We start from the raw sequence: 115343 nt of genomic DNA, 5'->3' as shown, positions 1-115343 counted from the left end.
CGGAGCGCACCGCTTCTCAGGCCGCGAGGCCCAGCGCAGCCATCCGCTTGGTGTGCGCCTCCGTGATCCGCGTGAACATCCGCCCCACCTCGGCCAGATCGAACCCGTCGGCCACCCCGCCCACGAGCATCGTGGACAGCGCGTCCCGGTCCGCGACCACCCGCTGCGACTGCGACAGCGCCTCACCCATCAGCCGCCGCGCCCACAGCGCGAGCCGCCCGCCGACCCGCGGATCGGCGTCGATCGCGGCCCGCACCTTCTCCACCGCGAACTCCGCGTGCCCGGTGTCGTCGAGCACCGCGAGCACCAGTTCCCGGGTGTCGATGTCGAGCCGCGCCGCCACCTCCCGGTAGAAGTCGCTCGCGATCGAGTCGCCGACGTACGCCTTGACCAGGCCCTCCAGCCAGTCCGAGGGCGCCGTCTGCCGGTGGAAGCCGTCCAGCGCGGCGACGAACGGGTCCATCGCCGCCGTCGGCTCCGCACCGATCTCCGTCAGCCGGTCCCGCAGCCGCTCGAAGTGGTGGAACTCGGCCGACGCCATCTTCGCCAGCTCGGACTTGTCCCCGAGGGTCGGCGCCAGCTTCGCGTCCTCCGCGAGCCGCTCGAACGCCGCGAGCTCTCCATAGGCGAGCGCCCCGAGCAGATCCACGACGGCATCGCGGTAGTGCGGCTCGGCGGCGGCCTGCGCCCAGTCCTGCGCGGCGACACCGGTCGGCACGGGGGCGGCGGACGCGTTCTCAGGCTTGTCAGAGCTAGTCATGAGGCGCACAATAGCCCGCTCGGCGCCCCCCTCAAGCCCCCGGTCGATCACTGTGACCACGACTACGTGACCAATTCGGCCATCGCATGTGCGTGGATCCGGGGTATGGTGGTATTGCGCCTGGGAGTGCGTCGACGATGTTCGACGTGTTCCGACAAGGCGCACGCATGAGGATGCCCGGTCGGTGGCCCGATCGGCTCCGACCCGACAGACCTCCGTGGCCGTACGGCTCCATACGTACGACGACCGGAGGGACACCCTCAGCGGTACGAGCGCTAGAGCGTCGGCCGAGGTCCCCTGTCTACGGCTTGCCTTGACAGGTACGCCTGTACGGCAGCCGACGTCCCCGGCAGGTCATTCATGACCCCCGCGCTCGCCTCGCACCGCGCCACACAGAAGAGGCAGCACCCTGACTACGACGTTTCGAGACCTTGGGATTCTCCCCGAGACCGCCGAGGCCCTGGAGGCCGTCGGCATCGTCAATCCCTTCCCCATCCAGGAGATGACGCTTCCCGTCGCCCTTTCCGGCACGGACGTCATCGGCCAGGCCAAGACCGGCACCGGCAAGACGCTCGGCTTCGGCCTCCCCCTCCTGGAGCGCGTGACCGTCCCCGCCGATGTCGAGGCCGGACGCGCCACCCCCGACGCACTCACCGACGCCCCCCAGGCGCTGGTCGTCGTCCCCACCCGCGAACTGTGCACGCAGGTCACCAATGACCTCCAGACGGCCGGCAAGGTCCGTAACGTGCGCGTGCTGGCCATCTACGGCGGCCGGGCCTACGAGCCCCAGGTCGAGGCCCTGAAGAAGGGCGTCGACGTCGTCGTCGGCACCCCGGGCCGACTGCTCGACCTCGCGGGCCAGAAGAAGCTCGACCTGAAGCACATCAAGTCCCTCGTCCTCGACGAGGCCGACGAGATGCTCGACCTGGGCTTCCTGCCCGACGTCGAGAAGATCATCGACATGCTCCCGGCCAAGCGCCAGACCATGCTGTTCTCGGCGACCATGCCGGGCGCGGTCATCGGCCTCGCCCGCCGCTACATGTCCCGGCCCACGCACATCCGCGCCACCGCGCCGGACGACGAGGGCGCGACGGTCGCGAACATCAAGCAGTTCGTCTACCGCGGCCACTCCATGGACAAGCCGGAGATGATCGCGCGCATCCTGCAGGCCGACGGCCGCGGGCTCGCGATGATCTTCTGCCGCACCAAGCGCACGGCCGCCGACATCGCCGAGCAGCTCCAGCGCCGCGGTTTCGCCTCCGGCGCGGTCCACGGCGACCTCGGCCAGGGCGCCCGCGAGCAGGCGCTGCGCGCGTTCCGCAACGGCAAGGTCGACGTCCTGGTCTGCACCGATGTCGCCGCGCGCGGTATCGACGTCGAGGGCGTCACCCACGTCATCAACTACCAGTCCCCCGAGGACGAGAAGACGTACCTGCACCGCGTCGGCCGCACCGGCCGCGCGGGCGCCAAGGGTACGGCGATCACGTTCGTGGACTGGGACGACATCCCGCGCTGGCAGCTGATCAACAAGGCGCTGGAGCTGGACTTCAACGACCCGGTGGAGACGTACTCCACCTCCCCGCACCTGTTCTCCGACCTCGGCATCCCCGCGGGCACCAAGGGCATCCTGCCCCGCTCGGAGCGGACCCGTGCCGGTCTGGACGCGGAGGTGCTGGAGGACCTGGGCGAGACCGGCGGACGCGGCTCCCGTGGCCGCGACCGTGACCGCGACCGCGATCGTGGCCGCGGTGGTCGCCAGGACCGCCAGGAGCGTGCCGAGTCCCCCGCCGCCGAGCGGGAGCGCCCGGCGCGCACCCCGCGCCGTCGCCGTCGCACCCGGGGCGGCGCCCCGATGGACGCGGCCGCGCAGGCACCGGCCACCGAGTCCACGTCCGTGGAGGAGTCGGCGACGCGCACCCCGCGCCGTCGTCGTCGCACCCGGAACGGCGCCCAGGCTCCGGCCGCGGTGACGCCGGCCGTCGAGGTGAGCACCGAGGCGCCGCAGGAGGCGCCCGCGGCCGCCCCGGCCCCCGTCGTGGCGGAGGCCGCGGAGGTCGTCGAGAAGCCGCGTCGACGTCGTACCCGCAAGGCCGCGGAGCCCGTGGCGGCGGAGCCGGTGGAGACCGCCGTCGTGGAAACCGCCATTGTCGAGACCCCGGCGCCGGCCCCGGCCGTCGTCGCGGAGCCCGAGGCGGAGGCCAAGCCGCGCCGCCGCACCCGCAAGGCGGCCGAGCCGGTCGCCGAGGCCGTGGTGGAGACGGTGGAGGAGGCCAAGCCGCGCCGCCGTACCCGCAAGGCCGCCGAGGCCCCCGCGCCCGCTGCCGAGGCCGAGACCGTCGAGGCCGAGCCCAAGGCGCGCCGTACCCGTAAGGCGGCCGTCGCGAAGACGGACGCGGTGGAGACGACGGACGCGGTGGAGGCCGAGGCCAAGCCGCGCCGCACCCGCAAGACCGCCGCCGCCAAGCCGGAGGCCGACGCCCCCGAGGCCGAGGCCAAGCCCCGCCGCACCCGCAAGACCGCGACGACGGCCGAGACCACGACGGACACCGCCGAGGTCACCGAGGCCAAGCCGCGCCGCACCCGGAAGACCGCCGCCGCCGTCGAGGCGACTGAGGACACCGAGGCCGCGCCGCGTCGCCGTACGCGCAAGGCCGCGGAGCCGGTCGCCGAGGCCACGGCGGAGGAGGCCGCTCCGGCGACCAAGCCGCGCCGTACCCGTAAGGCGGCCGTCGCGAAGACGGACGCGGTGGAGACGACGGACGCGGTGGAGGCCGAGGCCAAGCCGCGCCGCACCCGCAAGACCGCCGCCGCCAAGCCGGAGGCCGACGCCCCCGAGGCCGAGGCCAAGCCCCGCCGCACCCGCAAGACCGCGACGACGGCCGAGACCACGACGGACACCGCCGAGGTCACCGAGGCCAAGCCGCGCCGCACCCGGAAGACCGCCGCCGCCGTGGAAACGGCCGACGGGGTCGAGCCGGCCGCTCCGAAGGCGCGGCGGACCCGTAAGGCCGTCGCCGAGACGGCCACCGCGGAGATCCCGGCGCAGGCCACCGGCGAGCCGGAGGCCAAGCCGCGCCGCCGCACCCGCAAGGCGACGGCCGCCGTGGAGGCACCGGAGGCCTGATCCGGCGCCACCGCAGTCCTCGACGGCCCGGTCCACCTCGGTGGACCGGGCCGTCGGCGTTCCCCCGGCACCCTCCGGCTAACCTCTCCCCCATGAGCAGGCCCGATACCTTCGTACCGCCCCCCGGCGCCCGTGCGTACGCGCTGGAGACCGCGCGCGGGAAGTTCGCCGTCGTCGACGCTCCGGTGGCCGAGGGGGTCGAGGCGAAGGGGGTCGTCCTGCTGCTGCCCGGGTTCACCGGCAGCAAGGAGGACTTCAACCCGCTGCATGTGCCGCTGGCCGAGCGCGGGTACCGGACCGTGGCCGTGGACGGGCGCGGGCAGTTCGAGTCGGACGGCCCCGAGGGCGACGAATCGGCTTACGCGCAGGGCGAGTTGGCGGCCGACGTGCTGGCGCAGGCCGCGGCGCTCGGCGGGCCGGTGCATCTGCTCGGCCACTCCTTCGGCGGCCAGGTCGCCCGCGCCGCCGTCCTGCTGGACCACGCGCCCTTCCGGTCACTGACCCTGATGGCATCGGGACCGGCACGGATCTCGGAGTCCCAGCAGGAGCGGGTACGGCTGCTACGAGACGCGCTCGCCGTGCTGACCATGGCGCAAGTGTGGGACGCGATGCGGGAGATGGAGGCGCCCGAGCAGACCGGGACACCGGAGCCGGGCGACGCCTCGGGCGTCCAGGAGGACATGCGGCGCCGCTGGATGGGCACAAAGCCGGCCCAACTCCTCGCCGCCGGGCGCCAGTTGTGCACGGAGCCGGACCGGGTCGCGGAACTGGCCGCCCTGGCACTGCCGTTCCATGTCGTGTCGGGCGCGTACGACGACACCTGGCCGGTGCCCCTGCTGGACGACATGGCGATACGGCTCGGCGCGCGCCGCACGATCGTCGACGGCACCGAGCACTCCCCCAACACCGAGCGCCCGCTGGAGACCGCCCGCGCCCTCGCCGACTTCTGGGACGGCATCACCGGGGGCAACCGCTAGTACTGCGCCTGCAAGTGGTCCCAGAACCCGTCCCTGAGGGCCCGGCGCAGGTCGGCCTGGCCGCGCAGGGAGTACTGGAGCAGGCCCTCGGCCTCGACCAGCAGGTCCTGGTCGACGGAGCCGGGCAGATAGGGGTGGCCCGGCAGCAGCTCGACCAGGGCGTCGCGGCCCCGGGAGGCCAGCCACTTGGCGGCGATCTGGGCGCCGACGAAGCGGACGTCGTCGCGGGTGGGCCGGGCCCCGGCGCCGGCCTCGTAGGCGGCGGCCGTGCGCCGGGAGACGTACGGCTTGAAGAACTCCAGGTCCAGGGTGCGCTGGCTGTCGACCTCCCACAGCAGCGGCTCGGCCTGGTTGCGGCCCTCGGGTGCCTCGATGCCCCACAGATGGACGCGGGCGCCGTAGCCCTGGGCGGCCTCGACCGCGGAGACCAGATCCTCGTCGCCGCCGAGCAGGGCCGCGTCGCTGATGGCGCGGTGCCGGGCCAGTGACTCCAGATCCGTGCGGATGAGTGAGTCGACGCCCTTCTGCTGGTTGTTGGCGTTGAGGTTGCCGAGGCGGACCTTGACATCGGGGAGTTCGGCGATGGACTGCTGCTCGGCGGTGTGGATGCGGCGCCGGGCGCCGTCGTACCAGTAGACGCGCAGCAGCCGGCTGTCCGCGAAGACGGTGCGGGCGCGGTCGATCAGCGCGTCGATCAGGCCTTCGGCGTCGACGTCGAAGGCCCGGCGGTCCTCCGTCCCGGCGACCAGGCGGCCCGCGGCCGCGTACAGATACCCCGCGTCCACGAAGATCGCGTGGGTCGAGGGTGTCTTCGCCACCTCGGCGAGCATGCGTTCGAGCAGCTCATTCGTACGGTCGATGCGGGTGGCGAGATGCGCCAGGTCGTCGTTCATCGCCCCCCATTCTCCTCGCCGTCACACTGTGAACACAACCGATCCCGGTCAGTCCCAGGCGATCTCATACGGTCACCGGCGACTACTTACCGGTCAGTAGTTAGGCGTGCGAAAATTTTCTTTAGCGTAGGGAATGTTTGTAACAAGCGGCGCGTTGACTGAGTACGACGCCGGATACACATCCGGCGCGCCAAGTAGTTCTCCGCAGGAGGATGACCAGACGAAGGGAGAAGCCTGTGCGCTTCGAAATCATGCGACTCGACGAGGTCGACGGCACCACCGTGGACAGCACCGTCGTGGACGCCGCCTCCGTCAACCGGATCGTTCAACAGGCCGCCGCAGTGGGGCAGCGCCTGTGGATCCGCCCGGCCGAGACCCCGGCCTCGTAACGGGGTTCCCGCTCAAGCCTTCCGGGGGAACCGAGCCGCATACGACGGCCCGGTCCCCCCGGATCACCTGAGCGTCAGCTTCCGTGGATCACCTGGGTGATCCCGTTGATGATCTGCTGCACCGCGATCGCGGAGAGCATCATGCCCGCGAGCCGCGTCACCAGGACCACGCCGCCGTCCTTGATGACCCGGATGATCAGCAGCGAGTAGCGCATCACCAGCCACAGCACCACATGGATCGCGAGGATCGCGACCCACACGGATATCTGCGTGCTCACGCTGTCGGCCTTCTGCACGGCCAGGATGACGGACACGATCGCGCCGGGCCCCGCGAGCAGCGGCATGCCGAGCGGCACCAGCGCCACATTGACGTCCTTGGTCGCCTTCGGCTCGTCGTTCTTGCCGGTGAGCAGGTCGAGCGCGATCAGCAGGAGCAGCAGACCGCCCGCGATCATCAGGGCGGGCACGGACACATGCAGATAGTCGAGGATCTGGTGCCCGAGGACGCCGAAGACGGCGATGACCCCGAACGCGACGCAGACGGCCTGGAACGCCATCCGCTTCTGCACCTTCGCCGGGCGGCCCGCGGTCAGGGCGAGGAAGATCGGGGTGATCCCAGGGGGATCCATGATGACAAAAAGGGTCAGGAACAGAGAGCCAAAGACGGCGATGTCGAACATGCGGAAGTACTGGCCTTGCTGAAGAAGAAGAACTGAGGGTGTGAGCGCGCGTCGGCCGCAGAGGCGGCCTCAGGCTCCGCCGGCCCCCGGGACCGGGAACGCGCCGGTCGCCCGGCGGGTGATCTCCCCGTACACCTCGGGGTCGGTGGTGTAGTCGCCGAGCGCGACGGTCTTGCGGCTGCCGTGGTAGTCCGAGGAGCCCGTGACCAGCAGGCCGAGCTCCTTCGCCAGTCCGCGCAGCCGGTCCTTGGCCGCGGCGTCATGGTCCATGTGGTCGACCTCGATGCCGTCCAGGCCGGCCGCGGCCATCTCGGCGATCGCGGACTCGGGGACGGTGCGGCCCCGCTTGGCGGCGGCCGGGTGCGCGAACACACAGACCCCGCCCGCGGCCTTGACCAGCCGGATCGCCGTGAAGGGGTCGGTCTCGTGCTTGGGCGCGTAGGCGCGGCCGCCGTCGGCGAGCCACTCCTTGGTGAACGCGTCGCTCACCGTCTTCACCACGCCCAGCTCCACCAGCGCGGACGCCACATGCGGGCGCCCGACCGAACCACCGGCGGCGATCCGTTCGACCTGCTCCCAGGTGACCGGCACGCCCAGCGCGTTCAGCTTGGCGACCATGCTCTTGGCCCGCGGCACCCGGTCGTCCCGGACCAGCTCGCGCTCGGCGAGCAGGGCGGGCTCCTCGGGGTCGAAGAGGTAGGCCAGCATGTGCATCGAGATGCCGTCGATACGACAGGACAGCTCGGCGCCGGGGACCAGGGTGAGCCCGGCGGGCAGCGCGGCGATGGCCTCGGCGTGGCCGCGGGTGGTGTCGTGGTCGGTCAGCGCGATGACGTCCAGACCGGCCGCAGCGGCATGGCGCACCAGCTCGGCGGGGGTGTCCGTGCCGTCGGATGCCGTGGAGTGACAGTGCAGATCGATGCGCACGGTGACTCCAGACGGGCCCAGGACGGAAGAGGACACCTCAGGATAACCGCCCGGGACACCCGCTTTGTCACGACCGATCCTGGGGTGCGCCCCCTACAGGCCCCAGGGCCCCCAGGGGTGCGCCCGGACAGGCCCTAGGGGCGCAGCAGCCGGGGTGACAGCGCCCCGCAGGGCACCAGGTCCAGTTCGGCGCCCGCGTCGCGCAGATCGGTCAGGACCAGCTCGTCGTACAGCAGCAGGCCCGCCTGCTCGGGCCACAGCACCGCCCACAGCCACATGCCGAGCGCTTCCCCGGCGAAGACGGCGCGGTCGTCCGGGGTGCGGTAGACGTGCCAGAGGGGGGTGGGGCGGCCGGCGGCGAGCACCTTGGCCTGGGGCGGTTTCTCGACGTTCATGTACGGCCCGGGGTCCGGGCCGTCGATGCCCGCGTAGCGCGCGCCGAGGCCGACGCCCATCTCCTCCGCGACCAGGATCAGCTCCCCGGGGCCGCCGAGCGGGCCGGGCCCGGAGCAGGCGACGGCGGTCGCGCGGCCGCCGCTGCGGTCGTCGCCCGCGTAGACCACGCCCGTGAAGAGCCAGCCGACCGGCAGCGGCCATGGCATCCACAGCGGGACATGCGTGCGCTTCGCCACCGCGCCGAGGGCCTCGACGCTGGGCGGGATCACGGGCTGTAGCGGAAACACCGCCCCGTGGGCATCGCACTGCCACGTGTCGGCGAAGAGACCGGGAGCCCTGACCCGGCCACCACAGCGCGGGCAACTGGGTTCGCCCCTCATAGGGCTCCACGGTCCTACCCCGGCCCGTCCACGTCAAGGACGATCACCCGTCCGGGCGCCCTGACCAGGCCAAGTAGATGCATCTTGCATTAATTAGCCGAGCTAACTTAGTATGTGTAAACACCAACTATCTATCCAGTCCTCTACGCGCTATCCAGCAGAACGGGAGAAGCACATGGATCCCCTAGACGCGGGAGCCGGCAGCATCCTGCGACAGCCCAAGGCGGTCTGGGCCACGGCCGGCGCCTCCGTCGTCGCCTTCATGGGCATCGGCCTGGTCGACCCGATCCTGCCGTCGATCGCGCAGGGCCTGCACGCCACACCCAGTCAGGTGTCCCTGCTCTTCACCTCGTACTTCCTGATCACCGCGGTCGCGATGCTGCTGACCGGCTTCGTCTCCAGCCGGATCGGCGGCAAGAAGACGCTGCTGCTCGGCCTCGCCTTCGTGATCGTCTTCGCCGGTCTCGCCGGCACCTCGGACACGGTCGGCCAACTGGTCGGCTTCCGGGCGGGCTGGGGCCTCGGCAACGCGCTGTTCGTCTCCACCGCGCTCGCGGTCATCGTCGGCGCGGCGGCCGGCGGCAGCGCGGCGGCGATCCTGCTCTACGAGTCCGCGCTCGGCCTCGGCATGGCCTGCGGCCCGCTGCTCGGCGCGGTGCTGGGCAACATCAGCTGGCGCTACCCCTTCTTCGGCACCGCCACGCTGATGGCGATCGGCTTCCTGTGCATCACGGTGTTCCTGAAGGAGCAGCCGAAGCCGGCCCGCAAGACCTCGATCCTGGACCCGCTCAAGGCGCTCGGCCACGGCGGTCTGGCCTCGGCCGCGGTCTCGGCGTTCTTCTACAACTACACGTTCTTCACCGTGCTGGCCTTCACGCCGTTCGTGCTGAACATGACCCCGTACCGCTCCGGCGCGGTGTTCTTCGCCTGGGGCGTGCTGCTCGCGGTGTTCTCGGTGGTCGTCGCGCCGCGCATGCAGGAGCGGTTCGGCTCGCTGAAGGTGCTCGGCGGCTCGCTGGTGCTGCTCGCGGCCGACGTCCTGGTGCTCGGCTACGGCGGCCACACCGCCGCGATCGTCTGCACCGTCCTGTCCGGCGCCTTCATCGGCGTGAACAACACCGTCTACACCGAGCTGGCGCTCGGCGTCTCGGACGCCCCGCGCCCGGTGGCGAGCGCGGGCTACAACTTCGTCCGCTGGTTCGCGGCGGCGGCCGCGCCCTACTTCGCGCCGAAGATCGAGGAGTGGACCGACATCCACATCCCGTTCGTGGTGGCGGCGGTCACCGCGCTGCTGGGCGCCGTGGTGGTCGCCGTACGGCGCCGCTCCCTCGTCCACGAGGCCGAGGAGCTGGCACCGCGGCACGCCACCGAGGACGGGGTCACGGTCTTCGCCAACTGACCCATGGCCCCGTGAGCTTGCTCACTCCAGCGGTACGGACCTGCGGACGGGATCCCGCAGGTCCGTGCCGTGCGTCAGCCAGCGTTCCTGGAGGGCCTGGGCGCCCTGCACCCGTTTCCAGGCCGCCTCGTTCGGGGTCATCGGCAGCAGCGGCAGGAACCGTACGGGATCCAGCGGCTCGTCCAGCTCCAGATCCTCGACCAGTCCGCCGCCCTCGCCCACCAGGACCGAGGTGAAGGGGGCGCCGGGCCACAGCGGATCGCCCACGTCCAAGGAGGCGCCCGGCGTCACGATCAGCCCCTCGACCTGCGGGGAGGCGGCGAGCACGGCGAGCGGGCGGAGCACCTTGTCGGTGTCGGCGACGCCCGCGCGCACGGACAGGACCAGTTCGGCACGGGGGCCCTCGACCGGGTCGGCGACCAGCGCGGTGGGGTCGCTCATGGGGTGCGCGGACATGCCGAGGGTCGCGTAGCGGACGACGTCCCCCTCGGTGAAGCGGAGCACCTCGATGCGGTCCGTACCGAGGAAGGTGACGGCGGCGCGCGCGTCCGGGGTGCCCAGGGCGGTGGTCAACCGTGCCTCGACCAGAGCAAGAACATCAACCATGCGGTGAGCATAGAACTCGTCAGCAGCGGGCAAAGCGGCACCTTGACAGCAAGGGCGGCTGGTACTCTGAGCCGGCGGTTCGGGGCGGCGTGCCAAGCACGCTGTCAAGCCCGGAACCCTGGGAACTCCCTTACGAGGGACCGGCCGGAGGAGGTGGGGCTGTCATGGATCGAAGTCGACCTGGTAGTACCACTCGCTCTTCCGCCCGCTGAATGTAGTCACTGGCCCTCGTAGCCACTGACCGGTTTTCGTTCTGGCCGGCTGCCGCCTTCCCGTGCGCGTCACTGTTCGGAAGAGCACTTCGTCTCGCTTTGCCTGATCTGCATCAGTTCTGCATCAGCAGCGAAATCGCCACCGCAACGGTGCGGTGCTCCCCGCTTTGTGGACGAGCCAAACACCTTCCCCCGCCCCCGGCCGGGGAAATTCCTGGAGGACGTCCCCATTCCGGGTAGTTCCACCCGTCTTCGGCGGTCTTTCGTTGCCTGTCGCGAAGGAGCCTGCCCATGTCGATGATCCGCGACCTGCGCGCCGTGGTCCGTCCCTCCCGTGTCTCGCCGCGCAAGGCCACGAGCGCGCCGTCCGCGTCGTACGACACCACGCGCGACCCCGCCACCCCGTCGGCCGTGGTCGACTGCGCCGTCTACCGCGACGGCCGGCGCCTCGTCAGCGCGAAGCCGCTCACCCCACAGGAGGCCATGCGGCAGGTGCGGCGCGACGGCGGCTTCGTCTGGATCGGGCTGCATGAGCCGACGGAGGCCGAATTCGCGGGCATCGCGGGCGAGTTCGGGCTGCACCCGCTGGCCGTCGAGGACGCGGTGCAGGCGCATCAGCGGCCGAAGCTGGAGCGGTACGACGACTCGCTGTTCACCGTCTTCAAGACGATCCACTACATCGAGCACGACCAGCTGACCGCGACCAGCGAGGTCGTGGAGACCGGCGAGGTGATGTGCTTCACCGGCCGGGACTTCTTCATCACCGTGCGGCACGGCGGCCAGGGCTCGCTGCGGGCGCTGCGGCACCGGCTCCAGGACGACCCCGAGCTGCTGGCCAAGGGCCCCTCGGCGGTGCTGCACGCGATCGCCGACCATGTGGTGGACGGGTACATCGCGGTGGCCGACGCGGTGCAGGACGACATCGACGAGGTGGAGACCGAGGTCTTCTCGCCGGGCCGGGGCGGCGTCTCGCGCGGTGTGGACTCCGCGCGGATCTACCAACTCAAGCGCGAGGTCATGGAGTTCAAGCGGGCGGTGGCCCCGCTGCTGCGGCCGATGCAGCTGCTCAGCGAGCGGCCGATGCGGCTGATCGACCCGGACATCCAGAAGTACTTCCGGGATGTCGCCGACCATGTCGCCCGCGTCCACGAGCAGGTCGTCGGCTTCGACGAACTGCTCAACTCCATCCTCCAGGCCAACCTCGCGCAGGCGTCCGTCGCGCAGAACGAGGACATGCGGAAGATCACCGCGTGGGCCGCGATCATCGCCGTGCCCACGATGGTGTGCGGGGTGTACGGCATGAACTTCAAGTACATGCCCGAGCTGCACTGGAAGTACGGCTACCCGGTGATCATGGGCGTCACGGTCATGCTGTGTCTGGGCATCCACCGGACACTGAAGCGCAACGGATGGCTGTGAGCGGCGTGGATAGGGTGGACGCATGACAAGCGAGCTGCTCACGCGGGCTCTCATCGAGGAGGCCGTGAAGAAGTCCGGCCTGCTGTGGGTGCGGGGCGCGGAGGCGTCCGCCGCGCATGCCGTGTGGCATGTGTGGCACGAGGGCGCGGTGTGCCTGGTGGGCGACGGGCCCGGGGAGCAGCCGCTGACGGGGCTGGCCGACGGGGGCACCGCCGAGGTGACCGTGCGCAGCAAGGACAAGGGGGGCCGGCTGGTCTCCTTCACGGCCGCGGTGCGCGAGCCGGCACCCGGTACGCCCCAGTGGGAGGCGGCGGTCGCCGAGCTCAAGGGCAAGCGGCTGAACGCCCCCGACGCCGAGGTGATGACGGACCGCTGGGCGCGTGAGTGCCGGGTGCTGCGCCTGGTGCCGACGGGTGCGGTGGCCGCGCTGCCCGAGGGCGATCTGGCGCGCAGACCGGTGCCGACCCCGGCGACCACGCGCCGGCCGGTGCCGGCGGCCCTGCCGAAGCTGCTCGCCAAGCGCCGTAAGGGGCGGTAAGAGCCGTAAGGGGCGGTCACCCTCGTACCCCTGGCGCGCCTGCCCCGCTACGACGCCGGCAGCTGCTGCCCGTAGTCCACCGTCTCCGAGTCCTTGGGTTCGGTGACGGTGAAGTCCGCGCCCCAGTCGGAGAAGCGGAGCGTGCCCGCGTCGCCCGCGCGGGTGAGGGCGAGGGGGTAGGGGGTGCCCTTGAGGGAGACGTCGAGGGTGCCGCCGGAGCCGTGGTCGCCCGTGATGCGGATCGTCGGGGTACTCGCCAGGGTGTGCCGCCCGTCGGTCGCCAGCGAGCCGTGCAGTGTCAGCAGACCCGAGAGGAGGACGTCCTTGTCCGTGAAGCCGCTGAACTTCTTGTACGCGGGGTCCCCCTGCGGCACCTTCACGTACTTCCCGTCGAGCTTGGCCGCCGCCCCGCTCCCGTCGCCCTTGCCGTCCGGCTGCGCCCAGAAGGCCGCGTCGGCCTTCAGATACAGCTGGGTGCCGACCCGCAGCAGCCTGAACGTGTCGGCGCCGGAGGTCACCGAGCCGGTCCCGCCGTCATCCTTGAGGCGCATGTCGAGCCGGTACGTACGGCCGCTGGTCACCACGGTCCCGGACAGCCGGACCGCCGAGGCACCCTGCGCCGCGGACCGCGTGCGTGCCTGGATCCTGTCGGCGGACAGCTTGCCGACCCCGTTGGTGCCCGCGTCCGGATCGCCGCCGCCGCATCCGGTCAGCACCGCCGCGCCCGTCACGGCCAGCGCGCACAGCGCGGTCACCGGGCGGGTACGGCCGGGGGGAATCGCAGTCACAGGTGAGGTCGCCTTTCCGACGGTTCCTTCAGCGGCGTACCGCAGCGTACCGGTGCCCGGGGCACCCGGCGGAGCCAGTCCGTCCGGACCCCCCACCAGGGCGTATCCGAGCGGTACGGGCTAGCCTGAAGCGCAACCGTGCGGGCAAATCCGAGCAATTCACCGACAAAAGCAATCCCGGTCGCAAACCACTTCGACCACTTCGCGCAGATCTTCGATGTAAACCGCGTACGCACGTTCCCTGACAAGGAAGCAGAACCCATGGCAGCCGGCGCCCCCCGGATCTTCGTCTCGCACCTCGCCGGGGTCCCCGTCTTCGATCCGAACGGCGACCAGGTGGGGCGGGTACGCGATCTCGTCGTGATGCTGCGGGTGGGCAAGCGACCGCCACGCGTGCTCGGCCTCGTCGTCGAACTGTCCACCCGGCGCCGCATCTTCCTGCCCATGACCCGGATCAGCGGCATCGAGTCCGGCCAGGTCATCAGCACCGGTGTGATGAATGTGCGCCGCTTCGAGCAGCGGCCGACCGAGCGGCTGGTCTTCGGCGAGCTGCTGGACCGGCGGGTCACCCTGGTGGAGACCGGCGAGGAGGCCACCGTCCTCGACATGTCCGTGCAGCAGCTGCCCGCGCGCCGGGACTGGGAGATCGACCGGGTCTTCGTCCGCAAGGGCAGGAAGGGCAGCGCGTTCCGCCGGGTCAAGGGCGAGACGATGACCGTGGATTGGGCCGGCGTCTCCGGGTTCTCCCTGGAGGAGCACGGACAGGGCGCCGAGAATCTGCTCGCCACCTTCGAGCAGCTGCGCCCCGCCGACCTCGCCAATGTGCTGCACCACCTCTCCCCCAAGCGGCGCGCCGAGGTCGCCGCCGCCTTGGACGACGACCGGCTCGCCGACGTCCTGGAGGAGCTGCCGGAGGACGACCAGATCGAGATCCTCGGCAAGCTCCAGGAGGAGCGCGCGGCCGACGTCCTGGAGGCCATGGACCCGGACGACGCGGCCGACCTGCTCTCCGAACTGCCGGAGGAGGACAAGGAGCGGCTGCTGAGCCTGATGCAGCCCGGCGACGCGGCCGACATGCGGCGCCTGATGTCGTACGAGGAGCACACGGCCGGCGGTCTGATGACCACCGAGCCGATCGTGCTGCGCCCGGACGCCACCGTCGCCGACGCGCTCGCCTGCGTCCGCAACCCCGATCTCTCCCCCGCGCTCGCCGCCCAGGTCTACGTCTGCCGTCCGCCGGACGAGACGCCGACCGGCAAGTACCTGGGCACGGCCCACTTCCAGCGGCTGCTGCGCGACCCCCCGTACACCCTGGTCAGCTCGCTCCTGGACGACGACCTCCAGCCACTGTCCCCGGACGCCTCGCTGCCGGTGATCGCCGGGTTCTTCGCCACCTACGACATGGTGGCCGCGCCCGTGGTGGACGAGGCCGGGTCGCTGCTGGGCGCGGTGACCGTCGACGACGTACTGGACCACATGCTGCCCGACGACTGGCGTGAGACCGAGTTCCATCTGGAGGAGAGCCCCGAGGGCGACAAGGGGGCCGGCCATGCCTCCTGAGCGCGAACGGGACCGCACGCCCGCCGGAGCCACGGCCGCCGGCCGCCCGCGCACACCCCGGCTCGACCAGCCGCGCCCGCCCCGGCGCCGGTTCCTGCCCGAGTGGGACCCGGAGGCCTTCGGGCGGCTGTCGGAGCGGATCGCCCGGTTCCTCGGCACGGGACGCTTCATCGTCTGGATGACGATCGTCATCATCCTCTGGGTGCTGTGGAACGTGAGCGTGCCCCGGCATCTGCGGTTCGACGAGTACCCGTTCATCTTCCTGACGCTGGCCCTGTCGCTCCAGGCGTCCTACGCCGCCCCGCTGATCCTGCTCGCGCAGAACCGGCAGGACGACCGGGACCGGGTCAACCTGGAGCAGGACCGCAAGCAGAACGAGCGGTCGATCGCCGACACCGAGTACCTGACCCGGGAGATCGCCGCGCTGCGCATGGGTCTGGGCGAGGTCGCCACCCGTGACTGGATCCGGGCCGAGCTCCAGGACATGCTCAAGGAGATGGAGGAGCGGCGCGGTCACGGCGGCCCGGTCGTATTCCCGGCGGAACGGACGGAACGCCCGCCGGGACGTGACGCAGAAGACCGCTGAGGGGCTACCCGGAGGGCCCTCGGCGCGCCGTACCATCGTCCTTATGGCTACGGAAGACGCGGTGCGCGAGGCACTGGCGACGGTGAACGACCCCGAGATCAACCGCCCCATCACCGAACTGGGGATGGTCAAATCGGTGGAGATCGGGGAGGACGGCACGGTCGCGGTCACCGTGTACCTGACGGTCTCCGGCTGCCCGATGCGCGACACCATCACCCAGCGGGTCACCGAGGCGGTCTCCCGCGTCGAGGGCGTCACCGGTGTGGACGTCACGCTCGATGTGATGAGCGACGAGCAGCGCAAGGAGCTGGCGGCGGCCCTGCGCGGCGGCCAGGCCGAGCGCGAGGTCCCGTTCGCCAAGCCGGGCAACCTCACCCGGGTCTACGCGGTCGCCTCCGGCAAGGGCGGCGTCGGCAAGTCCTCGGTCACGGTGAACCTCGCGGCGGCGATGGCGGCCGACGGCCTCAAGGTGGGCGTCGTGGACGCCGACATCTACGGCCACTCGGTGCCGCGCATGCTGGGCGCGGAGGGGCGGCCCACCCAGGTCGAGAACATGATCATGCCGCCGTCGGCGAACGGCGTGAAGGTCATCTCGATCGGCATGTTCACGCCGGGCAACGCGCCGGTCGTCTGGCGCGGCCCGATGCTGCACCGCGCCCTTCAGCAGTTCCTGGCCGATGTGTACTGGGGCGACCTGGACGTCCTGCTCCTGGACCTGCCGCCGGGCACCGGCGACATCGCGATCTCCGTGGCCCAGCTGGTCCCGAACGCCGAGATCCTGGTCGTCACCACCCCGCAGCAGGCGGCCGCCGAGGTGGCCGAGCGCGCGGGCTCCATCGCGGTGCAGACCCACCAGAAGATCGTCGGCGTGGTCGAGAACATGTCCGGCCTGCCCTGCCCGCACTGCGGCGAGATGGTCGACGTCTTCGGCACCGGCGGCGGCCAGCTGGTCGCCGACGGCCTCACCCGTACGACGGGTACGAGCGTCCCGGTCCTCGGCTCCATCCCCATCGACGTCCGGCTGCGCGAGGGCGGCGACGAGGGCAGGCCGGTCGTCCTGACCGACCCCGACTCCCCGGCCGGCAACGCCCTGCGCTCCATCGCGGGCAAGCTGGGCGGCCGCCAGCGCGGACTGTCGGGCATGTCGCTGGGGCTGACCCCGAGGAACAAGTTCTGAGCCGTGCGGCACGGCAAGGGGGCGCCGACAGCACCCGGCGCCCCTGGGGTCACACGTACGCGGAGATGTCCTTCACCGCGGCGAACCCGAGTCCGTACGCGCTCATCCCCCGCCCGTAGGCGCCGAGATGCACCCCCGCCTCCGTGGACCCGGCCAGCACCCAGCCGAACTCCGACTCCCGGTAGCGGAAGGACGAGGCCACCCCGTCCACCGGGAGCGAGAGCCTGGACCACTCCGGCCCGTCGAGGTCGTCGGCCAGTTCCCAGGCCGCCTCGGTCTGCTGCTCCAGCCAGTCGTCGCGCAGCGCGTGATCCATCTGCCCGGGCCAGGTGAAGGACAGCAGCCCCACGCCCGCGAGCCACGCCGCCGACGACACGGACGTCGCCTCCAGCAGCCCGGAACCGTCGGCCACCCGCCGGGACGGATGCGCCGCGACGGTCACCACGGCCGCGAACTTCTCCCGGGGCTCCGCGGAGACACCCTCGTGCAGCACGGAGGGCGTGTCACCGTGCCCGATCGACCCGTGCTCCACGGCGCCGTCGGACGCCATGCCGACCTGCATCAGCCAACGCGGCCCCGTGAACGCCTCGTCGAGCCCGTACCAGGGGAAGGGCGCCCGCAGGTAACCGTCGACCGTGCCGCGGTCGGCGGCGAGACCCTGTCCGCCCTCCGTGGCCGGCGCCGTCGCGCCCACCCGACTCGTCGTCTCCATCTGCCCGGACGCCTCCTCGCGCTCGTCGGACCGAAGCGACGGCCCGCCCCCCTTCGGGCGTACTCGTCCGGTCCGCACAACAACTCGGCAGCATATCCACACCGCTGAGAGCCGCCGGGCAGGCACCTGTCACCAAGGTCCCCCGAACGATCTGTTCAGGCCGTTCGGGACGGGCGCGCGCCAGGACGCGCGTCATGTGCGCGTGTCGGTGCGTCAGACGGGGCGGATGCGGCTCAGGTGGCGTCGAAGTCGAACGGCGGCCGGTCGTCCTTCTCGGACTCCTCGGGCTTCTTCGTCATGTCGATCTTCCCGCCGGTGGACGGCGTGGCCGCGGCGGAGCCGGAGGAGGACGAGGAGGCCGAGGACGAGGACCCGGTGTCACGGCCGTTCACCGCGTCGGTGAGTTCGGCCATCTCCTTCTTCAGGTCGAAGCCGTTGCGGATCTCCTGGAGCCCCAGCTCGTCATTGCCGAGCTGCTTGCGCAGGAGCGTCTTGGGGTTGAGGTCCTCGAAGTCGAAGTCCTTGAACTCGGGCCCCAGCTCGCTGCGGATGTCCTGCTTCGCGCTCTCCGAGAACTCGCGGATCTTCCGGATCGTCCGGGTGACGTCCTGGATGACCTTGGGGAGCTTGTCCGGACCGAACACGAGCACCGCGATGACGATGATCGTCAGTAGCTCCATTGGCCCTATGTCATTGAACACCTGACGCTCCTTGCGATGTCCTCGGTCGCTCCACGGTACCCGGCGTTCTGGTCCGACCGGTACCGTCCCGAGGTGAGACTTGTGTCAGTTCTGCTCCGCGGTGCCCAGGACGAGTGAGACCTCCCGCTCGGTCCCGCCGCGTTCGACCGTCAGCCGCAGCCGGTCGCCGGGCCGGTGGGCGCGGATCCTGACGATCAGCTCGGCCCCGGTGTGCACCGGCTCGCCGTCCACCTCGGTGATCAGGTCGCCCGCTCTGAGCCCGGCCCGCTCGGCCGGTCCGCCCTTGACGACGGCGGGGCCGCCGTCCGGGGCCCGGCTGTCGACGCGGGCGCCGTCGCCGGAGTAGCCCAGGTCGAGATCGACGCCGATGACCGGGTGGGTGGCCCGGCCGTCGTCGATCAGTTCCTCGGCGACGCGCTTGGCCTGGTTGACCGGTATGGCGAAGCCGAGGCCGATGGATCCCGCCTGGCCGCTCTCGGTCTCCGAGCCGCTGTCGGCGGAGCGGATGGCGGAGTTGATGCCGATGACATGGGCCCGGGAGTCCAGCAGCGGTCCGCCGGAGTTGCCCGGGTTGATCGGTGCGTCGGTCTGGAGGGCGTCCACGTACGACACATCGCTGCCGTCGCTCTTCTCGCCGCCCGCGGTGATGGGCCGCTCCTTGGCGCTGATGATGCCGGCGGTGACGGTGTTGGCCAGGTCGAAGGGGGCGCCGATGGCGACGACGGGATCACCGACCCGGACGCCGTCGGAGTCGCCGAGGGTCAGCGGGGTGAGCCCGTGAACGCCGCTGACCTGGACCACGGCGAGGTCGTAGCCGCTGTCCCGGCCGACGACGGTGGCCTTGACGGAGGTCCCGTCGCTGAACGTCGCGGATATCTTGCCGCCGGACGCGGCGGGCGCGACGACATGGTTGTTGGTGAGGATGTGGCCGCGGTCGTCCAGTACGAAGCCGGTGCCGGTGCCCTCCTCGTCGGTGCCGGAGACATGCAGGGTGACGACGCTGGGCAGGGCGCGGGCGGCGATCCCGGCCACGCTGTCCGGCGCGCGCCCGGCGGGCACGCCCTTGGCCTGTGGCAGGGTCACCTCGCTGCCGATCCCCTCGCGCTCGACATAGCCGCCGACGAGCCCGCCGATCCCGGCCGCGACCAGGACGAGGGCGAGGGTCCAGCCGAGCGCTGCGCGCCGCCGCCGGGGCCGTCCCCCGTGCACCGCCACGGCCCCGGGCTGCTGGAGCGGCCCCGCGGCCCAGGGGTCGTAGCGCCCCCAGGGATCGGCCGGGGACTGCCGGGCGGGCAGGGGCGCGGTCGCGGGCGCCGGGGGTACGGCGGGCGCGGTGGGCGGTGCGGATGCGGTGGGGGCGGTGGGCGGTGCGGGTGCGGTGGGTGCCGGTGCGGGCTCCTGCGGTACGGCGCCCGTCGCCCCCGGCGGTGCCATGGCCGGGCCCTGCGCCGGTGTGGCCATCGGGTGCTGGACCGGTGGGGCGGGGGCCCAGGGGCCCGGCTCGCCGTAGGGCGGGGTGCTGTAGGGATCCGGTTCGTGCAGCGGGCTGGGGCGCTCCGGCCTGGCCAGCTCGAAGTCGCCGTCCGGCAGCGGTACGGCCCCCGCCGCTCCCTCCGGCTCCGCCCGCGGCGGAACGCCGTTCCCCTCGTCCATGCTCTCCCCAAGCTGACCCGGGGCCCCGCGCTTGTGCGGCGGCCCCGGAACATCGACTACCTGCCCGGATTCAACCAGGTCGCGGGCCCCGGCGCTGGGCCCGGCACGGCACCGGGGTCAGGGCGTCCGAGAGGGCGTCGCCGGAGCCGCCAGGGGCGACGCCAGCGGGGTCACGGACGCCAGGGGGCGCATGGGGTTGTGGGGGGCCGGAGCGGGGCCGGTGTCGGTGCCGGTGTCGGCGTCGGACAGCACGCCCGGGACCATGGGCGCCGTGGACCACTTGCCCAGTTGCAGGTCCAGGGCCTTGTCCAGCGGGCGTATCAGCGGGGTCACGGCGTTCACCCCCGCCATCAGCGGTCCGGTGGCCCGGCCGCCGGTGTCCTGGGGCTGCCCGGCCGCGATGTCCGACGCGCCCGGCACCAGGGGCGCGGTCACGGCGGCCGTCGGCGGTGCCGTACGCCCCAGCGGTGCCCCGCCGCCCAGGGCCGTGAGCGGGCCCTGCCGACGGCGCTGGGCGTCGGCGGAGGTGGTGGCGCCGGTGCCGCCGCCGGTGCCCGTGGTGCGGGCCGGGATCACATTGCTGCCGGAACCCCGGGCGTCCGCGGCCGGGTAGCCGGGGATGGCGGTGGTCACGCCGCCGAGGGCGACCGCGGCCAGCGACACCGCGCCGGCGGCGGCGAAGGCGAAGCGCAGCCCGCGGGAGGCGGCGCGGCCGTCCTCCGGGCGGCCGACGGGATGGACGCGGAAGCCGCCCTCGCCGAACGGGCCGCCCGGTCCGCCGAAGCCGGTCTCCTCGTGGAAACCGGTCCGCTCGGGGCCGGAACCCCCCGGGCGGGCCGGGACGTAGCCAAAGGAGAAGCCCCGGCGCAGACCGAAGGTGCCCGGGTCGCCGGGGGCCCGGGTCTCGGGGTCATGGCCGAACAGTCCGCCGGGCGGGGTGTCGGCGTCGCCGTCACCGCCCCCGGGAAGGCCCTGGAGGCGGGCCAGCAGGCTCGCGGAGGGCGGGGGCGGGGCCGAGGTCGCGAACACGCTCTTCAGCGCGCGCTGGGCGTCCGCCTCCGCCTTGCAGCGGGCGCAGGTCGCCAGGTGGGCGAGAACGCGTTCACGTGTGTCATGACCGAGCTCTCCGTCCACCAGGGCGGAGAGCCGGTCTCCCAGATGCTGCTCGGCGAGGTGCGCCTCGACCGGTTTCTGTCGTGATCCGCTCACGCCGTCGCGCCCCCTCCCCCCAGTGCGGGGACCCGGGTCATGAAGGAGCGCCGCTCGGCCGCGCGGGCCTCCGGGGAGCGGTGCGCGAGCGCCTTGCGGAGCTGGGAGCGGCCGCGGTGGATACGGGAGCGGACGGTGCCGAGCTTCACGCCGAGGGTCGCGGCGATCTCCTCGTACGACAGCCCCTCGATGTCGCACAGGACGACGGCGGCGCGGAACTCGGGCGCCAGGGTGTCCAGGGCCTGCTGGACGTCGGCGTCGAAGTGCGCGTCGTTGAAGAGCTGCTGCGGGGTGGGTTCGCGGCTGGCCAGGCGCTCGGCCGCGTCCTCGCCGAGGGCGTCGAAGCGGATGCGCTGCTTGCGCCGGACCATGTCCAGGAACAGGTTCGTGGTGATGCGGTGCAGCCAGCCCTCGAAGGTGCCAGGCGAGTACGTCGACAGGGAGCGGAAGACGCGGACGAAGACTTCCTGGGTGAGATCCTCGGCGTCGTGCTGATTGCCGGTGAGGCGGTAGGCCAGGCGGTAGACGCGGGCGCTGTGGGTGCTGACGATCTCGTCCCAGGAGGGCGGGGTCCACGCCTGCCCGTCCGCGTCACTGGAGAAGGTCGCGGTCTGGGTCTCGCGCCCGGCGGTTCCGGGTGCGCGGCTGTCAGCAGCGGTGTCGGTCACGGATTTCGGCCTGCCCGCCGATCCGAGGAAGCGCCGTAGCACTCCACCCCGGTCCTCGGGCGCGGCCGCACCTCCCCTGTCGGCTCTGGTGGTGTCCAGTGGAGCCCCTACCATAGCCACCTCGCCCGTTAGCTCCGGATAAGCGTTTTTACGAGAATTTGATACTTGCTGATGCGGCTCGTGCCGCTGCGTCAGCAGTTGTGCGGTGCCCTGCTCCACCTCTCGCCCCCCGAAGCGTCCCCCACCACTGTCTCTTCCCTATAAACGCCCGGTCCCATCTGCGGGTTCCCGACGCCAACGGATACAGTCACGCCGAGGCATCCATGGGGACGACAGGAGAGGGTCATTACCGGCAACAGGCAGACCAGCTCGGCTTTCGCCGACGCCTTTGCCGCCGAGGACGAAGCACTGCTGTGGGCCCGCGATCGCGCCCTCGACGCAGGACTGCGCTCGGTGTCGCCCGGCACGGGTTCCGCGCTGCGCCTGCTCGCCGCCTCCGTGGACGCGAAGGCGGTCGCGGAGATCGGCACGGGCTGCGGGGTGTCCGGAATCCATCTGCTGCACGGCATGCGCCCGGACGGCGTGCTGACCACGGTCGATCCGGAGCCGGAGCACCAGCAGTTCGCCCGGCAGGCGTTCCGTGCCTGCGGCTTCGCCAGCAACCGGGCCCGCTTCATCCCCGGCCGCGCCCTGGAGGTGCTGCCCCGGCTCGCGGACGCGGGCTACGACCTGGTGTTCTGCGACGGGGACCGGCAGGAGTACCCGGACTATCTCGCCGAGTCGCTGCGGCTGCTGCGGACCGGCGGCCTGGTGGTCTTCGAGGGCGTCTTCGCGAGCGGCCGCACCGTCGACTCGGGGCCCCAGCCCTCGGAGGTGCTGCGGCTGCGGGAGCTGCTGCGGACGGTGCGCGAGAGCCAGGAACTGGTCACCTCGCTGCTGCCGGTCGGCGACGGGCTGCTGTGCGCCGTCAGGCGGTGACGGCGGTGCGGGGTCCCGCCCCGGCGGGCCCCGGCGGGCGCGCGCTGCCCGGGAACGCGGCTGCCCCGGCACCGCGTACGATGCCGGGGCAGCCGCAAGGACCGACTCGTGCGCGCGTCAGACGACGACCTTCTTGAGCGCGTCGCCGAGCGCCTCGGCCTCGTCAGGGGTCAGCTCGACGACGAGTCGACCGCCGCCTTCGAGCGGAACGCGCATGACGATGCCCCGCCCCTCCTTGGTCACCTCGAGCGGACCATCGCCCGTCCGCGGCTTCATGGCCGCCATGCTCGTTCCCCTTCCTGAAACCAGCTCATCGTCTGCCGTTGGCACCCGGCGGGCACCCGCGGGACCGAACCGGACACGCGACACCGGCATCGAACACATTGCTTCTAAGCCATTATCCCGCATCTCAGGACCCGATGACCAACATCGGTCCGCATCGCTTGGGCAACGCGCGCGAGCAAAACCACTCAATTCGGGGATGTGGCTGCGATACTGCGCCACCGCACAGATGCCCTCCGGCCACCCGGGGCCCGGTTTTCTTTGACGCAGCTCACACCCGCCGGTGGGCCCTTGGCCGGTGATCTCCGCCATGCTGTGATCGGACAGGGGCGTACCGAGCGGTACGTCACCACCGCGAACCGGAGGGGATGCGCCATGGCCGACACCGTGCTCTACGAGGTGAGCGACGGGCTCGCGACGATCACGCTGAACCGCCCCGAGGCGATGAACGCGCTGGACGTGGCGACCAAGGTCGCGCTGCGCGAGGCGGCCGAGGAGGCGGCCCGGGACACCGCCGTACGGGCGATCCTGCTGACCGCCGCCGGGGAGCGGGCGTTCTGTGTGGGCCAGGACCTCAAGGAGCACATCGGGCTGCTGGCGCAGGACCGGGAGACCGGGTCCGGGCAGACGATGAGCACGGTCGGCGAGCACTACAACCCGATCGTGCGGGCGCTGGCGGGGGCGGCCAAGCCGGTGGTCGCGGCGGTGAACGGCGTCGCGGCCGGGGCGGGCTTCGGGTTCGCGCTCGCGGCGGACTACCGGATCGTCGCCGACACCGCGTCCTTCAACAGCTCGTTCGTGGGTGTCGCCCTGACCGGGGACTCCGGGATCTCCTGGACCCTGCCGCGGGTGGTCGGGCCGAGCCGCGCGCAGGACCTGCTGCTGTTCCCGCGCAGCATCGGCGCGCAGGACGCGCTGGAGCTGGGGATCGCCAACCGGGTGGTGCCCGCGGCCGAGCTGCGGGCCGAGGCCGAGAAGGTGGCGCGCAAGCTGGCCTCGGGGCCGACGGTCGCCTACGCGGCGATCAAGGAGGCGGTGGCCTTCGGGCTGACGCACTCCCTGGAGGAGACGCTCCGGAAGGAGGACGAGCTCCAGACGCGGGCCGGGCAGTCCGAGGACCACCTGATCGCGGTGCAGGCGTTCGTGAACAAGGAGAAGCCCAAGTACCTGGGGCGGTGAGGCGCCCCTGGCCGCTGTTCCTGAGCCGCACGCCGTTCCTCAGCCGCTGTTCCTCGCCACGCACATCTCCAGGTGGTCGTTCACCAGGCCGCACGCCTGCATCAGCGCGTACGCCGTCGTCGGGCCGACGAATTTCAGGCCCCGCTTCTTCAACTCCTTGGACAGGGCGGTGGATTGCGGGGTCACCGCCGGTACGTCCGCCAGGGTCCTGGGGACCGGGCGGCCGGCCGGGTCGGGGGCGTGGGACCAGATCAGCTCGTCCAGGTCGCCGTCCGCCCAGTCGGCGAGGACACGGGCGTTGGCGAGGGTGGCGTCGATCTTGGCGCGGTTGCGGATGATGCCCGGGTCGGCCAGCAGGCGCTCGCGGTCCTCGTCGGTGAAGGCGGCGACCTTCTCGATCCGGAAGCCCGCGAAGGCGGTGCGGAAGCCCGGCCGGCGGCGCAGGATGGTGATCCAGGACAGGCCCGACTGGAACGCCTCCAGGCTGAGCCGCTCGAAGAGGGCGTCGTCGCCGTGGACCGGGCGGCCCCACTCCTCGTCGTGGTACGACACGTAGTCGTCGGTGGACAGGGCCCAGGGGCAGCGCGGCGCGCCGTCCGGGCCCACGATGGCGGCGGTCACTGCTGGTCCTCCGGGTGCCGGGACTTGTCCAGGGTGGGGCGGGTGGCGGCGGCGCGGGCGCCGGCCAGCGCGGACTCCAGGCCCGCGATCCGGGCGTCGCGCTCGGCGAGTTCGGCACCGAGGCGGCCGAGGGCGTCGTCGACGTCGGACATGCGGTAGCCGCGCACGGCGAGCGGGAAGCGCAGGCTCTCCACGTCCTCGCGGCCCACCGGCCGGTCGGCGGGCAGCGGGTCCTGGAGCCGCTCGGGCGCGGCGTCCGGCAGCGGGCCGCCGCTCTCCTCGCCGCCGCCCACCACGGCGAGGGTCACCGCGGCGACCACGACGGCCAGTGCGATGACCAGGAAAAGGAACATCACCATCGTCTGGAGGCCCCCAGCTCGGGTGCCGGCACGGTGCCGGACGCGGAATCTGTCAGCTCCGATCGTGCCATGCGCGTCCGACAGTTAGGGTCACTGGCGGTCGCAGTGCCGGACGGACGAGGAAGAGGTCACAGCGGATGCTCAGGCTGGGCAGGCGGGAATTCGGACCGCACGAACGAGTGATCATGGCGATCGTGAACCGGACCCCCGACTCTTTCTACGACCGCGGGGCGACATTCCGCGACGAGCCGGCCCTGGCGCGCGTCGAGCAGGCGGTGGCCGAGGGCGCCGCGATCATCGACATCGGCGGGGTGAAGGCGGGCCCCGGCGAGGAGGTCTCCGCCGAGGAGGAGGCGCGGCGCACGGTCGGCTTCGTGGCCGAGGTGCGGCGCCGGTTCCCGGACGTGGTGATCAGCGTGGACACCTGGCGGGCCGAGGTCGGCGAGGCGGTGTGCGCGGCGGGCGCCGATCTGCTGAACGACGCGTGGGGCGGCGCGGACCCGGGCCTCGCGGAGGTCGCGGCGCGCCACCGGGTGGGCCTGGTGTGCACGCACGCGGGCGGCGCCGAGCCGCGCACCCGCCCGCACCGGGTGACGTACGACGACGTCATGGCGGACGTCCTGGACGTGACCGTGGGCCTCGCGGAGCGCGCGGTGGCGCTCGGGGTGCCCCGGGAGTCGGTGCTGATCGATCCCGGGCACGACTTCGGCAAGAACACCCGGCACAGCCTGGAGGCGACGCGGCGGCTGGACGAGATGGTCGCGGCGGGCTGGCCGGTGCTGGTGTCGCTGTCCAACAAGGACTTCGTCGGGGAGACGCTGGACCGGCCGGTCAAGGAGCGGCTGATCGGCACGCTGGCGACGACGGCGGTGTCCTCCTGGCTCGGGGCGATGGTCTACCGGGTCCACGAGGTCGCCGAGACCCGCCAGGTCCTCGACATGGTCTCCGCCATCGCGGGCCACCGCCCCCCTGCGGTGGCCCGGCGCGGTCTGGCCTGATCCGACGGGAGGCCCTAGCGGGCGGCCTCCTTGGAGACCAGGGCCACCGCCTCGTCCACCTCGTCCGTGACGTGGAAGAGCAGGAGGTCCTTCTCCATGGCCTTGCCGGTGGCCACCAGGGTGTTCTTGAGCCAGTCGACCAGGCCGCCCCAGTACGCGCTGCCGAAGAGGACGATCGGGAAGCGGGTGACCTTCTGGGTCTGCACCAGGGTGAGCGCCTCGAAGAGCTCGTCCAGGGTGCCGAGGCCGCCGGGCAGCACCACGAACCCCTGGGCATACTTCACGAACATCATTTTCCGGACGAAGAAGTACCGGAAGTTCAGCCCGATGTCGACGTAGGGGTTCAGCCCCTGCTCGAAGGGCAGCTCGATGCCGAGCCCGACCGAGACGCCGCCCGCCTCGCACGCGCCCTTGTTGGCGGCCTCCATCGCGCCGGGGCCGCCGCCGGTGATCACGGCCCAGCCGGCCCCCGCGAGACTGCGTCCGAGCCGCACCCCCGCGTCGTACTCCGGCGAGTCCACCGGGGTGCGGGCCGAGCCGAACACGCTGATCGCGGGCGGGAGTTCGGCCAGTGTGCCGAAGCCCTCGATGAACTCCGACTGGATGCGCAGCACCCGCCAGGGATCGGTGTGCACCCAGTCTGAGGGGCCGCCCGCGTCCAGCAGCCGCTGGTCGGTGGTGCTCGGCGTCACCTGGCCCCGCCGCCGCAGGACCGGACCGAGCCGCTGCTCGTCCGGCGGCTGCTTCTTACCCTCGGGGTTCCCGGTAGGCATATGCGCTCCCTCCGCTTGCCGGTGGTTCGCCATCAGCCTAGATCTACGCGGGTTACGCAGGGGGGACATATTCATGTCCGCCCGGCGTGCGCCGCCCGCGACCGGGTCAGGCGGTGAGCCAGTTCACCAGCCGCTCCTCGGCCTTGAGGATCTTGGCGGTCTCGACCCGCTCGTCCCGCTTGTGCGCCAGATGCGGATTGCCGGGGCCGTAATTGACCGCGGGGATGCCGAGCGCGGCGAAGCGGGAGACGTCCGTCCAGCCGTACTTGGGGCGCGGGATGCCGCCGACCGCCTCGATGAAGGCCGCCGCGGCCGGGTGGGAGAGGCCGGGCAGCGCGCCGCCGCTGTGGTCGTCGACCACGAACTCGGCCACCCCGCAGTCCGCGAACACCTCGCGGACGTGCGCGATCGCCTCCTCCTCGGTGCGGTCGGGGGCGTAGCGGAAGTTGACGGTGACCACGCACTCGTCGGGGATGACATTGCCCGCGACCCCGCCGCCGATGCGCACGGCGTTCAGGCCCTCGCGGTACTCCAGGCCGTCGATCACCGGGTAGCGGGGCTCGTAGGCCGCCAGGCGGGCCAGGATCGGCGCGGCCGCGTGGATGGCGTTGGCGCCCATCCAGGAGCGCGCGGAGTGCGCCCGCTCGCCCTCCGTGCGCAGCAGCATCCGCAGGGTGCCCTGGCAGCCGCCCTCGACCTCGCCGTCGGAGGGCTCCAGGAGCACCGCGAAGTCGCCCGCCAGCCACTCCGGACGGGCCTCGGCGACATGGCGCAGACCGTTGAGGTGGGCCGCGACCTCCTCGTTGTCGTAGAACACGAAGGTCAGGTCGCGGTTGGGGGCCGGGACGGTGGCCGCGAGGCGCAGCTGGACCGCCACGCCCGACTTCATGTCACAGGTGCCGCAGCCCCACAGCACGCCGTCCTCGTCCAGACGCGAGGGCACGTTGTCCGCGATCGGCACGGTGTCGATGTGCCCGGCCAGGACGACCCGCTCGGCGCGGCCCAGGTCCGTACGGGCGATCACGTTGTTGCCGTAGCGGTCCACCGTCAGGTGCGGCAGGGCGCGCAGCGCGGTCTCGATGGCGTCCGCGAGCGGCTTCTCGGTGCCGCTCTCGGAGGCGAAGTCCACGAGCCGCGCGGTCAGCGTGGCGGCGTCCAGCGTGAGGTCAAGCGAGGTGTCGGCCATGGCCCGACCCTAGCGCGCCACCCCGGGACACCCCGTTCGCGCGCGCGGCGACGGACCGCTGCCGAGCGGGGGCGACAGCTCCGCTACCTTGTACGCGTGTCACAGCCGTCCCCCACCCGTCCCGAGCGCCGCGGCCGTCTTCTCCGGTTCTCCGCGGCCCTGTTGGTCCTGTGCGGTGTCGCCGCCTACCTCGTGGTGCAGTACGTCACCGGAGGCGGTGGTTCACACGGCTGCAAGGTGGTCTCGGCCACCGATGCCGGTACGTCGTACGAGTTCACGCCCGAACAGGCGGCGAACGCGGCGACGATCGCCGCGGTCGGCACCGGCCGGAACATGCCCGAGCGGGCCGTGACGATCGCGCTCGCGACCGCGCTCCAGGAGTCGGGGCTGCGCAACATCGAGCACGGCGACCGGGATTCGCTCGGCCTGTTCCAGCAGCGGCCCTCGCAGGGCTGGGGCAGCGAGCAGCAGATCATGGACCCCACGTACGCGGCCGGGATCTTCTACGCCCATCTCGCGAAGGTGCCCGACTACTCCGATCTGCCGCTCACCGTGGCCGCGCAGAAGGTGCAGCGCAGCGGCTACCCGGAGGCGTACGCCAAGCACGAGCCGGACGCCGAGCTGCTGTCGGCCGCGCTGACCGGGCAGGCGGCGGCCACGCTGACCTGTGACGGGCGCTTCGACCCGGCGGCCGAGGCGGTCGGCCCGGACGCGGTACGGGCCGCGCTGGTACGGGACTTCGGGCGGGACGCGCTCCAGGAGACCGGTGCGGAGGTGGGCGGGACGCCGGTGCCCTCGCCGTCCCCCTCGCCGAGCGTGACGGCGACGGCGAGCGGGCGGACGGTGACCGTGCCGGTGCCGCTCGGGACGCGGACGGACGCGAGCGGGCGCGACGAGCGGGAGCGCGGGTGGCAGCTCGCGCACTGGGCGGTCGCCAACTCCTCGGCGCTGCACATCCAGCGGGTGACGTACGCGGGGCGGGTGTGGACCGCCGGGAGCGACGGCGGGGCGTGGCAGCAGGTGCGCTCGCAGGGCGCCGCGGGGGCGGAGAAGTCCGCGGGCGTTGTCCGGATCGTGACCGGACAGTAGTACGGGTCATCGCGCCGACGGGTGGCGTCGGCGTTTCACACGCGGCCGAACGGGCGAGTCGCGGAACTCGGCCGGGAGCCCTTGCGGCTCAAGGGGCGGAAGGATTCTGCTGGGCATTCTCACGAACGCCCTTTGCCCGTTTTTATCCACACCTGATAATGCGATGCGTTATCGGTTCTTTACCTGGGGCGTCCGCAACCTTCGGGGGCTTCGAGCGGTAGTCATGGCGTCCGAGCCCGGTGCCGGGTCCGGACGACAGAGATCGTTCTTCTCCCGTCGAATGGAGCATCATGTCCCTCCCCCTGACCCGCCGGATCGCCCGTGCCGCGCTGCTCGTCGCAGCGGGAGCGGCCGCCGGGGTCGGTGCGGCCGGCTCCGCCGGTGCGGCCACGAACCTGCCGGCCACCGCGAACCTGGGCGGCCTGACCGCGCTGGACGCGGCGCACGTCGGCGACACCGTCGACGGTGCCGCGGAGCACGTCACCTCGCTGGCGGGCGACGCGGGCGGCAACACCGTGAAGACGGCCGTGCCGGCCGCGGGCAAGACGGCCGGCGGTGCCGTGAAGAAGACCGCCCCGGCGGCCCAGCAGGCCGCGGGCGGCGTCGCCGGCGCCGCGGGCAACGCCCTGGGCGACGCGGCCGCCGGTGCCACGAAGGGCGGCCTGCCGACCGCCAACCTGCCGATGCAGGGCCTGCCCCTCACCTGAGCCACGGCTGACCGGTGAACGGGGTCCAGGGGAATGCCCCCCTGGACCCCGTTCGGCGTTCTGCGTCGGCCGGGGCCAGGGTCTCGGATCGGCGCCCGGTGCTGTCGGCCGTGCCCACCCGTTCCGCCCTGCGGAACGGGTGGGCACGGCAATGGCGTACGGCGGTAGCGGTCCCTATCGCAGTCGCGCGACCGCCGCCGCGATCCGCTCGTCCGTCGCCGTCAGGGCCACGCGGACGAAGGTGTCGCCCGCCGGGCCGTAGAAGTCGCCGGGGGCGACCAGGACGCCCAGCTCGGCCAGGTGCGCGACGGTGGTCCAGCAGGGCTCGTCGCGGGTGGCCCACAGGTAGAGGCTGGCCTCGCTGTGCTCGATGCGGAAGCCGTGGGACAGCAGGGCCGAGCGCAGCGCCTCGCGGCGGGCGGCGTAGCGGGCCCGCTGCTCGTGGACATGGGCGTCGTCGCCCAGCGCGGCCACGACGGCGGCCTGGGTCGGCGCGGAGGTCATCATGCCGCCGTGCTTGCGGATCTCCAGGAGCGGGCCCAGGACGGCCGGGTCGCCCGCGACGAAGGCGGCGCGGTAGCCGGCCAGGTTGGAGCGCTTGGAGAGCGAGTGGACGGCCACGATGCCGTCGTAGGAGCCGCCGTTGACGTCCGGGTGCAGCACCGAGACCGGGTCGGCCTCCCAGCCCAGCTCCAGGTAGCACTCGTCGGAGACGATCAGGACGCCGTGGGCGCGGGCCCAGGCGACGATCTCCGTCAGCTCCTCCTTGCCCAGCACCCGGCCCGTCGGGTTGGACGGGGAGTTCAGCCAGAGCAGCTTCAGACCGGCCGGGTCGAGGTCGCGCGGGTCGTCGTACGTCTCGTACTGGGCGCGGGCGAGCCGCGCGCCGACCTCGTACGTCGGGTACGCGAGGCGCGGGTAGGCCACCCGGTCGCCGGGGCCGAGGCCCAGCTGGGTCGGCAGCCAGGCCACCAGTTCCTTGGAGCCGACGACCGGCAGCACATGCCGGTGGGTGACCTCGCGGGCGCCCAGCCGGCGCTCCAGCCAGCCGCAGATCGCGTCCCGCAGCGCGGGCGTGCCCCAGACGGTCGGATAGCCCGGTGAGTCGGCCGCGTCGATCAGGGCCTTCTGGACCAGCTCGGGGACCGGGTCGACCGGGGTGCCGACGGAGAGGTCGACGATGCCGTCCGGATGGGCCGCGGCCGTCTTCTTGTACGGCTCCAGCTTGTCCCAGGGAAAAGTGGGAAGCCGGTCGGAGACTGCGGACACGATCAGTGGCTCACTTTCGTCTGGTGCGGCAAACGCCTCGGTCCCGTGCGGCGGTGATCAGGGCGATCGGGCCGTACGGGACCGAGGCGGCGCGTTTGCGGGCCGCTTGGGCGCTAAACGGTCACTCGCCCTGCGGCGGCAGCGCGGCGACGAAGGGGTGGTCGCGCTCGATCAGCCCCAGCTTGCTGGCGCCGCCGGGCGAGCCCAGCTCGTCGAAGAACTCGACGTTCGCCTTGTAGTAGTCCTTCCACTCCTCGGGAGTGTCGTCCTCGTAGAAGATCGCCTCGACCGGGCAGACCGGCTCACAGGCACCACAGTCGACGCATTCGTCCGGGTGGATGTACAAGGACCGCTGGCCCTCGTAGATGCAGTCGACCGGGCACTCCTCGATGCACGCCTTGTCCTTGACGTCGACACAAGGCTGCGCGATGACGTAGGTCACGCTGTCGTTCCTCCTCGATAGGGCGCTGGCGGGCCTCCTCAGGCTCCGCCGCCTGGCGCGCGGGAGCGCGGCGTCGTCGATGCCCGCCCCTAGTATCTCCGTTCCGGAGCATGATCCGAACAGGAGGGGTGAACTGACCGGTGGAAATCTCGGCACAAGGGCGTCTGGAAGTCCGAATCACCCCCGCCGACGTGGGAAAACGCGTCTCCGTACGGCGGTTGAGCGAACCCGGTACGGCGCGGGAGAAGTTCACCGACACGGTGGGCGTTCTCACATCTTGGGATCATGGCGTGCTCATGATCACACAGCGGGGCGGTACGAGTGTCCGGTTTCCGGAAAGCTCGCTCGTGGCGGGAAAGATCGTACCGGCCGCCCCGGCGCGCCGCAGGGGTCCGGCGGCGGGCTACGAGGAGCTGGCGCGGGTCACCTCGCGCGGCTGGCGCCCGGTGGAGAGCGAGCGGCTCGGCGAGTGGGAGCTGAGGGCCGCCGGAGGGTATACACGGCGCGCCAACAGCGTGCTGCCGCTGGGTGATCCCGGGCGTCCGCTCGACGCGGCCCTGGCGGCCGTACGACGCTGGTACGGCGAGCGCGGGCTGCCCGCCTACGTGCAGACCGCGACGGGCGCCGAGGGCACGCAGGAGCTGCTCTGCGCGGAGCTGGAGCGGCGCGGCTGGGTGCGGGAGGTGAGCGCCGAGGTGTGGATCGGCGCGCTGGCCCCGCTCGGTGACCGGCCCGAGGGCGCGGACGTGGTCCTCGCCCGGGAGGCGGACGAGGCGTGGCTCGCGCGGTATCAGCGCAAGGGGGTGAGCGAGGTGGCCCTGCGGGTGCTCTCGGGCGGCCCCTCGGTGTGGTTCGCCACCGTGCCGGGCGAGCCGGGCGGGGCCCCGGCGGCGATCGGCCGGTGTGTCGTGGACGGGCGCTGGGCCGGTTTCGCCGCCGTCGAGGTGGACCCCGGAAGGCGGCGGCAGGGCCTGGCCACCGAGGTGATGGCCGCGCTCGCCCGCCGGGCGCTGGCCGAGGGCGCCTCGGCCGGCTGGCTCCAGGTGGAGACCGAAAACGAGCCCGCACGGGCCCTGTACGCGGGCCTGGGCTTCTCCCGGCACCACGCCTACCACCACTTCCGGGAGCCGCAGGAACAGCCCGCACACGGCCCGTCGTAGACATTCCCCCCGCTCCCGGAAGGGCGAGAATCCGCCATGTCCCACCCGTATCTGCCGCCCCCGTACCCGCCCCCGCCCGAGCGGTCCGCCGAGGTGCGGGCGCGGTTCGCCGAGGAGGCCAGGTCCGAGCGGCCGGACCTGGCGGCGCTGTGCCTGCTGATCGGCGCGGAGGCGGACGGCTCGCTGGACGAGGCCGGGATCGACACCGCGCAGGCGGAACTGGACCGGCTCGCGGGCGAGCTGCCGTACCGGCCCGGCGGTCCGCGCGCCTGGGCCGAGGCGGGGCGCCAGCTGCTCGGCGGGCGCTACGAGTTCCACGGCACGCCCGGCGACTACCAGCGTCTGGAGTCCTCGCTGCTGCACGAGGTGCTGCGGCGCCGCCGCGGGCTGCCGATCCTGCTGTCGGTGGTGTGGCTGGAGGTGGCCCGGCGGGCCGGGGCCCCGGTGTACGGGGTCGCGCTGCCGGGGCACTTCGTGGTCGGGTTCGGGGCGCCCGGGGAGCAGGTGCTGGCCGACCCGTTCGAGGGCGGGCGGGTGCTCACCGGGCCGGACGCCGAGCTGCTCGTGGTGGGCGCGACCGGGGCCCCGCTGGACCCCGGGATGCTGGAACCGGCGCCCCCGCTGGAGGTCGTCCAGCGCATCCTGAACAACATCCGCGCGTGGGCCGCGGCCCGCCCCGAGCGCTCGGACGTGGCGCTGCGCGCGGTGGAGCTGTCGCTGCTGATCCCGGCCCACCCGGCGCGGCTGCGCTACGAGCGCGGGCAACTACTGGTGCAGCGCGGTCAGTTCACGGCGGGTGCGGACGAACTGGAGGCGTACGCCGAGCTGATCGAGGTCGTCGACGAACCGGCCGCCGAGCGGGTGAGGCACCAGGCCCGCACCGCCCGGTCCAAGCTCAACTGAACCGCCGTACCGGCGGCTTCTCACCTCTCGGACCGGCTGCTTCTACAGCCAGCCCTTCTCCCGCGCGGTGCGCACCGCCTCCGCCCGGTTGCGGACGGCGAGCTTCTGGATGGCGGTGGAGAGGTAGTTGCGGACCGTGCCCTGGGACAGGTGCAGGGCTTTGGCCAGTTCGGCGTTGGTGGAGCCGTCGGCCGCGGCGCGCAGCACCTCCCGCTCGCGTTCGGTGAGCGGGTTCGCGCCCTCGGCGAGCGCGGCGGCGGCCAGCGTGGGGTCGATGACCCGCTCCCCGGCGAGCACCTTGCGTACGGCGGCGGCGAGTTGGGCGGCGGGCGCGTCCTTGACCAGGAAGGCGTCGGCGCCCGCCTCCATGGCGCTGCGCAGATAGCCGGGCCGCCCGAAGGTGGTCAGCACGACCAACTTGACCCGGGGGAAGTCCCGGTGGACCCGGGCCGCGGCCTCGATGCCGGTGCAGCCCGGCATCTCGATGTCCAGCAGCGCCACGTCCACGTCGTGCGCCGCGACCGCGCCGAGCACCTCGTCCCCGCGCGCGACCTGCGCGACGACCTCGATGTCGTCCTCCAGGCCGAGCAGCGCGGCCAGCGCCTCGCGGACCATGGACTGGTCCTCGGCCAGCAGGACCCTGATGGTGCTCGTCATGCCCCGGATCCTACGTCCCCGGTGTGCGCCACGGGCACGCGGGCGACCAGCCGGAACCCGTGCTTGACCCGGCCCGCCTCCAGCGTTCCGCCGGCCTTCTCCAGGCGTTCGGTCAGACCGGTCAGACCGTTGCCGAAGCCGCCGTTGCCGGTGCCCGATCCGTCGTCCTCGACGGCGAGTTCGAGCATCGGGCCGTCCAGCGTCTGGCGGTGCGTGAGCCGTACGGCGCACCGGTCGGCGCCGCTGTGCCGCACCACGTTGGTGACCGCCTCGCGCAGCGCCCAGGCGAGCGCCGACTCGGCCTCCTCGGGCACCCCGGCGAGGTCGGGCTCGGGCGGCAGGTCGGCGGTGACGCCCGCGGCCGTGAGGGCCACCTGGGTGCCGGCCAGCTCGACGGCGAGCCGGGGGCGCCGGTAGCCGGTGACGGCCTCCCGGACGTCCACCAGGGCCTGGCGGCTGACCTGTTCGATGTCGTTGACCTGCTGGGCCGCCTTGTCGGGGTGCTCGGGCAGCATCCGCCCGGCCAGCTCGCTCTTGAGCGTGATCAGGGAGAGCGAGTGGCCCAGCAGATCGTGCAGGTCGCGGGCGAGGCGCAGCCGCTCCTCGTTGGCGGCGAGCTGGGCGACGGTGGCCCGCGCCTTGCGCAACTCGATCGTGGTGCGCACCAGTTGGCCCACGCCGACCATCGCGAACCCGATGAGCACGACCATCAGCATGTTGTCGTCGACCGAGTAGGCGCCCCAGCGCAGTCCGACCAGGTACATCACGACGGCGGAGCCCGGGATCGCCCAGTACGCCAGGCGCAGCGGCAGGGTCGCCCCGCAGGCGACCGACAGGTAGACGAACAGCCCGCTCCACTGGGTGCCGAGGCCGTAGGTCAGGGCGGGCGCGAGCACCAGGAGGGTGCCGAGCAGCAGGGCCACCGTCCGGGGCGCGAAGGGCGCGCCCATCTGCCGGAAGACCAGGGTGAGATAGGCGCACACGAAGACGGTGAGGCCGATCGTGCCCGCCACGGTGCCGGCCGTGGTGTGCCGGCCGCCGGTCAGGTCCTGGATCGGGGAGCTGAGGAAGACCAGCCAGACGGCGATCCACAGCGCCTTCACCAGCAGCTCGCGCCGCCCCTGTACGCCCTGTCCGATCCGGACCTGTGTCTCCGATCGGCCCCCGGCCGCCTTCGGGTCTTCCGTCATGGTGCTCACGCCTTCAGCGTGTCCTTCCGGTACAGCCAGGCCGCGCCGCCCGCGAAGAGGACGAAGTACACGGCGAGGACGGCGATGTCCGTGGTGTGCGGGGCCTGGCTCTGCTCGATGGCGCGGCCCAGCGCGGCGTACGCGTGGGTGGGCAGCCACTTGGCGATGTCCTGGAGGAACTGCGGGAACGTGGTCGTGGGCATCCACAGGCCGCCGAGGATCGACAGACCGAAGTACACGATCATGGTGATGGGGCGGACCGCGTCACCGGAGGCGAGGTAGCCGATGGCCACGCCGAGCGCGGCGAAGACCAGGCTGCCGGCCCAGATGATCCCGGTGAGCGCGAGCCACTGCCAGGCGTCCAGCCGTACGTCCTTGACCGCCGCGGCGACCAGGAAGACCACCACGATGGACGGCAGGCTCACCACGGCGGCGCTGGCGGTCTTGGCGAGGACGTAGCCGCGCCCGGGCAGCGGGGTCAGCCGCAGCTGCCGTACCCAGCCGCTCTCGCGCTCCTTGGCGATGCGCTCGCTGTTGCCCATCAGCACGGCGGTCAGGGCACCGAAGGAGGCCATGGACACCATCATGTACGTCGCCAGGGTCAGCCCGGTGCCGTCGATCTTGGCGTCGTCGGCGTTGCCCGCGATGATCAGGAAGAGGACCGCCGGGTAGAGCACCGAGAAGAACAGGAACTTCTTGTTGCGCAGGGCGCGGGTCAGTTCGAGCTTGATCAGGCTGTTCATGACTGCTTGGCCTCCTCGGCCTCCGTGATGGCGACGAACGCCTGCTCCAGGCCGAGGCCGGCGACTTCCAGGTTGCGGGGGTAGAGGCCGAGGCCGTACAGGGCGTGCACGGTGGCGTCGGCGTCGGAGGACTGGATGCGCACGGTCTGCCCGGACACGTCGATGCCGGTCAGGAAGGGCAGGGCGCGCAGGGCGGCCGCGTCGACGGTGCCCTCCAGGTCGAAGGCGATCCGGCGGGCGCCCGCGCGGGCCTTGATCTCGGCGGCGGTGCCGTCGGCGAGGAGGCGGCCGCGGTGCAGCACCAGGACCCGGTCGGCGATGGCGTCGGCCTCTTCGAGGTAGTGCGTGGCGAACAGGACCGCCCGGCCCTGGTCGGCCTGCTCGCGCATGGTGGCCCAGAAGGCCTGGCGGGCGGAGACGTCCATGCCGGTGGTCGGCTCGTCCAGGATGATCAGATCGCTGTCGCCCGCGGTGGCGAGCGCGAAGCGGACGCGCTGGGCCTGGCCGCCGGAGAGCTTGTTGACCTTGCGGTCGGCGATCTGCGCGATACCGGCGCGGGCCATCACATCGGCGGCCTTGTACGGCCGCGGGTGCAGGGAGCAGGACAGCTTGACCAGCTCGGCCACCGTGACCTCGTCCATCAGGCCGCCGCTCTGCAGCATGGCCCCGACCCGCCCGGCCACGATCGCCTCGCGCGGGCTGGTGCCGAACACGGACACCGTGCCGGCGTCGGGCTGCTTGAGGCCGAGGAGCAGATCGAGGGTGGTGGACTTGCCCGCGCCGTTCGGGCCGAGCAGGGCCACGGTCTCCCCCGGGTGCAGCCGCAGCGAGAGCCCGTCGACGGCCCGTACCGTCCCGTACGTCTTGGTCACCTGGTCGAACCCGACCACCTCGGTGGTGGAGGTGGCCGGTACCGCTGTCGTTGTCATGTCGTCCATGGTGCGGGTACGGGGCGGGTGCCCGGCAGTGTCAGGGGTCCTGGGTGGCGGATGACAGATGTCATGGGGAGAGGGGTGACCGATCCCCTGGGGGTCGCCGTTCAGCGGGGCCGTGCCCGTACGGGTCGTACCCCGAAGACCCTCAAGGGGCGCCCGGCGATGTCTGCCGGGCGCCCCTCAAGAGCCGTGTCGGCGCCCCTCAGTTGGGGTGCGTGCTGATCACCGCGACCCGGTTGGTCGTGCTGGTCAGCGCCTGGCGCATGGCCAGGTAGACGTCCTGGGGGGTGACCGGCGTCTTCTTGCCGTTGCCCCGGGTGATCAGGACGCCGTCGAAGGTCTGTCCGTACAGCTCCTTCAGGGCCGGGTAGTTCGGCTTGTCGGTCAGCTTGCCGTTGACCGCGGCCACGCCGAGGAACTTCCACAGCGACTTCTGCGGGCTGAACATGACCGTCTGCCCCGTGTCGGCGCGCACGGTCACCGGCGCCGACATGGCCGGCTGCGCGAACTCCTTCATCTCGCGGCTGACCTCGGCGTCGGAGACCGCGGGCTGCCGGTTGGCGGTGGGCACGGTGATCACCGCGGAGTCACCGGTCTCCACCTCGGCGCGGTACGCCTGCTCGATCGCCTGGGTCGAGCGGGCCGCGTCGATGGCCGTACCCGCCTTGCCGTGCACGGCCACGGCCTTGCCGGCCTGGAAGGTGATGCCGCCGTCGACCACCGCGCCGGAGCCGGAGCCGCCGCCCGCCTGCTGGAGCGCGGCCTGCAGCTTCTCCTCGTCCACCGGCATGACCGGGTCGACCACGCGGTGCTGCCCGAAGAGCGTGCCGACCACGGAGACCGGGTTGTAGTCGCTCTTGGCGGCCGCGCTCGCGGTGGCCTGGAAGTCGAACTGGAGACCGGCGTTGGCGGGGGTGAGCATGACCGTACGGCCGCCCACGGAGAGCTTCAGCGGCTTGGCGACCCGGGTGCCGAACACGTCGTCCAGCTTCTTGACGGCGTCGTCGCGGGTGCCGCCGCCGATGTCGACGCCGAGCACGGTGGTGCCCTTGGGCACATCGGTGTGGTTCATCAGCAGCCCGGCGCCGTAGACACCGCCCGCGATCACGACCAGGCCGACGCAGAGCAGGACCAGCTTGCTGCGGCCCTTCTTCTTCGGCTTGGCCGCCGCCTTGGGCGCGGCCGCGGCCGGCTCGGGCTTGGGCGCCACCGGAGCGGCCGGTCCACCGGGACCGCCGGGGCCACCAGGGCCACCGGCCGGAGCCCCGAGGCCGCCGGGACCACCGGCGCCGAACGGGCCGCCGTTGCCGCCCGGGACCACCGGGATACCGCTGGTGACGGTGTGTCCGGAGACGTTGTCCGGGGCCCGGTAGCCGGGCGTGCCCGGTTCGGGGGCCGGCTTCTGCGGGGTGAGGATCGCGGTGTCGTCGCTGAGCCCGCCCCCGGGGCCGAGCCCGGCGCCCGGCACCCCGGCCGGGCCTTCGAGGTCGGCGATGTCCGTGAGGGCGCTGCGCCCGGCGCCCTGATGCCCGTAGGGGCCCTCGGCGCCCGGCCGCAGCGGGCTGTCGCCGGTGACCGGACCGCCGGTCGGCCCGGCGGGCCCCTGCGGGCCGCCTCGGCCGCCCTGGCCGCCGGGGCCGTTCGCGCCGCCCGCGCCCGCGGTGCCGAAGGGGTCCTGGCCGCCCGTGGTGCCGTTCTCCGAGAAGTACGGCAGCTCGTCGCGGCGCGGCTCGCCGCCGCCCGCCTCGGAGGACCGGGAGCCGCCCAGCGGGCCCGCGGCCAGCGCCTCGGTGACGTCGAAGGAGCCGGTGCCGCCGCCGTGCCCGGGGGCCACGGGGCCGCCGGTGGCGCCGGGCAGGCCCGCGCCGTTCGTCTTGCCCGAGGTGCGGCCCGGCACGCTCATGGAGCCGACCACGCCACCGGGGCGGGCCCCGCTGCCACCGGCCGCGCTCCCGGTGCCCTGGGCACCCGGGCGGGCGCCCGGCGCGCCCGCGGGGGCACCGGAACCGCCGGAGTTCTTGGCCCCGTTGGCACCCGCGCCGCCCTTGGCGGGCGCGCCCGCCTTGCGGGGCGCGAACCAGTCGCTGGTCTTCTCCTCGGCCGGGGCCGCGGGCTCCGCGGGGGCCTCGGGGGCGGGCGCGGCCGCGGCCGGGGTGCGCACCTCGGCGGCGGGCCTGTCGTCCCGGGCGGCCTCGGCGGGCTCGCCGTCGCCCACGGGCTTGCGCACGACGACCGGCGGGATGGGCCGGGACCCGGGGATGTTGATCCGGATCCGGGTCGTCAGCGTGGTCTCGGTCTTGCGTTCCTCGGACTGCGCGCCCGAACGGCCCGCGTCCGCACCGTCGTCGGAAGCCATGGGGGTCCCGTACGGCGGGGTGCCGGACGGGTATGCGGCTCCGCCGCGCCCGTTGGGCCCGGAGGACGGAGTGTCAGTTTCACGACTCAAGGCAGGTTCTCCCAGTTGGCTCCGCCGCCCGACACTGACCTCACTGCTTCGGCGGTCCCCCCAACTCGAACGAGGTCGAGAGCGCGGGGGAGGCTCGGCGGCGCGCACCACCATACTGGCCGCCCCTGGCGTACATCCCCTGACCGCTGAGGAAACCCACACCCAACTCGCACGTGGGCCGCACCGGAAAGCGGTACGTCACTTCCCAAGTCGGGCGGAGCCGAGGCGCGGTTGCCTCCCGGCGCCGAGGGTGGCGCAGATCACAGCGAGGGCCATGCCGCCGAACAGGAAGAGATAGGAGCCGCCGCCCGCGCCGAAGAGGAAGTCGCCCTCGGGACGGGAGGTGGTGAGCAGGATGACGGTGACGATCCAGCCCGCCGCGGGCGCCATCGCGCCGCCCCGGGACCGGGTGGCGTACGCGCCGCCGAGGAACACCCCGACGGCGCCCGCGAGGGCGAGCAGCAGCCCGCCGGGGAACCAGGCGGCCTGCACCAGGGTCCCGGCGACCGCGACGAGGGCGCCGAGCAGGAACAGGCCGATGTGGGCCAGGGCCCGCCCGGGCGTCGGCGGGCGCAGCGGCTGGGCGAGCATCGGGCCCGGATTGCCGGTGCCGCTCACGACGCCTCCTCGACGGCGATCCCGGCGAACAGGTCGGTCTCCCCGGGGACGGCGGTGCCGCGCACCAACTCGTAGTATTCGGTGGTGAACAGCGGCTGGGCCAGCTCGTTCGAGAGCGCGAACCAGGGCTCGGCGACCTCGACCTGGGTGGCGTGGGCGCGCATCGCGGCGGCCTTCGCGGCGGCGTGGGCGTTGCCGTCGACGGCGGTGGTGACCCGGGCGTCGTCCACCACGCCCGGCACGTCGTCCAGGGCCGCGCTCTTCTCGAAGGGCAGGGCCGGCAGCTCGTCCTGGAGCCGGGCGAAGGCGTCCTCGGCGACGGAGCGCGGGGTGCGGATCCAGTAGACCTTGTCGATGGTGTGCCCGCGTCCGGCCGCGAGGTCGGCGGCGCGCATGGCGACGCGATGGGCCTGGATGTGGTCCGGGTGCCCGTAGCCGCCGTTGTCGTCGTAGGTCACGAGGACCTGGGGGCGGGTCTCCAGGATCACCTCGACAAGGTGTTCCGCGGCCTCGTCCACATCGGCCTGCCAGAAGCAGCCCGGGTCCTCGTTGTCGGCGATGCCCATCATCCCGGAGTCGCCGTAGCGGCCGGCGCCACCGAGCAGCCGGGCGTCGGTGACGCCCAGCTCGCGAAGGGCGGCGGCCAGCTCACCGCGCCGGTACGCGCCGAGCGCGGCGCCGGTCAGATGCCGCAGCCCGGGCGGGATGGACTCGCCCCGCTCCCCCAGGGTGCAGGTGACCAGGGTCACCTGGGCACCCTCGGCCACGTACTTGGCCATGGTGGCGCCGTTGTTGATCGACTCGTCGTCCGGGTGCGCGTGCACCAGCAACAGCCGCCGGGCGGCGCGCGGGCCGGAGGAGGGCAGTTCCGTCATGCCACCACCCTACGCAGGCCCGGGGCGGGACGCCCGGCCGTCAGAACTTGATGCTGCCGATCATGCTCGCCACGTTCGTGGTGAGCTGGCTGATCGTGGGCGCGATGGTGGAGGAGGCGAGGTAGAAGCCGAGCAGCATGCAGACGACCGCGTGGCCGCCCTTCAGTCCCGACTTCTTCATCAGCAGGAAGACGATGATCGCCAGCAGCACCACCGCCGAAATCGAGAGTGCCACGGCGGCTCACCTCCAAAGATCCCAGGGACACGGCTGTTCGGAAAGATCGGTAGAGCAAGTCCATGCGGACACCGGCAGGTTCATACCCACACAGCGGTAGTGATCATAACTATCCGTGCTCGCGCATCGCTCGGCGCACGGCCGCACAAGGGGGCGCATGGCCAATATGGTCGGGGTATGACGACCGAGTCCGACTCCTTCCCCCGCAGACATGCCAGGACCCAGCGATTCACCCTCGGCGCGCCGCGCGGGTTCACCGTGTCGCCCGACGGCGCACGGGTCGCGTTCCTGCGTTCGAGCTCCGGTTCCGACCGGGCCAACTCCCTCTGGGTGCTGGACCTTCCGGACGGCACCGAGCGCCTCGCCGCAGACCCGGGCGCCCTTCTGGGCGGCGCCTCCGAACAGCTCTCGGCCGAGGAACGGGCCCGCCGGGAGCGCAGCAGGGAGGGCGGGGCCGGCATCGTCGGCTACGCCACCGACGCCGCCGTGGAAACGGCGTCTTTCGCCTTGTCAGGGCGGCTTTTCACGGCGAGCCTGACGACCGGCGAGACCCGTGAACTCCCCGCGCCCGGACCGGTGATCGACCCGCGCCCGGCGCCCGACGGCCGGCACATCGCCTACGTCTCCCAGGGCGCCCTGCGCGTGGTGGGCGCCGGCGGCGAGGGCGACCGCGCGCTCGCCGAGCCGGAGTCCGAGCAGGTCACCTACGGGCTCGCGGAGTTCATCGCGGCCGAGGAGATGAGCCGTACCCGCGGCTTCTGGTGGGCGCCGGGCGCCGACCGGCTGCTGGTGGCCCGCGCGGACGACACGCCGGTGACCAGGTGGTGGATCTCCGACCCGGCCCATCCCGACCGTGAGCCAAATAACGTCGCGTACCCCGCGGCGGGCACCCCTAACGCGGACGTACGGCTGTTCGTGCTGGGCCTCGACGGGGAGCGCACGGAGGTGCTCTGGGACCGCGACCGCTACCCCTACCTCGCCCGAGTGCACTGGTCAGAGGCGGGTGCGCCGCTGGTCCTCGTGCAGTCCCGGGACCAGCGCGGCCTGCTGTACCTGGCGGTGGACCCGGACACCGGGACGACCCGGATGGTGCACGCCGACGAGGACCCGATTTGGCTGGAACTGTTCGCCGGGGCGCCGTGCTGGAACCCCTCCGGACAGCTGGTCCGGATCGCGGACGAGGGCGGCGCCCGCGTCCTCGCCGTGGGCGAACGTCCGCTGACCAGCGGCCAGTTGCACATCCGTGCGGTTCTGGACGTGGGTGCGGACGACACCCTCGTCTCCGCCTCCGCCGGAGCCGACGCGGAGGAACCCGAGATCGGCGAGATCCATGTGTACCGGGTGAACGAGCTGGGCGTGGAGCGCGTGTCCCGGGAGCCCGGTGTGCACTCGGCGGTGCGCGCCGGGGGCGTGACGGTGCTGGTGTCCGCGACGCCGGACCGGCCGGGCACGCGGGTCCAGGTGCTGACTGACGGGAAACCGACGGCCACTGTCCGGTCGTACGCCGAAGACCCCGGTTTGTCCCCCAGGGTGACGCTCACCGAGGGGGGCGCACGCCGAATTCCGTGCGCCGTGCTTATGCCACGGGACTACCACGGTGACACTCCCCTGCCGGTTTTGCTGGACCCCTACGGTGGTCCGCACGGTCAGCGGGTGGTCGCCGCGCACAACGCCCATCTCACCTCCCAGTGGTTCGCCGACCAGGGATTCGCCGTGGTGGTCGCGGACGGCCGGGGCACCCCGGGCCGCTCGCCCGCCTGGGAGAAGGAGATCAAGGACGACCTCGCCGAGATCGTCCTCCAGGACCAGGTGGACGCGCTCCGGTCGCTCGCCGAGCGGTTCCCGCTGGACCTCGCCCGGGTGGCGATCCGGGGCTGGTCCTTCGGCGGCTATCTGTCCGCCCTCGCGGTGCTGCGCCGCCCGGACGTCTTCCACGCGGCGGTGGTCGGCGCCCCGGTCACCGATCTGCGCCTCTACGACACCCACTACCAGGAGCGCTACCTGGGCGACCCGAACGAACAGCCGGACGTCTACCGCCGCAACTCGCTGATCGACGACGCCGGTCTGGTCGACGCGGCCGAGCCGCACCGCCCGATGATGGTCATCCACGGCCTGGCGGACGACAACGTGGTGGTCGCGCACTCGCTGCGGCTGTCCTCCGCGCTGCTGGCCGCGGGCCGCCCGCACGAGGTGCTGCCGCTGTCCGGGGTGACCCATATGACCCCGCAGGAGACGGTCGCCGAGAACCTGCTCAACCTCCAGCTGGACTTCCTGCGGCGGGCCCTCGGCTGAGCCGGACGGCGGCCGTCAACCGCGTTAACACGCGGGCAACTTGACGGAAGCGGTTCCGATATACGGACGCGCCAGGCTGAAGAACGTACGGCCGTGCGGGTGCCGTGAACGGGCCGGGGTGCACGACGTCACCCCGGCCCGTTGCCGTTCGCCTGCGTGGACTTCGGCGGCACCACCCGCTTCTCCTCCGCGAAGTGGCACGCCGAGTCATGGGCGGCCGGACCTTTTTCGAAGGAGGCCGGCACCGCGAGCCGCGGCACCTCCACCGCGCACCGCTCCCGCGCCTTCCAGCACCGGGTGCGAAAGCGGCACCCGGAGGGGATGTCCGTAGGGGAGGGCACGTCCCCGCTGAGGATGATCCGCTCGCGGTCCTCCCGCGCCCCGGGGTCCGGTACGGGTACCGCGGACAGCAGCGCCTGGGTGTAGGGGTGCGTCGGATGCTCGTAGATCTCCGCGTCCCGCCCGATCTCCACGATCCGGCCGAGGTACATGACCCCGACCCGGTCCGAGATGTGCCGCACGATCGACAGGTCGTGCGCGATGAACACGTAGGACAGCTCGAACTCCGTCTGGAGCCGGTCCAGCAGGTTGATCACCTGTGCCTGCACCGACACATCGAGCGCGGACACCGGCTCGTCGGCGACGATGACCTCCGGGCGCAGCGCGAGCCCCCGCGCGATGCCGATGCGCTGGCGCTGGCCGCCGGAGAACTGGTGCGGATAGCGGTTGACGAAGTCCGGGTCGAGCCCCACCACGTCCAGCAGTTCCCGCACCAGGCGGCGCCGGTCGCCCTTGGGGGCCGCCTCGGGGTGGATCTCGTACGGCTCCCCCACGATGTCCCCCACGGTCATCCGGGGGTTGAGGGAGGTGTAGGGGTCCTGGAAGACCATCTGGATGTTGCGGCGCACCGCCTTCAGGGCCCGCCCGGACAGCCGGGTGATGTCCTCGCCCTTGAACCGGATGGACCCGGCGGTCGGCCGCTCCAGATTGCACAGCAGCTTGGCGACCGTCGACTTGCCGCAGCCCGACTCGCCGACGATGCCCAGGGTCTCGCCCCGGCCGAGGGTGAAGTCGACGCCGTCGACCGCCCGGACCGCGCCGATCTGCTTCTTGAACAGGATGCCCCGGGTCAGCGGGTAGTGCTTGACGAGCCCGCTGACCTCCAGGACGGGTTCACCGCTCGTCGCCATCCAGGCACTCCCTCCAGAAGTGGCAGGCGCTGCCGCGGTCTTTGGACACCTCGTACAGCGGGGGCACCTCGGCGCGGCAGACGTCCCGGGCCATCGGGCAGCGCGGATGGAAGGAGCAGCCCGGGGGCACCCGCGTCAGGTTCGGCGGCAGGCCCTTGATGGCGTACAGCTCCCGTCCCTTGAGGTCCAGGCGCGGGATGGAGTCGAGCAGGCCCCGGGTGTAGGGGTGGGCGGGTGCCTTGTAGATGTCGTGCACCGGCGCCGACTCCACGATCCGCCCGGCGTACATCACGGCGATCCGGTCGGCCACGTCCGCCACCACCCCGAGGTCGTGGGTGATGAGGACGAGCCCCATGCGGTACTCGCGCTGCAACTCGGCGAGCAGATCCATCACTTGCGCCTGCACGGTGACGTCCAGGGCGGTGGTGGGCTCGTCGGCGATGACCAGGGCCGGTTCCAGGGCCAGCGCCATGGCGATCATGATCCGCTGGCGCATCCCGCCGGAGAACTGGTGGGGGTAGTCGCGCACCCGCTGGGCGGCGCCCGGGATGCGCACCCGGTCCATCAGCTCGACGGCCTCGGCCCGCGCGGCCTTGCGCGACATCCCCCGGTGCACCGTGAACAGCTCGCCGAGCTGCTCGCCCACGGAGAGCACCGGGTTGAGGGCCGACAGCGCGTCCTGGAAGATCATCGCCATCCGGGCGCCGCGCAGCTCCCGCCGTTCCTCCTCCTTCATCCGCAGCAGATCGCGGCCCTGGAAGAGGATCTCGCCGCCGGTGATCCGCCCCGGCGGCATGTCGAGGATGCCCATCACGGCCTGCGCGGTGACCGACTTGCCCGACCCGGACTCGCCGAGCACGGCCAGCGTCTCCCCCTCGTCGACGGCGTACGACACCCCGTTCACGGCTCGGGCGATCCCGTCCCGGGTCCTGAACTCGATGTGCAGATCGCGGACTTCGAGCAGCATGGCGCCGTCACCTCAGCTTGGGGTCGAGGGCGTCGCGCACCGCGTCGCCGAGCATGATGAAGGCCAGGACGGTGACGGCGAGGGCGCCGGAGGGCCACAGCAGGGCGTGCGGGGCGTTGCGGATGTAGGGGGAGGCGGCGGAGATGTCGATGCCCCAGGAGACGCTGGGCGGCTTGAGGCCCACACCCAGATAGGACAGGGTCGCCTCCAGGGAGATGTAGGTGCCGAGCGCGATGGTCGCCACCACGATCACCGGGGCGACGGCGTTCGGCGCGATGTGCCGCAGCAGGATGCGGGAGTCGGAGGCGCCCAGCGCGCGGGCCGCCTGGACGTAGTCGTGCTGGCGGGCGGTGATGACCGAGCCGCGCGCGATGCGGGAGATCTGCGGCCAGCCGAGCAGCACCATGAAGCCGATCACCGGCCAGACCGTGTTGCTGGTGACCACGGAGAGCAGCACGAGGCCGCCGAGGACGACGGGGATGGCGAAGAAGATGTCGGTGATGCGGGACAGCAGCGCGTCCCACCATCCGCCGAAATAGCCCGCCAGACCGCCCAGGACGGACCCGAGGACCGCGACCCCCAGGGTGGCCAGGACGCCGACCGTGACGGACGTACGGGCCCCGTAGACGGTGCGTGTGTAGACGTTGCAGCCCTGCCCGTCGTACCCGAAGGGCGCGCCGGGCCCCGGGCCGTCCTGGGACTTGGCCAGGTCGCAGCTGAGCGGGCTGCCGGAGGCGATCGCCGAGGGCCACAGGGAGATGAACACCAGGAAGAGGATGACCAGGGCGGACAGCAGGAAGACGGGATTGCGGCACAGGTCCCGCCAGGCGTCCGACCACAGCGAGCGCGGCCGGCCCGCGGGTCCGCCGCCCGGCGGCGCGCCGGGCCCCTTCTCCAGGGTGGTGGCCTCGCTCGCGCCGAGGTCCATGGCGCCGCCCATGCCGGTCCCGGCGATGACCCCCTCGGGCTCGTAGGGCTGTTCAGGCATAGCGGATCCTCGGGTCGAGTACGGCGTACAGGAGGTCGACGAGGAGGTTGGCGAACAGGAAGACCAGCACCAGTACGGTCACGAAGCCGACGACCGTCTGGGTGTTCTGGCGCAGAATGCCCTGGTAGAGCTGGTAGCCGACGCCGTGGATGTTGAAGATCCGCTCGGTGACGATCGCACCGCCCATCAGCGCCCCGATGTCGGTGCCGATGAAGGTGACCACCGGGATCAGCGAGTTGCGCAGCAGATGCCGGGTGACGACGCGGTGCCAGGGCAGGCCCTTGGCGGTCGCGGTGCGCACATAATCGGCGCGCTTGTTCTCCGCGATGGTGGTGCGGGTCAGCCGGGTGACGTAGGCGAGGGAGACGGAGGCGAGGACGAGTCCGGGCACGATCAGCTCGCCGAAGGAGGCGGCAGGCGACACGGACGGCTTGATCCAGCCCCAGGCGACACCGAGCAGCAGTTGCAGCAGCAGGCCGGTGACGAAGGTGGGCACGGAGATGACGACCAGGGTGGCCAGCAGCACACCGGTGTCGACGGGGTGGCCGCGCCGCAGGCCGGTGACGACGCCGAGCGCGATGCCGATGACGATCTCGAAGGCGATGGCCACGATCGTGAGCCGGATGGTGACCGGGAACGCCGCCGCCATCAGCTCGGTGACGGGCTGCCCGTTGAAGGCCGTACCGAAGTTGCCGGTGAAAACGTTCCCCATATAGGTGACGTACTGGCGCCACAGCGGCTGGTCGAGGCCGAACTCGCGTTTCAGCTGGGCGGCGGTCGCCGGGTCGCAGGCGCGCTCGCCGCACAGCCCGGCGATCGGATCGCCCATCACGTTCACCATGAGGAAGATCAGCAGGGTGGCCCCGATGAAGACGGGGATCATCTGGAGCAGTCGCCTCGCGACATAGCGGCCCATGCGGCTCAGCCGACCTTGATCTCGTTGTAGACCGGGACGCTGAACGGATTGAGCGTCACATGGGAGAGCCGGGCGGTGTAACCGGCGCTGCCGTTCTGGTACCAGAGCGGGATGGCCGCCATGTTGTCGCGGACGACTTTCTCGGCCTCCTGGAACAGCCGTACGGAGGCCGCCCGGTCGGTCTCGGCGTTGGCCCGGTCCACGAGCCGGTCGAACTGCGGGTTGGACCACTTTCCGTCGTTGGAGGAGGCGTCCGTGTAGTACAGCGGCTGGAGGAAGTTCTGGATCAGCGGGTAGTCCATCTGCCAGCCGGCCCGGAAGGGTCCGCTCATCCGGTGCTGCCCGATCTGGTTGCGGAAGTCGGCGAAGGTGCCGACCGGGTTGCCGACGCACGCCTTGTCGTTGCCGAGGGCGTTGTTGATGGAGTTGCACACGGCGTCCACCCACTGCTTGTGCGAGCCGGTGTCCGCGTTGTACGTGATCTTCAGCTGCCCGCCGGGGATGCCGCCGCCCTCCTGTACGAGCTTGCGGGCGCCCGCCGGGTCGTAGTCACAGGCGTGTCCGCACAGCCCGTCCTGGAAGCCGCCGGCCGTGCCGAGCACCGGGGAGGTCCAGTCGGTGGCTGGGGTGCGGGTGCGGCGGAAGATGGTCTCGGTGATCTGCGCCCGGTTGATCGCCATGGACAGCCCGGTGCGGACCTTGCGCGCCCCCGCGGTGTTCCACTTCGGGTCGTAGTAGGGGAAGGCCAGGGTCTGCAGGATGCCGGCCGGGGTGTTGATGTACCGGCCGTCCAGATCGGTGCGGACGTTCTTGAGCTGGGTGGCGGGCACGTCGTCGACGAGGTCCAGGTTGCCGGCCAGCACATCGGTGTACGCGGTGTTGCTGTCGGTGTAGACGAGCAGGGTCACGCCCTCGTTGCGTGCCGGGTCGGGGCCCGGGTACCCGTTCCACTTCTTCAGGGTCATCGCGGAGCCCTTGGTGTACGAGGCGATCCGGTACGGCCCGTTCCCGATCGGCTTGCGCAGCCAGCCTGCGTGGTCGGTGAAGAAGGCGCGCGGCAGGGGCGCGTAGGCGGCGTACCCGAGGGTGTCGGGGAAGCCGGCGAACTTCTGGTTCAGACGGACGGTGAAGGTCCGCGGCCCGGTCACCCGGAGCCCGGACAGGATGTCGGCGCTCTGCCGCCCGCTGTCGGGGTGGACCTTGTCGTAGCCGTCGATGTAGCCGAAGAAGTACGCGTTCTTCTGGTTGTTCCGCAGGCTCGCGCCGTAGTTCCAGGCGTCCACGAAGGACCGGGCGGTGACCGGCTCCCCGTTGCTGAACCGCCAGCCGTCCTTGACGGTGACGGTGAAGGTGCGCGAGTCGGGGGTGCTGATGCGCTCGGCGAGCATGTTCACGGCCCGGCCGGTGCGGGGGTCGTACTTCTTCAGGCCCCGGAAGACCATGTCCAGCACCTTGCCGCCCTGGACCTCGTTGGTGTTGGCCGGCTCCAGCGGGTTCTGCGGATCGCCCCAGGACGAGGTGAGCACTCCGGCCCCGCCGAAGCCTCCGCCACCACTGCATCCAGCCATCATCAGCGCGGCTGCGCTAGCACAGACGGCCCGCCGGACGCGCGTGGGTCCCCGCATGGGCGCCTCCTCATGGTGATCACCGGATTTATTACCCGGTCCATATCGGCTCATACGACACATACCGCATGCGCATTACCGGATTGAGGGATCTTTAGAGGGACACGTCGGCCGAATGCAGGCACCCCGCCCCGGACGCCCGTTGATCTTGTGCGGCGCACGCAACGGATCTCCGCGTAACGTTGCCGAAACGTTGGATTCGGATCAGCCGATGTACGTATTTCGACACTCGACCGTCCGCATATCGAACTTCTTGCCCGATTGGTCCAATTGGTCCGATGTGAAGCACGGATTGATTACAGCGCGCTACCCGCGTAGCTACAGTTTCCCCAAGTAGAGGCAAAGAAGGTAAAGACAAGCCCAAGTCGGCCGAGAATTTATTGACCTTGAATGAATTGCGTTGAAAAAGTCCGGCGTAGCCCGTAGGGGAGTGCCCTGCGGAGTCATCAGACCCTCCCTTGGGCCAGGAGCACCATGACCTCCCCAACTCCATCCGCGGCCACCCCGCTTGAGGTGACCGACGAGACCGTCGCGAAGTCGACCACTTCGACCGGTCCGAAGGGCAGTGAGAGCCGTTCCCCGGGCCGGCTCGCCTGGAAGCGCTTCAAGCGCGACAAGACGGGCGTCATATCCGCCTATGTCGTGATCTTCTTCTTCGTGATCGGGATCGCGGCACCCTTGATCGCGAAGCTGTACGGGAAGAACCCGTACACCACGTACACCACCCAGCATCCCGAGCTGCTCAACGCGTTCTCGTACCCTGCCGGGCCGAACGGCGGCATGAGCTCGGACTTCTGGTTCGGCATCGAGCCCCAGCTCGGCCGGGACGTCTTCACGTTCCTGCTGTACGCCATCCGCAACTCACTGGGGATCGCCACCGCCGCCACCCTGCTCACGACGCTCCTGGGCGTCGTCATCGGCGTCACGGCGGGCTATCTGGGCGGCAAGACGGACTACCTCGTCGGCCGGATCATCGACATCCTGCTGTCCTTCCCGTCCACCCTCTTCTTCATCGCCTTCATGCCTGTCGTCTTCGGCTTCTTCGTGGCCCCCGACGACAACATCCCGACCTCGCTGCGCGCCACCGCGCTGATCCTGGTCCTGTCCGCCTTCGGCTGGGCGTCCATCGCCCGACTGCTGCGCGGCCAGGTACTCGGACTTCGCGAGCGTGAGTTCGTCGAGGCCGCGAAGGTCACGGGCGCGTCTCCGATGCGCATCGTCTTCAAGGAGCTGCTGCCCAACCTCTGGACGCCGATCATCATCCAGTCCACTCTGCTCCTCCCGGCGTACGTAACCGCCGAGGCAGGTCTCGCCTTCCTTGGTGTCGGCATGATCGACCCGACCCCCGACTGGGGCGTCATGATCGGCCGTGGCGCGCAGTTCTACACCGAAGACCTCACCTTCATGCTCTTCCCCGGCATCTCCATGGTGATCTTCGTTCTCGCGTTCAACCTGCTGGGCGACTCCGTACGTGACGCACTGGACCCCAAGTCCAAGCGGTAGAAAGCAAGCTCCATCCGGCCCGGTTCGATGACGTCCGGCTGGTTCCGACCGTCCGAATTGACCTTCAATAGGCAGGCTCAGCATGTCTTTTTCTCGTAGAAACTTCCTGATCGCCACCGGTGTGGCCGCGGCCTCCACGACGGTGCTGAGCGCGTGCAGCAGCGGCGACAAGGGCTCGAACGACAACAGCGTCCCGTCGGTGAGCAAGGCCAAGACCATGAACATCCCGGTCGGCACCAAGGCCGACTCGACGGGTCCGGCTCCCGAGGTCCCGGGTGCGGTCAAGGGCGGGACGATCTACTCGCTCGACCAGTTCGACATGGACCACATGGACCCGGCCCAGATCTACGTCTCGACCGAGCAGGCCATCACCCGCCCGATCCTGCGTGGTCTGACCGGCTACAAGGTGGACGACAAGGGCGGCGCCACGCTCGTCGGTGACGTCGCCACGGACGCCGGCACCATGAAGAACGGCGGCAAGACCTGGACGTTCACCATCAAGGACGGCATCAAGTGGGAGGACGGCTCCGACCTCTCCATGGACGACGTCCGCCACACGGTGGAGCGCCTCTTCGCGTCCTTCGTGACCGAAGGCCCGCGCTACGTCCAGCAGTGGATGGTCGGCGGCGACAAGTACAAGGGCCCCTACGACGGCAAGCACCTCGACTCGCTCGAGATCTCCGGCAACACGGTCACCTTCAACCTGACCGAGCCGCGCACCGACTTCAACTACACGCTCGCCATGGCGGGCTACAGCATGGTCAACAAGAAGAAGGACACCAAGGAGAAGTACGACAAGCGGCCCTTCGCCCTTGGCCCGTACAAGATCAGTGACCGCCAGATCGGCAAGTCCCTCACCTACGTGCGCAACGACCACTGGGACCCGAAGACGGACTCGATCCGCAACGCCTACCCGGACAAGTTCATCTTCCAGTTCGGCTTCCAGCCGGTCGCGTCCACCGACCGCTACATCGCGGACCGCGGCAACGACCAGTACGCGATGTCGATCTTCAACGAGGTCGCCGCCGAGCGCGTCGCGCAGGTTCTCACCAACGCCAAGCTGAAGCAGCGCGTCCTCACCCAGGTCGACACGGTCACCTACTACTGGCCGATCAACACGACCCGGATCAAGGACGTCAAGGTCCGCCAGGCCATCAACTACGCCTGGCCGCTGCAGCAGCTGCAGACCATCCGCGGTGGCGCGGCCTCCAGCGAGATGGCGACCACCATCCTCAGCCCGGTCACGCCCGGCTACGAGAAGTTCGACCTGTACGGCAAGATCCAGAAGCCGGGCGGCGACCCCGACAAGGCCAAGGCCCTGCTGAAGGAAGCCGGCAAGGTCGGTCAGAAGCTGGTCATCGCCTACCAGCAGTCGGACAACGCGGTGAAGCAGGCCGTGGCGATCAAGCGCGCTCTGGAGGCCGCCGGCTTCCAGGTCGTCAACCAGCAGGTCGACAAGACGACCTTCTACACGCAGATCGGCAAGATCGACAACAGCTACGACCTGTTCGCGGCCGGCTGGAGCCCGGACTGGCCGAACGGCTACTCCGTGTTCTTCCCCTGCTGGGACGGCAAGAACATCGGTGACGGCCGCAGCAACTACGCGCAGCTGAACGACCCGGGCGTCAACAAGGCGATCGACGCCGCTGCGAAGATCGCGGACGTCGCGCAGGCCAACAAGGCCTGGGGCGAGGTCGACCGCCAGATCATGGAGCTCGCGCCGGTCGTCCCGGACTACCACTCCATCCGCAACTGGATGCACGGCTCCAAGGTCGGCAACGTCGTCTACGACGCCGGTAACACCTGCGTCGCGCTCTGCAAGCTGTACGCCAAGAAGTAGACGCGCTCAACCCCACGGGGGCGGCCATGACCTGGCCGCCCCTCCGGCCACCCCCTCACCCCCGGCGACGGCGCCCCGTCCGGAAAGTCACGCCCCATGCTCCGCTTCCTTGTTCGCCGAACCTTCGGCGCGCTGGTCATCCTGCTGATTATCAGCGCCGTCACCTTCTGGCTCTTCTACGCCATCCCGCGTGACCCCGCCATGATGTCGTGCGGCAAGAACTGCACGCCCGACATGCTCAAGCAGGTCCGGCACAACCTGGGCATCGACCATCCGATCCCGGTCCAGTACTGGTACTGGCTGAAGGGCATCTTCGTCGGCCGCAGCTACGGCGACTTCGGTGACTGCTCCGCCCCGTGCCTCGGCTACTCGTTCGCCAACCGCGAGCCGGTCCTCGGCACGATCATGGACCGTCTGCCGACGACCCTCTCTCTGGCCTTCGGCTCCGCCGTGGTCTTCCTCATCTTCGGTGTCGGCGCGGGCATGATCGCCGCTGTCAAGCAGGGCAAGTGGCAGGACAAGGTGGCCAGCTCGGCCTCCCTGGTCGCCTCTTCGATGCAGATCTACTTCGTGGGCTACATCGCGATGTACTTCCTCGTCGCGAAGCTCGGCGTCCTCGACAACCCGTCGTACACGCCGCTCACCGACAACCCGGCCGAGTGGGCCTCCGGCCTGCTGCTGCCGTGGCTGGTACTGGCGCTGATCTGGACCGCCAACTACACGCGTATGACCCGCTCCCAGATGGTCGAGACGCTGACCGAGGACTACGTGCGCACGGCCCGCGCCAAGGGCCTGTCCCGCCGCACGGTCTTCTTCCGGTTCGCCTGGCGCGGCGCGATGGGTCCGATCGTCACCATCTTCGGCATCGACCTCGCCACCCTCATCGGCGGCGCGATCATCACCGAGACGGTCTTCAGCCTCCAGGGCGTGGGCCAGCTCGCGCTGAAGTCCGTGGAGCAGAGCGACCTGCCCATGGTGCTCGGTGTCACCCTGCTGTCCGCCGGCGCGATCGTGGTCTTCAACATCATCGTGGACGCCGTCTACGCCTCCATCGACCCGCGGATCCGGCTCGCCTGACCTCCGCCCCATTCCCGACCCCTCGCATCACCCCCCAGGAGCGTCCCCGTGACGAGCACCGATCAGCAGCCGTTCCTCTCGATCAAGGACCTAAAGGTCCACTTCTCGACCGAGGACGGCGTCGTCAAGGCCGTCGACGGTCTCAGCTTCGACCTGGCCAAGGGTCAGACGCTCGGCATCGTGGGCGAGTCGGGCTCCGGCAAGTCGGTCACCAACCTGACCATCCTCGGCCTGCACGACCCGGCCCGTACGTCGATCGAGGGCGAGATCCTCCTCGACGGCCAGGAGCTGCTCACCGCCTCCGAGCGTGAGATGGAGCGGCTGCGCGGCAACAAGATGTCCATGATCTTCCAGGACGCGCTGGCCTCGCTGTCGCCGTACCACACGGTCGGCATCCAGATCGCCGAGACCTACCGCAAGCACACGGGCTGCAGCAAGTCCGAGGCCCGCAAGCGCGCCATCGAGATGCTGCGCCGGGTCGGAATCCCGCAGCCGGACATGCGGGTGGACGACTACCCGCACCAGTTCTCCGGCGGTATGCGCCAGCGCGCGATGATCGCCATGGCGCTTGTCTGCGACCCCGAGCTGCTGATCGCCGACGAGCCGACCACGGCCCTCGACGTGACCGTGCAGGCGCAGATCATGGACCTGCTCAAGGACCTCCAGCAGGAGTTCGGCACCGCGATCATCTTCATCACCCACGACCTGGGTGTGATCGCCGACATCGCCGACGACGTGCTGGTGATGTACGGCGGCCGGTGCGTGGAGCGCGGCACCAAGAAGGAGGTCCTGCGGGACCCGCAGCACCCCTACACGCTGGGCCTGCTGAACTCGATGCCGAGCCTGAACGGCCCGGTCGACGTGCCGCTGACGCCGATCCCGGGTGCGCCGCCGTCGCTGCTCAACCCGCCGTCCGGCTGCCGCTTCCACCCGCGCTGCGCCTTCACCGAGAAGGTCTCGGGCGGCAAGTGCTCAAGCGAGCGCCCTCTGCTGGAGATCGTGGAGGGCCGGGGTTCGGCCTGCCACCTCACCGCCGAGCAGAAGCAGGAACTCTTCGCCGACTTCGCCGCGACCCGGCAACACTGACGGACGCAGACGGGACTTCACGATCATGAGCAACACGAACCCCCTCCTGGACGTCTCCGGGCTGACGAAGCACTTCCCCATCAAGGGCGGCTTCCCGATCCGGCGGACCGTCGGCGCGGTGCAGGCCGTGGACGGGCTGGACTTCCAGGTCTCCGCGGGCGAGAGCCTGGGCCTCGTCGGCGAGTCGGGCTGCGGCAAGTCGACCACGGGCCGGCTGATCACCCGGCTCATGGAGCCGACCGCGGGCACGATCAAGTACCAGGGCCAGGACATCACGCACGCGGGCCGCAAGCGGCTGGCGCCGATCCGGTCCGAGATCCAGATGATCTTCCAGGACCCGTACGCCTCGCTGAACCCGCGGCAGACGGTCGGCAAGATCATCGCGGGTCCGATGGAGATCAACGGCATCAACCCGCCGGGCGGGCGCGAGAACCGCGTGCGCGAGCTGCTGGAGATCGTCGGTCTGAACCCCGAGCACTTCAACCGCTTCCCGCACGAGTTCTCCGGCGGTCAGCGCCAGCGCATCGGTGTCGCCCGCGCGCTGGCCCTGGAGCCGAAGCTGATCGTGGCGGACGAGCCGGTCTCCGCGCTGGACGTCTCGATCCAGGCGCAGGTCGTCAACCTGCTGCAGAAGGTGCAGCAGGAGCTGGGCATCGCGTTCGTCTTCATCGCCCACGACCTCGCGATCGTGCGGCACTTCTCGCAGCGCGTCGCGGTGATGTACCTCGGCAAGATCATGGAGATCGCCGACCGCGAGGACCTGTACGACAACCCGCGTCACCCCTACACCCGGGCGCTGCTGTCCGCGGTGCCGGAGGCGACGGTGGACGAGGAGCCGCGCGAGCGCATCCGCCTGGTCGGCGACGTGCCCTCGCCGATCAACCCGCCGTCCGGCTGCCGCTTCCGCACCCGCTGCTGGAAGGCGACGGAGAAGTGCGCGACGGAGGCTCCGCCGCTGGTCCAGGTCGAGGGCAACAAGCCCGGCCACCTCACGGCGTGCCACTACCCCGAGACGCAGGAGACCGTCCCGGCTCCGCGCCTCTCCAAGGACCCCGGGGCGGCGGTCTGACACACCCCTTTTCCGTCGGCCGCCCCCTCGCCGGAACGGACTTCACCGGCCCATTGACCCGAGCCACCTGAACGTCCGCTCCACGGGAAATGAAGGCCCGCGTCTCCCCAGACGCGGGCCTTCGCCGTACCCGGGACACCGGGCCTCAGCCGGCGACGACCTCCGCCTCGAACCCGTCCGCGTCCTCCAGATAGACGGCGTAGTGCCCGGGGCCACCGGCGTAGGGATACCGCTCGGGGAACAGCGGCCGCCAGCCGTGCGCGGCCGCCTCCTCGGCGAGGGCGTCGACGGCTTCCCTCCCCCGGGCCCGGAACGCCAGATGATTGAGCCCCGGCCGCATCCGGTCATGCCCGGCACCGGTCCGCAGCGCGGGCGACCGCTCGACCACGACATAGGTCTCCCCCAGCCGCCAGCTCCGCCCCGCGGGCCATTCCTGGTACGGCTCCCACCCGAGGGAGCCAAGCAGCCACCCCCAGGAGGCGACCGCCCGGTCCAGGTCCGGCACCCACAGCTCGATGTGATGCAGCACGCCCCAACTCCCCTTCCCCGCACGCCACATCGGCACCGGTCGCCGACGTGTGCTGTTCAGGAACGTATGGCACACTGCCGCGGTGGTGGATCATTCGTTCGCTGATCTCTCGCTCGCCGCGTTGTACGACAGCCTCAACCCCTGGGGCCCGGGCGACGATTTCTATCTGGGGCTGGTGCGGCGGGCGGGTGCTGTGCTCGATGTCGGGTGCGGGACCGGGCAGTTGCTGCGCAGGGCCCGGGCCGAGGGGCATCGGGGGCAGCTGATGGGACTGGATCCGGCCGCCGCCATGCTCGTACAGGCCCGCGCGGCCCGGCCGGACGTCGAATGGGTGCTCGGGGACACCCGGGTGCGCCGCTGGGAGGCGGAGTTCGACCTCGTCGTGATGACCGGGCACGCCTTCCAGGCGCTGGTCGGGGACGAGGAGATCCGGGGCTGTCTGCGGGCCGTGCGCGCGGCCCTGCGCCCCGGTGGGCGGTTCGTGTTCGAGACCCGCAATCCCGCCGCCCGCCCATGGGAACGGTGGACCCCCGACCGGGTGCGCGAGGTGACCACCGCCGACGGGACCGCGGTACGGATACGGCACGAGGTCCGCGACGGCGGCCCCCGTCAGGGCCGGGTGCGCTTCACGGAGACCTACGACAGCGACCGCTGGCCCGCCCCCCGCGTCAGCCACACGGTCCTGCGTTTCCTGGACACCGAGGGGCTCGACCGCTGTCTCACGACGGCGGGCCTGACGATTCTGGAACGATACGGCGACTGGAACCGCGACCCGCTGACCCCCACCACCCCCGAAATCATCACCGTCGCGGCACCCGCCTGACCTCTAGGCGAGGCGAACGGGCCCAGGGCCGGCGGCCTGCTCCGCCGAATGCCGACGCCGAGTGCGAGCCAAAAATCGTTTGCCCGCCCCCTCGGCCCGATCTAGCATCCGATCTTGCTCTGGTACGCCCAAGTAGCTTGTGACGAAAGGACGTTCACCGAATGCAGTCCCTGATCACCCCGCGCCACCGCGCTGTTCGCCTGGCGGCGACCGGCGCCGCCCTCATGACCGTGCTCGCCGGCGTCTCGGTCGCCACCGCGACCACTGCCGGCGCTGCGTCGTGCAGTGACTGGAGCCCGTCGGCCAACGGCGAGGGCGAGGGCATTCTGACCAAGTCGGTCAACAACAAGAAGGGCCCCGGCGAGGACTGCACCAGCTCCGGCTCGCTCTCCACGGGAACCATAGTCTGGCTGCGCTGCTACGCGGTCAACCAGTACGGCAACACATGGTGGTACTTCCGCACCGACGCCACGAGCACGTACGGCTGGACCTCCGAGAACAACATGAAGGTCTACATGTACGACGACAACGGCGACGGCACGTGGGAGCCGACCAGGTGTTGATTCCGCCCGGCCTCGGGTGAGTTCACGGCGGTGAGCGTCCGCACACGGGCGCCCACCGCCGTTCGCGTGTCAGCCCTCCGGCTGTCCCTCCGTCGTATCCGTCCCCCCGTCGGTCGCCGCCTCCTCCAGCGCCGCCAGCGCCGGGTCCAGCACGATGTCCTCCCCCCGTCCCTCGGTCGTCGGCTCCTCCGGGAAGTGGCACGCCGTCAGATGCCCCTCGTGGTTGCCGGAGATCCGCACCAGCGGCGGTACCTCCGTCGCGCACTTGTCCTGCGCCTTCCAGCAGCGGGTGCGGAAGCGGCAGCCGGACGGCGGGGAGATGGGCGAGGGCACGTCACCGGCGAGACGGATGCGCTCGCGCCCGCCGGTGTCCTCGTCCGTGAGGTTGACCTCCGGGACCGCGGACAGCAGGGCGTGGGTGTAGGGGTGGCGGGGCCGGGTGTAGATGGAGTCGCGGTCGCCCACCTCGATGATCTTGCCGAGGTACATCACCGCGACCCGCTGCGAGAAGTGCCGTACCACCGCGAGGTCATGGGCGATGAAGAGGAACGCGATGCCCAGGTCGTTCTGCACCTGCTGGAGCAGATTGACGACCTGCGCCTGGATGGAGACGTCCAGCGCGGAGACCGGTTCGTCGGCCACGATCAGCTTCGGCTCCAGGGCCAGCGCCCGTGCCACGCCGATGCGTTGACGCTGGCCGCCGGAGAACTCGTGCGGGAAGCGGTTGTAGTGCTCGGGGTTGAGCCCGACGATCTCCAGGAGTTCGCGCACCCGCTTCTCGCGGCCGCCCGGCGGGTTGACGCCGTTGATCTCCATCGGCCCGGAGATGATGGTGCCGACCGTCTGCCGCGGATTCAGCGACGAGTACGGGTCCTGGAAGATCATCTGGATCTCGGAGCGGATCGGCGCCAGCTGCCCCCGCGAGGCGTGGCTGATGTCCCGGCCGCGATAGGTGATGGTGCCGGCGGTCGGCTCCATGAGCCGGGTGATCAGCCGGCCCGTGGTGGACTTGCCGCAGCCCGACTCGCCGACGAGCCCGAAGCTCTCGCCGGTGTGCACGGTCAGGTCGATGCCGTCCACCGCCTGCACCTGCCCGATGGTGCGGCGGATCGGGAAGCCGCCCTTGACCGGGAAGTGCTTGGTCAGTCCCGTGACCTCCAGCAGCCGCTCCCCGTCCGTACCGGGGCCCTGCGCGCGCTGGGCCGGGAGGACCAGGTCCTCTTTCATGACAGTGTCCTCCTAGCCCAGGCGGGGCTTGATCTCCTCGATGAAGATGGTGCGCTTCTGGTCCGCGGTCAGATGGCAGGCGGACGCCCGGTCGGTGGCGAGCGGTGGGCGTTCGTCCGTGCAGCGGCCCGCTCCCGCCACCCGGTCCTGGAAGGTGCAGCGTGGATGGAAACGGCAGCCGGACGGTGGGTCGAGCAGGGAGGGCGGAGTGCCCGGGATCGGGGAAAGCCGCGCGCCGGTGTCGGAGTCCAGGCGCGGCATGGAGTTCAGCAGGCCCCAGGTGTACGGGTGTTGGGGCGAGCGCAGCACCTGTTCGGTGGTGCCCCGCTCGACCGCGCTGCCCGCGTACATCACCATGATGTCGTCGGCCATGTCGGCGATCACCCCCAAGTCGTGGGTGATGAAGATGATGCCCGATCCGAACTCCTGTTGCAGGTCCTTCAACAGGTCGAGAATCTGCGCCTGTACGGTCACATCGAGCGCGGTGGTCGGTTCGTCCGCGATGAGCAGGTCGGGATCGCAGATCAGGGCCATGGCGATCATGGCGCGCTGGCGCATGCCGCCGGAGAACTGGTGCGGATAGTCCTTGGCCCGCTGGCGGGGGTTGGGGATGCCGACCTTGCCGAGCATCTCGACGGTGCGTTCCCAGGCGTCCTTCTTGGAGGCGCCGTTGTGCTTCATGTACGGCTCGGCGATCTGCCGGCCGACGGTGTAGTAGGGGGAGAGCGCGGTGAGCGGGTCCTGGAAGATCATGGCGACCTTGTTGCCGCGCAGCTTCTCCAGTTCCGGCTCGCGGGCGGTGGTGAGTTCCTGCCCGTCCAGCAGGATCTCGCCCTCGACGGTGGTGAACATCGGGTTGTGCAGGCCGAGGACGGTCAGGTTCGTCACCGACTTGCCCGATCCTGACTCGCCGACGATGCCGAGCGTCCTGCCCCGCTCCACGTCGAAGGAGAGCCGGTCCACGGCCCGTACGACGCCGTCCTCGGTCTTGAAGCTGACGTGCAGGTCCCGCACGGACAGGAGAGGGGTGCTCATGGGTGTCTCTCCTTAGGACAGCCGCACGCGCGGGTCGATGAAGGCGTACGTGGCGTCGACGACGATGTTGAAGACCAGGATCATGGTGGCGGCGAACAGCATCACCCCGAGCAGCAGCGGCAGGTCGCTGAAGAACACGGACTGGACGGCGAGTTGGCCGAGTCCCGGCAGTCCGAAGGTGTACTCGGTGATGATGGCGCCGCCGAGCAGCGAGCCGAGGTCGATGCCGAAGATGGTGACGATCGGGATCAGCGAGCCGCGCCAGGCGTAGCGGAAGAAGACATAGCGCCGGGACATGCCCTTGGCGCGGGCGGTGCGGACGTGTTCCTCCTGGAGCTGTTCGATCATCGCGGAGCGCGCCATACGGGTGTACTGCGCGGCGAAGATCGTGGACAGCACCACCCAGGGGATGATCAGCCCGGTGAACCAGCTCAGCGGGTCGCCGGTGAAGTCGTTGTAGGCGGGTTTGTCGAACCAGTGGGTCTGGTAGACGAGGATCGCGAGGGCGAGCGGGCCGAGGAAGTAGATCTGGAGCGCGCTGATCACCATGGCACCGCCGGTGGCCGTCTTGTCGATCAGCGTGCCGCGCCGCCAGGCCGCGAGCAGTCCGGTGCCGAGGCCGACGACCAGGAAGCAGACGGCCGCGCCCAGGGTGAGCGAGACGGTGGTGGGCAGCCGGTCCATCAGGGTCGACCAGACCGGGTCGTTGGTGTGGTACGAGTATCCGAAACAGGGTGCGGGGCACGGCCCTTGGGCGAACTGGTTGCTGCCCATGACGAGGTTGTGCAGGAAGATCCAGTACTGCTCGGTGAGGGGCTTGTCCAGGCCGAGCACATGGTGGATGTTCGCGATGCTGTCCGGGTTGCAGGTCTTGCCGCACATCAGCAGCGCCGGGTCCCGGGGCACCCCGAAGAACAGCACGAACGTGACGATGCTCAGCAGAAACAGAATGACGACGGCACCGATGATCCGGCGGACGAGGAAGCGCAGCATGAGGGGGCAGCTCTCAGACGTCGGCGGTCCGGGCGGTACCGGCGCGCCCTTGGCCGGGGCGCGCCGGGTACCGGCGGATGACGGTTACTTGATGTAGAGGCGACGCGGGTCGACGCCGCCGATCACGTCGTCGTAGACGAGGCCGCCGACCTTGGAGCCGGCGATCTGGGTCTGCTTGTAGTAGGCGGTCGGGACCTCGTTGACCACCTTGGTCAGGAGGTACTTGTCGAGCTTCTCCCACTCGGCCGCGGACTTGACCGGGTCGGTGATGGTGTTGATGCGGTCGATCTCGCTGTTCACGTGCGGGTCGTTGATCTGCGAGTAGTTCGCCGCGCCGTCGGCGATCTGCCGGCCGTCGTACAGCGGGGGCAGGACCGTGGAGGCGGACGGCCAGTCGGCGCCCCAGGCGGTGTGGAAGATGTCGTAGGTGTTGTTCAGCTTGGAGACCTGGTCGTAGAAGGTCTCGGAGGGGATCTCCTGGCGCTGGACGTCGAACCCGGCCTTCTTCAGACCGGCCGCCATGGCGGTGGAGTACTGCTGGCCCTCGGGGGTGTTGATGTAGCCGAAGGTCAGCTTCATGTTGAGCTTGCCGGCCGCCTTGAGCAGGGCGTGCGCCTTGGCGGGGTCGCCCGCGGGCTTCTTCTTCTTGCCGTAGGGGTCGAAGGAGGGGTCGTAGCCGCTGACGGTCGGGCTGATCAGGCCGCCGGCGACCTCCATGGCGTCGGTGCCGCCGTAGGCGCGGACGAAGGGGGTGACCGGCAGGGCGTAGGCGATGGCCTGGCGGACCCGGATGTCCTTCATCTCGGGCTTGCTCATGTTGATGTTCATCTGGCCCACGTACGGCTGGTAGCCGGAGACCACCCGGGACTTGAGCTTGGGGTCCCGCAGCACCTCGGACAGGTTGCCCGCGTCGACCTGGTTGTTCCAGCTGATGCCGGTCCGGTCGGGGCCGCTGTCGGCGAGCAGCGCCTTGGTGGACGCCTCGTACTGCTGGTTGAAGGTGATGTTGAACCGGTCCACGTACTGGTGTCGGATCGGGTCCGTCTTCGGGTCCCAGTTCGGGTTCTTGACCAGCACCATCGACTTGCCGGACTTGAACGACTCGATCTTGTACGGGCCGCTGGTGACCGGGTTCTTGTCGTACTTCTCCTTGGTGTCGCCCTTGGCGGAGACGATGGAGTATCCGGCCATGGCCAGCGCGTACGGCAGGTCCGGGTGCGCCTTTTGGAAGTGGAAGACGATGGTCTTGTCGTCGGGCGTGGACAGGACGCTGTCGGGCAGGTGCTTGCCCTTGTAGGGGCCGTCGGGCAGCAGCTTGCGGTAGCTGGTGCCGCTGGTGTTCGCGAGCCACTGCTGGATGTAGCTCGGGCCCTGGTTGATGAACGGCGCGAAGAGCCGCTCGAAGGTCTGGCGGACGTCCTTGGCCGTGATCGGGGTGCCGTCGGCGAACTTGATGCCGTCCTTGAGCGTGTACTTCCAGGTCTTGCCGCCGTCGGTGGTGGTGCCGGAGTCGGTGGCGAGGTCGCCGACCACCTCGTGCTGCTTGCCGTCGTTGCTGGTCGCCTTGTAGCCGGTGAGGCCGCGGTGGATCAGCTGGGCGACCGTCATCTCGTCGTTGACGTAGATCTGCCCGGGGTCCAGGTGCGCGTAGCTGTCGCGCTGGAGGACCTCCATGCTGCCGCCGTTCTTGGCGCCGGGCACGGCGGCGGCGGGCCCGGTGGAGTCGGCCGCGTCGCCGAACTTGATGGAGGCCTGCTGGCGTTGCGCGTTCTGCTCGTCCTGCTTCTTGTTGTCGCCCGCGTCGCTGCCGCCCTTGCTGCAACCGGTGAGCACAAGAGCTCCGGCCGCGAGCACGGAGAGTGCGCCGTATGCGTGGCGTCCGCCCCTACTCATCACGAGGATTCCCACCCATCTGTGTGTCACCAGTGCGTTCTGTGCCCCACCGGTACGAAAAGGACTCTGGCGTGGTACGAGGTGTGCTGAAGTGCCGTGCGGTGCGAAGGAGTTGCCGACCGGGCCCGTCTCCCGTCGGCGGCTTCGGCGGTGGGGTCAGCGCGCGGTCTTGGGGTCGAACGCGTCGCGGACCGAGTCGCCGAGCAGATTGAAGGCGACGACGAAGATGATCATCGAGATGCCCGGGAAGAACATGTAGGTGATGTCGTTCTGCATCACCAGCTCGGTGGACGCCTTGGAGAACATCTGCCCCCAGTCCGGCGTCGGTTCGACGATGCCCACGCCCAGGTACGACAGACCCGCCTCGGCGGTCACGAAGTTGGGCAGCAGATACGTCGACTGCACCAGCAGCGGGGTGACGATGTTCGGCAGGATCTCCTTGCGGATGATCCGCCAGGGCGAGGCCCCGCTGACCTTGGCCGCCTCGATGAACTCCCGCTCGCGCAGGGCGAGTGCGGTGCCGCGCAGGATGCGGCCGAGGCCCATCCAGCCGAGGAACCACTGGACGAGGATGAGCGCGAGCACCCGGACATAGGTCGGTGTCTCGTCGCGCGGGCTGACGAACAGGGAGACCACGACCGGCATGCTCGCGATGAAGAACAGCTGCGCGGGGAAGGCGAGCAGGAAGTCGATGACCCGGCCGATGAAGTAGTCGGTCCTGCCGCCGAGATAGCCGGCCGCGACCCCGAGCAGGATGCCGGTGACGACGACCGCGACGGTGACGGCGACCGAGATCATCAGCGAGGTGCGGATGCCGTAGATGAGCTTGGTGAAGACGTCGTAGCCGTTGCCGGGTTCGAGCCCGAACCAGAACTGACCGCTGATGCCGCCGTTGGGCTGCACCGGCACACCGGCGCTGTCGAAGAGGTCCGGGCGTTCGTCCGCGTAGACCGTGTACGGGTTCTTGCCGTACACCTTCGAGATCAGCGGCGCGAGCAGGCCGATCAGGAAGAAGAAGCCCACCACGTAGGCCGATATCACTCCGGTGCGGTCACGCTTGAAGCGCGTCCACATCAGCCGGCCGGGGGACCGGCCCGTCAGCGCGGTCCCGCCCGTCGCCTTCGGCCCTGGTTCGCCGGAGACGACCGCGGTTCCGCCGCCCCCCATATCGATAGGACTTGTCACGGTTCGTCCGTTTCACAGGTATGAGTGTGAATGGTGTCCGGGTACTCCGAGGACGCGCGAACCCACAGGCGGACGCGCGTAGTTCAAAGACCTGGTCACACGACGGGAAGCGAAGAACCGATCCGCCTGCTGCTTACGACACCGCGCATGGGTGTTCCTCCTCACGACTGCACGCGTTCACCTACGGGAGGGGTTTTTGGCCTAGCCTCCGACACCCCTGACGGAGGCTCAGGCACCCCTTGGTGCTCGTGAGTCGACGCAACTGTCCCCACAGCGCGTGACCCATTGACCCGAGCGCTACGCGGCTAACTATCTGCCATGGGCGGAACGGCCGACCACTGCCCGTAGATCTCGATTCAGTCACAGCTGCCGCCCAGATCTTTCAAAATCTGGACAAAGCGTCTGCCCGAAGAAGGCGCGAAACGGACTTGTTACATGGGTATCGGGCAACGATCTCCGCATGTCGGACATGCACCACTGAAAAACGGGTTGCAAAAAACCCGGGTCCCCCCACCATGGGGGAACCCGGGTTCAAGTGGCCCTGGATCAGCCGTGCTTGGCGCGGCTCGCGGCGCGGGCGCGCTCACGCTGGTCGAGGTTCACCTTGCGGATGCGAACGGCCTCCGGGGTCACCTCGACGCACTCGTCGTCGCGGCAGAACTCCAGCGACTGCTCCAGCGACAGCTTGCGCGGCGGAACGATCGCCTCGAACGAGTCGGCCGACGAGGACCGCATGTTCGTGAGCTTCTTCTCCTTGGTGATGTTCACGTCCATGTCGTCGGCGCGCGAGTTCTCACCGACGATCATGCCCTCGTACACCTCGGTGCCCGGGTCCACGAAGAGCACGCCGCGCTCCTGGAGGTTCGTCATCGCGAACGCGGTGACGGAACCGGAGCGGTCGGCCACCAGCGAACCGTTGTTACGGGTCGTGAGGGTGCCGAACCAGGGCTCGTGGCCCTCGTGGATGGAGTGGCCGATGCCGGTACCGCGGGTCTGGGTCAGGAACTCGGTACGGAAACCGATCAGACCGCGCGAGGGGACCACGAACTCCATGCGCACCCAGCCGGAGCCGTGGTTCGACATGTTGTCCATGCGGCCCTTGCGGACGCCCATGAGCTGGGTGACGGCACCCATGTGCTCCTCGGGCACGTCGATCGTCATGCGCTCGACCGGCTCGTGGACCTTGCCGTCGATCTCCCGGGTGACGACCTGGGGCTTGCCGACGGTCAGCTCGTAGCCCTCGCGGCGCATCTGCTCGACCAGGATGGCCAGCGCCAGCTCACCGCGGCCCTGCACCTCCCAGGCGTCGGGGCGCTCGGTGTCCAGGACGCGCAGCGAGACGTTACCGATCAGCTCGCGGTCGAGGCGGTCCTTGACCTGGCGGGCGGTGACCTTGCGGTCCTTGACGGCCGCCTTCGCGTCGGCGCCCTTGCCGGTGCCGCCGCGGCCGACCAGCGGTGAGGTGTTGGTGCCGATGACCATGGAGATCGCCGGCTCGTCCACCGTGATCAGCGGCAGCGCGATCGGGTTCTCCGGGTCGGCCAGGGTCTCGCCGATCATGATCTCCGGGATACCGGCGACGGCGCAGATGTCACCGGGGCCGGCCACCTCGGCGGGCTTGCGGGTGAGGGCCTCGGTCATCATCAGCTCGGTGATGCGCACGTTGCTGATGGAGCCGTCGCGCTTGATCCAGGCCACGGTCTGGCCCTTGCGCAGCTCGCCCTGCTCGACGCGGAGCAGCGCGATACGGCCGAGGAAGTTGTCGGCGTCGAGGTTGGTGACATGGGCCTGGAGCGGCGCGTCGTCCTCGTACGTCGGGGCCGGGATGTGCTGCAGGATCGTGGAGAAGAACGGCTCCAGGCTGTCGCTGTCGGCCGGGACGGTGCCGTCCTCGGGCTTGGTCAGCGAGGCGACGCCGTCACGGCCGCAGGCGTAGACGATCGGGAACTCGATCTGCTCCTCGTCCGCGTCCAGGTCGAGGAAGAGGTCGTACGTCTCGTTGACGACCTCGTCGATGCGGGCGTCCGGGCGGTCCGTCTTGTTGATGCACAGGATGACGGGCAGCCGCTGCTGGAGCGCCTTGCGCAGCACGAACCGGGTCTGCGGCAGGGGGCCCTCGGAGGCGTCCACCAGCAGCACCACGCCGTCGACCATCGACAGACCGCGCTCGACCTCACCACCGAAGTCGGCGTGGCCGGGGGTGTCGATGATGTTGATGGTGATGACCTCCCCGCCGTCCTTGGGGTGGTACTTCACCGCCGTGTTCTTGGCGAGGATCGTGATGCCCTTCTCACGCTCCAGGTCGTTCGAGTCCATGACTCGGTCGTCGACCTGGTCGAGCTGGTGAGCGGCGAACGCGCCGGCCTGCTTCAGCATGCCGTCGACGATGGTGGTCTTGCCATGGTCGACGTGAGCGACGATGGCAACGTTGCGGATGTCGTGGCGCGTGGCCATAGTGCGGCGTACTCCCGAAGTGGTGAGAAGGCCCTGCTGCGTACGTCCGTGTGACGCGGGCCTGCCGGGCTTGACACGCCACGGCCTCACCCCATGGTACGTGGCCCTGGGCGGGTCGGCCTCCGCAGGGCCTCTCGGCCCCCTCAGCCCTGGGACGGACTCGCCGAAACCCTGGCCCCCTTCTTCAGGAATCCCATGTCCTCGTACACCGGTGTCTGGAAGCCGAACGCCCCCGCGTTGACCAGGTCCTTCCGCGCCCCCACCAGCTGCGGGCGCTGGTAGAGCGGGATCGATCCGGCGGCGGCCCAGATGCGGCTGTCGGCCTGCCGGATCAGGGACTTCGCCTCGTCCTCGTCCAGCGTCGTCGCCGCCTGTTCGAAGAGCTGGTCGACCTGGTCGGTGCCGATCCGGGTGTAGTTCTGCTCGACGTTCACCGAGCCGTCCGCGCCGGGCAGCGGCTTGGCGTAGATCGGCCGGGCGTCGGTCGCGGGGAAGGCGGAGGACGGCCAGGAGTACAGCGCGAGATCGAAGTCACCCGCGGCGATGTGGTCCTTGAAGTAGCTCTCGTCGGACACCTTGGTGATCGTCGTGACGATCCCGAGCCGGTCCAGCATCGCGGAGATCCGGGTGGCGACGGTGTTCAGCGTGTCCGAGCCCGGCCCGGACGGCAGCACGAAACGCAGGGTGAGCGCCTTGCCGTCCTTGGCGAGCGGACCGGTCCTGGCCCCGGCCGGCGCCGCCGTGCCCTTGGGCGCGTAGGCGCCCGCCGCTCCCCCGTGCCGGCCCTCCTCCGCGAGGTGCTTGCCACCGGCGTCGCCCTTGTTGTCCTCGCCGACGACGTACTCGCCGTCGTGGCCGCCGTCCGACTTCTCCTCCTGCTTGTCCTGGCCGCTCTCGGGCCCGGCCGCCTTCTGCCCCTTCTTCTCCTCCTTGACCGGTCCGCCGGCCACCCACCCGGCGTCCGCGAGCAGCGCCTGCGCCGCCTTGGTGTCCTGCGCGCCGAGCGCCCCGCTGTCGTCGGCGTACGCGGGCTGCCCGGACAGCGCGAGATGGCTGCCCACCGGTACGGCGGGCAGGCCCAGCGGGGTGAGCACCAGGCGGGCGATCTCCTTGCGGTCCAGGGCGCGCGCGACGGCCCGGCGGACCCGCTCGTCGGTGAGCGGTCCGGAGGCGCCGTTGAGGGCGAGCTGGGTGTAGGCGGGCTCCAGGGACTTGCGGACGCCGTAGGCCTTCAGGGCCGTCTGCTGGTCGAGGTACTCGCTGATCGCCTTGGCCAGCTCGGTGCGGCCCGCCTTGACGTCGGCGGAGTCGAGCCCGTGGGCGCGCGCCCAGGAGCGCAGCGTCGAAAGGGACGTCCGGCCACCGCCCTGGAGCGGGGAGGAGCCGCCCTTGCCGGTAGCGGCGAGCCCGATCCGCTCGGCGTCGGCCGGGTCGAGGTCGGCGAGGTCCGCGGTGCCGTCGGCGAGCGCGCCGACCCGCTTGTCGTGGGGCACGGTGTGCAGCACGATCTGGTTCAGCTTGGCCGGCCTGCCCCACCAGCGGGGGTTGCGGGTGAGGACGATGTCCTGGGCGATGGTGTCGACCTTGTCCACCTTGAAGGGGCCCGCGCTGATGGCCAGCTTGCGGCGGGCGCCGTCGTTGAAGGCGTCCGGGGTGCCCATGACGTCCTTCGGGTACAGCGGCGAGAACAGCGACTTCCAGTCGGCGTAGGGGCGGGAGAAGGTGACCCGGACCTGGAGGTCGTTGGCGCCGCGCTCGATCTTCTCGATGCGGTCGTACCCGGCGTTGCGCGCGGTCCAGTAGGCGCTGTCCTTGCCGGACAGGGCCCGCCACTGGGCGACGAAGTCGGCGGCGCCGATCTCCCGGCCGTCGCTCCACACCGCCTGCTGGTTCAGCTTGTACAGCACCACCTGGCGCGGCTCGGTCTCGATGACCTTGGCGGACTCCAGGTAGGCGGGGTTGACGACCGGGCGGCCGGTGGCGTCCATCCGGAACATGGCGGGCAGCGTGGCCTGGGCGACGCGGGTGGTCCCGGTGTCGGCGTCCGCCTGGTAGGTGTTCAGCGTCTCCGGGAGGTCGTCCACGGCCCATTTCAGGGTGCCGCCGTCGGCCACCTGACTGCGGGCGACCAGATCGATGTCCTGCGCGGCGAGGGGCTTGGCCACGTCGTCGTCCGAGCCGCAACCCGTGAGCAGCGCTGCCGCGAGAGCGCCCGTGGTGAGGAAGGCGGCCGAGCGCAGGACCGCGCGCAGGCCGACGCCGTGCTGGGACATCTCTGCTACCTCCGGGAAGCCGCGAGCGATATGATCACGTTTGGCGGTATTTGGAGCTGATCAGATCTATGCGGCTACTGAAGAGGAAAGGATCCGCCGACCACGAGCGACACGGCGGCGACGGCCGGCAAGCCCACCCGTGCGGCGCAAACACACCGGGACGAGCGCCCGTACGCCTGTCCAATCGATGCAGATGCCTTCACAGCACCAGGTGTGACGCGCGACACTCTCAGGCGCATGAGCAAAGCCGCCCAAGGCCCGCAGCATCCGCGGAAGTGAGGGCACATCATGTCCGTGCACGACGACCTGACCATGGTCCAGCGCAGCCTCGACGAGCTGCGGCGGTCGCTGGGCCGGCTGGAACGGCAGCTCGGCGGCGGCCTGGAGATGCGCCGGGCCCGGCTGGACGCCGACCATCTGCGCGAGAGCGTGGCGCTGCTGCGCGAGGCGGCCGCCACCAAGGGCTCGGCCACCCGGCCCGACCTCGTCACCATCTCCGACACGCCGTACGACATCAGCCTGTGGACGGACTCGGACGACGAGGGCCTGGGCGCCCGTGACCGGCACGCCCCCTGATACGCCCCTGTTCCCCGAGCCGAGCGGAGTGCTGTCTTGGCCACTGGTACGGAACATCGACCCGACGGCGGCGGCGTGCGTGCCCCCGGGCGCGCCGCGATCGCCGCCGCACACTTACGGACCGACCGCTGGTGGCTGGCGCCCGCCGGCACGGCGGCCGGTCTGCTGGCCTTCGTCGTCTACTCGACCTGGCGGGCCTTCGCGAACGCCGACTACTACGCGTCGCCGTACGTCTCGCCGTTCTACTCACCCTGCCTGGCGCACAACTGCCAGTCCATGCGCGGCGGTCCCAACGCGGACCTCTTCGGGAGCTGGTGGGGCATCTCCCCCGCCGTCATCATCCTGGTCTTCCCGCTGGGCTTCCGGCTGACCTGCTACTACTACCGCAAGGCGTACTACCGCGGCTTCTGGGCCTCCCCGCCCGCCTGCGCGGTCGCCGAACCGCACCGGACGTACTCGGGCGAGACCCGCTTCCCGCTGATCCTCCAGAACCTCCACCGCTACTTCTTCTACGCCGCCCTGCTCGTCGCGGGCGTGCTGACCTACGACACCGCCCTGACCTTCCGCGACGAGCACCACCGGTGGGGCCACATGGGCCTGGGCACCCTGGTCTTCCTGGCCAACATCGCGCTGATCTGGGCGTACACCCTCTCCTGCCACTCCTGCCGGCACATCGTCGGCGGCCAGCTCAAGCACTTCTCCCGGCACCCGGTGCGCTACCGGGCCTGGCGCTTCGTGGGGCGGCTCAACGCCCGGCACATGCAGCTGGCGTGGGCGTCGCTGCTCGGCGTGGCGGTCGCCGACCTCTACGTCTATCTGCTCGCGTCCGGTGTCTTCGACGATCCGAGGTTCTTCTGATGCCCGTGGTGGACCGCCAGGAGTGGGACGTCGTCGTGGTCGGGGCCGGGGGCGCCGGGCTGCGGGCCGCGATCGAGGCGCGTGAGCGGGGCGCCCGTACGGCGGTGATCTGCAAGTCCCTGTTCGGCAAGGCGCACACGGTGATGGCCGAGGGCGGCATCGCGGCGGCGATGGCCAACGCCAACGAGCACGACACCTGGCAGACGCACTTCCGCGACACCCTGCGCGGCGGCAAGTTCCTCAACCAGTGGCGGATGGCCGAGCTGCACGCCCAGGAGGCGCCGCGGCGGGTGTGGGAACTGGAGACCTGGGGCGCGCTGTTCGACCGCACGAAGGACGGCCGGATCTCCCAGCGCAACTTCGGCGGCCATGAGTACCCGCGCCTCGCCCATGTCGGCGACCGCACCGGCCTCGAACTGATCCGCACCCTCCAGCAGCGGATCGTCGCCCTGCAGCAGGAGGACCACGCCAGGACCGGGGACCACGAGTCCGACCTGAAGATCTTCCAGGAGTGCACCGTCACCCGGGTGCTGAAGGACGGCTCACGCGTCTCGGGAGTCTTCGCGTACGACCGCGAGACCGGCCGCTTCTTCGTCCTGCGGGCCCCCGCCGTGGTCCTCGCGACCGGCGGCATCGGCAAGTCCTTCAAGGTGACGTCCAACTCCTGGGAGTACACCGGCGACGGCCACGCGCTGGCCCTGCTCGCCGGGGCGCCGCTGCTGAACATGGAGTTCGTGCAGTTCCACCCGACGGGCATGGTCTGGCCGCCGTCGGTCAAGGGCATCCTCGTCACCGAGTCGGTGCGCGGCGACGGCGGGGTGCTGCGCAACTCCGAGGGCAGGCGGTTCATGTTCGACTACGTGCCGGACGTGTTCAAGGAGAAGTACGCCGAGTCGGAGCAGGAGGCCGACGGCTGGTACGACGATCCCGAGCACCACCGCCGCCCGCCCGAACTGCTCCCCCGCGACGAGGTCGCCCGCGCCATCAACGCCGAGGTGAAGGCGGGCCGCGGCTCCCCGCACGGCGGCGTCTTCCTGGACGTCTCCACCCGGATGCCGGCGGAGGTGATCCGGCGCCGGCTGCCTTCCATGTACCACCAGTTCAAGGAGCTGGCGGACGTCGACATCACGGCCGAGCCGATGGAGGTCGGGCCGACCTGCCACTACGTGATGGGCGGTGTCGCCGTCGACTCCGACACGGCGGCGGCCCGCGGGGTGCCGGGGCTGTACGCGGCCGGCGAGGTGGCGGGCGGCATGCACGGCTCCAACCGGCTCGGCGGCAACTCCCTCTCCGATCTGCTGGTGTTCGGGCGGCGCGCGGGATGGCACGCGGCCGAGTACGCGCGCTCCCTCGCACGGGAGCGGCCACCCGTGGACGACGACCAGATCGACGCGGCCTCGGCGGAGGCGCTGCGTCCGTTCGCCCTCGGGGCGGAACGCGGGGCGACCGGGGCTGCGGAGGCGGCCGGGGTGGTCGAGGCGGGCGGGGCTGTCGAGGCGGGCGGGCCTGTCGAGGCGGGTGGTGGCGGCCCGGAGAACCCGTACACCCTGCACCAGGAACTCCAGCAGACCATGAACGACCTGGTCGGCATCATCCGCCGCGCGGGCGAGATGGAGCAGGCCCTGACCAGGCTCGCGGAGCTGCGCGAGCGCGCGGGCCGGGCGGGCGTCGAGGGGCACCGGCAGTTCAATCCCGGCTGGCATCTCGCCCTGGACCTGCGGAACATGCTGCTGGTCAGCGAGTGCGTGGCACGGGCGGCGCGGGAGCGCACGGAGTCACGCGGCGGCCATACGCGGGAGGACTGCCCGGCGATGGAACGGGCGTGGCGCAACGTCAACCTGCTCTGCACACTGACCGATTCGGCCACCGGCCGGATCCGCCTGACCCGCGAGACCACGCCTCCCATCCGCCCCGATCTGCTCGACCTGTTCGACAAGGAGGAGTTGGCCAAGTACCTCACCGACGAGGAGCTGGAAGGGGGGCTGTCCGCATGAGCGGCTACGAGGCCCGCTTCAGGGTGTGGCGGGGCGACGAACAGGACGGCGAGCTGCGGGACTTCACGGTCGAGGTCAACGAGGGCGAGGTGGTTCTCGACATCGTCCACCGGCTCCAGGCGACCCAGGCCCCGGATCTCGCGGTGCGCTGGAACTGCAAGGCGGGCAAGTGCGGTTCGTGCTCGGCGGAGATCAACGGCCGCCCCCGGCTGATGTGCATGACCCGGATGTCGGTCTTCGACCGCGCGGAGACCGTCACGATCACCCCGCTGCGCGCCTTCCCGGTGATCCGCGACCTGGTGACGGACGTGAGCTTCAACTACGAGAAGGCGCGCGGGATCCCGGCGTTCGTACCGCCGCCGGAACTGGCGCCCGGCGAGTACCGGATGTTCCAGGAGGACGTGGACCGCTCGCAGGAGTTCCGCAAGTGCATCGAGTGCTTCCTGTGCCAGGACACCTGCCATGCGGTGCGCGACCACGAGGAGAACAAACGGGCGTTCGCGGGCCCGCGCTTTCTGATGCGGGTCGCGGAACTGGACATGCATCCGCTGGACGCGGCCGAGCGGTCCGGCCTCGACCGCAAGCGCACCGCGCAGGAGGAACACGGCCTCGGCTACTGCAACATCACCAAGTGCTGCACCGAGGTCTGCCCGGAGGGCATCCGGATCACGGACAACGCCCTGATCCCGCTGAAGGAACGGGCCGTCGACCGCAAGTACGACCCACTGGTGTGGCTGGGCGCGAAGATCGCGCGACGGCGTTCCCCCTGACCGTCGCCCCTCACTCCACCCACCCCTCGCGGTAGGCCCGCCAGTCCGCGTCCGTCGCGGCGAAGTCCACGTACAGGGCGACGCCGAAGCGGGCGCGGCGGGCGTCGGTACGGGACAGTCCGAGGCGTACGCCCCGTACCGCGGCCGGGACGATCTCCCCGCGGGCCCAGTGCCCGAACCGGTTCTCGTGGTAGAAGGGCAGGCCCATCAGGAGCTGGGTGGACCCGGGGGTCACCTCCAGGGCGAGGCTGGTCTGCTGGGCCACGTAACCGCCGTACAGGCTCGGCAGCGGCTGCATGGTGTCGTACGACATCACGGCGATCTGGTCCACCCGGCGGGCCACCTGCCCGAAGTACGCCTGCGACCACCACTTGGGGTGTCCGGTGGTCGCGCCCCAGAAAGAGTGGAAGCCCGGCAGGGGGTCGATCTGGTGGGCGGCGACGGAGAGCAGCGCGTGATGGGCGCGGGTGAGGGTGTGCAGGTCGTCGAGGAGGGTCAGGTAGTCGCGGTCGCCGGAGTGCAGGGGCTCCAGGTCGAAGTGGGCGCCCTGGAAGCCGGCGGCGAGGATCCGCCGGGTGGAGGCGAGGATCGCGGAGCGGGTCGCCGGGCGCTCCAGGTGCAGCCCCTTGGGCCCCTCGCTCGCGACCACGTCTCCCAGCCAGGCCTGCACCCGGACATCGGGCAGTTCCCGGTGCAGGGCGCCGATCAGCCAGCGCGCCTTGGGGTAGTCCGCGTCGGGCAACGTCCCGTCGTCCTCCAGCGGCCCGGAGTGCACGTACAGATCCCTGACCCCGGTCCCCCGCAACCGGCCCGCCAGTTCCCGCACATCCGCCTCGCTCTTCCGCCCGTCCACCCAGGCGTGCCCGAGCCAGAGCGCGTCCTGGTCACGGGTGCGGGTGCCGGGGGCGGGCTCACCGGAATAGTTGACGCGGAGGGCGCCTTCGGCGGTGAGGAGCGCGAGAACGAGGAGGAGAAGGACCAGGGAGAGGGCGGCGAGGGCGCGGCGTAGGGGACGACGGGGGTGGTGGGAGGGGGCGCCGGGGCGGGGGGTGGGGATGGGGGTCGGGCCGGAGGTGGAGGCCGGGCCGGAGGAAGGGGCCGGGCCGGAAGTGGAGGCCGGGCCGGAAGTGGAGGCCGGGCCGGAAGTGGAGGCCGGGCCGGTTTCAGGCGCGGGATCGCTTCCGGGCGCCGGATCGCTTACGGACGTCGGATCGCTTACGGACGTCGGGTCGGTTTCCGGCTCGGGGGCTGTGCCCTTTTCGGGGGTGGTCGCCGCTGTCGGGGTCGGTTCGGTGCCCGCGGGCTCCGGCCCCGGATCCGTCCCCGGCCCCTTCCCCGGCCCGGTTTCCGCGTCCATTCCGTCCCCCTGTCCGCCTGGTCCCCCACCCGTATCCGCCCCGCTCGCGGTGCGGCCTACTCCCCCATACGCTCCGAAATGTGACGTCCTCCCTGTTCCGGGGCCGCCCCCGGCGTGCCAAGGCGCACATACGGGTGCGGGTGACGCATGCCGTGCTGGGTGCCCTGGTGGGGGCCGGGTGGCTGATGTTGCCGTTGATGACGGTGGCCACGCGTCGTACGGTTCCCGCCGCCTCCCCCGGAACGCTGGCCGACGCGGCGGCGCCGGGGCAGGGCGGCACCACCTCCGCGGCGGACTACGTGCTCCCGCTCATCGCCGTGGCCGCGGCGGCGGTACTGGCGGCCTACGGCTACCTGCGCCGCGTCCGCCGCACCCGGACTCGTACGACACCGGGGACGACCCTGCCGGGACGTCCGGCACCCCCCACGGTCGCCGACGCCGAACGCCAGGCCCGGATCGCGCTGGTGCTGGCCGACGACTGCGTACGGACGAGCCGCGAGGAACTGGGCTTCGTACGGGAGAGATTCGGGGTGGGGAAGGGCGGGGTGGGTTCGAGGGGTGAGGCCGGGGGGTGGGCCCGGGAGGAGTGGGAGGCGAAGGCCGAGGCAGGGCCGCAAACGGAGGACGGGACGCGGACCGGAGCGATACCGGCGACGGGGACGGCGGCGGCCGACACGGGTGCCGTGTCCGGAGCGGAGGCGGCACACGGGGGGTTCGAGGGCGAGGCAGCCGCAGAGGCAAAGGCGGGGACGCCCGAGGCACGATCCGAGGCGGGGACCGACGCCGACCGGCGGACTCGGCGGGAATCCGAGACGGAGGCGGACGCGCGGGCGGCGGCCGGAGCGGGGGCGGGTGCCGGAGCGGGAGCGGCGGCGGCACCCCGGGCAGAGCCGACCGGGGGCGCCCACGGGCACCCCCCGCAGGAGACCGGGGCCCAGCTTCGGGCCACCGCCGAGATCGAGGCGGAATCGGCGACCGCGGCCTTCGTCCATGCCCTGCGCGGCGCCGAAGCCGAGTTGGTGGCGGCGTTCGCGATATGGCGGAGGTACGAACAGGGGTTGCCCGGAGAAGCGGCGGCGCGGCGGCAGGCGCTGGTCGGGGTGGTCGGGCGGTGCGCGGAGGCGGGGCGGCGGCTGGACGCGGAGGCCGCGGCACTGGACCAGATACGCGGACTGGAGGGACCGGGCGCCGGCGCGGCACTGGACGTGGCGGAGGGCAGGTTCCGGGTGCTGGCGGCACGGACGGTGGCCGCCCACGCGACCCTGGCGGCGTCCCGGGAGCGGTACGCGCCCTCGGCCACCGACCCCGTCACCGGCTCGGTCGAACAGGCCAAGGACCGGCTGCTGTTCGCCACCGCCCACCTCAACGCGGCCCGCAGGTCGATCGACGCCGCCGACGGCGACGGCACGGCCCGGAACCTGCGCGCCGCCGAGGGCGCCGTGGCCCAGGCCGAGATCCTGGTGACCGGCGTCGAACGGCTCGCCGCCCGGCTGCGGGAGGCCGCCGCGCTGGTACCGGCCGCCCTGACCGGCGCGGAGGCCGAGCTGGCGGCGGCCCGGCACGGACGTTCCCGCACCTCCCTGGCCACCGGCGAGCTGAACGCCCGGCTGGCCCACGCGGACGGCGTACTGGCCGCCGTACGGGAGGAGTTGACCGGCGCCCTCCCGTACGACCCGCTGGACGCCCTGCGCCGGATCACCCGTGCCGTGGACCGCCTGGACGTGGGCCGCTCGGGCGTCCTGGACACGGCGGCGCTCCTCGTCGCCCGCACCTCGCTGGACTCGGCCGACGACTTCGTCACGGTGCACCGCGGCGCCGTCGGCCCGGAGGCCCGCGCCCTGCTGTCGGAGGCGGCACGGGCGCTGACCACCGGCGCCACCGGCACCCGTACCGCCTTCGAGGCCGACACCGCCGCCCGCGAGGCCCGCGGCCTCGCCGAACGCGATGTCCGCGCCCACGGCACCCCCTACCCCGACACCACCACGACCGGCCTCCCCGGCGCGGTCCTCGGCGGCATCCTCCTCGCCGAAGACCCCGACGGCGGACCCCCGGCCGCGTTCGGGGGGCCGGGGACACGGGGGCGAAGACATATGCGCACGCCTGGGTGACGCCAGGTGGCGGAGTGCCGGGAGACGGTCGGAGACGGTCCGCCCGGCCGACCGAGGCGGGTGGGTGGGTGGCAGGTGGTTGGGTGGAGGAGCCGTCAGAACAGGCTGAGCAGGGCCTCCGCCGGGTCGGTGAGGACCGCCTCCGCACCCGGCAGCGGCAGTTCGAACCACACCGTCTTCCCCCGGGGCGTCCGCCGCGACCCCCACGCCGCGCTGAGCAACTGCACCAGCTGCAGCCCCCGCCCGCCCTCGTCCGTGTCCCGGGCCCGCCGACGCCGGGGCTGCACGAGCCCGCCGTCCCACACCTCGCACACCAGGGTCCGGTCCAGCAGCAGCCGTAGCCTGATCTCCCCCTCGCCGTACCGCAGCGCGTTCGTCACCAGCTCACTGACCAGCAACTCCGTCGTGTCGACCAGCGCCTCAAGGCCCCAGTCCAGCAACTGCGTACGGGCATGCTCCCGCGCCCGCCCCACGCTCCGCGGCTCCCGCGGCAGCGTCCAGTCGCCGACGGAGTCCGCCGGCAGCCCCTGCACCCGGGCCATCAGCAGCGCGATGTCGTCCTCGCCATGATGCGTGTCGAGGGTGTTGAGGACGTGGTCGCAGACATCCTCCAGCGGCCGCGCCGGATCGGTGAGCGCGCCGACGAGCGCGTGCAGCCCCTCGTCCAGCGGATGGTCCCGGGACTCCACCAGGCCGTCCGTGTACAGCGCGAGCAACGCGCCCTCGGGCAGCTCGACCTCCACCTCCTCGAAGGGCTCGCCCCCCACCCCGAGCGGCATCCCGGGCGGCACGTCCAGCATCAGCGCGGGCTCACCCGGTTCGACCAGCACCGGCGGCAGATGGCCCGCGTTGGCGAACGTACATCGCCGGGTCACCGAGTCGTACACGGCGTACACACACGTCGCGAGGTACACCTCCGACAGATCCGCGTCCCTGGGCTGGCGCGCCGTACGCGTCGCCTGCTGCACACCCCCCGGCGTGCCGAGCCCCCGCGCGATCTCGTCCAACGCGGAGAGCACCTCGGCGGGTTCGAGATCGAGCAGCGCCAACGTCCGTACAGCCGTCCGCAGTTCGCCCATCGCGACGGCCGCCCGCAGCCCGCGCCCCATCACATCGCCCACCACCAACGCCGTACGGTGGCCGGGCAGTTCGATGACGTCGAACCAGTCGCCGCCGACCTCGGTCGCCGCGTTGCCGGGCAGATAGCGGCAGGCGATGTCCAGGCCGGACGCCTCCGGGTCGCCCGGCGGCAGCAGCGAGCGCTGGAGGATCAACGCCCGCTCGTGCTCCCGGCGGTACAGCCGCGCGTTGTCCATGCAGACCGCGGCGCGCGCGGCCAGTTCCACCGCGAGGTCCCGGTCCCGCTCCCCGAACGGCTCGCTGCCCTTGGTCCGCGCGAACCGTACGAGCCCCACCACCGTGTCGTGCGCGACCATCGGCACCGCGAGCGTGGACTGCACCAGGCTCCCCTCCTCGGCCGGCACCGCCCGCGGCCGCGCGGTGCGCAGGGCGTCCGCACAGGGGGAGTTGAAGGGGAAGTGGTGTACGGCGCCGACCTTGACGGTCTCGGTGACCCGGCCCACGGGGGCGTCCGCGACCGCGCTGGCGATGGCGACCCGGCGCAACTCCGCACTGCCGTCGGCCATCCCGGGCGGAGTCTCGTCGCCGGTCAGCAGCCCCTGGTAGAGGTCGACGGTCGCGAGGTCGCAGAAGCCGGGGACGACGACGTCGAGGAGTTCACGCGCCGTGGTCTCCAGATCGAGCGAGTTGCCGATGCGCGCCCCGGCCTCGTTGAGCAGCGCCAGATTGCGCCGGGCCGCGGCGGCCTCGCGGGCGGCGGCGCGGCGGGAGGTGACATCGGTGGCGAGCCAGGCCACGCCGATCGGCCGGCCGCTGCCGCTGTGCACGCGGTAGAGGTTGACCGACCAGTGCCGGCGCTCCTCGGACCCCGGGACATGACCGGTGACATGCATGTCGGTGATGGGGTCGCCGCTCTCCAGCACCCGCCGCAGCGTCGCCGAGACCCGCTCGGCCTCGCCGCGCGGCAGATAGTCGAACACGCCCTTGCCCCGGTGGTCGTCCGGGCTGCCGCCGAAGACATTGGCGAACCGCTGGTTGACGCGCCGTACCCGCAGGTCGAAGTCGAGCAGCAGGAAACCGAAGGGGGATTGTCCGAATATCGCCTGGGACGCGGCGAGATCGGTCTCGATCCTGCGCAGGGTGCGGACGTCCACGACGATGCAGACGGCGGCCTTCTCGCCCTCCGCGGTCCGGGTCGGCATCACATAGACCTCGGCCAGACCGTCCGCGCCGCGCCCGCCCTCCGGCGGATCCGGCAGCCGGAAGGGCACGACCCCGGTCCACTCACGCCCGTCGAGTATCTCCGCCATCTTGCGCTGGCCCTGTTCCCGCAGGTCGGGGTCGATGAACGCCTCGATGGGATCCATCCCGACGGCGCGCGCGGCCGGAATGCCGAACAGCTGCTCGGCGCGCAGGCTCCACTGGTCCACCAGGCCGCCGGGGCCGATGGAGAAAGAGGCCACCTTTATGTAGTCGTACATGGAGCCGGGCGGACTGCTCTGCCACAGGGCGCCACCGGTCGCCGCCGCACCCGCGGCGGTCTGGTCCCTCGCGCCGTCCGACGGGTCCTCGGACTCCGTGGCCTTCGCTGGTATCTCGCTCACGCGAACCGTCCCCTCCAGCTCACCGCGCCCGGCACCGGTCACCGGGGGCGGCTGCCCGCAGTATCCAGTACTACGGCGCCGCGCGACACGGTGTTCACGATCACAGCTCGGTCCAGACGTTTTTCGGACCGCTCCGCGACAACACTTCCACTCTTCTAACCAGGGAACACGGCCTCGAACCACACACTCCGCACCCGTCCGCGAGCCGGGGTCACACGGTGGACCGTACGGCGGTCGATGTACACCCTCTCCGCCCCCTCGGGCGCCCCTGCCTCACCCCGGGCACCCCCGCGCCACCCCGATGCGCCCCCGGCACCGTCATCCCGGTACGGCCAGCTCGAACCAGACGGTCTTTCCGCTCGCGCCGGGCCGGGTGCCCCAGCGGCGTGAGGACCCCGCGAGCAGCTGGAGTCCGCGCCCGCTCTCGTCCTCGGGCCGGGCGACCCGCTCCCGCGGCGGATCGGGGAGCGGGTCGGACACCTCCACCAACAGGGAGTCGTCGGCGCCGACCGGCCGTACGAGCCGTACGCCGATGGGGCCGGTGGCGTAGCGCAGCGAGTTGGTGACCAGTTCGCTCACCAGCAGCGCGGCGAGGTCGGCGACGCAGTCGAGGTCCCAGCCGTGCAACTGGCCGCGGACCGCGGTCCGGGCGCTGCGCACGGCGCCCGGTTCCGCGGGAAAGGTCCACTCGGCGCAGTCGCCATCGGTGTCGATCACGCCGATCACTTCCCAGGCCGCGAGCCGTCCGGTTTCGTGGGGTTAATGGGCCCATACCCGATAAGTGATGGCCAATACCGCCCGGACCGTCGGGGTGTGGGTCGAACGGCCTACCCGGGCCGTGACGGCGGGGCCGGACAGCAGCATCGGACAGCGGCATCGGGCGGCGACATCGGCGACGGCACCGGGCGGGCCGCGTACGGAGGACAGGCGCCGTACGACTTCCGACCGCGCGACCTGCCCACCGCGCGATTGCCGACCGTACGGCTGCGACAGGGAACCGCCGGACAGCCGACCGCCAGACATCCGGCCGTAACGCAGCCGGTCGTAAGTCACCCGCGTCAGCCGACCGGCACGCGGCCTTCAGGGAACGCGGATCGCAGTGCCCGCCTCAGCGCGCGCCCGTCCCCATCCGCTCCCCGACCTCCCGTACCGCCGGCACATCCTGCTCCAGCCATGGCACGTCCCACAGTTGCGCCGGGGTCAGCCAGCGCAGCTCGTCGTGGTCCTGGAGGGCGCGGGGCGCGGGTGAGCCGGGGCGCAGCCGGACGGTCCACACCCACAGGACGTACGGATCCCGCAGGGGCCACTGGCCGGGTACGCGCTCCACCGTCTCGGCGTCGACGCCGAGTTCCTCGCGCAGTTCGCGCACCAGGGCGTCCTCGGGCCGCTCCCCGCGCTCGACCTTGCCACCGGGCAGCTCCCAGCGTCCGGCCAGGTCGGCGGGCGCGCTACGGCGTGCGGCGAGCAGGCGGCCGCCGTCGAGCAGGGCGGCGCCGACCACCACGGTCCGTCCCGTCATGGGTGTCATGGGCGTCGTGGGCGTCATGGAGCGGAGCCTACGGGAGGCTCCGAACGGGGCCGGTCAGCCGCGGCCGCCGTCTCCGTTCTGCCCGAGACGCTCGACCACGTAGAGCCGCTTGTTCCCCGGATCCTCGAAGCTGTCGGCGATCTTCTGCGCCTCGGCCTGGGTCGCGTACCGGCCGACACGGTACTGATTGCCGTTGTCGTCCTGCCGTATGACGATCCAGGGCAGGGAAGCCGTGCCCTCACTCATGGTCCGCTCCGCCCCCATCGCGCCCTTCACCCTTTCCGGCATCACGGGACCCCCATCCCGTCCCGGGCCCTTGCCGGGCCCCGCCCAAGGAAACCGCAATACGCATATGCCCGAGCGTACGCCCAACCTTCACTCAGCGAATACGCCTTTTCACAAAGAGGTACGCAACCCGGCAGACCGGCGGGGGCGCACAAGAACGAATGCGCCCTGGGCGAGACAACCGGAAGCATTCCACCGGAACCGACGCCCACCTGCGAAAACACCCGGATCACGGCATCGGTTAAGCAACCCTGGGACCCCCACCCCCGGCGCATCCGCCTCCCGCGCGAGCCCGCGATGTGCGCTAGGTCACTCCGCGACCGACGGGTGATGTACGACCCTCACCGCACCGGCAGGTGATACGCCACCCGGTACCGGTCCGCCGGAATGACCACGTCCGCGGTCTCCACGGGGCGCCCGGAGGCGTAGTACGTGCGCTGGACGACCAGGACGACATGGCCGGGGACGCCCCCGAGCAGATGCAGTTCCTCGGCGAGGCCGGGGCGCGCGCCGACCTCCTCGGTGACGTTGTCCACGATCACGTCGATGGCCCGCATGCGCTCGACCACGCCCATCCCGCCCAGCGGCCCCTCCTCGGGCAGCATCACCGGGGTGCGGCCGGTGACGGCGAGGGGCTCCCAGGAGGTGGAGAGCATCATCGGCTCACCGGCCTCACGGAACAGGTACTTGGTGCGCATGACCCGCTCGCCGATCTCGATCCCGAGCCGCTCGGCGATCGCGGCACCGGCCTCGGCCTGCCGGCTGCTGGACTCCCAGGTGCCGCGCACCGCGGCGTCGGCCTGCTCCTGCCGGAAGGGGGTGGCGCCGCCGCTGGGGCGGTAGCCGGAGCGGGACACCCGGCGCGGCACGGGCCGTTCGCGCACATACGTGCCCGAGCCGGAGCGGCCCTCGACCAGACCCTCGGCCATCAGGACCTTGCGGGCCTCCAGGGCGACGGTGTCCGAGACGCCGTACTCCTCGCGGATGCGGGCCTGCGAGGGGAGCCGGGTGTGGGGCGGCAGTGAACCGTCGACGATCTTCTTGCGGAGATCACCCGCGACGCGCAGGTACGCCGGCTGCTCACCGAAAGTCACTGGCCGCTCCCATCAGGTTGTACAGACAGCAACAGCGTGGCAACCGTGGGTTGAGCCGTGCAAGCAAAGGCCAGAGAATCACTCGAAGTGATGACATCTGGCCGGGCAAGCCCCCACCCAGCACTTTCTCCCCCGCTCGCGCCCCCCTTCACACCTGCCGAGCGCCCCGGACAACTCCGGCCGCCCGAACGGCAGTCCAGGAACACCGGTACCGTGCCTCTTACGACTTGTCGCAGGTAAGCGGGACACAGGGGGCGGAATTGAAGGTGGAGAACCGGGTCGACGGCACCGTCGTACGCACGGTGAACGGACTCACCGCGCGGTGGGGCGCCACCGCGCGGGGCGGCACGGCGTTCTCCGCCGCCGGGGTCTGGCCGTTGCTGGCCCTCCTCGCGGACGGCGCGGCGGGCCCCGCCCGGCAGGAACTGGCCGACGCGCTGGGCGTGCCCGCGGATCAAGCGGCCGCCACCGCACGGGAGTTGCTCGCGACCCTGGACTCGGTGCCGGGCCTGGACGCGGCCCTCGGCCTGTGGACTCAAGAGGAACTGCTGCTGCGCGAGGAGTGGTTGGCCAAGCTGCCGACGGCCTCGCACGGCTCGTTCGGGGACGATCTCGTCACCGCGCAGGAGCGGCTCGACCGTTGGGCCGCCGAGCGCACCGGCGGGCTGGTGGAGCGGATGCCGGTGACGCTGAACCGGCAGACGCGGATGGTGCTGGCGGGCGCGCTCGCCCTGCACACCACCTGGCGCCAGCCCTTCACCGAGCAGCCGCTCACCCCGGCGGCGGGCCCCTGGCAGGGCCGCACCCTGCGCGGCCTGCACCGGCGGAGCGTGCGCCCGGACCGGGTCGGTGTGGCCGGCACCCCGGACGGCTTCGTCACCGCGCTGACGGTCCCCGGGGACAACGGCATCGACGTCCATCTCGTCCTCGGCGAGGAGCGCATGACGCCGGGCCAGGTCATCGCCGCGGGCGTGGCCGTGGTGGAACGCGCGCTCCCTCTCACGCCGGGCGGCGCCCTGCCGTACGGCGAGGTCGGCCCCGGACTGCGGGTGACACGGGAACAGTCCGTCACCCCGGAGCCGACGTCCCTGGACGTGCGGACGGTGGCGTACGAGGTCCGCGCGGACCACGATCTGCTCGCCCACCCCGACCTCTTCGGCCTGCGCTCCGCGACCGACCCCCGCTTCGGCCACTTCCCCAGCGTCAGCGCCCACCCCCTGGCCGTCTCGGAGGCCCGCCAGTCGTCCGTGACCCGCTTCGGCGCCCTCGGCTTCCGCGCGGCCACGGTGACGGCGATGGCCGCGGCACCCGGCGGTGCCCCGCCCCAGCCCCGCTACGAGACCACCGTCATCCACACCACCTTCGACCGCCCCTTCGCCTTCCTCGCCGCCGACCGCGACTCCCGCCTGACCCTGATGTCCGGCTGGATCACCGACCCCGCCCCCTACCCGGCCCCGGGGTACGCGGGCAGCGCGGGCCGCCCGGGGGCGTGACACCCATAGGGGCCGGACTCCCGTGAAGCCCGGCCCTTTCCGTTCCTCATTGGCGTGCGTCGGCCCCCGACCGCTGTTCACAGGTGCCCTGCGGACTGGTCGGGCACCTCAGGGCAGAGAAATCCATGGCACACCAGCGGAACCTGCAACGAGACTGCACGGGTGAGCAACGCCTACTCCCACCCCTACCCCTGCCCGTGCTGCGGGCACCGCGTGCTGGGCGCGACGCCCGGCTCGTACGAGATCTGCCCCATATGTTTCTGGGAGGACGACGGAATCCAATTCCGCTGGGCGGCCATGGCAGGCGGGGCGAACAAGGTCTCCCTGATCGAGGCCCAGCGCAACTACCAGGACTTCGGCGCCTGCGACGAGCACGGTCGGCGGTTCGTCCGCCCACCGACCGAGGACGAACCGCTCGACCCCGCCTGGCGTCCCATCGATCTGGCGCGGGACTCCTTCGAAGACTGGGCGGCCGACGACTGTGCCCCGTGGCCCGACGACCGTTCGGTGCTCTGCTGGTGGCTCCCCACTTTCTGGCGCCGGGACCACTCCGCGTCATGACCTCCCACATCGAGATACTCGTCCAGCAACTCGCCGGCGACAACATCTTCGTCGCCCCCACCTGGATCGACCGTACCGACCTGTACCCGAAGCGGTAGTCGACGCCGCGCCTCGACATCTGCGGGACCCTGACTCGTGCTGTCAGCGAGCATGTGGGAGTACGCAAGCCGGCACGCGACAACGTGCTCACCCTCATACCCCTCCCCTGGAAGGCACGGGATGGTCTCGTGCCTTCTGGTGCCGTTGGGAGCCTACGGTCACATACAGCAAATCATCAGATATGGCGAGTATTTGACGGCTCGCGACACAGGACTGTCAGTGGCGCCCTCCATGCTGGAGGGCGAGCCGAGGCCAGGAAGGGAGACACCACGTGGGTGGAACTGACACGGCACGGGGCATGGGGTTCCAGACGGCATGCGCCATCCTGCAGCTGATCCGTACCCCGGACCAGTATCCGGAGGCGGAGACCTTCCGGGTGGAGGGCGCTGACGAGGCCATCGACTTCGAGGTGAGGGACGCGCGGGGACGACCACTGCTGCTCGCCCAGGCGAAGACCCGGGTGGAACCGCGCGCCTGGTCGGGGCCGGAGCTGCTGCGGCTCGCCCGCCGCTGGGCCGAGGCCGACCCCGACGGCACGGCAGTGCTGCGGTTCCTCTCCGACGGACCTGTACAGGCATCGGGGCAGGCCGTGCGGGACGCGGCGGAACGCGCCCGCACCCTCCCCGATCCCGAGCAATGGCTGGCTGCGTGCGAAGGCCTGGGCACCTCGATCGCACTCACCGCCGAGGACCACGCGCTGATGCACAGGCTGGAGATCAACACCCGTATCGGTCCGTGGAAACAGATCCTCGATGAAGCCAGAGTCGAACTGCTGCGGCTCGCCCCCACCGCCGTGGCGTCGGCCGAGATCGACGCCACCATCGACGCGTTGTTCGTGAAGATGTTCCAGTGGTCGGGGGAGCGGCGGATCGACCGGCGTACGATCCGGCTGGACGAGCTTCCGGGACTCCTGCGCGGGCGCCACACCACCTCCGGGAACGGGGCAAACGTTCCCCCGGGGCCCCGCCGCACCCTGTTCCGGGGTGTCCCCTCAGCCACCGGTCTGCGCGGGCGGACCGAAGAACTGGACGCATTGGGGAGGCTGTTCGACCGGGAGCCCGGCATCGAGACGACACGGGTCGTGGTGTCCGGGCTGGGCGGCATCGGCAAGTCGAGCGTCGCCCGCCTGTACGCCCACCGGAACCGGGAGGCGTACGACTTCGCCTGGTGGATCCCGTCCGACAGCAGGGAGGAAGTGATATCCGCGTACCGGCAGTTGGTGGCCGAGGAACAGCAGGAGGTCGAGCCCGCCACCGAGGCGGAGATCGTCGAGCGTGTCGGCCGTCGCCTCGGGCACCTGGGCGCCAGGCTCCTGCTGGTCTACGACAATGTCGCGAACCCCGAACAGCTCCAGGGGCTGCTGCCCGCCGAAGGTGCCCATGTGCTGGTCACCACCCGTGACTCGGCCTGGGCCGCGGCGGAAGGCGGGCTGATCGTGGGACGGATGGCCACGGAGGAGGCCACCCGTTGGGCAGCGGACCGGCTGCCGCGGCTGTCCGAGCCCGAAGTGTCCGCACTGGTCGACGCGGTCGAACGTATCCCGCTCGGGATCGCCCAGGCCACCGGCTATATCGCCGCGACCGAATGCCCGGTGGAGGTCTACCTGGCGGAGCTCTCGGAGTGCCGGGCCCGCCTGCTCGACAACCCCGGTTTCGTCCCCTTCGACTACCTCGCGGGAGTAACGCTGACGGCGGCGGTGACCCTCAGCGTGGGACGGGTGCTGTCGCATGCTCTGCGCTCGCCCGAAGGGTCCGAACCACAGCTCGCCGCCGAAATGCTCGGCCGCTGCGCCCTGCTCGCCCCGGACTTCATCCCGCTGCACCTCGCGGCACTCGACATGCCGACCGGTTCTGCCGTGTACGGCGCTGTGGCGGAGCTGCGCAGATTCTCCCTGGTCGCTCCCCAGGACGGCATGCTGGCGATCCACCGGATCGTCCAGGCGGTCGTCCGGGCCCTGATGGACGGCGAGGCCGTCGAGTCGATGTACGGACGTTTCCAGTACGAGCTGGTGACACGACTGGTCGCCTGTCAGAAGCAGAACCAGTGGGCCGAGGCCGCGACGCTGGTCGAACACGCGGTGCATGTGGCGCACCATGTGCGCGAGGGCGGCCACGTGGACGGCAGTACCGTCGCGTTGCTGGCCAACACCGCGGGAGCGGTCGCCAATGTGCACAGTGACCTGGCACGCAGTGAGGGTCTGTTGCGCGAGGCGTTGGCCGTCGTGGACGAATTCGAGGGCGCAGGGATGGACGACGCCGTGTACCGGAGAGCGGCGACGACCACCACGCTGGCCCAATGCCTGCAGAACCAGCAGAGGTTCGACGAGGCGGCAGAGGCGGCACAGACCGCCTGGGCCCTACTGGAGGGCCTGGAGACGCTCGATCCCGAGCAGATGGAGCACCTCCTTCTGGCCCACGTCACCGACATGCGCGCGGCCGTGGCGACGGACCGCTTCGCCGACGTGGCCCGCGCCGCCCTGAGGCTGGAGGCGGTACTGGGGCGCGAGGACGTGGCCACACCGGTCGAGTTGAAGGTCCGGCTGGAGCAGGCGCAGATGCTCGTATGGACCAAGAACTGGGACACCGCGGCGATGGTGATCGACGTGGCCAGGGGGCTCATCGGCCCCGCCGACGAGCCGAACGCGGAGCTGCTGTTCCTGGACGCCATGGTGAAGGCGTCCACCGGACGCCTGGAGGAGGCTCTGGCCATCACCGCGGTCATCCCGGAGCCCGAGGAACGCGCGGCTGTGACGATCACGCGTCATCACGCGGACCAGATGGTGGACGCGGCCCACGCCGTGATGGCTGGCAGCCTCCGGCGGCACACGGAGGGGACGCCCACCGACGTGTGGATTCTGAACGCCGCCGAATCCCTGCTCGAACGTGCCGAGGCCCTGCTCGAAGCGCACACCGAAGCAGGACCGGATGTGCTGGCCCACGTTCGGCAACGGTTCGCGGTACTGGCCTGGACCCGGCACACGCTCGGGCACCCCGGCGGTGACCTGGAGCAATCACGCATACTCATGCGCGAGAGCCTGGAATTGTTCGAAGCGATCGGGCAGGACCAGGTGCCGCTCGCGGTCACCGCACGCGAGTTCCTGAAGAGAGGCGGGCTGGAGGAGGACGACGGCCCCGTGGAAGGGGCGGCCGTGGAGGGGCCTCTTCGCTCCGTCCCCGGCCCGTCCGGGGGCACGGGGACGCACCTGATCTCCGCGTTCCCCTGGCGGAACGTCCTGGTCTGGGTCCGGGCGGCACCGCCGGACGCGCGATCGCTGTACGCCCTGCTCGGAGCCACCTCCTACCACCTCGGTGAACGGACGGCCCCCTCACCCGTCTTCGTCGCCCTGGCATGCACCGCCGCGGCGCGCACCCTGGGCCTGACGCTCCGCATGATCCCCACCACGCTCAAGGTGGCCTTCGACGGCGTTCCGCTCGATCTCCCGGATCAGGCGGCCGAACCGACGCTCACGCCCACCGGCGAGATCCGCGGACACATCACCCTCTGGTGCGAGGAGGCCGGACGCCTGGTGGACCCGGCTCTGATGATTGCCCAGGGCCGGTTCCCCGCGGGCGCAGAGGAGCGGGAGGCCTTCCTCGCACCCGCGGTCTTCCCCGCACCCGATGTGGACTCCCTGTTCGCCTTCCGTCCGACCACTGCCCGCGGGCGACACCTGCTCGTGTACGACTTCCGCCCGGACTGGGGGGAGGACCTCGCCAAGGTCCTCCCCCACCTGGACAGGACGACGGTGGCGACCTTCGCCCAACAGATCGCCTCAACGGCGGCCCTCGCCACGACCACCGCCTGAGCAACTGGCGGTCCAGGCCGTTCCCGCAGGACACCGGTCCGCCGCTCACGACACCCGATCGTCCAGCACACTGACGCCGAAGGGGCCGGACTCGACAGAGCCCGGCCCCTTCTGACGTACACGCTGCACTCACTGCCCAGCGCGAAGCACGCACGTGACCTGACGTTGAAGCGGAATGTCTGCTACAGAGCTCCCACCTGCGAAAACGCCGTTTCTCGGTGCCCATCCCAGCACCATCCCGGCACGGCAGCTCGTCACCCCCCGTCTACACAGCGGGCTCGAACGCTGTCTGCATGACAGCACGGCACCGGTCCCACGCCTCCGGCACCAGGTGTAATGGTGACGTCGGGTATTGGAATCGTCCGAATGCCTGGGGTCCGGAGCCGTGGTGCATCTCCGGACCGGCATCAGCCGCCGCGTGTGGGCTTCGATCAGACTTGTTCGAAGTGGAACGCCTTGATGAAGCAGTCACGGGGCTGGGCGACTGCGAAGAGGATGCATTCCACGAGCGAGTGCGAGGTGAGGGCGTCCTTGGACCCGCGTGGGGTGGTTTCCCACTCCTCTGATAGCGGGTCGGCGTTGTCGAAGTCGGGTGGGTAGAGCGATATCACCCGAACCCCTTGGGGTCGCAGACGCTTGGAGAGGATCTCGGTGAACCCTGCCTGAGCGCTCTTGGCTGTGTAGAAGGCGTCGTGGGCGTCCGAGCGGTGATGGCCCGTTGTTCCACAGGTGGAGACCATCGTCACGACATCCGCCTTGTCGGAGTTGAGCAGGAGAGGGAGGAAGTTCTTCACGGTCAGGACGGTGCCAGTGGCACCGGAGGTGATGGTGTCGATGACATCGGTGTCCGTTGCGGAGAGTAGGTCCGGCCCTTCGAGCCAGCGGGTTCCGTTGTTGATGAGCAGGTCGACACGGTCTGTGAGCCGCGCGATGGCGGAGGCGAAGTCGCGGATTGAGGTGGCGTCTGTCAGGTCACAGGCGAAGGCGTGCACGCGGTGATGGCCGCAGCCGCGAATTTCGTCGCGGACACGTTCGGCGGCATCGAGACTGCGAGCGGAGAGGAAGACCTCGGCTCCGAGGTCCGCGAACCGGATCGCCAGGGTCCGCCCGAAGTCGCGGCCGGCGGCTGTGATGACGACGCGGTGGTTGTCGAATCTCATGGTGTCGCTCCGGGTTTGTGGATCGGCTGTTGCAGAGGTGCGTCGGCCGACTTCGGCGGCATAGTTGGCCCAATCGCCGGCGGAGAGCCGTTGCCAGGCGACAGCGACATCGGTGTGGATGCCCAGGGTGCGGGCGAGGATCGCGGCGGGGGATCTCGGTGGCGAACTGGAAGAGTGCGGTGCTGCGGGCCTGGTGGCGAGCGGAATGGACGGTCAGCGCCTTCGGCAGCTTCAGCGCGTCGCGGTAGGCGACGAACCGGGCGTTGATCTCCGCCGGCTTGACTCGGCCGGTCCACCTGGTCACCCCCGCCACGGTCTTGCCCTACAGGGTCTCGCCGGGGATCGACAGGTACGCCTCCTGGAGTTGCCTCAATACGGGGTGGTCCACGGGGAACTCGGTGTCGTCGATCGCGGCCAGGGCGCGAACACCGATCGAGGTGTTCGTGGCGAAGGCCGCGGCCATGCTCTTCGCCTGGTCCAGGGTGACGGTGGCAGTGCGATGTTCGGCTTGCTGCCGAAGCAGGGCCATGGTCACACCGGGCAGTACAGGTGCGTCAGGCCACACGACGGTGCCCTCTCGGTCGACGAAGGCCACGTTCCAAGTACCGCCTTCGGAGACGAATCCGTCGCGGCCGACGAACAGGGCATCGTCGAAGTCCGCTCGCTGGGCAGCGCCCCGGGTGCGCAGGGCACCGAAGAGGCCGATGTGCTTCACCTGGGGCAGGTCACGCTCGTACACCAGGCTCTGGGCGCGCAACGGGGCCGGAGGCAGGGCGCCGGCGCCGCGCACGGACACGAGAACGTGCGGCTCGTTGGCCTCGGCCGGGTGGCCCATCTCGATCTTCGGGTCGTAGACCGTGACGCGCACAACACACGGCAGGGTCTGTCCTTTCAGGGCCTGGCGGACGAACTCGCGCACTCGGTCGGTGTTCAGGGCCGCGCGCCACACGATCTTGCAGTCCCGCGCGAGGCGTTCCAGATGCAGTGTCAGGCCGCGAATGCTGCCGTCGGAGTCGACGCGCATGGACGTGAAGTGCCCGACGTTCGTGAGCGCCAGGGGGAGCAGGTCGTCCACGGAGACAGGTTTCCCATCGAGAGTCACCATGGCGCTCAGCATGTCAGGACCATCTGCTCCGGCGGCACCCCAATCCATGTTACTGACGGGTCAACGTCATCTGAACGTCATTCCCAAGCCCTTGCAGCCGGGTGTTCGCTGGTTGCCACGCAAACACGTCGAGTGATCGACGCCGCGCGAAGCACGGGTGCCGCGTGCCGCTCTCCCGTGCATCCCGCACCTGGGAGGACCTCAACGAGCCCCGCCCCAGGCGTCACCCCAGCAGCTGGCGAACTCAAGTGACCTGCTGAGAAGAGGATTTGTGTCATGCGTCTGCCGCGGACTTCCCGTCGGGATGCATGCCCGCGCGTTGCCCCGAGCGGACGGGGCGGTACCGGTGCGCCGCCGAACCGGCAGCGCGATCGGGCGCTGGCCGCGGCCGAGACGGTGGCGCTCGTGCTGGACACGGACTCACCGCTGCCGGAGAACGCCGGCGACGTGGAGGAACTCGCTCGGCGCCTTCGTGATCACATCAGTCAACTCGGGCTGTCGTTCTCCCGGGAGCATCCACTCTGCGCGGCGCGCAGCAGCTCGCTTCGGCAGCGGTCCCCGATGGATACCTGCCTGGCCGAGTGCATCTGGTCAAGCCGGCCGAGGCCACTCAGGCGCTCGTGGCGACCGTACAAGCTCACGGCGTGGTCCCCGCGAAGCCGATGCGGAGACGGCGTTGGTGGAGACCGCAGCTCAACGTGATGCGCGGCTCGGTCTTCGCTATCGCCTTCGCTCTCTTGGTTCTGGCCGTGTCGGTACCCCGGGCATGACCGCCACCGGGGCAGTTCTGATCGCGGTGCTTCTCGACCCGATGGCGTGGCTGATTATCCGCGGTGGCCGAGCATCCGGCCGCGACGCTTCCCGGGACGAGGACTCCGCACCGGGACAGAACGGCCCTTCCTCGCGCAGGTGACCAACGAGTCCTTACTCATCTACCGTTCCCAGCCGCTGCGGCGGCCCCGGTGCCATCCCCGGATTCGCGGGGTCTACGGAGATCCACACGATGACTCGCCTTCCGCTTGTCGAGCAGTACGGCCTGATCGGCGACATGCAGACCAGCGCCCACGTATGCGACGACGGCTCGATCGACTGGCTGTGCCTGCCCCGATTCGACTCGTCGGCCCTGCTCGGCACCCAGAAACACGGATCCTGGCAGATCGCCCCCGCCCCGCCCGCCCGCCGGCCGATCCGACGCCGGAGCGGTCTCTGAGCGCCGGTACCGCGGTGACTCGCTCGTCCTCGAATCGCTGTGGCGTACGCCGACCGGGTCGGTGCGGGTGCTCGACTTCATGCCGCCGCGCGAGGGGGCACCGCAGGTGATCCAGACCGTCGAGGGCGTGGCCGGCGAGGTGGCGATGGTCTCGGCTCTGTGTCCGCGGCTCGGCTACGGCAGCGTCAGCCCGTGGATCCACGAGGTCGGGGGCCGCATGGTCGCGGAGGTCGGCGCGGACGCGCTGAGGCGCGACATCTGTGTCCAGCAAGTGGAGAAGGACGGTGTCATCGTCAGTGCCTTCACCCTCGCCGCCGGGCAGAGTGTGGCGTTCATGCTCAGTCGGTGCCCCTCCCACACAGTCACCCTCGGACGTTCCCGACCCCGAGGCCGCGCTCAGCGAGACGCTCGCCTTCTGGCAGGACTGGACGCAGGAAGGGACCTACGACGGGCCCTACCTCGAACCCGTGGTCCGTTTCTCGATCACGCTGAAAGCCATGACCTACGGGCCGAGCGGCGGGATCGTCGCGGCGCCGACCACGTCGCTGCCCGAGGAGATCGGCGGTGGGCGGAACTGGGACTACCGCTTCACCTGGCTGCGCGACGCCTCCACTACCCTGGCCGCGCTGCTGGGGACCGGCTACCGGCAAGGGACTCAGGCATGACGTATTGGTAACGCGGGCTATCGGAATCTGCGGAATGGCGACGAGCAATGGGCCGCGATGGCCACGGGACCATGGTTACTGTAGTTACGCTACGTCGACTCGACTTACCCAGGGTGTTGCTGAAATTCCGTGACACTGAGCGTGAGTTTGTCCGAATCCGGGCAGTTGGCTTGAACGTGTTGATTGCTTCTGTGGCCCTTGTGGCCTGCGAAAGGGGCGCTAAGAGCCCGTAACGCGATCTTGTTAATGTGGGCTGGTTGGACATTACCGGTGTGACGATTCGGCTGTTCGTGATGGTGTGTACTCGACCGTGGGTCGTGGACGATGAGTTGTGTGCGTTGAACGAGCCGTTGTTGCCGCCGTGGCCGGAGCGGTCTCCGGGGCCTCGGCCGGTATCGGACCGGCTCTGCCTGCAGGGCATCCTGTTCGTCCTCTATAACGACATGGCGTGGCAACTCCTGCCGCTGGAGCTGGGCTTCGGCTCGGGTCAGACATGCCGGCGCCGACTGGACCGGTGGCAGAAGGCAGGAGCTTTCGACCGGCTGCACCGGTCCTGCTCGCCGAGCTGAACACGGCCGACGAGCTCGACTGGTCGCGGGCCTGCGTGAATGTCACTGTCCGAAATCCAGCACGGGGGCTGTCATCCCATCCCAGCACCATCCCAGCACGGGAAAAACAAAGGGCCCGACCCCAAAGAGCCGGACCCCCCTCTGATCTGCATGTTTGCCAGATCAGCGACGTGATGCGTCACCCGCTACACGTTGAACCTGAACTCCACCACATCCCCGTCCTGCATCACATAGTCCTTCCCCTCCATGCGCGCCTTGCCCTTGGCGCGGGCCTCCGCCACGGAACCCGTGGCGAGGAGGTCGGTGAAGGAGATGACCTCGGCCTTGATGAAGCCCTTCTGGAAGTCGGTGTGGATGACACCGGCGGCCTCGGGGGCGGTCGCGCCCTTCTTGATGGTCCAGGCGCGGGATTCCTTGGGGCCGGCCGTGAGGTAGGTCTGCAGGCCGAGGGTGTTGAAGCCGACGCGGGCCAGGGTGGCGAGGCCGGGCTCCTCCTGGCCGACGGACTGGAGGAGTTCGAGGGCCTCGTCCTCGTCCAGCTCGGCGAGGTCGGCCTCCAGCTTGGCGTTCAGGAAGATCGCCTCGGCGGGGGCGACCAGCGCGCGCTGCTCGTTCTTGAAGTCCTCGTCCGTCAGCTCGTCCTCGTCCACGTTGAAGACGTAGAGGAACGGCTTGGCGGTCAGCAGGTGCAGGTCGTGCAGCAGCTCGGCCCGCTCGGTGCCCTGGAGGATGCCGTGCGCGAAGAGCGTGTCGCCCTTCTCCAGGATCTCCTTGGCCTCCTCGACCGCCTTCACCTTCGGCGCGACGTCCTTCTTGATCCGGGACTCCTTCTGGAGCCGCGGCAGGACCTTCTCGATGGTCTGGAGGTCGGCGAGGATCAGCTCGGTGTTGATGGTCTCGATGTCGTCCTTGGGCGAGACCTTGCCGTCGACATGGACGACGTTCTCGTCCTTGAAGGCGCGGATGACCTGGCAGATCGCGTCCGACTCGCGAATGTTCGCGAGGAACTTGTTGCCCAGGCCCTCGCCCTCGGACGCGCCGCGCACGATGCCGGCGATGTCCACGAAGTCGACCGTGGCCGGAAGGATGCGCTCCGAGCCGAAGATCGAGGCCAGCTGGGCCAGCCGGCCGTCGGGGACCCCGACCACGCCGACGTTGGGCTCGATCGTGGCGAACGGGTAGTTGGCCGCCAGCACGTCGTTCTTGGTCAGGGCGTTGAACAGGGTCGACTTGCCGACGTTGGGCAGGCCGACGATTCCGATCGTGAGCGACACGTTGCGACTTCCCGTGGATGAGAGGGCCAGGAGCTGGGGCTGCCAGGCCCTCGGAGGACACTGGCCGATCCACCAGTCTACGGCGTTCCGCGCGCCCTCCTCCCGGGAGCGCCACCCACCCGGCCAAGGTCCGCCCATCGGCGTGTCTGGGAGCCGATCGGGCACATAAGCAGACCTAAGTTGGTCCAATGGAGCAGCACAGAACGCGACCCCCGAACGACGGACGGCGACGCGGCCACCCGCCCGACGCCCATCTGCCGCCGCAGGCCCGGCGCCGCCCGCCCGGCCCGGAGGCGGGGCGCGGCGCGGGGCAGTCACGGCCGGCCCGGACGGTACCGGGTCCGAGACTGCCCGGCCCCCGGCTCACCGGGCTCGGCGGCGGGCTGTTCTGCATCGCCGCGATGTTCTTCCTGGGCTGCCTCGACCAGCTGCTCTTCGACGGCTCGCTGCCGGTGTACGGCGTGCTGTTCCTGCCCGTGTGCGTGCTGACCGCCCTGTGGGTGCGTCCCGGGGACGTGCTGACCGCGCCGGTCGCCGTGCCCATCGCCTTCGCGACCGGGCTGTTCGTGGTCGCCGACGGGCGTGAGGGGGTGCTCAGCCGCCTGATGGGCCTGGTGACCGGTCTGGCCACCCAGGCCGGCTGGCTGTACGGGGGGACGCTGGCCGCCGGGGTGATCGTGCTCGTACGGCGGGTGCGGTGGGTACGGTCGCGGCGGCGCCCGCACTGAGCGTTCGAAGGAGAGGGAGAGGGAGAGGGGAAGAGGGAGGGAAGGGGGAGGGGGCTGTTCCTCGCTCGCCGTCGGCCATAACCATCAGCGGCCCCCTATCGGCCCGTGCCTCCCCCGGCTCCCGCCCCGCCCCTATGACCGCTGTCTACGACCGCTGCGCCGCCCGCATCGCCGCCCCCACGATCCCCGCGTTGTTCTGGAGCTGCGCCGGGACGATGTCGGCCTTGATGCCCTTGATGTGGTGCAGGAACTTGTCGGCCTTGCGGCTGACTCCGCCGCCGATGATGAACAGCTCGGGTGAGAAGAGCATCTCCACGTGAGCCAGGTACTTCTGGACGCGGCGCGCCCACTGCTCCCAGCTCAGGTCGTGGTCCTCCTTGGCCTTGCTGGACGCCTTGCGCTCGGCGTCATGGCCGCCGAGCTCCAGGTGGCCCAGTTCGGTGTTGGGGACCAGGACGCCGTCCGCGAAGAGGGCGCTGCCGATGCCGGTGCCGAAGGTGAGCAGGATGACGGTGCCCCCGCGGCCGCGGCCCGCGCCGAACTGCATCTCGGCGACGCCCGCCGCGTCCGCGTCGTTGACCACCGTCACCGGCAGGCCGCCCAGTCTGCCGCCGAACAGGGCACGCGCGTCGGTGTCGATCCAGCTCTTGTCGACATTGGCCGCCGTACGGACCGTCGCGCCGCCGGTGACCACTCCGGGGAAGGTCAGGCCCACCGGGCCGGTCCAGCCGAAGTGGTCGATCACCTGCTTCACCCCGTCGGCCACGCCGTCGGGCGTCGCCGGGTGGGGGGTGAGCACCTTGCAGCGCTCCTGGGCGAGGTCGCCCCTGTCGAGGTCCACAGGGGCGCCCTTGATCCCGGATCCGCCGATGTCCACGCCGAAGATCTGCATGGCTCCACGTTACGACGGGCCACTGACAGTCACGCCCGGGAGGTCTCGGTCACTCCTCGGAAGCGCCCGATCCGCCGCGCTCGGCCACCATGTTCGCCGCCTCCTCGCGCAGATCGCGGCGGAGCTCCTTGGGCAGCGAGAAGGTGATGGACTCCTCGGCGGTCTTGACGATCTCCACGTCTGCGTAGCCGCGCTCGGCGAGCCACTCCAGGACCTGCTCGACCAGGACGTCCGGGACGGAGGCGCCGGAGGTGACGCCGACGGTGCTCACGCCCTCCAGCCAGGCCTCGTCGATCTCGTCGGCGAAGTCCACCAGGTACGCCTCGCGGGCACCGGCGAGCTTGGCGACCTCGACCAGGCGCTTGGAGTTGGAGGAGTTGCGCGAGCCGACGACGATCACCAGGTCGGAGTCGGCGCCCATCTGCTTCACGGCGACCTGGCGGTTCTGCGTGGCGTAGCAGATGTCGTCGCTGGGCGGGGAGATCAGGCCGGGGAACTTGGTCTTCAGGGCGTCGACGGTCTCCATGGTCTCGTCCACGGAGAGGGTGGTCTGCGAGAGCCAGACGACCTTCGACGGGTCGCGGACCTCGACGTCGGCGACGTCCTCGGGGCCGTCGACCAGCTGGATGTGGTCGGGGGCCTCGCCGGAGGTGCCGATGACCTCCTCGTGGCCCTCGTGGCCGATCAGCAGGATGTCGTAGTCCTCGTTCGCGTACCGGACGGCTTCCTTGTGGACCTTGGTGACCAGGGGGCAGGTCGCGTCGATGGTGGCGAGGCGGCCCCGCTCGGCCTCCTCGTGGACGACGGGGGCCACACCGTGGGCGGAGAACATGACGATGTTGCCCTCGGGCACCTCCTCCGTGCGCTCGACGAAGATGGCGCCCTTCTTCTCCAGGGTCTGCACGACGTACTTGTTGTGGACGATCTCGTGCCGGACGTAGATCGGGGCGCCGTACTGTTCCAAGGCCTTCTCGACGGCGATCACGGCGCGGTCCACACCGGCGCAGTAGCCTCGGGGGGCGGCGAGCAGGACACGGCGGCGAGGCGAAGCGGTCATGGGTCCATCGTAGGGGGCGTACGGGCGCGCCGGGATCAGCCGTCCGCGCCCGGCCGGACCTCCTTGTCGGTGGCGGCCATTACGCTCGGCGCATGGCTTTGAAGACGACCCCCGAGGCACCCCTGCCGGTCGGTGAGGTCTCCCGGCTGATCGGGGGCTGGATCGACCGGCTGGGCGCGGTGTGGGTCGAGGGACAGATCACCCAGCTGTCGCGGCGGCCGGGCGCCGGCGTCGTGTTCCTGACGCTGCGCGACCCGTCGTACGACATCTCGGTCAGCGTGACCTGCTTCCGGCAGGTGTTCGACGAGGTGGCGGACGTCGTCGGCGAGGGCGCCCGCGTCCTGGTGCTGGCCAAGCCGGAGTGGTACGCGCCCAGGGGGCAACTCTCCCTGCGCGCGGCCGAGATAAGGCCGGTCGGGGTCGGTGAGCTGCTGGCCCGGCTCGAACAGCTGAAGAAGTCGCTCGCGGCGGAGGGGCTGTTCGCGGCGGCGCGCAAGAAGCCGCTGCCGTTCCTGCCGCAGTTGATCGGCCTGGTCTGCGGCCGTGCCTCCGCGGCCGAGCGTGATGTGCTGGAGAACGCCCGGCATCGCTGGCCCGCGGTCCGCTTCGAGGTGCGCAACGTGCCCGTGCAGGGGGTGCACGCCGTCCCGCAGGTCGTGCGGGCGGTCGAGGAGCTGGACGCGATCGAGGGCGTGGACGTCATCATCGTCGCCCGCGGCGGCGGCAGCGTGGAGGATCTGCTGCCGTTCTCCGACGAGCAGCTGGTGCGGACGGTGGCGGGCTGCCGTACCCCGGTGGTGTCCGCGATCGGGCACGAACCGGACAGCCCGCTGCTCGACCTGGTCGCCGATCTGCGCGCCTCCACCCCGACCGACGCGGCCAAGAAGGTCGTACCGGACGTGGGCGAGGAGCTGGAGCGGGTGCGGATGCTCCAGGGGCGTGCCCGGCGCTGTGCGCACGCGCTGATCGAGCGCGAGGAGCGGGGGCTGGCGCACGCGCTGGCCCGGCCCGCGATGGAGGATCCGCACCGGATGCTCGACGAGCGCGCGGACCATGTGGCCTCCCTGGTCGGGCGGAGCCGGCGCACCGTCGGCCATCTGCTGGACCGCGCGGACTCGGAGCTGGCGCACACCCGCGCGCGCGTGGTGGCCCTCTCCCCCGCGGCCACGCTGAAACGCGGCTATGCGGTGCTGCAGCGTTCCGACGGGCACGTGGTGCGCGATCCGGGCGAGGTGAGTGAGGGCGAGGCGCTGCGAGCGCGCGTCGCCGACGGCGAATTCACGGTGAAGGTGGGCGAATGACCGGCAAGACGGAGACCGGCGGGGCGGAAGCGACGCTCTCGTACGAGCAGGCGCGGGACGAGCTGATCGAGGTCGTACGGCGGCTGGAGGCGGGCGGCACCTCGCTGGAGGACTCCCTGGCGCTGTGGGAGCGCGGGGAGGAGCTGGCCAAGGTGTGCCGGCGCTGGCTGGAGGGGGCGCGCGCCCGCCTGGACGCGGCACTCGCGGAGGAAGAAGAGGGCGAGGGCGAGGAGGGCGCCGGGTAGGGGTTCGCCCGGGGCTGTGGGGTGGGTCACCCCGGAGCGGGTTTTGTTGAAAGTTAAAGCTCAGTGGGCGTAGGGTCGTACGGTCAGCCGCGGTCCGGAGCGGACCGTACGCATCACCGAGGAAGTCACGATGTCTCTCGTTCTTGACCCCGCCGCCCAGGACCTGCTGTTCCGCGAGGCCCGCACCGCGAACACCTTCACCGACGAGCCGGTGACCGAGGAGCAGGTCCGGGCGATCTACGACCTGGTCAAGTACGGCCCCACCGCCTTCAACCAGACCCCGCTGCGCGTCACCCTGGTCCGCTCCCCCGAGGCCCGTGAGCGCCTGGTGCAGCACATGGCCGAGGGCAACCGGCCCAAGACCGCCACCGCCCCGCTGGTCGCGATCCTCTCCGCGGACAACGAGTTCCACGAGGAGCTGCCGGCCCTGTTCCCGGCCTTCCCGGCCGCCAAGGACGCCTTCTTCGCCGAGCGCCCGGTCCGCGAGCGCTCCGCCGCGCTGAACTCCGCCCTCCAGGCCGCCTACTTCATCGTCGGCGTGCGCGCCGCCGGCCTCGCCGCGGGCCCGATGACCGGGTTCGACTTCGAGGGCGTGCGCAAGGAGTTCCTGGACGACGACCACACCCCGCTGATGGTCGTCAACATCGGCCGTCCGGGCCCGGACGCGTCGTACCCGCGCTCCCCGCGGCTCGCGTACGAGGACGTCATCACGACCGTCTGAGCCCCACCCCGAGCATTGGAAAGGGCCCCCGGCGCCGCCGGGGGCCCTTTCCAATGCTCGACGGGTCACGACTGCTCGACGGGTCACGACCACGACTGCCCGACGGGGTACGACTGCCCGACGGGCTACGGCGCGGAGGTCTTCTCCATCCGGAGCGCCGACGCCATCTTCGTCAGGTCGCTGAAGGAGGCCGTGCCGGCGACCACGGTGGTCGAGCCGGGCGTGCCCTCCAGGACGAGGGCGTCGTAGCGGCCACCGGTGTAGTGGGTCCAGGTGCGGCCGTCGATCCGCTCGGTGGTCTTGGTGGCCGTCGCGCCCTGGGTCGCCTGGTCGATGAAGTCGGCCCGCTTCTGCGCCGACTGCTCGATCTGGACATACTGGGCATCAGGGGTCTGGAAGCCCAGGTGCCAGTAGTCGCCGTTGGCGCCGTCGTAGCTCACGGAGGTGGCCTTCCAGGTGTCGGACAGGCCCTCGGGCCCCGCCACCGGGTAGCTCGCCGCCCTGCGGGCCGTGATCAGCTCGACCCGGTAGTCGACCCGCTTGAGGTCGGGAGCGTGATTGTCGTGCGGGATGGCGAAGAGGTAGACGACCGCCGCCGCGATGCCGATCAGGGCCAGGGAGAGAATCATGTCCCGGGCCGTCTTCTGCTTGCCTTTCGAACCTGCCACGTCCCTATCGTCGCAGGTGCCTCAGGCGCTCAAACGTGGGGTCCCCTGCTCATTTTGTCTGCCTAACGATAGAGTCATGGCCAAGACCCTCATCCGGCCGTCGCCGTATCAGAAAGGTGCGCCCCGATGACCGAAAATCATCACCTGCCCTCCGAACTCGATGTTCCCGCCGAGGCTCCCGACCGCAACCTCGCCCTGGAACTCGTCCGGGTGACCGAAGCCGCGGCGATGGCCGCCGGCCGCTGGGTCGGGCGCGGTGACAAGAACGGCGCCGACGGCGCCGCGGTGCGCGCCATGCGGTCCCTCGTCTCCACCGTCTCGATGAACGGCGTCGTCGTCATCGGCGAGGGCGAGAAGGACGAAGCCCCGATGCTCTTCAACGGGGAGCACGTCGGGGACGGCACCGGCCCCGAGGTGGACATCGCCGTCGACCCGATCGACGGCACCACGCTCACCGCCAAGGGCATGCCGAACGCGATCGCGGTGCTGGCCGCCGCCGAGCGCGGCGCCATGTTCGACCCGTCCGCCGTGTTCTACATGGACAAGCTGGTCACCGGTCCCGAGGCCGCGGACTTCGTGGACATCGACGCGCCCGTCGCCGTGAACATCCGGCGGATCGCCAAGGCGAAGAAGGCGACCCCGGAGGACGTCACCGTCGTCATCCTGGACCGGCCCCGGCACGAGGGCCTGATCAAGGAGGTCCGGGACGCCGGCGCGCGCATCAAGCTGATCTCCGACGGCGATGTCGCCGGATCCGTCTACGCGCTGCGCGAGGGCACCGGCGTCGACCTGCTGCTCGGCATCGGCGGTACGCCGGAGGGCATCATCTCGGCCTGCGCCGTGAAGTGCCTGGGCGGCACGATCCAGGGCAAGCTGTGGCCCAAGGACGACGAGGAGCGGCAGCGCGCGATCGACGCCGGGCACGATCTCGACCGGGTGCTCACGACCGACGACCTGGTGTCCGGGGAGAACGTGTTCTTCGTGGCCACCGGCATCACCGACGGTGAGCTGCTGCGCGGTGTGCGGTACCGGTCGGAGACCGCGCTCACCGAGTCGATCGTGATGCGCTCGAAGTCGGGCACGGTGCGCCGGATCGACTCCGAGCACCGCCTCAGCAAGCTGCGGGCCTACAGCGCGATCGATTTCGAGCGGGCCAAGTAAGCCACTTCGCAAGCCGTTCGGCGCCCTCTGTGCGGAGAGGGCGCCGTTCGCTTTTCCGGGCGGGGCCGAGCCGCTTTCCGGGCGGGGCCGAGCCTCCCTAGCCGGCTATGCGGTCCGTCGTCGCGCGGGCCGTCTTCTTCAGGTCCAGTTCGCGGCGGCGGCGCCGCGCCAGGACCACACGGCGCTCGGCCGCCGTCAGGCCGCCCCAGACGCCGTAGGGCTCGGGCTGGAGGAGGGCGTGTTCGCGGCACTCGACCATGACCGGGCAGCGGGCGCAGACGCGCTTGGCCGCCTCCTCGCGGGACAGCCGGGCGGCGGTCGGCTCCTTGGACGGGGCGAAGAACAGCCCCGCCTCGTCGCGCCGGCACACGGCCTCGGTGTGCCAGGGCGCCTCCTGGTCCCGCTCCCGCGCTGGCACCCGCTGGGCCGGTACGGCAGCTACCTGCAGGGATGAATGCGGCGGTTGCAGCACGGGTCTACTCCTGACGACGGCTTCGCGAGCGAGCGACGATGCAGCAAGGCCTACCCGCTGTACGCGCGCCTATGCACTGCGTTCCCGACGACGGGTGATTGCCGGGGAGTTCGCGACCGTCAACGGTCCAGGTGTTTGCGCAGCTTCCGCTCGACCTTGTCCTGGACCCGCTCCAGGATGTCCGAGACGAGCTTGCCGCGCTTCGGCCGGGCCTCCACATTGCCGAGGACGGCCCAGCCGTCGATGTAGACGACCGGTGCGTCCGTCTCGGTCGAGTCCAGCGTGGCCACGTCGAAGTTGCCGAGGACGCCGCCGCCGGTGCCGCGCAGCGACACGTTCTCCGGGACGCGGATCTGGATGTCGCCGAAGACCGAGACGGCCTTGATCACGACCTGCTGGTACTCGAAGATCGCCTCGCTGAGGTCGATCTCGACGCTGCCGAAGATCGAGTACGCGTGCATCCGACGCCCGGCGCGCCAGCGGCCGCGGCGGACCGCGCTGCTGAAGACGGCCACCACGTTCGCGTCGGACTCGCTGGGTATGTCGTCCGTGGGGCGCGGCGGGGCGGGGGTGTAGGCGGCGCGGGACGCGTGCTGGTGGGCGGCGGGCAGGTCCTGGATGAAGACCTCCAGCTCGCCGACCGTCTTCGCGTTGAGCACGCCGTCCACGCGCTCGGCGTGTTCGTCGGCGGTGAGCCGGCCCTCGGCGAGGGCCTCGCGGAGGAGGTCGGCGACCCGGTCGCGGTCGGCGTCCGAGGCGCGCAGGGCGGAGACGCTCGGGGTGGCGTCCTGGGTACGGGCGGGCTTCTGAAGGTCCACGGCAGCAGCGTACCGAAACGCGATAGATCGCGACTAGGGGTGTGGACAACCCCGGTGTGTCGGGCCTCCGGCCCGGCCGAAACGCGGGCTCACGGCCACTGAGCCTTACCTCACAAGTTCGCTGTCGGCGGCAGGTTCTACGCTGGACGGGCCCGCCAGCGTCGGCGGGCGCCGTCCGTCAGAGTGAGGAATGGGCTGAGATGCCTGAGTTCGCGTACACCGATCTGCTCCCCCAGGGAGAGGACACCACCCCTTACCGGCTGGTCACGTCCGAGGGCGTGTCCACCGTCGAGGGCCCGGACGGACGGACGTTCCTCAAGGTGGAGCCCGAGGCACTGCGGGCGCTGGCCGCGGAGGCCATCCATGACATCCAGCACTACCTGCGCCCGGCCCACCTCGCCCAGCTGCGCCGCATCATCGACGACCCCGAGGCGTCCGCGAACGACAAGTTCGTCGCCCTGGACCTGCTGAAGAACGCGAACATCGCGGCGGCGGGCGTGCTGCCGATGTGCCAGGACACCGGCACGGCGATCGTCATGGGCAAGCGCGGCCAGAACGTGCTCACCGAGGGCACGGACGAGAAGCACCTCTCGCACGGCATCTACGACGCCTACACCAAGCTGAACCTGCGCTACTCGCAGATGGCTCCGCTCACCATGTGGGAGGAGAAGAACACCGGCTCCAACCTGCCCGCGCAGATCGAGCTGTACGCGACGGACGGCGGCGCCTACAAGTTCCTGTTCATGGCGAAGGGCGGCGGCTCGGCCAACAAGTCCTTCCTGTACCAGGAGACCAAGGCCGTCCTGAACGAGGCCTCCATGATGAAGTTCCTGGAGGAGAAGATCCGTTCGCTCGGTACGGCCGCGTGCCCGCCGTACCACCTGGCGATCGTCGTCGGCGGCACCAGCGCCGAGTACGCGCTCAAGACCGCGAAGTACGCCTCCGCGCACTACCTGGACAACGCGCCCACCGAGGGCTCGCCGCTCGGCCACGGCTTCCGGGACGAGGAGCTGGAGGAGAAGGTCTTCGAGCTGACCCAGAAGATCGGCATCGGCGCGCAGTTCGGCGGCAAGTACTTCTGCCACGACGTGCGCGTGGTCCGGCTGCCCCGGCACGGCGCGTCCTGCCCGGTCGCCATCGCCGTGTCCTGCTCGGCCGACCGCCAGGCCGTCGCGAAGATCACCGCCGAGGGCGTCTTCCTGGAGCAGCTGGAGCGGGACCCGGCCCGGTTCCTGCCGGAGACGACGGACGAGCACCTGGAGTCCGAGGGCGACGTCGTCGAGATCGACCTCAACCAGCCGATGGACACGATCCTCGCCGAGCTGACCAAGTACCCGGTCAAGACCCGGCTGTCGCTGACCGGTCCGCTGGTCGTGGCCCGTGACATCGCGCACGCCAAGATCAAGGAGCGTCTGGACGCCGGTGAGGAGATGCCGCAGTACCTGAAGGACCACCCGGTGTACTACGCCGGTCCCGCCAAGACGCCCGAGGGCTACGCGTCCGGCTCCTTCGGTCCGACCACGGCCGGCCGGATGGACTCCTACGTGGCGCAGTTCCAGGCGGCCGGCGGCTCCAAGGTGATGCTCGCCAAGGGCAACCGCAGCAAGCAGGTCACCGACGCGTGCGACGCCCACGGCGGCTTCTACCTGGGCTCCATCGGCGGCCCCGCGGCCCGTCTCGCCCAGGACTGCATCAAGAAGGTCGAGGTCCTGGAGTACGAGGAGCTCGGCATGGAGGCCGTCTGGAAGATCGAGGTCGAGGACTTCCCGGCGTTCATCGTCGTGGACGACAAGGGCAACGATTTCTTCCAGGACCCGGCCCCCGCCCCCACCTTCACCTCGATCCCGGTGCGCGGCCCCGGCCTGGCGTAGCACCCTCGGCAGACGGCGGGGACGCGCACCTCGGCACAGCGCGCGTCCCCGGCCCGGCATGCCACCTCCGGGCACGCGGCGGGGCCGGCTCCCGCCCCCGCCCGAACGACTCGGTCCGCAAACACCGGACGGGCCCAGGAGCACCGTCGCACGAACAAGGCGGACGCCCCCGGAACCCGGAACCGCGGCCGACGTTCGCCGCCCTCCCGGTGCCCGGTCGGATCCGGGGTGACCCGTACGGGGGTCGGGGCGCGGCCGATGGACCAATCCGCGGAACAACAGCGGGGCCCCGCCCGCTGTACCGGGTATGAGCGAATACCGCATCGAGCACGACTCCATGGGCGAGGTCCGGGTACCGGCGGGTGCCAAGTGGCGGGCGCAGACGCAGCGGGCCGTGGAGAACTTCCCCGTGTCCGGGCAGCGGATCGAGCGGGCGCACATCGAGGCGCTCGCGCGGATCAAGGCGGCCGCGGCGAAGGTGAACGCGGAACTCGGGGTGCTGGACAAGGACGTCGCGGGGGCGATCCAGGAGGCGGCCGAGGAGGTCGCGCGGGGCGACTGGGACGAGCACTTCCCCGTCGACGTCTTCCAGACCGGTTCCGGCACCTCGTCCAACATGAACACCAACGAGGTCCTCGCGACCCTGGCGAGCGAGCGGCTCGGGCGCCCGGTGCATCCGAACGACCACGTCAACGCCTCGCAGTCGTCCAACGACGTCTTCCCCTCCTCGATCCACATCGCCGCCACCGCCGCCGTCACCCATGACCTGATCCCGGCCCTCGACCACCTCGCCGCCGCGCTCACGCGCAAGAGCGCCGAGTTCGCCGACGTGGTCAAGTCGGGCCGCACGCATCTGATGGACGCCACCCCCGTGACGCTGGGCCAGGAGTTCGGCGGCTACGCGGCGCAGGTCCACTACGGCGTCGAGCGGCTGCGCGCCTCGCTGCCCCGGCTGGCCGAGCTGCCGCTGGGCGGCACCGCGGTGGGCACCGGCATCAACACCCCGCCCGGGTTCTCCGCCGCCGTCATCGAGGAGGTGGCCCGCGCGACCGGGCTGCCGCTGACCGAGGCCCGGGACCACTTCGAGGCGCAGGGCGCCCGGGACGGCATCGTGGAGACCAGCGGGCAGCTGCGGACCGTCGCGGTCGGGCTGACGAAGATCGCCAACGATCTGCGCTGGATGGCCTCGGGCCCGCGCACCGGGCTCGCCGAGATCCGGCTGCCCGACCTCCAGCCGGGCTCCTCGATCATGCCGGGCAAGGTCAACCCGGTGGTGCCGGAGGCGGTGTTGATGGTCGCCGCCCAGGTCGTCGGCAACGACGCCACCATCGCCACCGCGGGCGCCGCCGGCAACTTCGAGCTGAACGTGATGCTCCCGGTCATCGCCAAGAACGTCCTGGAATCGATCCGGCTGCTGGCCAATGTGACCCGGCTGCTGGCCGACCGCACCGTCGACGGCATCACCGCCGACCGCGAACGCGCCCGCGAGTACGCCGAGTCGTCGCCGTCCGTCGTCACCCCGCTGAACAAGTACATCGGGTACGAGGAGGCCGCGAAGGTCGCCAAGAAGGCGCTCGCCGAACGCAGGACGATCCGTCAGGTGGTGCTGGAGGGCGGGTACGTGGAGCGCGGCGAGCTGACCGCGGAGCAACTCGACGAGGCCCTGGACGTGCTGCGGATGACCCGTCCGTGACCGCCGAGCGAACCTTTTCGGCCACCCGCACGCGCACGGGGGAACCGTGACCTTCGCCGCAGCGCCCGCCCCGCCGGGCACCTAATATCTGCCCATGGCGGACGACGGAACGATGCGGCAAGCGGCGGCGGAACCTGCGGCGTACTGGGCGCCGGGGACACCGATCCTGTGGCGTTACCGGGAGAACGGCGGCGCGAAGTTCCACATCGTGCGCCCCGTCACCGTCGTACGCGACGACGCCGAACTGCTCGCCGTCTGGCTGGCCCCCGGCACCGAGTGCGTGAAGCCGGCCCTGGCCGACGGCACGCCGGTGCACCGCGAGCCGCTGGAGTCCCGCTACACCAAGCCGCGCACGGTACGGCGGGACCGCTGGCTCGGCACCGGCGTGCTCAAGCTCGCCCAGCCCGGCGTGCCCTGGTCGGTGTGGCTGTTCTGGGAGCCGGGCTGGCGGTTCAAGAACTGGTACGTCAACCTGGAGGAACCGCTGGTCCGTTGGGCGGGCGGGGTCGACTCCGAGGACCACTTCCTGGACATCGACGTCCGCCCGGACCGCAGCTGGCAGTGGCGCGACGAGGACGAGTTCGCACAGGCCCAGCGGGACGGCCTGATGCCCGCCGGGACCGCCGAACGGGTCCGCGCGGCCGGCAGGGCGGCCCTGGAGGCGATCGCGGCCTGGGAGCCGCCGTTCTCGGAAGGCTGGCCGGCATGGCGCCCGGACGAGTCCTGGGCGGTACCGTCACTCCCCGAGGGCTGGGACCGTACGCCCGCGCATGTGTCCTCATGAGACTCTTGATGCGCCCCCGGGCAGGAAACGTAGGATCGTCCTCCGCAAGGGCGCTTCGGAGCGACAACTTCCGCGGCTTGCGCCGGGCTTGACCGATCGTCACCGAGGGGCGGCAGGGACGTGAACGAGGGGTATCAGGGGAGCACCGCCGGGCGCGCGGGCCACGCCGGTGGCACGGGAACTTCCTCCGGGTACACGGAAAATCCGTTCCCGGGGCACGTATTGCGGGTATCGGGACTTCTGCGGGACCGACTGCGCGCCCGGCGCGCAGCCCCGGACGGATGGATGCGACACGCGTGACGGAGCAGCCCACCTCCTTCGAGCGCCCCGAGGCGGGCGCCGACCCCACGGACGGCCGCGGGGCGCTGACGCATGCCCCGGAACCGGTCGGCACCCCCGTCTTACCCGTGCAGGCACGGGCGGACGGGACGCCGTCGGGGCCCGGGACGGCCACCTCGGGTGGCCAGCCAATGGACGGCAAGGGGAAGGAGCCCCCAGTCAACGGCCCGGAGCACTCCCAGCCCGCCACCGCGGACGCCGGCGCGGCCCATCGGCCGCGTCCCGCGGAGGCCATTCCGCCGCAGCCGGGCGCCGACCAGGAGCGGGCGCCGGGCGGTCCGGAGCGCCGTACCGGACGGGGTCTGCCGCCGGGGCGGCCGATGCCCATGCGGCGTGACGGCGACCGGCTCAGGTTCGTCGGCGCGGCCACCCGGCGGATCGCCCGCGGCCTCGACCTGGACGAGATCGTGATGGGTCTGTGCCGGGCCACGGTACCGACGTTCTCGGACGCGATCCTCGTCTATCTCCGCGACCCGCTGCCGGTCGGCGACGAACGGCCCACCGGCCCCGTCGTACTGCGGCTGCGCCGCACCGACCGCATACCGGAGGAGCGGGACACCGACGGCGTCCTGCTGCCCGGCGCGTTCGAGCCGGAGCCCGAGCCGGTCGCGCTCGCGGAACTGTCCTCGCTGACCACCGAGCTGTGCGAGGTGCGCCCCGGCGGCGCCCTGAACGAGGTGCTGCGCGGGGTGCGCCCGGTGTTCGCGGACGCGCCGGCCGCCCGGGCCGCGCTGCCCGAGCTGCTCGGCGACGGCGCGGAGGCACTCGTACCGTCCGGGCAGCACGCGATCCTCGCGCCGCTGCGCGGCCGGCGCCGGGTGATCGGCGCGGCCCTGTTCCTGCGCCGCCCCGAGCGCCCCGCGTTCGAGACGGACGATCTGCTGGTGGCCGCCCAGCTGGCCACGCACAGCGCGCTCGGCATCGACAAGGCGGTGCTCTACGGCCGCGAGGCGTACATCGCCGACGAGTTGCAGCGCACCATGCTGCCCGAGACCCTGCCCCGCCCGACCGGGGTGCGGCTCGCCTCCCGGTATCTGCCGGCCGCGGAGACCGCGCGGGTGGGCGGCGACTGGTACGACGCGATCCCGCTGCCCGGCAGCCGGGTGGCGCTGGTGGTCGGCGACGTCATGGGCCACTCCATGACCTCGGCGGCGATCATGGGCCAGCTGCGCACCACCGCGCAGACCCTGGCCGGGCTCGATCTGCCGCCGCAGGAGGTACTGCACCACCTGGACGAGCAGGCCCAGCGGCTCGGCACCGACCGCATGGCGACCTGCCTGTACGCCGTCTACGACCCGGTCACGCATCGCATCACGATCGCCAACGCCGGTCATCCGCCGCCCGTGCTGCTGCATCTGGGCGGGCGGGCCGAGGTGCTGCGGGTGCCGCCGGGCGCGCCGATCGGCGTCGGCGGGGTCGACTTCGAGGCGGTCGAGCTGGACGCGCCGGCCGGGGCCACGCTGCTGCTGTACACGGACGGTCTGGTGGAGTCCCGGCTGCGGGACGTGTGGACGGGCATAGAGCAGCTGCGCGAGCGGCTCGCCGCCACCGCGCAGCTGACCGGTCCGGACCATCCGCCGCCGCTGGAAGCCCTGTGCGACGAGGTCCTCGACATGCTCGGCCCCGGCGACCGGGACGACGACATCGCGCTGCTCGCGGCCCGCTTCGACGGGATCGCGCCGAGCGATGTGGCGTACTGGACGCTGGAGCCGGAGGACTCGGCCCCCGGCCAGGCCCGCCGGCTGGCCCGGCGCGCACTCGCCCGCTGGGACATGGAGGACCTCACCGACTCGGTGGAGCTGCTGGTCAGCGAGGTCGTGACGAACGCCGTACGGTACGCGTCGCGGCCGGTGACGCTGCGGCTGCTGCGCACGCATGTGCTGCGCTGCGAGGTCGGCGACGATGTGCCGCAGCTGCCGCGGCTGCGGCAGGCGCGGGCCACGGACGAGGGCGGCCGTGGCCTGTACCTCGTCAACAAGCTGGCCCGGCGCTGGGGCGCGACCCGGCTGAGCACCGGCAAGGTGGTGTGGTTCGAGCTGCACCGCGGCTGACGCGGTACGCATGAGGGAGGGCGCCCGGTACTTCACCGGGCGCCCTCCCTCATATCCGTCTACGGCTGTTCCCGCCGCCTGTCCGGCTACGGCTGTTTCAGCCGCTGCTGCTGTCCCAGCTGCTCCCGCTGGCCCCCGAACTGGTCGAGCGGGTTGTCCTCGGTGGGGTCGCCCGTCGGCGGCTCGCTGGTCGGCGGGGCGGTCGGGGTCTGCGTCGGCGACTGGGTCGGGCTCTGCGTCGGCGACTGGGTGGGCGACTGGGTCGGGGAGTGGGACGACGACGGCGTGCCCGACGGCGACTGCGAGGGCGACTGGGTCGGGCTCTTGGTCGCGCTGTTCGACGGCGTCGGCGTCTCGACGGCGGCGCCCTGGGAGGTGTCCAGGTCGAACTTGCTGACGCCGTCCATGGCGTTGAAGGTGTAGGCGGCCCAGATCTGCGCCGGGTAGGTACCGCCGTTGACCCGGCCGGTGCCCGGGAGCAGGCCGGTGGCGCCCGTCAGGGGAACCTGTGCGTGGGTCTTGGCGCTCTCGCCGAACAGGCCGACCGAGGTGACCAGGCCGGGCGTGTAGCCGGTGAACCAGGCCGACTTGTTGTTGTCGGAGGTACCCGTCTTGCCGGCCACCTGCTGCCCGTCACGCGCCGGGTTGGCCGCCACCGACACCCTGGCCGTACCGTCGTCGACCACGCCGGTGAGCACCGAGGTGACCGTGTCGGCCGCCGTCCTGCTGATCACCTGGTCGCCGATCGGGTTCGGGAGCGTGACGTCACGGTCCTTGTGCTCGACCGACTTGATGATCGCCGGGGTGACCTTCTTGCCGTGGTTGTCGAGGGTCGCGTAGATGCCGGCCATCTCCAGCGGGCTCGCGCCCATGGAGCCCAGCGTCTGCGCGGGCACCGCCTGCATGCCGGTGGTGTCCATGCCGAGCTGCTTGGCGGTGTTCATCACCTTCTCCATGCCCACGTCGACGCCCATCTGCGCGAAGACGGAGTTGACGGAGTCGTCCATGGCCTTCTGGACGGTGATGTTCCCGTAGTTGGCGTCGTCCTCGTTGGGCGGGCCGAAGCCGACCTTGCCGCCGTGGTCCACGACCTGGCGGCCGCTGGTGCCGTCGTACACCGTGTCGGCGTTGATCGGCTTGCCGTCCTGGGTGACGGAGCCCTGCTGGAGCGCCGCGGCGAGGATCACCGGCTTGAAGGTGGAGGCGGGCTGGTAGTCGGTGCGGGTGGCGTTGTTCCTGAAGTGCTTGAAGTAGTCCGCGCCGCCGTACATGGCGAGGACCTTGCCCGTCTTCGGGTCCACGGACACGGCACCGGGCTGGACATCGCCGTCGACGGAGCGCTTCTTCGCGTCGAGCTTGCTGGTCAGCTGCTGTGTGACGGCCTGCTCCAGCTGGTGCTGCTTGCCCTTGTCGATGTTGAGCGTGATGGTCCAGCCGCCCTTTTTCACCAGCGCCTCGGCGTCGCCGATCGTGGCGGCACTGCCCTGGGCGACCAGTTGCCGCTCCAGGGAGGCGTTGGCCGCGTCCACCAGGTAGCCGGTCTGGCCCTTCATGCCGGGCGCCGCCTTGGGGGCCTTCGGCGTCTCGAACTTCATGGCCTGGCGCTTGCCGGCGTCCAGCCAGTGCTGCTTGACCATGTTGTCCAGGACGTAGTTCCAGCGCGCCTGGGCCAGCCGCTTGCCGGTGGGGGTCGCCAGCGCCCAGTCGTACTCGTTGGGCGCCTGGAGCAGGGCCGCGAGGTAGGCGCCCTCCTCGACCGTGAGGTCCTTGGCGTCCTTGTGGTAGTACGCCTGCGCCGCGGCCTGGATGCCGTAGGCGCCGCGGCCGTAGTAGCTGGTGTTGATGTAGCCCGCGAGGATGTACTCCTTGGACTTCTGACGGTCCAGCTTCAGCGAGATGACCAGTTCCTTCAGCTTACGCGAGACGGTCTGGTTCTGGTCGAGGTAGTAGTTCTTGACGTACTGCTGGGTGATCGTCGAACCGCCCTGCGTACCGCGTCCCATGACGGTGTTGAGCACACCGCGGGCGGTGCCCCGCAGGTCGACGCCGGAGTCGTGGTAGAAGCTCTTGTTCTCGGCCGCGACAAAGGTGAGCTGGACGTTCTTGGGGACCTCGGAGAGGTCGACGCTCTCCCGGTTGAGCTGCCCGGTGCGGGCGAGCATGGTGCCGTCGCTGTACTTGTAGATGTTGCTCTGCAGCTGGGCGTCGGCGTTGCCCGCCGGGATGTCCACCAGCATGTAGGCGGCCGTGAAGCCGCCTATGCACAGCAGGCACAGTCCGAAGAGCGTGCCGAGGACCTTCTTCCAGGTGAACATCCGGCGCAGGAAGCTCTTGCGGGGTTTGCCCCCGGGCGTAAGGCCCGCCGATCCGTTGCCGGTCTCGGGTATCGAGCGGCGGCGCTGGGGCGCCGCGCGGTGGCCGCCGCGCTGTCGCGCTCGTCTCTCTTCCGCTCGTCCCATGGGTCCTTCGCTCCGCTTCCGTCTCGGTGGTCAGCTCCGAAAGCTAACACCCGCCTATATGACAAAGGGCAACTGATCCGCTCTTTTGCGGACGTGAGAATCAGCACCCACTCCAAGGGAACCGACGGTTACCAGGGGCCCAGGGTTGCTCCGCGTCTCGAAGTCATTGAGCTACACCCGGTGTGTATACACATTGCGTATACACGGTGTGTAGAGTGCGGGGCATGTCCATCGGTCACACCCTCCTAGGACTCCTGGAGTCCGGCCCGCGCCACGGCTACGACCTCAAGCGGGCCTTCGACGAGAAGTTCGGTCAGGACCGGCCCCTGCACTACGGCCAGGTCTACTCGACGATGTCCCGGCTGCTGAAGCACGGCCTCGTGGAGGTCGACGGCGTAGAGACCGGCGGCGGCCCCGAGCGCAAGCGGTACGCCATCACCGACGCCGGCATCACCGACGTGCAGCGCTGGCTCGCCACCCCGGAGAAGCCGGAGGAGTACCTCCAGTCGACCCTGTACACCAAGGTCGTCCTCGCCCTCCTCACCCACCGCGACGCCGCCAGCGTCCTCGACGTCCAGCGCTCCGAGCATCTGCGCAGCATGCGCATCCTCACCGACCGCAAGCGCAAGGGCGACCTCGCCGACCAGCTGATCTGCGACCACGCCCTGTTCCATCTGGAGGCCGATCTGCGCTGGCTGGAACTGACCACCGCCCGTCTGGACAAGCTGCGCGCGGAGGTCGCCGCATGACTCCTCCCCCCGGTTCCCTGCTCACCGCCCGGGACCTCCGCAAGGCGTACGGCCCCACGGTCGCGCTGGACGGCGCCGAGTTCTCCATCCACCCCGGCGAGGTCGTCGCCATCATGGGCCCCTCGGGCTCCGGCAAGTCGACGCTGCTGCACTGCCTGGCCGGCATCGTGCCGCCCGACTCCGGGTCGATCATGTACGACGGCCGGGAGCTGTCCGGCATGAGCGACGCCGAGCGCAGCGCGCTGCGGCGCAGCGAGTTCGGGTTCGTCTTCCAGTTCGGCCAGCTGGTCCCGGAGCTGACCTGTGTGGAGAACGTGGCGCTGCCGCTGCGCCTCAACGGCACCCCCCGCAAGAAGGCCGAGCGGGCCGCGCTGACCTGGCTGGAGCGGCTGGAGGTGGACGACCTGGCCGGCAAGCGGCCCGGCGAGGTCTCCGGCGGCCAGGGCCAGCGGGTCGCGGTGGCGCGGGCGCTGGTCACCGCGCCCCGGATGGTGTTCGCGGACGAGCCGACCGGCGCGCTCGACTCCCTCAACGGCGAGCGCGTGATGGAGCTGCTCACCGACGCGGCCCGCTCCACCAACGCGGCCGTCGTGCTGGTCACGCACGAGGCCCGGGTCGCGGCCTACTCCGACCGGGAGATCGTCGTACGCGACGGCAGGTCCCGGGACATGGAGCGCGCCGTATGAGCACCCGCCAGTGGCGCAGAGACCTCGGCCTGGGCTTCCGGTTCGCCTTCACCGGGGGCCGCGAGGGCTGGACCCGGGTACTGCTGACGGCGGTCGGGGTCGGCCTCGGCGTGGCGCTGCTGCTGCTCACCACCGCGATACCGAACGCGCTCTCGGTCCGGCACACCCGGGACAACGACCGCGCGGACCACACCTATGGCCCGGTACGGCCGAAGGCCGCGAACACCCTGGTGATCTCGGACACCGACACCGAGTTCCACGGCCATGACGTGCGTGGCCGGCTGGTGGAGCCGGAGGGGCCCAAGGCGCCCGTACCGCCGGGCCTGACCGCCTACCCGGCGACCGGCGACATGGTCGTCTCCCCCGCCCTGAAGGAACTGCTCGGCTCCAGCGAGGGCAAGCTGCTGCGGGCCCGGCTGCCGTACCGGATCACCGGCACGATCACCGAGGACGGGCTGGTGGGCTCGCGTGAACTCGCCTACTACGCCGGGGCGAAGAACCTGGCCCCGAAGATCGACGGCTCCCGGACCGCCCGGATCAACATGTACGGCGGGACGGACACGACCCCGCAGACCCGCATGGACCCGATCCTGATCCTGCTGGTCCTCGTGGTCTTCGTGGTGCTGCTGATGCCGGTGGCGGTGTTCATCGCCACCGCCGTGCGGTTCGGCGGCGAGCGGCGCGACCGCAGACTGGCCGCACTGCGCCTGGTCGGCTCCGACAGCCGGATGACCCGGCGGATCGCGGCCGGTGAGGCGCTGGCCGGAGCGCTGGTCGGGCTGGCCTTCGGCACCGTCTTCTTCCTGCTGGGCCGGCAGTTCGCGGGCTCGGTGGAGGTCGTGGGCGTCAGCGCGTTCCCCGACTACCTCAACCCCTCGCCCGCGCTGGCCGCGCTGGTCGTCCTCGCGGTGCCCGCGGCGGCGGTGCTGGTCACGCTGTTCGCGCTGCGCGGGGTGGTCATCGAGCCGCTGGGTGTGGTGCGTACGGCCAAGCCGCCGCGCCGCCGGCTGTGGTGGCGGCTGCTGCTGCCGCTGGGCGGCATCGCGCTGCTCGCTCCGATGATCGGCCAGGGCGGCTCGGACGGCCAGTTCAACCAGTACATGGTGACCGGCGGCGTACTGCTGTTGCTCGTCGGCGTCACCGCGCTGCTGCCGTGGGCCGTGGAGGCGATGGTGGCCCGACTGCACCGGGGCCCGGTGGCCTGGCAACTCGCCATACGACGGCTCCAGTTGAGCAGCGGTTCGGCGGCCCGCATGGTGAACGGCATCGCCGTCGCGGTGGCCGGCGCGGTCGCCCTCCAGATGCTGTTCGCCGGGGTCCAGGGCGACTACACCAAGAACACCGGCCAGGACATCACCCGGGCGCAGATGCAGATCAACCTGTCGGACGGCACCCCGTTCCGCACGGCCGCGGACCGGTTCCGCACGACCAAGGGGGTGCGCAAGGCGGTCTCGCTCGGCAGCGCCTCCCTGGGCGAGAAGGACTGGAAGAGCGGGCCAGGAGACACGACCGAGCTGATCTCCGGCACCTGCGCCTCGCTGCGCGAGACGGCCCAGCTGCCGTCCTGCCGCGACGGGGACGCCTTCGTGGTCACGGGTGGGGACGACGACCCCACCCTCACCAAGCTCGCCCGGCCGGGCCGGGTGCTCCATCTCGACACCGACCACGGCGCGGGAACGGGCCCGGACGTGCGCTGGACCGTGCCGGCCGGCCTGAAGCCGGCCCACGCGATCGCCAGCCCCAACGGCAGCAGGAGCAGCGCCATCCTGCTGACCCCGTCGGCGGTGCCGGACCGGGTGGACCGGCTGCTGGACGGCACGGTGTACGTCATGTTCGACAAGAGCGTGCCCGATGTGTCCGAGTACACCCGCAATACGGCGGCGAAGGTCGATCCGTTCGCCGATGTGATGGTGTGGTCCGCCACCGAGCAGTCCAAGAAGTTCACCTCCATCCGCACCGGTCTGTACGTCGGCGCCCTGTGCGTGCTGGCACTGATCGGCACCAGCCTGCTGGTGACCCAGCTGGAACAGCTGCGCGAGCGGCGGAAGTTGCTGTCCTCGCTGATGGCCTTCGGCACCCGGCGGCGCACCCTGAGCCTGTCGGTGTTCTGGCAGACCGCGATCCCGGTCGCGCTCGGCCTGCTGCTGGCCACGGTCGTCGGGCTGACGCTGGGCTCGGTGCTGCTGAAGATGGTGGGCTCGTCGTTGGGCGTGGACTGGCGGAGCGTGCTGTCCATGACCGGCGCCGGCGCGGCGGTGGTCCTCGTGGTCACCGCGCTGAGCCTGCCGCCGCTGCTGCGGCTGATGCGCCCGGAGGGTCTGCGCACCGAGTAAGACCCCTACGGCACAGGGCCCTTCCCGGACACGGATGCTGTTGGTAAATCCGCAAGGGCCTTCGTGACTACGGCCTGTACGACCCCGTTGGGGTGGTGCAGGCCGTTGTCGTGTTCAGGGGTGGGTTCGTGTCGTTGCGTGGTGTGGAGCTGGCGGAGATCCCGGAGGAGACTGCGAGGGTGGCGCGCGCGGT

Annotated in this window: 102 protein-coding genes; 47 read left to right on the top strand and 55 right to left on the bottom strand. The window is 70.9% G+C overall.

The features are described 5' to 3' along the window. Positions 1-16 precede the first annotated feature (16 nt). Positions 17-760, bottom strand: a complete 744-nt coding sequence (locus AB0N90_RS04385; protein WP_361674886.1) for a ferritin-like fold-containing protein — start codon at positions 758-760, stop codon at positions 17-19. A gap of 502 nt (positions 761-1262) precedes the next feature. Between AB0N90_RS04385 and AB0N90_RS04380 the strand changes: the two genes are divergently transcribed. Beyond that, the gene (locus AB0N90_RS04380) at positions 1263-3884 is read left to right on the top strand and encodes a DEAD/DEAH box helicase (protein ID WP_365192938.1); all 2622 of its coding nucleotides are present in this window, start codon (positions 1263-1265) and stop codon (positions 3882-3884) included. Positions 3885-3976: 92 nt separating this feature from the next. Continuing rightward, positions 3977-4861, top strand: a complete 885-nt coding sequence (locus tag AB0N90_RS04375) for an alpha/beta hydrolase (RefSeq protein ID WP_365192936.1) — start codon at positions 3977-3979, stop codon at positions 4859-4861. On the opposite strand, the gene AB0N90_RS04370 is transcribed toward AB0N90_RS04375, so the two are convergent. After that, positions 4858-5754, bottom strand: coding sequence for an NYN domain-containing protein (locus AB0N90_RS04370; RefSeq protein ID WP_361674892.1), 897 nt, complete (start codon positions 5752-5754; stop codon positions 4858-4860). The genes AB0N90_RS04375 and AB0N90_RS04370 overlap by 4 nt on opposite strands. Before the next feature lie 236 nt (positions 5755-5990). Here AB0N90_RS04370 and AB0N90_RS04365 point away from each other — a divergent pair, with 236 nt between their 5' ends. Continuing rightward, entirely contained in the window at positions 5991-6143 is a 153-nt protein-coding gene (locus AB0N90_RS04365; RefSeq protein ID WP_086805833.1) for a hypothetical protein, read from the top strand. A 74-nt stretch (positions 6144-6217) separates the two neighbouring features. Here AB0N90_RS04365 and AB0N90_RS04360 read toward each other — a convergent pair whose 3' ends face one another. The 3 genes from AB0N90_RS04360 to AB0N90_RS04350 form a co-directional block, all read right to left on the bottom strand. Next, a complete protein-coding gene (locus AB0N90_RS04360) occupies positions 6218-6823 on the bottom strand; it encodes a MarC family protein (protein ID WP_085566420.1) in 606 nt (201 codons plus the stop codon). Positions 6824-6892: 69 nt separating this feature from the next. After that, complete coding sequence (locus AB0N90_RS04355; RefSeq protein WP_365192934.1) at positions 6893-7750, bottom strand: PHP domain-containing protein; 858 nt, start codon at positions 7748-7750, stop codon at positions 6893-6895. Positions 7751-7884: 134 nt separating this feature from the next. Continuing rightward, complete coding sequence (locus AB0N90_RS04350) at positions 7885-8526, bottom strand: DUF6758 family protein (RefSeq protein WP_365192932.1); 642 nt, start codon at positions 8524-8526, stop codon at positions 7885-7887. Between the two features lie 175 nt (positions 8527-8701). Between AB0N90_RS04350 and AB0N90_RS04345 the strand changes: the two genes are divergently transcribed. After that, positions 8702-9925: an MFS transporter gene (locus AB0N90_RS04345; protein WP_365192930.1), complete on the top strand. Its 1224-nt coding sequence runs from the start codon at positions 8702-8704 to the stop codon at positions 9923-9925. 21 nt (positions 9926-9946) lie between these two features. Here AB0N90_RS04345 and AB0N90_RS04340 read toward each other — a convergent pair whose 3' ends face one another. Further along, positions 9947-10531, bottom strand: a complete 585-nt coding sequence (locus tag AB0N90_RS04340; RefSeq protein WP_365192928.1) for a suppressor of fused domain protein — start codon at positions 10529-10531, stop codon at positions 9947-9949. Positions 10532-11034: 503 nt separating this feature from the next. On the opposite strand from AB0N90_RS04340, the gene AB0N90_RS04335 reads away from it, so the two are divergent. Further along, complete coding sequence (locus AB0N90_RS04335; protein WP_361674902.1) at positions 11035-12162, top strand: magnesium and cobalt transport protein CorA; 1128 nt, start codon at positions 11035-11037, stop codon at positions 12160-12162. Positions 12163-12184: 22 nt separating this feature from the next. Beyond that, complete coding sequence (locus tag AB0N90_RS04330; protein ID WP_365192926.1) at positions 12185-12700, top strand: hypothetical protein; 516 nt, start codon at positions 12185-12187, stop codon at positions 12698-12700. Between the two features lie 47 nt (positions 12701-12747). Here the strand turns inward: AB0N90_RS04330 and AB0N90_RS04325 are convergent, their stop codons facing one another. After that, positions 12748-13488, bottom strand: coding sequence for a hypothetical protein (locus AB0N90_RS04325; RefSeq protein ID WP_365192925.1), 741 nt, complete (start codon positions 13486-13488; stop codon positions 12748-12750). Positions 13489-13749: 261 nt separating this feature from the next. On the opposite strand from AB0N90_RS04325, the gene AB0N90_RS04320 reads away from it, so the two are divergent. From AB0N90_RS04320 to AB0N90_RS04310, 3 genes are read left to right on the top strand one after another with little or no spacing between them, the layout of a single operon-like run. After that, positions 13750-15048, top strand: a complete 1299-nt coding sequence (locus AB0N90_RS04320; protein ID WP_361674908.1) for a CBS domain-containing protein — start codon at positions 13750-13752, stop codon at positions 15046-15048. Next, positions 15038-15634 carry a DUF1003 domain-containing protein gene (locus AB0N90_RS04315; RefSeq protein WP_361674910.1) on the top strand — a complete coding sequence of 199 codons (597 nt, stop codon included), beginning with the start codon at positions 15038-15040 and terminating at the stop codon, positions 15632-15634. The genes AB0N90_RS04320 and AB0N90_RS04315 overlap by 11 nt, the downstream gene beginning before the upstream one ends. Positions 15635-15677: 43 nt before the next feature. After that, positions 15678-16811 (top strand): Mrp/NBP35 family ATP-binding protein, encoded by a 1134-nt coding sequence (locus AB0N90_RS04310; protein ID WP_361674912.1) that lies wholly within the window; start codon positions 15678-15680, stop codon positions 16809-16811. Positions 16812-16860: 49 nt separating this feature from the next. Here the strand turns inward: AB0N90_RS04310 and AB0N90_RS04305 are convergent, their stop codons facing one another. The 5 genes from AB0N90_RS04305 to sigE all read right to left on the bottom strand — a co-directional run bounded on the left by AB0N90_RS04305 (position 16861) and on the right by sigE (position 21796). Next, a complete protein-coding gene (locus AB0N90_RS04305) occupies positions 16861-17523 on the bottom strand; it encodes a hypothetical protein (protein WP_161173180.1) in 663 nt (220 codons plus the stop codon). Between the two features lie 233 nt (positions 17524-17756). Next, positions 17757-18224 carry a sec-independent translocase gene (locus AB0N90_RS04300; RefSeq protein ID WP_365192923.1) on the bottom strand — a complete coding sequence of 156 codons (468 nt, stop codon included), beginning with the start codon at positions 18222-18224 and terminating at the stop codon, positions 17757-17759. Positions 18225-18308: 84 nt separating this feature from the next. Continuing rightward, positions 18309-19877, bottom strand: a complete 1569-nt coding sequence (locus AB0N90_RS04295) for a trypsin-like peptidase domain-containing protein (protein ID WP_365192921.1) — start codon at positions 19875-19877, stop codon at positions 18309-18311. A gap of 117 nt (positions 19878-19994) precedes the next feature. Next, positions 19995-21086 carry a zf-HC2 domain-containing protein gene (locus tag AB0N90_RS04290; protein ID WP_365192919.1) on the bottom strand — a complete coding sequence of 364 codons (1092 nt, stop codon included), beginning with the start codon at positions 21084-21086 and terminating at the stop codon, positions 19995-19997. Next, a complete protein-coding gene (sigE, locus tag AB0N90_RS04285) occupies positions 21083-21796 on the bottom strand; it encodes an RNA polymerase sigma factor SigE (protein ID WP_365192918.1) in 714 nt (237 codons plus the stop codon). Before sigE ends, AB0N90_RS04290 begins: the two co-directional genes overlap by 4 nt. 234 nt (positions 21797-22030) lie before the next feature. Between sigE and AB0N90_RS04280 the strand changes: the two genes are divergently transcribed. After that, complete coding sequence (locus AB0N90_RS04280; RefSeq protein WP_361675135.1) at positions 22031-22732, top strand: O-methyltransferase; 702 nt, start codon at positions 22031-22033, stop codon at positions 22730-22732. A gap of 117 nt (positions 22733-22849) precedes the next feature. Here the strand turns inward: AB0N90_RS04280 and AB0N90_RS04275 are convergent, their stop codons facing one another. Next, entirely contained in the window at positions 22850-23017 is a 168-nt protein-coding gene (locus tag AB0N90_RS04275) for a DUF3117 domain-containing protein (RefSeq protein WP_018544333.1), read from the bottom strand. Positions 23018-23389: 372 nt separating this feature from the next. Between AB0N90_RS04275 and AB0N90_RS04270 the strand changes: the two genes are divergently transcribed. Then, on the top strand, positions 23390-24193 hold the full coding sequence (locus AB0N90_RS04270) for an enoyl-CoA hydratase-related protein (RefSeq protein ID WP_365192916.1): 804 nt from the start codon (positions 23390-23392) through the stop codon (positions 24191-24193). A gap of 39 nt (positions 24194-24232) precedes the next feature. Here the strand turns inward: AB0N90_RS04270 and AB0N90_RS04265 are convergent, their stop codons facing one another. Together AB0N90_RS04265 and AB0N90_RS04260 are read right to left on the bottom strand one after the other, a co-directional pair. Further along, complete coding sequence (locus AB0N90_RS04265; RefSeq protein WP_365192915.1) at positions 24233-24814, bottom strand: DNA-3-methyladenine glycosylase I; 582 nt, start codon at positions 24812-24814, stop codon at positions 24233-24235. Next, positions 24811-25173, bottom strand: coding sequence for a DivIVA domain-containing protein (locus tag AB0N90_RS04260; RefSeq protein ID WP_361674928.1), 363 nt, complete (start codon positions 25171-25173; stop codon positions 24811-24813). The genes AB0N90_RS04265 and AB0N90_RS04260 overlap by 4 nt, the downstream gene beginning before the upstream one ends. Positions 25174-25310: 137 nt before the next feature. Between AB0N90_RS04260 and folP the strand changes: the two genes are divergently transcribed. After that, entirely contained in the window at positions 25311-26171 is an 861-nt protein-coding gene (gene folP, locus AB0N90_RS04255; RefSeq protein ID WP_128791551.1) for a dihydropteroate synthase, read from the top strand. A gap of 14 nt (positions 26172-26185) precedes the next feature. Here the strand turns inward: folP and AB0N90_RS04250 are convergent, their stop codons facing one another. Then, positions 26186-26944, bottom strand: coding sequence for a TIGR00730 family Rossman fold protein (locus tag AB0N90_RS04250; RefSeq protein WP_365192913.1), 759 nt, complete (start codon positions 26942-26944; stop codon positions 26186-26188). 106 nt (positions 26945-27050) lie between these two features. Further along, positions 27051-28130, bottom strand: coding sequence for a succinyl-diaminopimelate desuccinylase (gene dapE / locus AB0N90_RS04245; protein WP_365192911.1), 1080 nt, complete (start codon positions 28128-28130; stop codon positions 27051-27053). 96 nt (positions 28131-28226) lie between these two features. Here dapE and AB0N90_RS04240 point away from each other — a divergent pair, with 96 nt between their 5' ends. Further along, positions 28227-29219 (top strand): heavy metal transporter, encoded by a 993-nt coding sequence (locus AB0N90_RS04240; RefSeq protein WP_365192910.1) that lies wholly within the window; start codon positions 28227-28229, stop codon positions 29217-29219. Positions 29220-29509: 290 nt separating this feature from the next. After that, positions 29510-29926, top strand: coding sequence for an ATP-binding protein (locus AB0N90_RS04235; protein WP_365192909.1), 417 nt, complete (start codon positions 29510-29512; stop codon positions 29924-29926). A gap of 174 nt (positions 29927-30100) precedes the next feature. On the opposite strand, the gene AB0N90_RS04230 is transcribed toward AB0N90_RS04235, so the two are convergent. Further along, on the bottom strand, positions 30101-31195 hold the full coding sequence (locus AB0N90_RS04230) for a bifunctional succinyldiaminopimelate transaminase/glutamate-prephenate aminotransferase (RefSeq protein WP_365192907.1): 1095 nt from the start codon (positions 31193-31195) through the stop codon (positions 30101-30103). 121 nt (positions 31196-31316) lie between these two features. Beyond that, positions 31317-31637 (bottom strand): ferredoxin, encoded by a 321-nt coding sequence (fdxA, locus tag AB0N90_RS04225; RefSeq protein WP_030746389.1) that lies wholly within the window; start codon positions 31635-31637, stop codon positions 31317-31319. Between the two features lie 140 nt (positions 31638-31777). Here fdxA and AB0N90_RS04220 point away from each other — a divergent pair, with 140 nt between their 5' ends. Together AB0N90_RS04220 and AB0N90_RS04215 are read left to right on the top strand one after the other, a co-directional pair. Next, complete coding sequence (locus AB0N90_RS04220) at positions 31778-32797, top strand: GNAT family N-acetyltransferase (RefSeq protein ID WP_361674937.1); 1020 nt, start codon at positions 31778-31780, stop codon at positions 32795-32797. A 36-nt stretch (positions 32798-32833) separates the two neighbouring features. Next, positions 32834-33700, top strand: a complete 867-nt coding sequence (locus tag AB0N90_RS04215; protein ID WP_365192905.1) for a transglutaminase-like domain-containing protein — start codon at positions 32834-32836, stop codon at positions 33698-33700. Between the two features lie 42 nt (positions 33701-33742). Here the strand turns inward: AB0N90_RS04215 and AB0N90_RS04210 are convergent, their stop codons facing one another. From AB0N90_RS04210 to AB0N90_RS04175, 8 genes are all read right to left on the bottom strand, one after another. Further along, positions 33743-34357 carry a response regulator transcription factor gene (locus AB0N90_RS04210; protein WP_085566394.1) on the bottom strand — a complete coding sequence of 205 codons (615 nt, stop codon included), beginning with the start codon at positions 34355-34357 and terminating at the stop codon, positions 33743-33745. Beyond that, positions 34354-35547 carry a histidine kinase gene (locus tag AB0N90_RS04205; protein ID WP_365193572.1) on the bottom strand — a complete coding sequence of 398 codons (1194 nt, stop codon included), beginning with the start codon at positions 35545-35547 and terminating at the stop codon, positions 34354-34356. The genes AB0N90_RS04210 and AB0N90_RS04205 overlap by 4 nt, the downstream gene beginning before the upstream one ends. Before the next feature lie 5 nt (positions 35548-35552). After that, entirely contained in the window at positions 35553-36290 is a 738-nt protein-coding gene (locus AB0N90_RS04200; RefSeq protein WP_346077262.1) for an ABC transporter permease, read from the bottom strand. Then, complete coding sequence (locus AB0N90_RS04195) at positions 36287-37219, bottom strand: ABC transporter ATP-binding protein (protein ID WP_361674942.1); 933 nt, start codon at positions 37217-37219, stop codon at positions 36287-36289. Before AB0N90_RS04195 ends, AB0N90_RS04200 begins: the two co-directional genes overlap by 4 nt. A gap of 208 nt (positions 37220-37427) precedes the next feature. Then, on the bottom strand, positions 37428-39671 hold the full coding sequence (locus tag AB0N90_RS04190; RefSeq protein WP_365192903.1) for a hypothetical protein: 2244 nt from the start codon (positions 39669-39671) through the stop codon (positions 37428-37430). Positions 39672-39869: 198 nt separating this feature from the next. Then, positions 39870-40262: a DUF6113 family protein gene (locus AB0N90_RS04185; protein WP_161218680.1), complete on the bottom strand. Its 393-nt coding sequence runs from the start codon at positions 40260-40262 to the stop codon at positions 39870-39872. Between the two features lie 23 nt (positions 40263-40285). Further along, positions 40286-41164 (bottom strand): N-acetyl-1-D-myo-inositol-2-amino-2-deoxy-alpha-D-glucopyranoside deacetylase, encoded by an 879-nt coding sequence (gene mshB / locus AB0N90_RS04180; protein ID WP_365192901.1) that lies wholly within the window; start codon positions 41162-41164, stop codon positions 40286-40288. Positions 41165-41204: 40 nt separating this feature from the next. Then, positions 41205-41399 (bottom strand): hypothetical protein, encoded by a 195-nt coding sequence (locus tag AB0N90_RS04175; protein WP_037659963.1) that lies wholly within the window; start codon positions 41397-41399, stop codon positions 41205-41207. Positions 41400-41576: 177 nt separating this feature from the next. Between AB0N90_RS04175 and AB0N90_RS04170 the strand changes: the two genes are divergently transcribed. Next, positions 41577-43691, top strand: coding sequence for a prolyl oligopeptidase family serine peptidase (locus tag AB0N90_RS04170; RefSeq protein ID WP_365192899.1), 2115 nt, complete (start codon positions 41577-41579; stop codon positions 43689-43691). 128 nt (positions 43692-43819) lie between these two features. Here the strand turns inward: AB0N90_RS04170 and AB0N90_RS04165 are convergent, their stop codons facing one another. Genes AB0N90_RS04165 through AB0N90_RS04145 form a run of 5 tightly spaced genes read right to left on the bottom strand, consistent with a single transcriptional unit; the run spans position 43820 to position 49377 of the window. Further along, positions 43820-44881 carry a dipeptide ABC transporter ATP-binding protein gene (locus AB0N90_RS04165; protein ID WP_365192897.1) on the bottom strand — a complete coding sequence of 354 codons (1062 nt, stop codon included), beginning with the start codon at positions 44879-44881 and terminating at the stop codon, positions 43820-43822. Next, positions 44865-45848 (bottom strand): ABC transporter ATP-binding protein, encoded by a 984-nt coding sequence (locus AB0N90_RS04160; RefSeq protein ID WP_365192896.1) that lies wholly within the window; start codon positions 45846-45848, stop codon positions 44865-44867. Before AB0N90_RS04160 ends, AB0N90_RS04165 begins: the two co-directional genes overlap by 17 nt. 7 nt (positions 45849-45855) lie before the next feature. Beyond that, positions 45856-46836 (bottom strand): ABC transporter permease, encoded by a 981-nt coding sequence (locus AB0N90_RS04155; protein WP_361674954.1) that lies wholly within the window; start codon positions 46834-46836, stop codon positions 45856-45858. Continuing rightward, a complete protein-coding gene (locus tag AB0N90_RS04150) occupies positions 46829-47752 on the bottom strand; it encodes an ABC transporter permease (RefSeq protein ID WP_365192894.1) in 924 nt (307 codons plus the stop codon). The genes AB0N90_RS04155 and AB0N90_RS04150 overlap by 8 nt, the downstream gene beginning before the upstream one ends. A gap of 5 nt (positions 47753-47757) precedes the next feature. Then, positions 47758-49377: an ABC transporter substrate-binding protein gene (locus AB0N90_RS04145; RefSeq protein ID WP_365192892.1), complete on the bottom strand. Its 1620-nt coding sequence runs from the start codon at positions 49375-49377 to the stop codon at positions 47758-47760. A 474-nt stretch (positions 49378-49851) separates the two neighbouring features. Here AB0N90_RS04145 and AB0N90_RS04140 point away from each other — a divergent pair, with 474 nt between their 5' ends. From AB0N90_RS04140 to AB0N90_RS04120, 5 genes are all read left to right on the top strand, one after another. After that, entirely contained in the window at positions 49852-50880 is a 1029-nt protein-coding gene (locus AB0N90_RS04140) for an ABC transporter permease (protein WP_361674960.1), read from the top strand. 82 nt (positions 50881-50962) lie between these two features. Continuing rightward, positions 50963-52720, top strand: a complete 1758-nt coding sequence (locus AB0N90_RS04135) for an ABC transporter substrate-binding protein (RefSeq protein ID WP_365192890.1) — start codon at positions 50963-50965, stop codon at positions 52718-52720. Positions 52721-52816: 96 nt separating this feature from the next. After that, positions 52817-53797, top strand: a complete 981-nt coding sequence (locus AB0N90_RS04130) for an ABC transporter permease (RefSeq protein ID WP_361674964.1) — start codon at positions 52817-52819, stop codon at positions 53795-53797. Between the two features lie 48 nt (positions 53798-53845). Next, positions 53846-54883, top strand: coding sequence for an ABC transporter ATP-binding protein (locus AB0N90_RS04125; protein WP_365192888.1), 1038 nt, complete (start codon positions 53846-53848; stop codon positions 54881-54883). 25 nt (positions 54884-54908) lie between these two features. Beyond that, positions 54909-55952, top strand: coding sequence for a dipeptide ABC transporter ATP-binding protein (locus AB0N90_RS04120; RefSeq protein ID WP_365192887.1), 1044 nt, complete (start codon positions 54909-54911; stop codon positions 55950-55952). Positions 55953-56097: 145 nt separating this feature from the next. On the opposite strand, the gene AB0N90_RS04115 is transcribed toward AB0N90_RS04120, so the two are convergent. After that, positions 56098-56481 (bottom strand): VOC family protein, encoded by a 384-nt coding sequence (locus tag AB0N90_RS04115; RefSeq protein ID WP_365192885.1) that lies wholly within the window; start codon positions 56479-56481, stop codon positions 56098-56100. 82 nt (positions 56482-56563) lie between these two features. On the opposite strand from AB0N90_RS04115, the gene AB0N90_RS04110 reads away from it, so the two are divergent. Together AB0N90_RS04110 and AB0N90_RS04105 are read left to right on the top strand one after the other, a co-directional pair. After that, the gene (locus AB0N90_RS04110) at positions 56564-57304 is read left to right on the top strand and encodes a class I SAM-dependent methyltransferase (RefSeq protein ID WP_365192884.1); all 741 of its coding nucleotides are present in this window, start codon (positions 56564-56566) and stop codon (positions 57302-57304) included. A gap of 161 nt (positions 57305-57465) precedes the next feature. Continuing rightward, the gene (locus AB0N90_RS04105) at positions 57466-57867 is read left to right on the top strand and encodes a hypothetical protein (RefSeq protein ID WP_365192883.1); all 402 of its coding nucleotides are present in this window, start codon (positions 57466-57468) and stop codon (positions 57865-57867) included. Between the two features lie 69 nt (positions 57868-57936). Here the strand turns inward: AB0N90_RS04105 and AB0N90_RS04100 are convergent, their stop codons facing one another. The 7 genes from AB0N90_RS04100 to AB0N90_RS04070 all read right to left on the bottom strand — a co-directional run bounded on the left by AB0N90_RS04100 (position 57937) and on the right by AB0N90_RS04070 (position 68927). Next, complete coding sequence (locus AB0N90_RS04100; RefSeq protein WP_365192881.1) at positions 57937-59094, bottom strand: oligopeptide/dipeptide ABC transporter ATP-binding protein; 1158 nt, start codon at positions 59092-59094, stop codon at positions 57937-57939. 12 nt (positions 59095-59106) lie between these two features. Continuing rightward, positions 59107-60129, bottom strand: coding sequence for an ABC transporter ATP-binding protein (locus AB0N90_RS04095; protein WP_361674978.1), 1023 nt, complete (start codon positions 60127-60129; stop codon positions 59107-59109). 12 nt (positions 60130-60141) lie between these two features. Next, entirely contained in the window at positions 60142-61122 is a 981-nt protein-coding gene (locus tag AB0N90_RS04090; protein WP_361674980.1) for an ABC transporter permease, read from the bottom strand. 84 nt (positions 61123-61206) lie between these two features. Further along, the gene (locus AB0N90_RS04085; RefSeq protein WP_361674982.1) at positions 61207-63015 is read right to left on the bottom strand and encodes an ABC transporter substrate-binding protein; all 1809 of its coding nucleotides are present in this window, start codon (positions 63013-63015) and stop codon (positions 61207-61209) included. Between the two features lie 156 nt (positions 63016-63171). After that, the gene (locus AB0N90_RS04080) at positions 63172-64200 is read right to left on the bottom strand and encodes an ABC transporter permease (RefSeq protein ID WP_365192879.1); all 1029 of its coding nucleotides are present in this window, start codon (positions 64198-64200) and stop codon (positions 63172-63174) included. A 546-nt stretch (positions 64201-64746) separates the two neighbouring features. Next, positions 64747-66654 (bottom strand): translational GTPase TypA, encoded by a 1908-nt coding sequence (gene typA / locus AB0N90_RS04075; RefSeq protein ID WP_361674986.1) that lies wholly within the window; start codon positions 66652-66654, stop codon positions 64747-64749. A 143-nt stretch (positions 66655-66797) separates the two neighbouring features. Continuing rightward, positions 66798-68927: an ABC transporter family substrate-binding protein gene (locus AB0N90_RS04070; protein ID WP_365192877.1), complete on the bottom strand. Its 2130-nt coding sequence runs from the start codon at positions 68925-68927 to the stop codon at positions 66798-66800. 288 nt (positions 68928-69215) lie between these two features. Here AB0N90_RS04070 and AB0N90_RS04065 point away from each other — a divergent pair, with 288 nt between their 5' ends. The 4 genes from AB0N90_RS04065 to AB0N90_RS04050 are packed head-to-tail and all read left to right on the top strand — an operon-like array spanning position 69216 to position 73125. Further along, positions 69216-69503 carry a hypothetical protein gene (locus AB0N90_RS04065; protein ID WP_365192875.1) on the top strand — a complete coding sequence of 96 codons (288 nt, stop codon included), beginning with the start codon at positions 69216-69218 and terminating at the stop codon, positions 69501-69503. A gap of 36 nt (positions 69504-69539) precedes the next feature. Beyond that, the gene (locus AB0N90_RS04060) at positions 69540-70361 is read left to right on the top strand and encodes a hypothetical protein (RefSeq protein WP_365192873.1); all 822 of its coding nucleotides are present in this window, start codon (positions 69540-69542) and stop codon (positions 70359-70361) included. Then, positions 70361-72355 (top strand): fumarate reductase/succinate dehydrogenase flavoprotein subunit, encoded by a 1995-nt coding sequence (locus AB0N90_RS04055; RefSeq protein WP_365192871.1) that lies wholly within the window; start codon positions 70361-70363, stop codon positions 72353-72355. The genes AB0N90_RS04060 and AB0N90_RS04055 overlap by 1 nt, the downstream gene beginning before the upstream one ends. Then, positions 72352-73125 carry a succinate dehydrogenase/fumarate reductase iron-sulfur subunit gene (locus AB0N90_RS04050; RefSeq protein WP_365192869.1) on the top strand — a complete coding sequence of 258 codons (774 nt, stop codon included), beginning with the start codon at positions 72352-72354 and terminating at the stop codon, positions 73123-73125. The genes AB0N90_RS04055 and AB0N90_RS04050 overlap by 4 nt, the downstream gene beginning before the upstream one ends. A 10-nt stretch (positions 73126-73135) precedes the next feature. Here AB0N90_RS04050 and AB0N90_RS04045 read toward each other — a convergent pair whose 3' ends face one another. Continuing rightward, positions 73136-74482 (bottom strand): hypothetical protein, encoded by a 1347-nt coding sequence (locus AB0N90_RS04045; RefSeq protein ID WP_365192867.1) that lies wholly within the window; start codon positions 74480-74482, stop codon positions 73136-73138. A gap of 80 nt (positions 74483-74562) precedes the next feature. On the opposite strand from AB0N90_RS04045, the gene AB0N90_RS04040 reads away from it, so the two are divergent. Next, positions 74563-76590 (top strand): hypothetical protein, encoded by a 2028-nt coding sequence (locus tag AB0N90_RS04040; RefSeq protein WP_365192866.1) that lies wholly within the window; start codon positions 74563-74565, stop codon positions 76588-76590. Between the two features lie 95 nt (positions 76591-76685). Here the strand turns inward: AB0N90_RS04040 and AB0N90_RS04035 are convergent, their stop codons facing one another. From AB0N90_RS04035 to AB0N90_RS04015, 5 genes are all read right to left on the bottom strand, one after another. Next, entirely contained in the window at positions 76686-79274 is a 2589-nt protein-coding gene (locus tag AB0N90_RS04035) for a SpoIIE family protein phosphatase (protein ID WP_365192864.1), read from the bottom strand. Between the two features lie 318 nt (positions 79275-79592). Then, on the bottom strand, positions 79593-80000 hold the full coding sequence (locus tag AB0N90_RS04030) for an ATP-binding protein (protein WP_037661696.1): 408 nt from the start codon (positions 79998-80000) through the stop codon (positions 79593-79595). A 382-nt stretch (positions 80001-80382) separates the two neighbouring features. Next, on the bottom strand, positions 80383-80793 hold the full coding sequence (locus AB0N90_RS04025; RefSeq protein WP_365193570.1) for a (deoxy)nucleoside triphosphate pyrophosphohydrolase: 411 nt from the start codon (positions 80791-80793) through the stop codon (positions 80383-80385). Positions 80794-80856: 63 nt separating this feature from the next. After that, entirely contained in the window at positions 80857-81048 is a 192-nt protein-coding gene (locus tag AB0N90_RS04020; RefSeq protein WP_361675003.1) for an SPOR domain-containing protein, read from the bottom strand. Positions 81049-81428: 380 nt separating this feature from the next. Further along, positions 81429-82181, bottom strand: a complete 753-nt coding sequence (locus AB0N90_RS04015) for a GntR family transcriptional regulator (RefSeq protein WP_128791519.1) — start codon at positions 82179-82181, stop codon at positions 81429-81431. 260 nt (positions 82182-82441) lie between these two features. On the opposite strand from AB0N90_RS04015, the gene AB0N90_RS04010 reads away from it, so the two are divergent. From AB0N90_RS04010 to AB0N90_RS04000, 3 genes are all read left to right on the top strand, one after another. Further along, positions 82442-83674 (top strand): serpin family protein, encoded by a 1233-nt coding sequence (locus tag AB0N90_RS04010; RefSeq protein WP_365192861.1) that lies wholly within the window; start codon positions 82442-82444, stop codon positions 83672-83674. 162 nt (positions 83675-83836) lie between these two features. Further along, positions 83837-84235 (top strand): CPCC family cysteine-rich protein, encoded by a 399-nt coding sequence (locus tag AB0N90_RS04005; RefSeq protein ID WP_365192859.1) that lies wholly within the window; start codon positions 83837-83839, stop codon positions 84233-84235. Between the two features lie 370 nt (positions 84236-84605). Next, positions 84606-88139, top strand: coding sequence for an ATP-binding protein (locus tag AB0N90_RS04000; RefSeq protein ID WP_365192857.1), 3534 nt, complete (start codon positions 84606-84608; stop codon positions 88137-88139). 431 nt (positions 88140-88570) lie between these two features. On the opposite strand, the gene AB0N90_RS03995 is transcribed toward AB0N90_RS04000, so the two are convergent. Both AB0N90_RS03995 and AB0N90_RS03990 read right to left on the bottom strand, forming a co-directional pair. Further along, the gene (locus tag AB0N90_RS03995; protein WP_365192855.1) at positions 88571-89299 is read right to left on the bottom strand and encodes an SDR family oxidoreductase; all 729 of its coding nucleotides are present in this window, start codon (positions 89297-89299) and stop codon (positions 88571-88573) included. Between the two features lie 322 nt (positions 89300-89621). Further along, positions 89622-90404, bottom strand: a complete 783-nt coding sequence (locus AB0N90_RS03990; RefSeq protein ID WP_365192854.1) for an aminotransferase class IV family protein — start codon at positions 90402-90404, stop codon at positions 89622-89624. A 1003-nt stretch (positions 90405-91407) separates the two neighbouring features. On the opposite strand from AB0N90_RS03990, the gene AB0N90_RS03985 reads away from it, so the two are divergent. The 3 genes from AB0N90_RS03985 to AB0N90_RS03975 all read left to right on the top strand — a co-directional run bounded on the left by AB0N90_RS03985 (position 91408) and on the right by AB0N90_RS03975 (position 92848). Further along, positions 91408-91614, top strand: coding sequence for a trehalase-like domain-containing protein (locus tag AB0N90_RS03985; RefSeq protein WP_365192852.1), 207 nt, complete (start codon positions 91408-91410; stop codon positions 91612-91614). Between the two features lie 467 nt (positions 91615-92081). Continuing rightward, the gene (locus AB0N90_RS03980; protein WP_365192850.1) at positions 92082-92279 is read left to right on the top strand and encodes a glycoside hydrolase family 15 protein; all 198 of its coding nucleotides are present in this window, start codon (positions 92082-92084) and stop codon (positions 92277-92279) included. Between the two features lie 248 nt (positions 92280-92527). After that, positions 92528-92848: a transposase gene (locus AB0N90_RS03975; protein WP_365192849.1), complete on the top strand. Its 321-nt coding sequence runs from the start codon at positions 92528-92530 to the stop codon at positions 92846-92848. 185 nt (positions 92849-93033) lie between these two features. On the opposite strand, the gene ychF is transcribed toward AB0N90_RS03975, so the two are convergent. Then, complete coding sequence (ychF, locus tag AB0N90_RS03970; protein WP_085566358.1) at positions 93034-94122, bottom strand: redox-regulated ATPase YchF; 1089 nt, start codon at positions 94120-94122, stop codon at positions 93034-93036. 188 nt (positions 94123-94310) lie between these two features. Between ychF and AB0N90_RS03965 the strand changes: the two genes are divergently transcribed. Then, positions 94311-94850, top strand: coding sequence for a DUF6542 domain-containing protein (locus AB0N90_RS03965; protein ID WP_361675014.1), 540 nt, complete (start codon positions 94311-94313; stop codon positions 94848-94850). Positions 94851-94995: 145 nt separating this feature from the next. On the opposite strand, the gene ppgK is transcribed toward AB0N90_RS03965, so the two are convergent. Beyond that, positions 94996-95742, bottom strand: a complete 747-nt coding sequence (gene ppgK, locus AB0N90_RS03960) for a polyphosphate--glucose phosphotransferase (protein ID WP_365192846.1) — start codon at positions 95740-95742, stop codon at positions 94996-94998. A gap of 49 nt (positions 95743-95791) precedes the next feature. Further along, the gene (locus AB0N90_RS03955; RefSeq protein WP_365192844.1) at positions 95792-96799 is read right to left on the bottom strand and encodes a 4-hydroxy-3-methylbut-2-enyl diphosphate reductase; all 1008 of its coding nucleotides are present in this window, start codon (positions 96797-96799) and stop codon (positions 95792-95794) included. A 92-nt stretch (positions 96800-96891) separates the two neighbouring features. Here AB0N90_RS03955 and xseA point away from each other — a divergent pair, with 92 nt between their 5' ends. The 3 genes from xseA to AB0N90_RS03940 all read left to right on the top strand — a co-directional run bounded on the left by xseA (position 96892) and on the right by AB0N90_RS03940 (position 99066). Continuing rightward, positions 96892-98100: an exodeoxyribonuclease VII large subunit gene (xseA, locus tag AB0N90_RS03950; protein WP_365192843.1), complete on the top strand. Its 1209-nt coding sequence runs from the start codon at positions 96892-96894 to the stop codon at positions 98098-98100. Further along, a complete protein-coding gene (locus AB0N90_RS03945; protein WP_365192841.1) occupies positions 98097-98345 on the top strand; it encodes an exodeoxyribonuclease VII small subunit in 249 nt (82 codons plus the stop codon). The genes xseA and AB0N90_RS03945 overlap by 4 nt, the downstream gene beginning before the upstream one ends. A gap of 130 nt (positions 98346-98475) precedes the next feature. Further along, positions 98476-99066 (top strand): malonic semialdehyde reductase, encoded by a 591-nt coding sequence (locus AB0N90_RS03940; protein ID WP_361675023.1) that lies wholly within the window; start codon positions 98476-98478, stop codon positions 99064-99066. A gap of 125 nt (positions 99067-99191) precedes the next feature. On the opposite strand, the gene AB0N90_RS03935 is transcribed toward AB0N90_RS03940, so the two are convergent. Next, the gene (locus AB0N90_RS03935) at positions 99192-99734 is read right to left on the bottom strand and encodes a DUF4245 domain-containing protein (RefSeq protein ID WP_365192839.1); all 543 of its coding nucleotides are present in this window, start codon (positions 99732-99734) and stop codon (positions 99192-99194) included. Positions 99735-99860: 126 nt separating this feature from the next. On the opposite strand from AB0N90_RS03935, the gene glpX reads away from it, so the two are divergent. After that, a complete protein-coding gene (gene glpX, locus AB0N90_RS03930) occupies positions 99861-100895 on the top strand; it encodes a class II fructose-bisphosphatase (protein WP_361675027.1) in 1035 nt (344 codons plus the stop codon). Positions 100896-100992: 97 nt separating this feature from the next. Here the strand turns inward: glpX and AB0N90_RS03925 are convergent, their stop codons facing one another. Next, the gene (locus tag AB0N90_RS03925; RefSeq protein ID WP_085566350.1) at positions 100993-101367 is read right to left on the bottom strand and encodes a WhiB family transcriptional regulator; all 375 of its coding nucleotides are present in this window, start codon (positions 101365-101367) and stop codon (positions 100993-100995) included. Between the two features lie 119 nt (positions 101368-101486). Then, positions 101487-102185 (bottom strand): DUF1707 domain-containing protein, encoded by a 699-nt coding sequence (locus tag AB0N90_RS03920; protein WP_365192837.1) that lies wholly within the window; start codon positions 102183-102185, stop codon positions 101487-101489. A gap of 200 nt (positions 102186-102385) precedes the next feature. Here AB0N90_RS03920 and AB0N90_RS03915 point away from each other — a divergent pair, with 200 nt between their 5' ends. From AB0N90_RS03915 to AB0N90_RS03900, 4 genes are all read left to right on the top strand, one after another. After that, a complete protein-coding gene (locus AB0N90_RS03915; RefSeq protein WP_361675031.1) occupies positions 102386-104056 on the top strand; it encodes a fumarate hydratase in 1671 nt (556 codons plus the stop codon). Positions 104057-104363: 307 nt separating this feature from the next. Next, entirely contained in the window at positions 104364-105749 is a 1386-nt protein-coding gene (locus AB0N90_RS03910) for a class II fumarate hydratase (RefSeq protein WP_365192836.1), read from the top strand. Positions 105750-105843: 94 nt separating this feature from the next. Beyond that, entirely contained in the window at positions 105844-106533 is a 690-nt protein-coding gene (locus AB0N90_RS03905) for a DUF402 domain-containing protein (protein ID WP_361675035.1), read from the top strand. A 296-nt stretch (positions 106534-106829) separates the two neighbouring features. Then, positions 106830-108923 carry a SpoIIE family protein phosphatase gene (locus AB0N90_RS03900; RefSeq protein WP_361675037.1) on the top strand — a complete coding sequence of 698 codons (2094 nt, stop codon included), beginning with the start codon at positions 106830-106832 and terminating at the stop codon, positions 108921-108923. A gap of 86 nt (positions 108924-109009) precedes the next feature. Here AB0N90_RS03900 and AB0N90_RS03895 read toward each other — a convergent pair whose 3' ends face one another. Beyond that, the gene (locus tag AB0N90_RS03895; RefSeq protein WP_365192833.1) at positions 109010-111382 is read right to left on the bottom strand and encodes a transglycosylase domain-containing protein; all 2373 of its coding nucleotides are present in this window, start codon (positions 111380-111382) and stop codon (positions 109010-109012) included. 224 nt (positions 111383-111606) lie between these two features. Here AB0N90_RS03895 and AB0N90_RS03890 point away from each other — a divergent pair, with 224 nt between their 5' ends. The 3 genes from AB0N90_RS03890 to AB0N90_RS03880 are packed head-to-tail and all read left to right on the top strand — an operon-like array spanning position 111607 to position 115150. Next, positions 111607-112131: a PadR family transcriptional regulator gene (locus tag AB0N90_RS03890; protein WP_365192832.1), complete on the top strand. Its 525-nt coding sequence runs from the start codon at positions 111607-111609 to the stop codon at positions 112129-112131. Beyond that, a complete protein-coding gene (locus AB0N90_RS03885; RefSeq protein ID WP_365192830.1) occupies positions 112128-112817 on the top strand; it encodes an ABC transporter ATP-binding protein in 690 nt (229 codons plus the stop codon). Before AB0N90_RS03890 ends, AB0N90_RS03885 begins: the two co-directional genes overlap by 4 nt. Next, complete coding sequence (locus AB0N90_RS03880) at positions 112814-115150, top strand: FtsX-like permease family protein (RefSeq protein ID WP_365192828.1); 2337 nt, start codon at positions 112814-112816, stop codon at positions 115148-115150. The genes AB0N90_RS03885 and AB0N90_RS03880 overlap by 4 nt, the downstream gene beginning before the upstream one ends. The last annotated feature ends 193 nt before the right edge of the window (positions 115151-115343 follow it).

Source organism: Streptomyces sp. NPDC093018 (assembly GCF_040684035.1).
Classification (GTDB): Bacteria; Actinomycetota; Actinomycetes; order Streptomycetales; family Streptomycetaceae; genus Streptomyces; species Streptomyces murinus.
This window is presented reverse-complemented; position numbering and strand designations above follow the sequence as displayed.

Coding starts and splice junctions, on each gene's coding strand:
- AB0N90_RS04385 (WP_361674886.1), bottom strand. CDS start 760: ATGACTAGCTCTGACAAGCCTGAGAACGCGTCCGCCGCCCCCGTGCCG.
- AB0N90_RS04380 (WP_365192938.1), top strand. CDS start 1,263: ATGACGCTTCCCGTCGCCCTTTCCGGCACGGACGTCATCGGCCAGGCC.
- AB0N90_RS04375 (WP_365192936.1), top strand. CDS start 3,977: ATGAGCAGGCCCGATACCTTCGTACCGCCCCCCGGCGCCCGTGCGTAC.
- AB0N90_RS04370 (WP_361674892.1), bottom strand. CDS start 5,754: ATGAACGACGACCTGGCGCATCTCGCCACCCGCATCGACCGTACGAAT.
- AB0N90_RS04360 (WP_085566420.1), bottom strand. CDS start 6,823: ATGTTCGACATCGCCGTCTTTGGCTCTCTGTTCCTGACCCTTTTTGTC.
- AB0N90_RS04350 (WP_365192932.1), bottom strand. CDS start 8,526: ATGAGGGGCGAACCCAGTTGCCCGCGCTGTGGTGGCCGGGTCAGGGCT.
- AB0N90_RS04345 (WP_365192930.1), top strand. CDS start 8,702: ATGGATCCCCTAGACGCGGGAGCCGGCAGCATCCTGCGACAGCCCAAG.
- AB0N90_RS04340 (WP_365192928.1), bottom strand. CDS start 10,531: ATGGTTGATGTTCTTGCTCTGGTCGAGGCACGGTTGACCACCGCCCTG.
- AB0N90_RS04335 (WP_361674902.1), top strand. CDS start 11,035: ATGTCGATGATCCGCGACCTGCGCGCCGTGGTCCGTCCCTCCCGTGTC.
- AB0N90_RS04330 (WP_365192926.1), top strand. CDS start 12,185: ATGACAAGCGAGCTGCTCACGCGGGCTCTCATCGAGGAGGCCGTGAAG.
- AB0N90_RS04320 (WP_361674908.1), top strand. CDS start 13,750: ATGGCAGCCGGCGCCCCCCGGATCTTCGTCTCGCACCTCGCCGGGGTC.
- AB0N90_RS04315 (WP_361674910.1), top strand. CDS start 15,038: ATGCCTCCTGAGCGCGAACGGGACCGCACGCCCGCCGGAGCCACGGCC.
- AB0N90_RS04310 (WP_361674912.1), top strand. CDS start 15,678: ATGGCTACGGAAGACGCGGTGCGCGAGGCACTGGCGACGGTGAACGAC.
- AB0N90_RS04305 (WP_161173180.1), bottom strand. CDS start 17,523: ATGGAGACGACGAGTCGGGTGGGCGCGACGGCGCCGGCCACGGAGGGC.
- AB0N90_RS04295 (WP_365192921.1), bottom strand. CDS start 19,877: ATGGACGAGGGGAACGGCGTTCCGCCGCGGGCGGAGCCGGAGGGAGCG.
- AB0N90_RS04275 (WP_018544333.1), bottom strand. CDS start 23,017: ATGGCGGCCATGAAGCCGCGGACGGGCGATGGTCCGCTCGAGGTGACC.
- AB0N90_RS04270 (WP_365192916.1), top strand. CDS start 23,390: ATGGCCGACACCGTGCTCTACGAGGTGAGCGACGGGCTCGCGACGATC.
- AB0N90_RS04260 (WP_361674928.1), bottom strand. CDS start 25,173: ATGGTGATGTTCCTTTTCCTGGTCATCGCACTGGCCGTCGTGGTCGCC.
- folP (WP_128791551.1), top strand. CDS start 25,311: ATGCTCAGGCTGGGCAGGCGGGAATTCGGACCGCACGAACGAGTGATC.
- AB0N90_RS04250 (WP_365192913.1), bottom strand. CDS start 26,944: ATGCCTACCGGGAACCCCGAGGGTAAGAAGCAGCCGCCGGACGAGCAG.
- dapE (WP_365192911.1), bottom strand. CDS start 28,130: ATGGCCGACACCTCGCTTGACCTCACGCTGGACGCCGCCACGCTGACC.
- AB0N90_RS04235 (WP_365192909.1), top strand. CDS start 29,510: ATGTCCCTCCCCCTGACCCGCCGGATCGCCCGTGCCGCGCTGCTCGTC.
- AB0N90_RS04215 (WP_365192905.1), top strand. CDS start 32,834: ATGTCCCACCCGTATCTGCCGCCCCCGTACCCGCCCCCGCCCGAGCGG.
- AB0N90_RS04210 (WP_085566394.1), bottom strand. CDS start 34,357: ATGACGAGCACCATCAGGGTCCTGCTGGCCGAGGACCAGTCCATGGTC.
- AB0N90_RS04205 (WP_365193572.1), bottom strand. CDS start 35,547: ATGACGGAAGACCCGAAGGCGGCCGGGGGCCGATCGGAGACACAGGTC.
- AB0N90_RS04200 (WP_346077262.1), bottom strand. CDS start 36,290: ATGAACAGCCTGATCAAGCTCGAACTGACCCGCGCCCTGCGCAACAAG.
- AB0N90_RS04195 (WP_361674942.1), bottom strand. CDS start 37,219: ATGACAACGACAGCGGTACCGGCCACCTCCACCACCGAGGTGGTCGGG.
- AB0N90_RS04185 (WP_161218680.1), bottom strand. CDS start 40,262: ATGCTCGCCCAGCCGCTGCGCCCGCCGACGCCCGGGCGGGCCCTGGCC.
- mshB (WP_365192901.1), bottom strand. CDS start 41,164: ATGACGGAACTGCCCTCCTCCGGCCCGCGCGCCGCCCGGCGGCTGTTG.
- AB0N90_RS04170 (WP_365192899.1), top strand. CDS start 41,577: ATGACGACCGAGTCCGACTCCTTCCCCCGCAGACATGCCAGGACCCAG.
- AB0N90_RS04165 (WP_365192897.1), bottom strand. CDS start 44,881: ATGGCGACGAGCGGTGAACCCGTCCTGGAGGTCAGCGGGCTCGTCAAG.
- AB0N90_RS04160 (WP_365192896.1), bottom strand. CDS start 45,848: ATGCTGCTCGAAGTCCGCGATCTGCACATCGAGTTCAGGACCCGGGAC.
- AB0N90_RS04155 (WP_361674954.1), bottom strand. CDS start 46,836: ATGCCTGAACAGCCCTACGAGCCCGAGGGGGTCATCGCCGGGACCGGC.
- AB0N90_RS04150 (WP_365192894.1), bottom strand. CDS start 47,752: ATGGGCCGCTATGTCGCGAGGCGACTGCTCCAGATGATCCCCGTCTTC.
- AB0N90_RS04145 (WP_365192892.1), bottom strand. CDS start 49,377: ATGCGGGGACCCACGCGCGTCCGGCGGGCCGTCTGTGCTAGCGCAGCC.
- AB0N90_RS04140 (WP_361674960.1), top strand. CDS start 49,852: ATGACCTCCCCAACTCCATCCGCGGCCACCCCGCTTGAGGTGACCGAC.
- AB0N90_RS04135 (WP_365192890.1), top strand. CDS start 50,963: ATGTCTTTTTCTCGTAGAAACTTCCTGATCGCCACCGGTGTGGCCGCG.
- AB0N90_RS04130 (WP_361674964.1), top strand. CDS start 52,817: ATGCTCCGCTTCCTTGTTCGCCGAACCTTCGGCGCGCTGGTCATCCTG.
- AB0N90_RS04120 (WP_365192887.1), top strand. CDS start 54,909: ATGAGCAACACGAACCCCCTCCTGGACGTCTCCGGGCTGACGAAGCAC.
- AB0N90_RS04105 (WP_365192883.1), top strand. CDS start 57,466: ATGCAGTCCCTGATCACCCCGCGCCACCGCGCTGTTCGCCTGGCGGCG.
- AB0N90_RS04100 (WP_365192881.1), bottom strand. CDS start 59,094: ATGAAAGAGGACCTGGTCCTCCCGGCCCAGCGCGCGCAGGGCCCCGGT.
- AB0N90_RS04095 (WP_361674978.1), bottom strand. CDS start 60,129: ATGAGCACCCCTCTCCTGTCCGTGCGGGACCTGCACGTCAGCTTCAAG.
- AB0N90_RS04090 (WP_361674980.1), bottom strand. CDS start 61,122: ATGCTGCGCTTCCTCGTCCGCCGGATCATCGGTGCCGTCGTCATTCTG.
- AB0N90_RS04085 (WP_361674982.1), bottom strand. CDS start 63,015: ATGAGTAGGGGCGGACGCCACGCATACGGCGCACTCTCCGTGCTCGCG.
- typA (WP_361674986.1), bottom strand. CDS start 66,654: ATGGCCACGCGCCACGACATCCGCAACGTTGCCATCGTCGCTCACGTC.
- AB0N90_RS04070 (WP_365192877.1), bottom strand. CDS start 68,927: ATGTCCCAGCACGGCGTCGGCCTGCGCGCGGTCCTGCGCTCGGCCGCC.
- AB0N90_RS04065 (WP_365192875.1), top strand. CDS start 69,216: ATGTCCGTGCACGACGACCTGACCATGGTCCAGCGCAGCCTCGACGAG.
- AB0N90_RS04055 (WP_365192871.1), top strand. CDS start 70,361: ATGCCCGTGGTGGACCGCCAGGAGTGGGACGTCGTCGTGGTCGGGGCC.
- AB0N90_RS04050 (WP_365192869.1), top strand. CDS start 72,352: ATGAGCGGCTACGAGGCCCGCTTCAGGGTGTGGCGGGGCGACGAACAG.
- AB0N90_RS04045 (WP_365192867.1), bottom strand. CDS start 74,482: ATGGACGCGGAAACCGGGCCGGGGAAGGGGCCGGGGACGGATCCGGGG.
- AB0N90_RS04025 (WP_365193570.1), bottom strand. CDS start 80,793: ATGACGGGACGGACCGTGGTGGTCGGCGCCGCCCTGCTCGACGGCGGC.
- AB0N90_RS04020 (WP_361675003.1), bottom strand. CDS start 81,048: ATGAGTGAGGGCACGGCTTCCCTGCCCTGGATCGTCATACGGCAGGAC.
- AB0N90_RS03995 (WP_365192855.1), bottom strand. CDS start 89,299: ATGAGATTCGACAACCACCGCGTCGTCATCACAGCCGCCGGCCGCGAC.
- AB0N90_RS03990 (WP_365192854.1), bottom strand. CDS start 90,404: ATGGTGACTCTCGATGGGAAACCTGTCTCCGTGGACGACCTGCTCCCC.
- AB0N90_RS03985 (WP_365192852.1), top strand. CDS start 91,408: ATGACTCGCCTTCCGCTTGTCGAGCAGTACGGCCTGATCGGCGACATG.
- AB0N90_RS03965 (WP_361675014.1), top strand. CDS start 94,311: ATGGAGCAGCACAGAACGCGACCCCCGAACGACGGACGGCGACGCGGC.
- ppgK (WP_365192846.1), bottom strand. CDS start 95,742: ATGCAGATCTTCGGCGTGGACATCGGCGGATCCGGGATCAAGGGCGCC.
- AB0N90_RS03955 (WP_365192844.1), bottom strand. CDS start 96,799: ATGACCGCTTCGCCTCGCCGCCGTGTCCTGCTCGCCGCCCCCCGAGGC.
- xseA (WP_365192843.1), top strand. CDS start 96,892: ATGGCTTTGAAGACGACCCCCGAGGCACCCCTGCCGGTCGGTGAGGTC.
- AB0N90_RS03945 (WP_365192841.1), top strand. CDS start 98,097: ATGACCGGCAAGACGGAGACCGGCGGGGCGGAAGCGACGCTCTCGTAC.
- AB0N90_RS03940 (WP_361675023.1), top strand. CDS start 98,476: ATGTCTCTCGTTCTTGACCCCGCCGCCCAGGACCTGCTGTTCCGCGAG.
- glpX (WP_361675027.1), top strand. CDS start 99,861: ATGACCGAAAATCATCACCTGCCCTCCGAACTCGATGTTCCCGCCGAG.
- AB0N90_RS03915 (WP_361675031.1), top strand. CDS start 102,386: ATGCCTGAGTTCGCGTACACCGATCTGCTCCCCCAGGGAGAGGACACC.
- AB0N90_RS03910 (WP_365192836.1), top strand. CDS start 104,364: ATGAGCGAATACCGCATCGAGCACGACTCCATGGGCGAGGTCCGGGTA.
- AB0N90_RS03905 (WP_361675035.1), top strand. CDS start 105,844: ATGGCGGACGACGGAACGATGCGGCAAGCGGCGGCGGAACCTGCGGCG.
- AB0N90_RS03895 (WP_365192833.1), bottom strand. CDS start 111,382: ATGGGACGAGCGGAAGAGAGACGAGCGCGACAGCGCGGCGGCCACCGC.
- AB0N90_RS03890 (WP_365192832.1), top strand. CDS start 111,607: ATGTCCATCGGTCACACCCTCCTAGGACTCCTGGAGTCCGGCCCGCGC.
- AB0N90_RS03885 (WP_365192830.1), top strand. CDS start 112,128: ATGACTCCTCCCCCCGGTTCCCTGCTCACCGCCCGGGACCTCCGCAAG.
- AB0N90_RS03880 (WP_365192828.1), top strand. CDS start 112,814: ATGAGCACCCGCCAGTGGCGCAGAGACCTCGGCCTGGGCTTCCGGTTC.